Here is a 115,343-nt window from a genome sequence, read left to right as displayed (position 1 = left end):
CCATGCCGAGCAGGCTTCCCATCACCATCAGCGAGTTGGCGGTGTTGTTGCGGGCGTCCCCGAGATAGCAGAACGAGATCTCCGTCAGCGGCTTGCGGCTGTGCTCGCGCATGGTGAAGACGTCGCACAGGCTCTGGGTGGGGTGGCAGTCGTCGGTCAGGCCGTTGTAGACGGGGACGCCGGCGTGGTGGGCGAGTTCGGTGACGGTCTGCTGGGCGAAGCCGCGGTATTCGATGCCGTCGTACATTCGGCCCAGCACGCGGGCGGTGTCGGGGACGGACTCCTTGTGTCCGATGTGGGAGCTGTCCGGGCCGAGGAAGGTGGTGGTGGCGCCCTGGTCGGCGGCGGCCACCTCGAACGCGCAGCGGGTGCGGGTGGAGTTCTTCTCGAAGATCAGCGCGAGGCGGCACCCGGTGAGGTACCGGCGCTCGGTGCCTGCCGCGCGGGCGGCCTTCAGCTCGGCCGCCAGGTCGAGCAGGTGGTGGATCTCGGCGGCCGTGAAGTCGAGTTCGCGCAGGTAGTGACGGCCGTTCAGGCTGACGGACATGGTGATTCCTCCTCGGTGGCGGTCAGTTGGCGGGGTCGCGCTGGATGGGGCAGCTCATGCAGCGCGGGCCGCCGCGGCCCCGGCCGAGCTCGGAGCCGGCGATGGTGACGATCTCGATGCCCTGCTTGCGCAGGTAGGTGTTGGTGACGGTGTTGCGCTCGTAGCCGACGACCACGCCGGGCTCGATGGCGAGGAAGTTGCTGCCGTCGTCCCACTGCTCGCGCTCGGCGGCCCGGACGTCCTGCTCGGCGGACAGGAGGCGGACCTTGTCCAGGCCGAGCGCCTCGGCGAGGGAGGACGCGAGGTCGGCGTCGGGAGTGACCTCGAATCCGGCGGCCCGTTCGGGGGCGGCCGTGAGAGTCCAGGAGCGCAACTGGTCGGCCAGACCCGGGTAGAGGGCGAAGGTGTCCCTGTCGATCATCGTCATCACCGTGTCCAGGTGCATGAACGCCCGGCTCTCCGGCAGGCGCACGGCGATCACCCGGTGGGCGACCCCCTGCTGGAATACCTGCTGGGCCAGGGTCTCCACGGCTTGGGCGGTGCTGCGTTCCCCCATGCCGACCAGGACGACGCCCTCGGCGACCACGTGGACGTCGCCGCCTTCCAGGGTGAGGCCCGCGACGGCCTCGGTACCGTCGAGCAGGGGCGGGGCGGTCTCGGCGAACAGCGGGTGGAAACGGTAGACGGCGGCGGTGTGCAGGGTCTCGCGGCGGCGGGCCGGGCGTGCCATCGGGTTGAGGGTGTACCGGTTGCCGATCCAGCAGGAGTTGTCGCGCGGGAAGAGGTGGTTGGGCAGTGGTGCCAGGGCGAAGTCCTGCTCGCCGACGGTGTTCCAGACCAGGCTGTGCGGGTTTCCGATCGGCAGGTCGTCCTTGAGGACGCCGCCGATCAGGTACTCGGCGAGGGTCGCTCCGTCCAGGTCCTCGCACAGCGCGCGCACCGGCTCCACCAGGGCCGGGCCGACAGTGGCCGGGGTGACGACCTGTCCGAGCAACCAGGCCCGGGCGGAAGGGAGTTCTATCGTCTCGGCGAGCAGGTCGGCGTAGTGGTGGACGCGTACGCCGTGGTCGCGCAGGACCTGGGCGAAGGCGTCGTGCTCCTCGCGGGCCCGCTTGGCCCACAGGATGTCGTCGAAGAGCAGGCCGTCGACGTTGCGCGGGGTCAGCCGGGAGAGTTCCAGGCCGGGGCGGTGCAGGATCACCTGGCGCAGGCGCCCGGCCTCGGAATCGACACGCAGGGTGGACATGGGTGGTGCTCCTTCGGAGGTTCAGTGCTGGTGGCGCGTGGTCAGTGCACGGCGCAGGACGGTTGGCAGGCCCACCGGGCGGTCGGCGCGGGCCGCCCTCGACCGGGGCACGGCCCCCGGGACGGCCTCGGCAGGACCACTCGTCGAGGCCACCGCCGACGCCGGGCGCGGGCGTGCCAGCCAGACGTAGACGGGGATTCCGAGCAGGATGGTGAACAGGCCGTAGTAGACGGTCTGGTAGCCGCTGCCCTGGATCGACCAGTACGAGAAGACCAGGGCGAGCAGCGCGACGGTGACGTCCCGCACGAAGCGGCGCCGGTCGAGCCGGTCGCGGCCGTGCCGCACCAGCCAGTACAGCTGGGCGGCCGCCGAGATCAGATACGGGATGACCGCGGTGAGCACGCTCAGCAGCACGATCTCGGTGAAGACCTTGGTGAAGCTGGTGTAGCTGACCACGGTGAGTACCGAGGCCAGGAGGGTGGCCGAGACGATGCCGAACGCGGGCACCTCGCTCCGGCCCCGGGTGCCGGCGAAGGCGGCGGGGAAGAGCCCGTCGCGGGCGGCCGCCATCGGCATCTCCGCGCAGATCAGGGTCCAGCCGTTGAGCGCCCCGAGACCTGAGACGATTGCCGCGACCGCTACCAGGTCCCCGGCCCGGTGACCGCCCGCGATCGCGTTCATGGCGTCGGTGAACGGCGCCGCGGAGGAGCCGAGTTGGGCGTGCGGTACGGTCCCGAAGACCGCGAGCGTGCCGAGCAGGTAGATCGCGGCGCAGGCCAGGGTCCCGTAGATGGTGGCCCGGGGCACGTTCCGCCTCGGCTCGCGCACCCGACCGGCGGCCACCGAGGCGGTCTCCAGGCCGATGTAGCTGAACAGCGCGATCGCACCGGCCGCCGACACCGCTCCGAGTGCGGATCCCCCGCTCGCGTTGAACGCACCGAAGTTCGCGGACTTCATGAACAGCAGGCCGACGGTGGCCATGAACGCCAGCGGCAGGAACTTCAGGACCGTGGTGACCACCTGGAACGCGCCGATGTTGCGCACCCCGGTCAGGTTGACGATCGCCGGCACCCACAGGCCGGTCAGCGCGATCGCGATCGAACCCCAGGTGTGGTGCCCCTTGTTGACGAACACCTCGACGTAGCCGACCCAGGCCACCGCGATCGCGGCATTCCCGGCCCAGGCCGTGATCCAGTACGACCAGGCAGTGAGGAAGCCGGCGAACTCGCCGAACGCCTCCCGGACGTAGACGTAGGGACCGCCGCTGCCCGGCACCCGCTCCGACAACCGCCCGAAGACGGCCGCAAGCGCCAACGCGCCGATCGTGACCAGGGCGAACGCCACCAGCGCGATCGGCCCGTAGGGAGCGAGCGCGGAGGGCAGCGCGAACACTCCCGTGCCGATGATGCTGCCGACCACCAGCGCGGTCGCGGCGGGAAGCCCGAAGCCGCCACCGCCTCCTCGCGGGCCGTCGGACGCCGGGCTCTGTTGTGGACCTTCGCGGTCGGGTGCGGACATCGACTCTCCTTCAGGAGGTATTCGGGGAGGTCGGCGGGACCGGTGCTCCCGTCGCTCACGGTGAAGATCCTCGGCTGGTGGCCCGGCATCGCCCCAGGGACCATCGGGCCCTCATCACGCCGCCACCGGTCCCCTCCCCCGCGCCCCAGTGGTCCCGACGAACTGCGCTGCCGGCTCCCGCACGAACGTGCCCGTCCTCGTTCCTGCTGTCGCGCCAACTCGCCCTCGGCCGTGTGAACTTCGGCCGCCCCGAAAGGTTCGACCGCAGCAGCAAGGACCCTAGGGCGCGGCAACCTGCTCACCACTCCGACCGGCTGCTGGGCGTCGTGGTCGACCGCCGGCCCGTCCACCGGCACCAGCCCCGCGGCGCGGGCACCGGGCGTAGTCCTCGCGCGGCACCTTCGGCCCCGTCCGCGGGACCTTCGGCACCTGATCGACCGCAGCGTCCGACCGCCACCATGGAACGCACATCGCCCAACACCATTCTTCCGCAGCAGACTTGACCAAGGAGAGAAACCATGTCCGCCCACCACGCCGCCGCCCCCCGGCTCACCCACCGGATCGGCTCCAAGCTTCGGCACACCATCGCCCACACCCCTCGGGACGCCGCGGCCGGTGCGGACCTGAACACCGTCGCCGTACGGGCACTTGCCGTCGCCCGCATCGGTCTCGGCTTCGTCTTCCTCTGGGCCTTCCTGGACAAGACCTTCGGCCTGGGCTACGCCACGCCCGGCGCGCGGTCCTGGGTCAACGGCGCTTCGCCGACCAAGGGCTTCCTCAGCCACGTGTCGGCCGGTCCGTTCCGGTCTGCCTTCCACCAAATGGCCGGCCAGGCCTGGGCCGACCGGCTGTTCATGCTCGGCCTGCTCGGGATCGGCCTGGCCCTTGCAGGCGGTGTCGGCCTGCGCGTCGCCGCCGCGGGCGGCACCCTGCTGCTGGCCATGATGTGGGCCGCCGAGTGGCCGCCCGCCCGCCACCTCGCGAACGGCGCCGCCAGCGGATCCAGCAACCCCGTCGCCGACTACCACCTCGTCTACGCCCTGTTGCTGATCGCCCTCGCCGCCGTCGGCGCGGGCGACACCTGGGGATTCGGTCGCCGCTGGGCCGCCCTGCCGATCGTCCGCGCCCACGCCTGGCTCCGCTGAACCCACTCACCCGGCGGGCGGCGGCCACACCGCCCGCCGCCCGCACTCGCCGGCACCACATCCGAGGTATCGGGGCAAGCACCTGACGGCCCGACGAAGACCCACAGGGCCGTTCGGCCCTATGCCACCCCCCAGCTGCCCGGCAGAATACGCTCAGGTCCAACGCGACCCGGCGCAGGGCGGGTCCTTGAAGATGGAGCGGTGATGGCGGACAGCGCGGCAGCCGATGTGAGCAGCCCGGTGAAGGTGTTCCTCCTCGACGACCACGAGGTGGTCCGGCGCGGCGTGCACGACCTGCTCGACGCCGAGTCCGACCTGACCGTGGTGGGCGAGGCCGGCACGGTCGAGCAGGCGATCGCCCGTGTGCCCGCGCTGCGCCCCGACGTCGCGATCCTGGACATGCGGCTCCCCGACGGCGACGGCGTGACGGTCTGCCGGGAACTGCGCTCGCGGATGCCCGACCTGGCCTGCCTGATCCTCACTTCCTTCGACGACGAGGAGGCCCTGCTCGACTCCATCATGGCCGGCGCGGCCGGCTACGTCCTCAAGCAGATCAGCGGCACCGACCTGGTCTCCGCCGTCCGCACGGTCGCCTCCGGCCAGTCCATGCTCGACCCCGGCGCCACCACCCGGCTGATGGCCCGGCTGCGCGGAGACAGCACCCCGCAGGCCCCCGCCTTCCCCGAACTCACCGACCGGGAGCGCGAGATCCTCGCCCTGATCGGCGAGGGCCTGACCAACCGCCAGATCGGCGAGCGACTCTACCTCGCCGAGAAGACCGTCAAGAACCACATCTCCCGGCTGCTCGCCAAGCTCGGGGTCGAACGGCGTGTACAAGCTGCCGTCATCGCCACCCAGGCCCTTGCCGCCCACGACCACGCGGCCGGCCGTCCCGGGCGGTGAGCCCGCCGGCCCGCGACAGGCGTGGGCCGCACACCCGTTCCGGGACCACCCGACCGCCCCCAGGGACGATCGGCCCCTCACCCCGACGCGGATCCGGAGCGACCATCGATGCCATGAAGCCAGATCTGATCCCACCGGCCGATCACACGCCGCTCGACGAGCGGCAGTCTCTGCGACTGCTGGCCACAACACCGGTCGGCCGTGTCGTCTACACCACCGGCGCGCTGCCGGCCGTCCTGCCCACCCGCTACCGACTCGGCGACGACGGCAGCGTGCTGCTGCGCGCCACCGGGGGGTCGGAGCTGGTCCGCGCCGTCTCCGGCGCCCTGGTGGCCTTCGAGGCGGGCGAGGTCGACCATGCGGACGGCAGCGGCTGGAGCGTCACCGTCCTCGGGCGGGCAGACGTGGCCGAGGCCCCGACTCCGCACGATCCCGCCCTGCCCCGGCACCTCGGCCAGGTGTCGATCCGGATTCGCCCGGAGCTGGTGACCGGACGCCTCCTGCCGGCGTCACCGATCCTCCGGGCATGACCGCAGCGCCCCAGCGCGATGGGCGGTGCCACTCAGTCGCCCAGCGGCGCCGACCACAGCAGCCGGGTACCGCCGTGCGGCGGGCTCGCCAGCTCCAACACCCCACCCAGGCCCTCGGCCCGCTCGGCGAGGTTGCGCAGACCGCTGCGCCTGCCCTGCTCCGGAATGCCCACGCCGTCGTCCTGCACCGTCAGCAGGACCTGCGTCCCGGTCGCCTGCAGCACCACCTCGACCCGACCGGCGTGGGCATGCCGGGCGGCGTTGCTCAGCGCCTCGCCCAGGACCGCCACCACGTGGTCGGCCACCCCGCCCGGGACGTCGGTGTCCAACAGTCCCTCCATGCTCAGCCGCGGCGCGAAGCCCAGTGCCGCCTGCGCCTCCTCGACCACCTTGACCGCCCGGGCCCGCAACCCGTTGCCGGCCGCTCCGTCCCGGGCCCGCAACCCGAAGATCGTCGACCGGATGATCTTGATGGTCTCGTCCAGGTCACCCACCGCGCGCAGCACCCGGTCCGACGCTCCGGGGTGGTCGATGAAGCGAGCGGCGCTCTGCAGCGTCATCCCGGTGGCGAACAACCGCTGGATGGCCAGGTCGTGCAGGTCGCGGGCGATCCGGTCCCGGTCCTCCAGCAGCGCCAGCTGTTCGGCGTCACGGCGCCGGTCGGCCAGTTCCAGTCCCAGCGCGGCCTGGTCGGCGAACCCGAGCAGCGGTCCGATCTCCCGCTCGGTGAACAGCGCCCCTCCCGGACGGCGGGCCAGCAACAGGACCGCGTCCGTGTGCCCCTCGGCCCGCCCCATCGGCACCGCCACCGCCGGGCCCAGTCGCTCCACCCGCCGCGGATCGCCCGTCAAGGCCGGGTCGGTGGCCAGGTCCGCGGTGGTGACCGGCCTTCCGTGCGTACAGGCCGCGCCCGAGAGTGTGCCCTCCCGCGGCACCACCAGGCCGGCGCGCTTGCGCGCGTCGCCACCGAGCGCGAGCTCCAGCCGCAACGTCCGGCCGTCGGCCTCCGGCACGACGATGTCCCCCAGTTCGGCGCCGGTGATCTCCCGTGCCCGCTGCGCGATCAGCTCGACCACCTGGGCACGCGAACTCCCCGACAGCAGGCTGCGGGTGATCTCCGCGCTCGCGCTCAGCCAGCTCTGCTGGCGCTGCGCCTCCTCGTACAGCCGCGCGTTGTCGATCGCCACCCCGGCGGCCACCGCCAACGTCGAGATCACCGACTCGTCGTCGGCGTCGAACTCTTCCCCACCGCGCTTGTCGGTCAGGTAGAGATTCCCGAACACCTCCTCGCGCACCCGCACGGGCACCCCGAGGAAGGTCCGCATCGGCGGATGGTTGGCCGGGTATCCGAAGGAAGCCCGGTGCTGCGACAGGTCCTCCAGCCGCAGCGCCTCCGGGTGGCTGATCAGCTCACCCAGCAGCCCCTTGCCGGTCGGGTAGGACCCGATCCCGGCGATCTCCTCCGCCGACATCCCTACCGTCAGGAATTCCGACAGCGACTCCCCGCCCGGGCCGATCACCCCCAGCGCCGCGTAGCGGGCGTCCACCAGGACCGCCGCCGCTTCCACGATCCGCCGCAGCACCTGCGTCAGATCCAGCTCCCGCCCGACCGACAGCACCGCTTCCAGAAGGCTGTGCACCCGGTCCCTCGTCCCACGGGCCGCGTCGATCCGCGCCTGCAACTCCTCCAGCAGCTCATCGAGCCGCAGCTGCGGAATCCGCGAGCGCGCCACATCATCCCCACCCATGACGGCCTCCTCCAGCCCCGGCACCCGCACGGCACCGGTACCCGCGACAGATTCTCGCAGACGGACCGAAGGGTGGCAGGGGGCTCCGGCACCGTCCGGGACAGCCGGAGCGCCCCTGGGGGCGCGTCGGCCGCCGTCAGCGGCGGGAGTTGCCGAAGAAGATCCGGTAGAGGACGAGGAGCACGAACGAGCCCGCGATGGCCGCGCCCCAGGTGGCGAGGTCGAAGAAGCTCTTCTCGACCGGGTGGTGCAGGAAGGTGGCGGACAGCCAGCCGCCGACGAACGAACCGGCCACGCCGATCAGGGTGGTGACGAACAGGCCGCCGGGTCGCGACCGGGGAGCAGGAACTTGGCGATCGCGCCGGCTATCAGGCCGAGCACGATCCAACTGATGATGCCCATGGTGTCTCTTCTCCTCTGGTGGTCGTTCTCGGGGAGGGTCTGGGGCCGGCGGCGGCCGGCCGCCGACGGATGCGGGTCCGGTTCAGCGGCGGGTGCCGCACCCCGGGCAGAAGGCCGCCCCGTCGGGCAGCGCCGCGTGGCAGGACGTGCACTGGCTGGGCCGGGCGAGGTGGAACCCGCAGCCCGGGCAGAAGGGCGTGCCGTGGGTCTCCGCCCGGCACTGCGGGCAGACCAGTTGACGCGGGGTCTGCACGTCGTAGCCCTGGCCGGTCTGCTGCCCGTGGGCGTACGCCTGCTCGGAGACCATGTCGTTCAGTCCCCGGCGCTGGGCGGCCATGGATTCGGCGGCGGTGTCGGGCGCGCAGGTGTGGCACAGCCCCTGGGCACTGTCCCAGCAGCGGCCGCACACGTAGCTGGTGCACCGGCCGCAGCGGTTGAAGTGGTGCTGGGCATTGCCGATCGCGCGCTGGAACGCCGCGTCGCGCGAGCCGCCCCAGTTGGCTCCGGCGAGGCCGTCCGCGGCATTGCTGATGCCGTGGTGGGATCGGCCCGCACGCCGACGCGGCCACGGCGAGCTCGAGGCCCGGATCGCCGGCGGCCGTCGGCGCCGGCCTCGCGGCATCGTGCGGATCCCTGGCAACCCGCTCCCCGACGAGTGGGCGGGCCCCGAGGTCCGCGCCGCCGAGCCGTTCGACGAGGTCGCGGGAACCGCCCCCCTCGCCCTCCTGGCCTTGGTGGCGATCTCCTCACCCGTCGCGCTCGCGCGCCACCGCAGGATCAGGGCCAAGCCCGCCGCGCCCCGCGAACCGCCGACACCGTCGCGGGCGCGCCGGTCCTGCCCGACGACGAGCCGTACGCCTTCGCACTCCCCGGCAGGCCCGACAGGATCGTCCTCTCCACCGGCCTGCGTGACAGCCCGGGGAGCGACGAGCGGCCCTCCCCCAGCGCTTCGGCGTTCTTCGGTGATGGGCTTCGCCGGCACCTGGGCCAACGCGTCACCTGCGGATGGTTCACGGTGCCGAGCCACGCAAGCCCCACGTTCCGCGCCCTGCCCCAGGCGAACGCCGTGCCCCCGCCCAACGGTGTCGTCCAGATACCGACAGCCAGAACTCCGGTGGGGCGGTCGCCCCGCCGGAGTTCTGGCTCGGGTCCGCTCCGCGCTGCGGTCAGAAGCTGGTGTCCTTGCCGACCGTCTCGACCTGGGCACCCGCCGTCTCGAACAGGCCGGCGGCGCGCTCGGCGCTCTTGCGGTCCAGGTAGGCGACCGTGAACGTGCCGTCCTGGCGGTCCAGCAGGTTGGCGCGCTCGTGGTCGGAGTACTCGGGGTTCCGCTCGGAGATGAGGGTGTCGAGGACGTCCTTGTCGCCACCGGTGACGGTGACATAGAAGGTCCGGTCCTTGTCCTGCTCCTCCTGCCTCTCCTCCGCGGAGGGCCGGTAGTTGTAGGGACGGTTGCCGGTGAGGTTGTTGCTGTCGTCGTGGCTGGGCACTGGCTTCTCCTGTGGTGGCTCGATCGGTCGAGGTGTGCCGCCGCCGACCCCGTCTCGGGCGACGCCGTCCTGCCGAGGTGGGCCGGACGCCGCCCGGTGCGTTCGGGCACGATGCGGCGCCGTGGCGGTCCGCGGTCGGAACGGCACGACAAGATCGTGCCATGACCCAAAGTGAACGGATGAACACTCTTCGGATTCCTGTCGATGGCCACTCGTTCGAGTGATCAAGGACCTGGCGCCCAGCGCGCGATCTTGGCTGGCCGGTCCGCCGGCAGGGCGCCGCAGGCGTCAACTCCACTTTCTCGATAGCTTGTTCACGCCAGTCCGTGCGGTGGGCACCCGGGGCGGGCTGGGATGATCAAGCCGCCGTGCGCACCCGCGCCCGGCCGCGCCCGAGACGAATCGAGCACCCGTCGCCGTAAGCATCCACCCCCCAGCCGGCCGAGCTTTCCCGATGTGCTCACCAACGTCGCCCACCACCGGGCCTGGATCGACTCCACCATCAAGGCCGGCCGACCCCCGCCCCGCACACCCCAGCGCGGAGGGTGCCCCGGCCGCGGTGGGTGGGGGGTTTCGCCCGGGGCCCGCTGCCGTCCGGGCAGGTGCGAACAAAGGCATCACCCTGGTGGTGGAGCAATATTCGAAATCGGCGAGCGGCGCGCCGGATTCATCGAATCCATGAGCGAAGACTGACCCGATCGGGTGATGCTTCGAATATGCCGCGCGAGTAAAACCTCGGATACGAAGAAGCCCCGCACCGGAAGGGTGCGCGAAGACTTCTCGCCATGTTCGCGGCACCTTTTCGGGCACGCCAAGGGGGCATTACCCGGAATAGTGGTAACGCTGCGTAGTCGCTTGCTTGCTTTCCGTTGAAAACTCGTCGTAGTGTCTGCCGTCGTCAGGCAAACGCCTGACAGTGCGGGTCCCGGCGACGAGACGGGGCACGCCCTGCTCATCACCCAGAGGAATAGGAATCACAATGATCGACATGTCGGAGCTGCAGTCCGAGACCGCCGAGATGCTCCCGAAGCGTGAGGCGCTGAGCCGGTTCAGCTTCAACCTGCACAAGACGACCACCGTCACCAAGCACACGGCGGTGGTGCACGCGGAGAACAACTCGCTGGCCGTGAACGACCACTCCCGCGACTCCGTGGCCGGCGCCGACGCGAAGCAGGTCATCACCATCACCCAGTGATGGCAGCCGAGGGATCAATGATGCCGCACCCTTGAAATGGGCTTCCACAACAACGCTCACACATAAGGGTGCCCTGGTCTTCTCCTGATCCTCGGCGCAGTATCGACCGGTGTTCCCGGCGACGCCAGAATCGTCGCCGGGAACACCTTCTTACAGGTCAACGACGGCCCGCGAGGAAGGTAACGTGACCGAAAAGGAAAACGGTCTCGACGGCCGATCGCCCGGGCCACCGGGCACCCGGGCCCGGCGACGCCACACGGCGCACCCGCGGCCGCCGGCCCTCCCCGGACAGCCACGGCGCCCCGCTGCCGCCACGTACGACACGGCAGTGCACAGCGCGCAGGAGCCGGCCGATGCGCCGCCGCAGCTTCGCCCCGGCACCGAGCTCCTGGGCGAGTACCAGGACTCCGGCTTCACCACCCCCCGCTACCTCGTCCGGCGCCCCGACGGCCAGGTGATCCAGCTCAGCCGGCTCCTGTACCTCATCGTGTGTGCGATCGACGGGTCCCGCTCCTACGAGGCGCTCGCCCACCACGTCGGCGGACGCTTCGGGAACGACGTCAGCGCCGACAACGTCGGCTACCTCATCACGAACAAGCTCGACCCGCTGGGAGTCACCGAGGGCGCCGACGGGAGGGCGCCCGGGACACAGGTACCGGGGACCGATCTCCTGCTCACCCTCAAGTTCCACCGCGTCCTGCTACGCCAGCCCGCCGTGGAGACGATCGCGGCCCTGCTCTCCTGGCTGCACCGGCCGACGGCCGTCACCCTGTTCATCGCGTTCACCGCGGCGGCGGACTACTGGCTGTTCATGGTCCATGGGGCGATGGTCCCCGTCCTGCACACGCTCGAGCAGCCCGTGCTCCTGCTCGCGGTGTTCGCGCTGACGGTCCTCTCCACCGTCTTCCACGAGCTCGGCCACGCCTCGGGGTGCCGCTACAGCGGCGGGAGGCCCGGATGCATCGGCTGCGGCATCTACCTCGTGTGGCCGGCCATGTACACGGACGTCACCGACGTCTACCGGCTGAGAAGAGCCGGGCGCCTACGGACCGACCTCGGCGGCGTGTACTTCAACGTCGTCTTCATCGCGATCCTCTTCGCCCTCTACGCGGGCACCGGCCAGGACTTCCTCCTCACCGCGGTGTACCTCACGCACTACGAGGTCCTCGAGCAACTCCTGCCGACCCTGCGCCTGGACGGCTACTACATCCTGGCCGACGTCGCGGGCGTCCCCGACCTCTTCGGCAAGGTCAAACCGATCCTGCGGAGCATGATCCCGGGCCGTCCTCCGCCACCCGCCGTCGCCGGCATGAAACGTTCCTCCAGAATCATCGTGACGGCCTGGGTCCTCACCATGGTCCCGCTGCTGCTCGGCGAGGTCTGCTACGCGTTGTGGAACCTCCCCCGGCTCCTGACGACGAGCCTCAGATCCCTCGGCGACCAGCTGTCCGGGACTTTGCAAGCACTCATGGACGGGGCCGTCGCATCGTTCCTCCTCGGCGTGATCGGCTGCCTCATGCTGCTCCTGCCTTCCGTCGGTCTGGTGTACCTCGTGACGAGGCTCGCCACCCGTGGCCTGAAGGCGATCCGCAAGGCTGCCCGCACGGCGGGTCCGCGGCCCTACCTGGTCACGCTCGCGGGCCTGTGCATCGTGGCGGCCCTGGCCGGAGCGTGGGGTCAGGGACTGACACCCGAGCCGCTCGCGCCCCGGGCACCCATCGCCCCCGCGCTGCAGCCGAACGTCATGGCGAGCCGACCGCCCGCCGCCCCGCCGGAGACTCGATCCCCCGCAGCGTCGAACACCGCCCGGCCCCAGCCTTCCTGGACCGCCCGCGCCACCACCGCCCCGGGCCTGCGGCCTGTGCCCGGCGTCACCAACGTGCCCCCGGGGCCGAGCCTTTCCGCATCCGCATCCGCACCCGCATCCGCACCCGCATCCGCACCCGCATCCGCATCCCCATCCGCGCCCGAGCCGGTCACGCCGTCGGCTTCCCCGACGAAGCCGTCGAGCCCTGCCCCTTCGGGCAGCCTCCCGCCCACGCCCTCCACCACTCCCCCGACACCCCAAGCCAGCGCGTCCAACAGTTGACCGCAGCTCACAGGAGGTAACACCCATGTCCGGATCCCACCGCAAACCCCTGCCCGGTCACCTCGTGCCGCTCATGCGCGCGGGCTTGGTCGCCACGGCGGCGGCCGTCATGGTCACGGGGACCCCGGTCCTCGCGTCCGCCGCGCCGAACGCGCGCCACACCACCGCGCACGCCGTCAGCATCGACACCACGAGCGCGATCAGCACCGCGAGCCCGCTCCACCCCCGCGACTTCCAGGTCGCGTTCGAGATCCACCAGTACGGGGACCAGATCGGCGCCGGCGCCGACAACCGCGCCCTCGCCTCCTCCCGCTCCTGCGACGGATGGCAGCACTGCAGCTCCGCGGCGCTGTCCTTCCAGATCATCACGATGGGCGGCAGCCACCCCAAGCTCCACGCCGGAAACGTGAGCAAGGCGAGCAACAACCACTGCGCCGCCTGCGAGACGTTCGCCGGCGCCTACCAGTTCGTCCTCGACACCCCCCGACCCGTCACGCTGAGCCCCGACGCCCTGCGCCGCCTCGGACAGATCGAGGCCGACCTGCGCACCGCCGCCCGCGACCAGCCCCCGCAGAGGCTCAAGGCCGTCGCCGACAACCTCGCCGAGCAGGTCGTGGTGATCCTCGGGGAAGCCAGCGCCGCGGCGTCGGCCGACCGCGCCGCGCCCACGCCCGATGTCACGCTCACCAGGACGATCGACGGCTTGCCCGCGAGCAGCTGATCGACCCCGGGGGCGCCCCCGCTCCACCCCGAGCATGGCAACGGATCCTTCGCCCGCTGATCTGGCAGCGGGCGAACCTCGTGGGACTCCGCCACCCGCCCGCGGCACCGCCGGCGGCCGGCCCGGCCCACGCAGCCTGAACGGTCCGTGCACCCGACCCGCGCTGACGACCCGCGCGAGCAGCTCGACAGCGCCCGGCGCCACCTCCCCCGGCCCCGGAGCCAGCCACCCGCACCACCACCCGCCGCGGCGGGCCCGCCCCGCCGCGCACTTCCAGTGAGGTACCACCATGCGCCGCGTCACCAGAGCTACGGCTGCTGCCCTCGCCCTCGCCACCTCCGCCGCCCTCGCAACCGGAGCGCCGGCGCCGGCCGTGGGCGCCACCGGCCCGGGCGACCACGCCACGGCCAGGGCCTCCCACTCCGCAGCCCCCGCCCCCCGACTCACCATCACCGGCGCCCCGCAGAGCGTCTCCGCCGGCGGCAGCGCCCGCTTCACCGCCGAACTGCTGAACACCACCGGCACGGACCTGGTCCTCCACCCGGCCGTTCAGATCTCGGACGACCACCACGGCCTGCCCGTCCCCGACATGAGCCTGCGCTACAAGCAACCCTCCGAGATGAACTGGCACACCAGCGATCCGGTGACAGGACCGGGCAACGGAATCCGACTCCTCACCCCGGCCGCCGACGACACCACGACCGGGAACCAGGGGCTGCTCCTCGTGCCGGCCGGCAAGAAGCTGACCCTCGCCCTCGACCTCGGGCTGCCCCCGGGACTCGAGGACAGCCTCGCCGAGATCGCCGCGGTCGCGTACTGGGCACCCGCCGGCCCCGGCGGCACGCCCGGAACGACCACCGACACCACGCGCAGCGAGCCGCAGCGCTTCTGCATCACCCGCCCCGGCTCCCCCTCGCCGTCGGCCACCGCGCGGACGACCGTCACCCCGATCGCGTCCACCTCCACCGCGCCCTCGCCGACCCCGCAACCCGCCCTCACCAGCAGCCCCCTCGCGCCGGAAGCCCTTCCGGTCGGTGCGGTCGCGGTCGGCGAGGCCAGGAATCGCTCGGTCGGTGCGCGGGTCCTCGCGTCCACCGGCGGTGGCGCAGATCCCGCGCTGATCGCCGCCGGCCTCGCCTTCCTGGCCGCCGGGACAGGGATCGCTCTCGCGCTGCGCCGCCGACGCGCCGCCGGCCGGCACACGTACTGAGCCGGGCGACACGGGGCCTACGACCAGAGCTACATCGAGGACCTGGCCGCTCGGGCGAAGGTCGGCGACCACGACGCATTCGGCTGCATCTACCGCCTCCACTCCCCGATGATCAGCCGCTACCTCACCCGCCGGGTGCAGGACCCGTCGGTCGTCGAGGACCTGACCAGCGAGGCGTTCCTGAGAGTGACGAGGCTCTCCGCGTTGCTCTGCGAGGACTACGGAATCCCCCCGAGGCGCCGGCGGTCCTCAAGAAGGGATGACAGCAGCCCGACCACTCCCACGAGCCGTCCCGACTGCCCATGAACTGTGTGACGAGACGAAAGCCAGGTAGGGCACGGTCCGAGGAGGCTGCGTCATGGAGTCCGCTGAAGGACCCCTGGAGGGAGGTGACACCGACTCGCCGGGCAGCCGTAGCGAGCAGGAACCGCCCCTCGGACCTCCCCGGGCCGCCGGCCGCTTCCAGGAGTTCCTGGCATGGTGGGCCCGCATGCGGATGGCCGACTGGGTCGAGGACGGCTACCTCTGACGTATGACCAGGTCCGGCTTCCGGGAGAGGGTCGGGCCGGCCCCGTACACCTCGATCTCGTACAGCGAGTAGCCCCAGGCCGTCCCGCGCGCGGTGCCGTACACCCGGATGTAACGGCCGGAGCCGGTCAGGCCGGTGAGGTCCTGGACGCCGCCGGTGCCGGCGGTGGTGGAGTGGATGGTGCGCCAGGTGGCGCCGTCGTCGGAGAGCTGGATCCGGAAGGCCTTCCCGTACGCGGCCTCCCAGCGCAGCACCACACGGTTGACCGCCTGTGTGGAGCCGAGGTCGACCTGCAGCCACTGCGGGTCACCGTAGGCGCTGGACCAGCGCGTGGTGGCGTCGCCGTCGGTGGCGAGGGCCGCGGGGAAGTCGGCGGTCTCGGTGCTGGAGGCGGTGGTCGGCCGGTTGCGGGCCAGGTTGCCGGGCTGGGCGGCGCCGGGCCAGCCGGGGTTGTGGCCGACCGCTGCGGCGATCGGGGTGAACGACGCGTAGGTGGCCGTCAACCTGGGTGATCCCCAGGTCTGTTGGGCGAGTGCGCGGAGCGGGTACATGATGCCGGCGGCGATCTGCTCCTCGGTCTCGGCGTTGGGGTTGTCGCACCAGACGTGGATCAGCGAGCCGCGGTTCCTCGTCGGGTCGGTGAGGGTCCGGCCGCCCTGGAAGACGTCGGGCGCCCAGGTCTCGTACATCCATCCGGTGTCGGGCTTGGCTCCGCCGAGCACGTAGTAGGTCGGGGTCCAGGACTCGTTGGCGACGGTGTGGCCGGCGGTGGCCAACTGCTGGGGGGTGAGGCCGTAGTCGTACCAGTACTCGACCAGGATGTCGGCGTTGGGGGCGATGGTGCCGTCCCCGGACTTGATGCCGTCGTTCCACATCCGTGTGGTTTTGCCGCCCGCCCGCACCAGCGCGTCGGCCCAGTTGACGAAGCCGTAGTAGGTGTCCTTGGCGGTGGCGTTCGCGCCGTAGTGGGCGCGGGCGTAGGCCAGCAGCTGCGGATAGCGACCGTAGTCGTCGACGTACTCGTCCGCGCCGATGTGCCAGTAGGGGGCGGGGAACAGCGGCAGGTACTCGTCGACCAGGTCCTTGATCAGCGTATAGGTGCCGGGCAGCGAGAGGTCGATGAAGGCGGGGTCGACCGTGCCGGAGCTGTTCCTCAGCGCGAGTTCGGGGTGGGCGGCCACGATCGGGTTCATGTGCCCGGGGGTGTCGATCTCGGGCACGATGGTGATGTGGTACTTCCGCCCGAGGGCGACCAGGTCGGCGATGTCCTGCTTGGAGTAGTGGTCCGCGGAGACGATCTCCGGGTGGGTGGCACTCTCCAGGCGGAAGCCGTAGGTGTCCGACAGGTGGAAGTGGAAGTAGTTGAGCTTGAGGTAGGCGAGTTCCTTGATGTGCTGCTTCACCCAGGCGACGGTGAAGAACTTCCGGCCCTGGTCGATCATCAGCCCGCGCTCGGCCTTGGCCGGCCAGTCGACTGCCGTCCCGGCCGGCACGGTGGCCGACCGGTGCAGCAGCTGAAGGACGGTCCGGGTGCCGAGGAACGCGCCGGTGTCGGTGCCGGCCCGGACGGTGACCGCCGCCGCGACGGTCAGCCGGTAGCCCTCGGCGGGCAGCGTGTCGTCGCCGAGGGTGAGCGCGATGTCTCCCGCACCGGCGGTGCCGGTGGTCACCGCGACGCTACGGCCCGCCAGTTGGCCGAGGTCGTCGGCGAAGGTGGCGGCCTCGTCGGCGAGTTGGGCGGTGTAGGCGGGGTCGACGACGATCCGGCTCCCCGCGGTGAAGGTGTACGAGCCGCTGCCGGCCGTCCACTGGCGCAGCGCGGGTACGGTCTGCGGCGGCGCGGCGGCGGCGGAACCGTCTGCGACACTCTCGGCGGACGAGGCACCGGGCAGGACGAGCGCCGCTGCGGTGCAGACGGCTACGGTCAACAGCCTGAGCAGTCTCATGGGAGCTCCAAGGGGGAGGCACCAGTCCAACGCAGAACCCCTGAAGGCGTCAACAGATGATGCGAACTCGGCTGGATCGCGCATGAATGCGCATGCCTGTCCACGGAGTTGAGCAGGCGTGGGTCCACCGCACGGTCAGCGGCCGAGCCGGTCGATCTCGGCCAGCTCCGCGTCCTCCAGCGGCCCGCCGTTCAGCGCGTCGAGGTTCTGGTCCAGCTGGGCCACGCTGCTGGCCCCGATGATCACCGATACCACCCGGGGGTCGCGCAGCACCCAGCAGAGGGCCAGCTGCGCCAGGCTCTGTCCGCGCCTCTCGGCCACCCCGGCCAGCCCGCGCAGCTGGTCCAGCTTGGCGCCGGTCAGCGCCTGCTCCTTGAGGAAGTGTCCGACCGACATCCGCGAACCGGACGGCACGGCGCCCGACAGGTAGCGGTCCGTCAGCAGGCCCTGGGCGAGCGGCGAGAAGGCGATCAGGCTGGTCCCGGTACCGCCGACCGCCTCCAGCAGGCCCTCCTCCGGGCCGCGGTCGAGAATGGAGTAGCGGGCCTGGTTCAGCAGCACCGGCGTGCCGAGCTCCCGCAGGATCGCCACCGCCTCCCGGTGCTCGGCCGCCGGATAGTTGGAGATGCCGGCGTACAGCGCCTTCCCGGACCGCACCGCCCGGTCCAGTGCCCCCATCGTCTCCGCCAACGGGGTGGCCGGGTCGTAGCGGTGCGAGTAGAACACGTCCACGTACTCCAGGCCCATCCGCCGCAGCGACTGGTCGAGGCTGGCCAGCAGGTACTTGCGGCTGCCGCCGTTCCCGTACGGGCCGGGCCACATGTCGTAGCCCGCCTTGGAGGCGATGAACAACTCGTCCCGGTACGGGCGGAAGTCCTGCGCGAACAGGTGGCCGAAGTTGCGCTCCGCACTCCCGTACGGCGGACCGTAGTTGTTCGCCAGGTCGAAGTGGGTGACACCCCGGTCGAAGGCCCGGCGCAGCACGGCGCGCTGCACCTCCAGCGGCTGGGTGTCGCCGAAGTTGTGCCACAGCCCCAGGGAGACGGTGGGCAACTGCACGCCGCTGAGCCCGGCGCGGCGGTAGGTCATCGAGGCGTAGCGGTCGTCCGCGGCAAGGTAGGTCATGCCGCTTATCCTGCCAGCCCGACCGACCAAATATGAACTAAAATCAACATGGACAAACATACTGCGATCGGCCCAGGGGCGCTCGGGCTTCCATCGCATCGCCTCGCGATCACGACTTCCGGGCGCTCGACCGGTAAGCGCTTTCCGGCTACGCTGCCCCCACAGGCACGGCAGGTCGACCGCGGGCGCCCCGTCGGAAGGACGCGATGAGACTGGCATTGAGCACCCTGGGCACCCCGGGAGTCCCGCTGACCGGCTCGGTGGGCCTGGCCCGGCGGTTCGGTCTGGACGGGCTGGAGCTGCGCCTGCACCCCGACACCGGTGTGCACGCCGGCCTCGACACCGCCGAACGGGCCGCGGCCGCCAGGACCTTGGGTGGACTCCCCGCGTTCTGCCTGTCCGGGTACGTCCGGGTCTGCGAGCCCGGTGACGACGGGCCGGTGATCGCGGCGCTACGGGCAGACCTCCGACTCGCGCGCGATCTCGGGGCCGAGTTCGTCCGGGTCTTCCCCGGCGGCACCGACCTCGCCGCCGGGGCGCGCAGGCTGGCCGCGGTCGCGACCGAGGGGCCGAAGGTCCTGGTCGAGACGCACGACGCACTGCCCACCGGCGCCGCCGTCGCGGCGCTGCTGGAACGCGCACCGCACGCGGGCGCGATCTGGGACCTGCTGCACCCGTGGCGGCACGGCGAGGAGCCCGCCGAAACCCTGCGGCAGCTCGGTGGCCGCCTCGCATGCGTCCAGATCAAGGACGCCGCCTCCGCCACCTGCACCACGCCCGTCCCGCTCGGCACGGGCGCCGTCCCCCTGGCGGCCGCCCGCAGGCTGCTCGACGGATTCGAGGGCTGGGTGTCGCTGGAGTGGGAGCGGACGTGGTACCCGGACATCGCCCCGGTCGAGGACATCCTTCCCGGCGCCCTGGACTGGATCGCCGGTCGGACCTGAACGGGTCTCCCGCAGAACCGAGTTGATCGCCCGTCGGGCACCGAGCGGGTCGAACGCGCCCCGGGCCGGCCGCCCGGGACACCCCGGTCGCCGCAGCTCGGCCGCCTGCTCGACCCCTGGATGTCCGGCCCGCCTTGACAGCGCGGCCGGCCGGACGTACAGCGGGAGACATGAGTGTGCGCGATCCGATCGAGCCGGGGGCATCGCCCGCCACGGCCGCCGGGGAGGCCGCCGGTGTGACGGCCGAACGCGAGGACGCCCTGGTGGGGGCCGTCGTCAAGGCCGTCGGGGCGACCGGCGCCCATGCCGGAAGCGTCTTCCTCCGCTCCCGCGACGGCCGTTCGATCGTGCTGGCCGCCACCTGCGGGGCATCGCCCTCCCTGCTCGGTGGCTGGCGGCTCATCCCGGTCAACAGCCCCATCCCGGTGGCGGCGGCCTACCGGTCGGGCCGGACGGTCCACCTGGCCGACGCCGGCGAGACGATGCGGCGCTATCCCCAGCTCGCGGTGGCCCTGCCGTACGCGTTCGGCTCGGCCTCGGTGCCGGTCAGGGCCGGGCCGGAGAGGCTGGGGGCGCTGGCGGTCGTGTGGACGGCGCCGCCCGGGTGCGTGGGGCTGTCCAGAGCGCAGCTCCGCCATCTGCGGGCCATCGCCGGCCGGCTCGGCACCGCCCTCGCCGACCTCCGGGCCCGCGGGAGCACGCTCGAGTACGACGCCACGACGGTGCCCATCGAAGTCCCGGCCCCGACCGCACCGGCCGTGCGGGTCGGCCTCTTCGACTGGCGGCTCGACACCGGGACGGTGGTCGCCGACGAGGAACTCTGCGCGATCTTCGGTCTGACCCCCGGCACCTTCGACGGGCGCGCCGACACGCTCGCCTCCCGGCTCCACCCCGGCGACCGGGTCTCGCTCCGGGCCACGGCCCGCGTGGCCGTCGCGGATGGCAGCGTGCTCGCCCGGCGCCTGCGCGTCCGCGCCGCCGACGGGTACCGCACCGTCGAGCTGTGGGGCCGCGTGCCGGAGGCGCCCGGGGCGGAGGTGCGAAGGCACCTGGTCGGCTGCGTGCTCGACGCCGGAGCCGGAGCCGCCGCACTCACCGCGGTGGAACGGCTCCGGGACGGACTCTTCTCGCTCTCCCCGGACGGGCGGGTCACCTACGCCAACCCGAGCCTGGAGCAGCTGCTCGGAGCGCCCGTCCCCGAACTGCTCGGCCGCCGCCTGTGGGATGTGCTGCCCTGGCTGTCCGATCCCACCTACGAGGACCGGTACCGGGCCGCGATGGTCTCGCAGCAGCCCAGCACCTTCCTGGCCCACCGCCCGCCGGACCGGTGGCTCGCCTTCTCCCTGCACCCGGGTGCCAACGGGGTGACCGGCAGGGTGGCGCCTTCCGGACCACCGGTGGACCCTCCGGCACCGACGGCCCGGGCGACCCCGGTCGCCCAGGTGGCCCCCGCGCGCCTGGGCGCCATCTACCACGTGCTGCAGCTCAGCAGCGCACTGACCGAGGCGGTCACCACGGGCGAGGTGTGCGACGTCGTCTCCGACCAGCTCATGCCGGCCTTCGGCGGTCAGCACCTGGCCATCTACGTGATCGAGGAAGGCTGCCTGCACCTGCTGTGCCACAGCGGCCACCACGACCGCTTCCTGCACTGGCTGGAAGGCAAACCGCTCGACACGCCGCTGCCCGGGACGCAGACGCAGACCGCCGGCGTACCCCTGTTCGTGGAGTCCCCGCAGGATCTCGCCGCCGGCCGCCCCGCCCACCCGGTGGAAGGCATCGGAGCCTGGGCCTACCTGCCGCTGATCGCTTCCAACCGTCCCGTCGGGACCTGCATCCTCGGGTTCGACGAGATCCACCACTTCACCACCAAGGACCGGGGCATCCTGACCGCGCTCAGCGGTCTGATCGCCCAGGCACTCGAACGCGCCCGTCTCTACGACGAGAAGTCCGCCCTCGCCCACGGCCTGCAGAACGCACTCCTGCCCCACCGTCTGCCCGTCCTGCCCGGCATCCGCACCACCGGCCGGTACCTGCCCGGCACCAGCGGGATGCACATCGGCGGCGACTGGTACGACGTGATCCCCACCGGGGGCGGCGTGGCCCTCGTCGTCGGGGACGTCGAGGGCCACAGCGTCGCCGCAGCCGGCGTCATGGGCCAACTGCGGAGTGCGGTCAGGGCTTTCGTGACGGCGGGCCACTCGCCCGGCGCCGTCCTGGGCGGTACCAACCGGCTGCTGGTCGACCTCGATCCCGGGATGCTCGCCAGCTGCTGCTACCTCCGCATCGATCCGGGCACCGACCGTGCCTACGCCGTCCGCGCCGGGCACTGCCCGCCCCTGCTGCGCCGACCCGACGGCAGCACCGAAGTGCTGGAGCTGGACGGCGGACCGCTCCTCGGCGTGGACGGCGCCAGCACCTACCCGGAGACCCGGCTGGACCTTCCCCGCGGCTCGATCCTCGCGCTCTACACCGACGGCCTGGTCGAGGAACGCGGCACCGACATCGACGTGGGCATCGACGACCTGCGGGTCTCACTGGCCCACGCCCGCGCCGAGGACATCGAGGAACTCGCCGACCGACTCCTGCGAAAGGCCCGGCGCTCCCCGCACCGCTCCGACGACATCGCCCTGCTGCTCACCCACTACCGCCCCGGGTGAGCCCTGCCGGTCGAATCGCCGCCGTCGACGCCGTGACCAGGCACGGTTACGACGTGCGCAGGTCAAACGCAGGTCATTCGACTGATGCCCACCGGTGACCCGTCACTGGACGATGAGGTCATGTCCGCCGCCCCGATGCACCGAGCCTGACCGCCGCGGTGAGAAGCCCTTTCGCAAGCCGGACCACATCGCCTGGCTGCTCCCACAGAAGCAGGGTATGCATGGAAGACTCGTCAGGTTACGTCGGCAGCGGCGCTCCGGCAGCTCCCTTCCGGGTGCTCGGGCCGCTCGAGGTGAGCGGCGGGCTGGGGGCCGTGTCCGTGGCACCGGGACGCCAGGAGATCGTCCTGGGGGCGCTGGTGCTCGAGCTGAACCGGGTGGTGGAGACGGCCTCCCTGGTGGATGCCATCTGGGCCCACCATCCGCCGAAGACCGCGCGCGCCCAGGTGCAGATCTGCATCTCCAGGCTCCGCAAGGGACTTGCGGACGCGCGGGTCGGCGCCACCATCGAGACCCGCGCCCACGGCTACCTGCTGAGGGCGCCGGAGGACGCGACCGACGCCGGCCGCTTCCGTCGCCTGGTGGCGGAGGCACATGCGCTGGCCCGTGACGGCCTGAAGCTGCCCGCGGTGCAGACGCTCCGCTCGGCGATGGGCCTGTGGCGGGGGCGGTGCCTGGCCGGTGTACCCAGCGAGGTGCTGGCCGGCACGGCGGCGCAGTTGGACGAGAGCCACCTGGAAGCGGTGGAGACCTGCATGCGGCTGTTGCTGGAGCTGGGCCGGCACGAGCACCTGGTCGGCGAGCTGATGCAGCTCGTCGCCGGCCATCCGCTGCGTGAGCGGCTGCGCGGGCACCTCATGGTGGCGTTGTACCGTTCGGGCCGGCAGGCGGAGGCGCTGGAAACCTACCACCAGGGCCGCGCGTTGCTCACCGAGGAACTGGGCCTTGACCCCGGCAGGGAGCTGCGCGACCTGGCGCAGGCGATCCTCACCGACGACCCGGGGCTGGCACTGGCCGAACAGCCCGAACCCCAGGCCCTCGTGGCACCGCCGGCCACCCCGCCGGCGCAGGAGCTCGGCGCCGATCCCGACCCCGTCGTCACCCCTCGGCAACTGCCCGCCGACATCGGCGATCTCGTCGCCGACGAGACGATCGTCGCGGCGATCTGCGAGGCCGTCACCGAAGGCCGGCACAGCGGGGCGCTGAGCGTGGCCCTGGTGCTCGGCAGACCCGGCGCCGGCAAGAGCACCTTGGCCACGCACGTGGCGCACCGGCTGGCGGCCGCGTACTTCCCGGAGGGGCAGCTCTACTGCGATCTCCGCGGGCCGGACGGGCAACCGGTGGACCCGGCGCAGGCGTTGGGGCGGTTCCTCCGAGCGCTGGGCATACCTGCCGAGGCCATCCCCGATTCGCTCGACGAGTGCGCGCAGATGTACCGCAGCCTGCTGGCCGACCGCCGGATGCTGGTGCTGCTGGACGACGCGGTGAGCGAGTCGCAGGTGCTGCCGCTGCTGCCCGGCACCGGCAGCAGCGGCGTGCTGGTCACCAGCCGCAGCCCGCTCACGGCGTTGCCGGGCACCCGCCGGTTCGACGTGGAGCCGCTGAGCCCGGAGCAGGCCCTCCGGTTGCTCGGACGGATCATCGGGGAGCACCGGGTCGAGGCCGAGGCCGAGGCGGCGCGGGTCCTCGTCCGCCTGGTGGGCGGGCTGCCGCTCGCGCTGCGCATCATCGGCGCACGTCTGGCCGCCCGCCCGCACTGGTCACTGACCTCGATGTGCCACCGGCTGGAGAACGAGCCCCGCAGGTTGGACGAGCTGGCCCACGGCACGCTCTCGGTCCGGGCCAGTCTTTCGGTCAGCTACCACGGCCTGGCGGCGGCCGACCGTCGCCTGTTGTGCCTGCTCGGCCTGGCCGAAGGCATGGTGATCCCGAGCTGGCTGGGTGCCGCGCTCGTCGACGACCGCACACCGCGCCCCAGTGATCTCCTGGAACCGCTGATCGACCAGCGACTGCTCGACATCACGGCCCTGGACCAGGACGGGGAGATCCGGTACGCGCTGTCGCCGATCGTGCGGACGTTCACGCACGAGCGGCTGGCCGCGGAGATTCCCGAGGCGGAACGCCTCGCGGCGGTGCGGCGGATGGTCGGTGGCTGGATGGCGCTGGCCGAGCGGGCGCACCAGGAGATCTACGGCGGCACCTACACGCTGGTGTCCGGTCGGGCCGAACGCTGGCATCCGCCGGAGAACGTCGTCCGGCGGTGCCTGCGCGACCCGCTCGGGTGGCTGAAGGGCGAGCAGGCCAACCTGCTGGGCGCGGTGGAGCTGGCGGCCCGGTCCGGGCTGGACGAGTCGTGCTGGGAGCTGGCCACCACGCTGGTCACACTGTTCGAGGCCCATGGCTGTACCGACCTCTGGGAGCGCACGCATCGGGTGGCGCTGACCGCGGTGCAGGAGGCCGGCAACGAGCGGGGCCAGGCGGCGGTGCTCGGCTCCTTGGGGACGCTGTACCTGCACCGGGGCGAGCACGAGGCGGCGGTCCCCTACCTCAGCGCCGCGCTGGGGATGTTCGAGCGGGTCGGTGAGGTACGCGGCCGGGCGCTGTGCCTGCGTGATCTGGCGCGCATCGAGCGGCACCACGGGGACGACGATCGGGCGCTGGCCCTCTACGAGGACGCCGAGCGCGACTTCGTCCGGGCCGAGGACGTCATCGGTCGGGCGTACGTGCTCGGCGAGATGGCGCAGATCACGATGCGGCGAGCGGACTTCACCCGGACCCGTTCCTACCTCGACGAAGCCCTCGGCATCTGCCGGTCGGCCGGCTTCGACCGGGGCCAGGCTCTCGCGCTGCGGCGGTTGGGCCAGCTGCTGACGTACCAGCAGCAGTACGAGGCGGCGGAGCGGACCCTGCTCGAAGTCCTCGCCATGGTCCGGGCGAGCGGCGACCTGGTCGGGGAAGGGTACGTGCTGCACGACCTCGGCCGGGTCAACGTCGAGCTGCGTCGCACGGAACGGGCCGTCGAGTACTACTCGCGATCGGCCCGGATCCGGGAGCTGATCCTGGACGACACCGGGGCCGCCGCCGTCCGGGCCGACATCGTCGCCGTCCTGGGCCGGCCCGTGACGGCGGTCGGCTGACGCCCCTCCGGCGGTCGGCCGGTCACGTCCAGGGCGTGTTGTCGGGAGGCGTGTTGCCGGGGGGCGTGCGGCCGGGGCGGGTGCGGCCGGCGGTGGGGCCGTCGGCCGGCGTCCTGGCGGCCGGTGACTTCGTGGCGGGCATCTCGGCTCTCCTTCGCGATCCGTGGTACTGGAACCAGCCTGGCCCGGCCGCCCATCGTGGGCGCATGCCGGTGCTATCACCGCCCTATCCCCGCCCCGCCGGCCGTGGATGTTCCGGGATGCCGGGCCGATAGGGCGACACCGCAGAGTTGGGCCTGCCGACGAGCTCGGCGCCCCTTCGGGGGACGGCCGTCGGTGGTCGGACGCGCTGCGACCCAGCTGCCGAACGGATTCCGCGCAATGGCTCTGCCGTATCGATCGACCCGAGGTAGGTGACGATGGACCCGGATTTCTACTCGCGGGTGGCCGACGAGTTCGGCGAATACACCAGCGGGGGGCTGCGTACTGACGTCTTCCCGGACGGTGACCCGGAGGCCGCGTTCGACGAGCTGGCGAGGGGCCTCGGCGGCCCCGACGGCCGGCTGGTCGATGTCGGCTGCGCCGACGGGCGCAGCCTGCTGAGGATCGCCCCGGCGTTCCGCAGCGTCCTGGGCATCGACATGTCGGCCTCGATGCTGGAGTCCGCCGGGCGCCGGCGTGCTCAGGTGGGGCTGGGTGAGGTCAGGTTCGAGCGGCGTGATGCCTCCCGGACCGGCCTGCCCGACGGGGAGGCCGATGTGCTCACCTCCCGGCGCGGGCCGTTGTTCCCGGGAGAGTTCCGCAGGGTACTGCGGCCCGGCGGTCATCTGATCTACATGGGCATCGGCGAGGCGGACGTCCGCGAGCTGAAGGAGACCTTCGGCCGGGGCCAGCAGTTCGGCCGCTGGGACGGCAGGCCGGTGATGGACGAGGTGGCCGAGCAGCTCACCGAGGCCGGTTTCACGGTGGTGCTGGAGAAGGCCTTCCGGACCGAGGAGTTCTACCACTCCCCGGTCGAGCTCGACAGGTTCCTGCGCCAGGTGCCGATCTTCGAGGACTACGACACGGCGGCGGACCGGGCCCCGTTCGAGCGCTACGTGGCGTCGGCGAGCAGCGAGCGCGGGGTCCGGCTCGACCGGCACTGGTTCGTGGTCCAGGCGCGGAGGGCAGCATGACGATCTTCGACGACCTCGAATCCGAGGTGCGCAGCTACAGCCGGCTGTGGCCGGTGGTGTTCGACCGGGCGCAGGGCAGCCGGCTGTTCGCCGAGGACGGCCGGCCCTACCTGGACTTCTTCGCCGGTGCGGGGGCGCTCAACTACGGCCACAACGACCCCGCCCTCAAGCAGGCTCTGGTGGACTACATCCTCCGGGACGGCGTCTCGCACGCGCTGGACATGTTCACCGTGGCGAAGCGCGACTTCCTGGAGACCTTCCAGGACGTCGTCCTGACGCCGCGGGGGCTGCGGTACAAGGTGGCGTTCCCCGGTCCGGGCGGTGCGAACGCGGTCGAGGCGGCGCTGAAGCTCGCCCGGCGGGTCACCGGGCGGCAGACGGTGGTGAGCTTCACCAACTCCTTCCACGGCATGACCCTGGGCACCCTCGCGGTCAGCGGCAACGCGACGAAGCGGGCGGCCGCCGGCGTGACGCTGACCCTGGCGACCCCGATGCCCTTCGACGGCTACCCGGGCATCGGGGAGAGCGGCCCGCGCCAGCTCGACCGGCTGCTCTCGGACGGCGGCAGCGGGCTGGACCGGCCTGCCGCCGTCATCGTGGAGACCGTCCAGGGCGAGGGCGGGTTGAAGGTCGCGGACGCGCAGTGGCTGCGCGAGCTCGCCGGCGTGTGCAAGCGGCACGAGGTGCTGCTCATCGTGGACGACGTCCAGATGGGCTGCGGGCGTACCGGATCGTTCTTCAGCTTCGAGGACGCCGGGATCACTCCCGATCTGGTGTGCCTGTCCAAGTCCATCGGAGGGTTCGGCCTCCCGCTGGCCCTGACCCTGATCCGGCCGGGCCTGGACATCTGGAAGCCGGGCGATCACAACGGGACGTTCCGCGGTGTCAGCGGGTCCTTCGTGACCGGGGCGCAGGCGCTGCGCTCCCACTGGAGCGACGGGACGCTGGAGAAGTCCACCCGCGAGCGCGGGGCGCGGATCGCGGCGGCCCTGGGCGCCCTCGTCGACGAGCACCCCGGGGCGGGCCTGGAGGTCCGGGGCCGGGGGTTCGCGGCCGGGCTGCGGCTCGCCACGCCCGGCGCGGCCCGTGCGGTGTGCGTCGCGGCCTTCGAGCACGGCCTGCTCATGGAGACCTCCGGTGCGGCCGCCGACGTGGCGAAGCTGATGCCCCCGCTGACCATCGGCGACGACGACCTGGACGAGGGTCTCGACATCATCCGTACCTGCGTGGGCTCGGTACTCGCGCGGAGCAAGTGAGAGGCCAGGGCTGTGCCAGGCAAGATTCCCGAAGTCGACCTCGCCGCGTGGGGCAAGGCCTCCGACGCCGATCGCGCCCCGATCACCGCTGAGCTGGACGCCGCGCTGAGCAGCACCGGCATGTTCCTGGTGTCCGGGCACGGCGTGCCGCAGGCCGTGACCGACGACTTCCGCGCCGCTGCCAAGCGGTTCTTCGCACTGCCGGCGGAGGTCAAGGCCCGCTACGCCATCGAGGCCGCGTACGAGGGCGGTTGGCTCGAGATGCATCCGCCCGGTGGGGTCGGGGTGCCGGTGAGCGAGGGCGAACAGGCTCCGAGCGCGCCGGATCTCCACGAGTCCTTCTACCTGGGGCCCGGTCACCGCACCGGCGACGAGCGGCGGGACCGGTACGACTATCCGGCGAACCGCTGGCCGGTCGAGCTGCCGGAGTTGCGGGCGGCCGCGGACGCGTACACGGCGCACATGCTGCGGGTGGTGCAGGCGGTCAACGAGGTGCTCGCCGTCACGCTGGGCCTGCCGGTGGACTTCTTCACCTCGCGGGCGCAGCTGGCGACCTGGACGCAGAACGCCAGCTGGTACCCGTCGTACGCGAGCATCGGCGCGGTCGCTCCCGGGCAGTTCCGCAACGGGCCGCACACCGACCTGGGTACCGTCACGTTGCTGAGCCGCCAGCGCGGCGTGGGCGGGTTGCAGGCGTGGACCGAGGAGGACGGCTGGTTCGCGCCGCCGTACAGCCCGGACTCGCTCCTGGTCAATCTCGGTGACCTGATGGAGCTGTGGACCGACGGGCGCTGGCGGGCGCTGAAGCACCGCGTGCTGCCGCCCAGCCCGGCGGCTCCGGACGAGGAACTGCTGTCGCTGGTCTTCTTCTTCGAGACCGACCCCGACACGCTGGTCGAGCCGCTCGCCGCTCCGATCGGCGCGGGCCAGGGGCGCTCGCCGGCGTACGCGCGGCGGACGGTCCTCGCGAAGCTCGGTGTCCCGCCCGACCAGCTCCGGCCCGAGCACGTCCGGCCCGACCATGTCCAGGGAGCCCGAGGGTGAGCAGGATCGTTGCAGTGGTGTCCGGTGGGATCGACTCGGTCACCATGGCGCACCACCTCGCGGCCGAGGGGCACGACCTCCAGCTGATGGCCGTCGACTACGGTCAACGCCACCGCAAGGAGCTGGAGTTCGCCGCCGCCACCGCGGTGCGGCTCGGCGCGCCGTACGAGCAGGTCGATCTGCGCTCGCTGCGCGGCGTCATGCGCGGATCGTCGCTGACGGATCCGTCCGTGGCCGTGCCCCGACCGGACCGGCCGGTCTCCGGGAACCCGAACATCGTGCCGAACCGCAACGCCGTGCTGCTGTCGGTGGCCTTCGCGCTGGCGGTCACCGTGCAGGCGGATGCCGTCGCCTTCGGCGTCATGGCCGAGGACGTCGGCCCGTCCGACACCTCTCCGGAGTTCCTGCGGCGGTTCCTCGCGATGGAGCGGGTGGCGACCAAGGGTTCACTCACGCCCGAGGTCGAACTGCTCGCCCCGCTGATCGAACTGCCGAAGACCGGGGTCGTCGCTCTCGGCGAGCGGCTCGGCGTGCCCTGGGCGCAGACCTGGACGTGCTTCCGCGGTGAGGACCTCCACTGCGGCGCCTGTGCGGCGTGCGTGGAGCGGCGCGGCGCGTTCGCGGACCTGGGGATCACGGACCCGACGGTCTATCGCGAAGCGGTGGTACCGCAGTGACCGGTGGCGGCCACCTCGTCGGTGGCCCCGACACGGAAGGGAGCGGTGTCGCGTGGAACCGGAACTCGTAGTCAACGAGATCTTCGGCCCGACCGTCCAGGGGGAAGGGCGCTCCATGGGCCGCAGGTGCGCGTTCCTGCGGCTCGGTGGCTGCAACTTGTCGTGCACGTGGTGTGACACGCCCTACACCTGGGACTGGACCGGGGCGGGCGACTCGGGGGTCAAGTACGACCCCCGCAAGGAGCTGCACCGCCGTCCCGTCCGTGAGGTGGCCGAGGAGCTCCTCGCGTTCGGCGTCGAGCTGATCGTCATCTCCGGCGGCGAGCCGCTCGGCCAGCAGAACCGGCTGGTCCCGCTGGTCGAGCTGCTCACGGCGCGCGGTCTGGAGATCGAGATCGAGACCAACGGCACGCATGCCGCGGACCCGGCTCTGGTGGCCGCGGGCGTCCGCTTCAACGTCTCGCCCAAGCTGGCCCACTCGGGCGAGGCGGCCGGCCGGCGGATCGTGCCGGACGCGCTGAAGAACCTCGCCGCGACGGAGGGCACCACGTTCAAGTTCGTCTGCCGCGACGCCGGCGACCTGGACGAGGTGGCCGCGCTGGTCGAGGAGTTCGGCCTCGGCTCGGTCTGGATCATGCCCAAGGGACAGACCGGCGCCGAGGTGAGCCGCTCGATGGCCGGGCTCGCCGACGCGGTGATCGCACGGGGCTGGAATCTCACCACACGCCTGCACACCTTGTTGTGGGGCGCTACGCGGGGTGTCTGAACGCGTGGCCGAATCAAGCGAGAAGGATGCATCGGAGACATGACACTGCGCATCACGAAGAAGTTCGAGTTCTCTGCCAGCCACCAGCTCTCGGGCCTGGCCGAGGGGCACCAGTGCGCCCGGCTGCACGGCCACAACTACGTCGTCGAGCTGGAGCTGAGCGCCGCACGCACCGAACTGACGCCGACGGGGTTCGTCCGCGACTACGGCGAGTTGGCCCCCTTCAAGTCGTGGCTCGACCGGACGCTCGACCACCGTCACCTCAACGACCTGGTGGACGACAACCCCACCGCCGAGAACCTGGCGGTGTGGCTCTACGAGCGTTGGTCGAAGGAGTTCCCGGAGCTGACCTCCGTGCGGATCTCCGAGACCCCCAAGACCTGGGCCGAGTACCGGCCCTGAAGTGCCGGCCGGCCGGCGGGAGCCGGCCACCCGATCACCGAAATCGAGCGACGGCCGTCCCGGTCGGACTGGAGAGATGCCTGAATGTCTGTGACGACGTGGGTGCAGGAGGGTGACGTCGGCTCGGAGAAGCCGCGCGAGGAAGACCCCTTGGTCGGACTCGCCCGGCAGCTCCTGAAGGAGATCGGGGAGGATCCCGACCGCGACGGGCTGCGCGACACCCCGACGCGGTTCGCCCGCTGGTGGCGCGAATTCATCAACTACGAGCCGGGCTCGGTCGGCACCCTGTTCGAGTCGATGGGCAGCAGGCAGCTGGTGATCGTCTCGGACATCCAGGTCTGGTCCCTCTGCGAGCACCACCTGCTGCCGTTCAACTGCTCGGTGACCATCGCCTACCGGCCGGCCGACCGGCTGCTGGGCCTGTCGAAGTTCGCCCGGATCGCCCATCGGCACGCGCACAAGCTCCAGGTCCAGGAGCGGCTGGTGTCCGAGATCGCCGAGGACATCGCCGCGCTCAGCGGGGCGCAGGACGTGGCCGTCATCGCCAAGGGCGAGCACCTGTGCATGACGATGCGCGGCATCAAGGCGGCCGCCCGGATGACCTCGACGGCCTACCACGGGGCCTTCGCCGAGGACGCCGGGCTGCGGGCCGAGATGTTCGACCTGATGCGCCCCTGAACCGACCCGCACCCTGATACCTCTTCGGGGCCGCTGCCACGGCCCCCTGCAGACCGAGCCGGGGCCGCTGCCACGGCCCCGTACCGGGCCGCGGCAGCGGCCCCGAGGAGCACGTGCATGGAAACACCATCCGGGTCGGGAAGCGGCCGGATCTCCACCCGGCCTTCGGAGCGGGAGGCACCGATGACCCTGCGCCGCGAGGCGACCATCGCCGCCGGCGAGTCGATCAAACAGAACGCCCCGACCGGATTCCGTCCGGGCCGGGCCGGCGGGAGCGGGGGCGGGGGCGGGACGGGGGCCGCGCCCTTCGGCCGGCAGCTACGCGACCTGCGGCTGCAGAGCGGGCTGTCCCAGACCCAGCTGGCGCGCTCCAGCACGCTCAGCGTCCGGGCGATCCGCGATCTGGAGAACGGGCGGGTACGGCAGCCCAGGGCGGACTCGCTGCGCCTGCTCGCCGACGCCCTCGGTCTCAGCGCCCCCCAGCTGAACCGGCTGACGAACGATCACTCGCTCGGCCTCCTGGCGGCGGGGGCGGCCGAGCCGGCCATGAGCGGCCCGTTCATCGGCCGGGAGCAGGAGCTGGCGGCGCTGACGACGATGCTCGGCGCCGAGCACCACCGCCTGGTCACGATCACCGGGATCGAAGGCGTCGGCAAGACCCGGCTGGCACTGGAGGTCGCCCACGCACTCGAGGCGGCCGAGCGGACGGCGGTCCTGTGGCTGCCCCTCGACGACGACCGGTTGCGCGGCGGAAGGACGGCGCACGGGGCGCCGGAGCGGCCCGCGTGGCTGCGCGAGGTCGTGCCCCCCGGACCCGACAGCTGTCGGCGCCTCGTCGAGGCCGTCGGGGAGTCGAACGGCCTCCTCGTCCTCGACGGTGCCCGGCCGGGGCACGAGCTGGCGGACTTCACGGCCGCGCTCCTGGCCGGATGCCCGCGGCTGCGGATCGTCGTCACGACGAGGACCCCCGTCGACATGCCCCTGGAGACGCTCTTCCCGCTCGCACCGCTCGCGGTGCCCACCGCCGACACCGAGCCGGCGGAGCTGGGCGAGGTGGCGTCGGTGGCGCTGTTGCTCGCCCGGACGAGGCGGGTCCAGCCGGGCTTCTGCCCCGGCCCGGACGCTCTCGCGGACGTCGCCCGGATCTGCCGCGCACTGGACGGCCTTCCGGCCGCGCTCGAATCCGCCGCCCACTGGAGTCTCATCTACTCCCTGCGGCAGCTCGCCCACCAGCTCACCACCGATCCGCTCGCCGTGGCGCGACGGCCCGACGGCGGCCGCCAGCAGCCGGACGCCTACGCGTCGGTCCGCCACACCATCGCCACCCTGAGCGGCCGCCAGCGTGACCTGCTGTCGGCCATGTCGCACCCCACGTCCCATCCGCCATCCCATCCGGCATCCCGCGAGGCGGACGGCTACTGGTCGATACCGGAGGTGGCACACCGGACGGGCCGGACGGCCGCGGAGTGCGCCGACGACATCTACCACCTCCTCATCCTCGGCATCCTCCGCCGCGTCGACCACCAGGACGTGGCGAAGTTCGGGGTGCTCAACATCGCCGGCGTCGCCGGACGGAACACCATCGCCGGACAGCACGCAGCCGCATGATCCGGGCCCACCAGGAAGGACAAGACAGTGCGACTCTGTACTCTCCGCACCGAGACCGGTGAGGACGTCGGCGTGTCGGTGCCCGGCGGGATCGCCACGCTGAGCGTCGTCAACGCGACCGCGGGAACGCGCTACGGCCCCACCATGCTGGACATCATCGTGAAGGGCGAGGCCGTCGCCCTCGCGGCCACGATCGCCGCCCTGCCCGATCTCGAGGTGCCGGCCGCGCCGGGCGAGCCGGACTTCGGGCCGCTCTACCGGTGCCCGCCGAAGCTGTGGGGCGTCGGCCTGAACTACCTGCGCCACGCCGACGACCTGGGGGTGCGACAGCCGACCGACGCCCCCGGCTCCTACCTGCGGCCGTCCTCCACGGTGATCGGGTACGGCGACGACATCCTGCTCCCCGGTCAGTCGCAGCGCGTCACCGCCGAGGCCGAACTCGGCGTGGTGATCGGAACCACCTGCCGCGACGTGTCGCCCGAGCAGGCCCCGTCCGTCATCTTCGGCTACACCACCGTCCTGGACATGACCGCCGAGGACGCGATCCGGGTCAACCCCCGTCACATCCCGTGGGCGAAGGCCTTCGACACCTTCTGCAGCCTCGGCCCCTGGATCGTCACCCCCGACGAGATCCCCGACCTCTCGGCCGTACGGACCTCCACGGTCGTCAACGGGCGGACGATCGCGTCCAACCAGGTGTCGGCGATGATGTACGACCCCTACTGGCAGGTCGGCTACTTCTCCGGCGGCATGGTGCTCGAAGCCGGGAGCGTGATCGCCACGGGCACCCCCGGCGCCGGTGTCATCCAGGACGGGGACACCGTGGAAGCCCGGGTCGAGGGCGTCGGCACCCTGCGCAACACCGTCAGGCTGGGGCCTGCCGGGTAACGTCGAGGATCCGACGGTGGCACCGGGCGCCCTCAGCCGCCGGCGAGGGCGCCCGGTGCCACCGTGGTCCGGTCGGCAGGGTCCGGTGCGATCTCCAGCGCGACCGCCTCCCGCGCGAGGGTGAGGGTACGGAGCACGGTCGCCCGGTCCGGGCCGTACACCGAGGCGCTGACCGGAATGCACATGTTGTGGTTGGTGATCGGCACGTGGTCGCCGGGCCGGAACTCCACGAGCAGATCGGCGACGCCGGGCAGCGCGGCCAGCTCCTCCAGCCCGTGCACGGCCACCAGCGTGCCGGGGGCGTCGTCGTTGCGCACGACCACGGAACCGAGCACCGCCCGGAACCCGTGATCCCCGTCGATCACGTGCGGACGGCGGCCGAGGTAGCACTCCACGGCCTCGTGGAACGGCCGCAGGTCGGAGTGCCTCGCCCACATCTCCACCGCGGGGCCGCCCGAGAACCGGGCCGCGAGCTCGATCAGGTAGACCTCGTCCCCGTCGTCACCGCACTTGACCTCGATGTGGCTGGGGCCCAGCCGGATGCCGAAGGCGTCGAGCAGCTGCTTGACGAACCCCTCCACCCGGGCGTGGTCGGGATGGTCGGCACCGATCTGGATGATGTCCCACAGGGGGAAGTCGTAGTCGCGGTCGTCGGGCTGGCGGTACTCCCAGATGTCGACCATCCGGTGCTCACCGTCGGCGCTGTAGAAGTTCACCGCGTACTCGCGCCCGCGGACGTAGCGCTCCACCAGCCATTCGGTCATCGGCTGGTCGTTGCGGTCCACGGTCAGTGCCTCGGTCGCCCCGTCCAGGGCCGCCTCGTCGGCGACCACCGAGACGCCGAAGGAGCCCGAACCCATCGTCTGCTTCACGATGACCGGAAAGCCGATCTCCCGGGCGGCCTGCGGGACTTCGTCGAGCGAGTGGACCAGCCGGAACTCCGGCACCCGGACCCCCGTCCGCGCAGCCCTGACCCGCATCGCCGCCTTGTTGCGCCGCGCCCAGCCCAGCGCGGGGTCGTTGCCGGGCAGGCCGAGTCCCGCCGCTATCTCGTCGGCCACGTGCAGGCTCGTCCCGTTGGCGGGGACGACGGCTCGTACGTCGAGCCCCGTCGCCCGCACCTGCCGGACGGCGTCCGCCACGTCGCCGGCCCGCAGCGACCGCCCGTCGTCGAGGTCGCTCTGCCCGCCGGCGACCGCGGGCAGGCCCGTGGACAGCGGGAGCACGGCGAAGCCGAGATCGCGGATGGCGGCCTCGTAGTGGTGCCCGTTCCTGCTGTCGGCGGGGTCGATCAACAGGATCACCGGGACGTTCGCAGGGTCGTTCACCGGGACGTTCGCAGGGTCGTTCACCGGGTCGTTCGGTTCCACGGAAACTCTTCTCGGGCCAGGTGTGGGAATGGTCAGGGGATGAACGTGAGCGGCTGGCGCGCGGCCATCGCACGGGCGGCCTCCAGCACCATGTCCTCCGCGGGGTGGACCCGGTCGATGTCGGCGACCGCGGCCATCAGCTCGAACACGTCGACGTTCGCGGTCTTCGCGCACCTGCTGATCAGCGGGAAGAAGGTGGAGTGCGTTCGGGTGATGCCGCCGACGAGCTGGTACGTGCGGTCGTCGTGCAGCCGCTCCAACGGGCGTACGACGGACTCGCTCAGCTCCGCGAGCGCCCGGAAGTCGTAGCTGCGGTCGCCCTGGGCGTGGAGGGTGGCCGCGAACGTCTCGGTGACGGTGTTGCCGGCGCCGCGGCCGATGCCGTCGAGCGTCGTGTCCACGAACCGTGCACCGCCCCTCGCCGCCGCGAGCGAGTTGGCGTTGGCCAGGCTCAGGTTGTCGTGCCCGTGGAAGCCCAGCGGCACCGTGGTCGACCGACCGACCTGGTCGAACAGCTCGGAGACGTCCGCCGGCAGGTAGCCCCCCACCGAGTCGACGAGGTAGACGGCGTCGGCGCCGTACTCCGCGCACTGCCGGACCGCCCGCGTGACACCGCCGGCGTCGAGCACGTTCGTCTTCATCAGGTTGGCGAACGTCGTGATGCCGAGGTCCCTGGCGAGGGCGACGAAATCCTCGGCCGGTGCGACGGCGGTGATGTCCACGCCGATCCGGACGAACTGCATACCGGCGGCCACGGCCGCTCTGAGGTGATCCAGCTCGGCGATCCCCGGGATGCAGAACATCCCCCAACTCGCGCTCGACAGCGTCTCGGACGCGATCTCGAAGCAGCGCGCGTCGGAGACCAGGCTGGGACGGGAGGCGCGCCCGGCGGCATTCAGGCCCATTCCGTGGCCCAGCTCGACGAACCGGACACCCGATCCTTCGAGACCGGTCAGGACGTTCCTGATCGTACCTTCGGTGAAGGTGAAGTCCACGGCGTAACTGCCGTCGCGGAGCGTACAGTCCAGGATTTCGACGGTAGCTGATCGCCCGTCATCGGCGGCCGGCTGAAATGTCTCTGACATTGAACACCTCAAGCAGAGAAGTACGGAGAGATCGACGTTCCGACACTATCCGAGAAAGGCACGTCCGCCAGCGGCAGATATGCGGCAGAAAAGCGCGTATCGACCGGCGCAACTGCCGCCCGGGCAGCGGCACATGCCCTTTCCGCGCGCACGGCGAACGGCCGGGCGCGGTCGTCCGCGCCCGGCCGTTCCTCACGGTGGTCCGGCTGCTCAGTCCAGCACGGCCAGGGCCCGAGCGGGCGCGCCGTCGCCGCCGAGGACGTTGAGCACGCCGATGAACAGCGTGCACCACCGACCCGTGACCTCCCGCAGCACGAGGTTCTCCACCATCAGCGTGCCGGCGCCCAGCAGCGTGCGGTGCACCGGGTAGGGGAAGTCCGGCCGGCGCATGCTCATCGGTATCTCGGGGCTCATGGTGTCCATGCCGACCAGCCGCAGCCCCTTGGAGACGGCCCACTCGGCCGCGTCGACCGTGAGGTAGGGGTGCTTGTCGATGTAGGCCGGGTCGGCGTAGCGGTCGTCCCAGCCGGTGCGGATCAGGAGGGCGTCACCGGGTTCGAGATCGACCGCGACGGCGGACTCCAGGTCCGCCGCCGTGATCGGACCGGTGGCCTCCCGCAGCACCTCGATGCCGTACGCCCGGCCGATCAGGGTCGACGGTGGCAGCTGGTCGACCGTGGCGCCGTCCTCGACGAAGTGCGACGGAGCGTCCACATGGGTGCCGATGTGGGTCGGGATGTTCAGTCGCATGACCCGCATCCGGTGTTCCTCCCACGTGTTGGTGGGGGTGAACTCGGGGGCCGGGACGGTGCGCGCGTGCGGCATGCCCGGTGCCAGCGGGTGCGAGAGATCAACGGTACGTGACATGCGGTGCTGCCTCCTTCGACTTGGCGGTGCCGCCGCGCGAGGCGACTCGCGCGGCAGGTGACTCTTCCTCGGTCTGCTACGCGGCCCGTCCGGCGTCCCGCACCCCGTAGACCCGGCGCAGCCTGCGGCTGGAGGTGGCCTCCTGGAAGGGCCGCCGGCCGTGGAGCATCCGCCGGTTGTCCCACAGCAGGCCGACGCCGCGCTCGAGCAGCACGCACTCGGCGTCCACCGCCGCGACGGCGGAGACCTCGTCGAACGCGTCCATGGCCGCGAGCAGTTCGGCCGGCACCGGCGTGCCCTCGGCGGCGAAGCCCTGCTCGATGTACAGGCGGACGTAGCGCAGCTCGTAGCCGTCGGCCGTGGGCGTGAGCACGGGCTGCCGCTTGACCCTGATTCCGGCCGTCTGGTCCTTCACGTCGAACGGCACGGGCCGGCTCAGTTCGGCGACGTGCGCCGGGTCGATCCCGGCCAGCCGCTCGACCAGGCCGTTGACGTCCATCAGCAGCGTCTCCCCGCCCGTCGCCGCGGAGAGGCCGAACAGGAAGGCGACGTCGGGCAGCTGCGGCAGCAGGGTGCCGTCCGTGTGGTAGTTGCCCGCCTTGTTGGAATTCGAGTAGTGGCTGGTCTCCGCGGCGCCGGCCTTGACCTCGACGGGGTAGATGAGTTCGCCGGAGCTGTACTGCTCGACCGGGCGGAGCAGCGCCGTGAAGAAGTTCCAGTAGAGGGAGCAGAGGTCCTCGTCGCCGAGCCCGTCCGGGTCGACCCGCACGATGGCGCTGCCCGCCGCCCCGCCGATGGCCGACGCGATGTCGTCACGCAGCGCCAGGAGCTCCGGGCCGGTCGCCGGAAAGGCCTCGGTCGGCCAGCTGTCCAGCGGCGTGTCGGCGGCCACGCCCCGCGCCAGCAGGGCCGAGGCCGCCGCGCCGGGGATCGTGAATTCCGGGATCGTGAATGTCTCTGCCATCGTGAATTTCCGTTTCTGTGACGAGATCAGGAACCGCTGGTCATGCGTCGAGCGGCCATGTCCGATAATTTCCCGACGGGAGTTGCAGTACATCGCGTTCGACGAGTTGCCAGTCGCGCCGCACGGGGGGCTGTTCGGTCCTGCGACGTTCGCTCATCCGGCTGCGGTGGAACTCGATCACGTCGGAGCTGAACCTCAGCCGGCCGGTGTTCAGGTAGCGCACCGCGCCGTTGACGTCCCGCGCCGTCAGCACCTCGCCGCGGTTGTAGATGCTGGGCGAGAAGGGCACGTCCAGGTAGCCGCGCGCGAACGCCTTCACCACGCCCTCGGTGAGGCTTCCGTCGCCGGCCAGCAGGACGCTCTCGAGGATCTGGTCCACCTCGGCCCGCAGGACGGTGGCCTCCTCGCGCACCGTCTGCTCGTCCACCTCGACGCCGTCCGCCTCCGTCGCGCCCAGCCGGCTCAGCCGCAGTCCCTCCTGGTTGTCGGACACCGACGGAATGGTGGTCGCCTCGACCGGTGTCTTGACGATCAGCCGGGTGGCCCCGGACAGCCGGCCGGTGACCGCCGAGGCCACGATCAGCTGCGTCGCCCGCTCCCGCTCCCGCGGGAACGCCGCCATGTGCTGGTGGAACACGATGTTGACCTGGACCCCGGGGTGTCCCAGGTTCGCCAGGTACTTCTGGCCCAGTTCGCGCAGGACCCTGATCGCCGCGATGTCCTGCGACCGGTTGCCCTGTTCCGCGTAGCCCAGGGAGACCGAGCCCACGCCCTGGGTGGCCGCCAGCATGGCCTCGATCACATTGACGACGATCGCCAGGCTCGGCGGGATCAGGACCGCCGTGAGGGTGCCGAAGAATTCACGGTCGATCACCACGCCGAACTTCTCGCGGTACAGGCCGGCCAGCCGGTCGACGTACTGCCACCTTCGGAGCGACAGGGCCGGCGGGTAGTCCTTGAAGTAGGGAATGTTGTACGTGATCGCGCCGCCCTCGAAACCGGTGACACCACCGGCACAGGAGATCTCGGCGAGCAGTCGCGGGTCACGCGTGCTGTGCCGGGTCTGCAGCGGCGTCCGCACCTCCGAGATCATCTGCCGGAGCACGTCGACGCCGTGATTCACCATGGGAAATCCGTTGAGCGTGGAGGCCCCGCGCTCCCGGCTCTCGGCGATCGCCTCGCCGGCCTTCCGGTACTCGTTGTTCCTGGTGAGCGAATCGATCTGGTAGGACAGCACGTCCGCGCCGGCGCGGCGCAGGGCCACGAATGCGGTGCGCTGGTCGCCGGCGAGCGCCACGCCCGAGCGCGGCTGTATCAGGAACGGTCGCTGCACCCGGGGCCGCGGCGCGTGCGCGTGCGCGAACGACGGCTGCCGGAGCAGAAACGTCGCGTTGTCCGCCAGGTGCCTCGCCCGCGCACCGGTCGGCCAGGACTCCAGCACCTCGGGGCGCTGCTGTTCCAACTCCGCCACGGTCAGCCGCTGGTCGGGTGGCGCCGTGCCCGGCCGGGTGGGCCAGGGGGGAGGAGCGGGCTTGCCACGCACCGCTGGACGCCTGGTCAGGAGATCCTCGTCCAGGACCTGGAGCACCGTCGGAATGTCGACGTAGGTCGGAAAGACCCGGCGAAAGCCCAGCCGGCGCGCTTCACCGCGGATCCGTTCGGAACTGCCCACGTCGAGGTTTCCGCCGGCGTACCAGAGCGCGTCGATGTCGGGGTACTTCACCATCAGGTCCGGATACTTCTTCAGATAGTGGCGCAGATGGCCGTCCATGCACGAGATCATCACGACATCCGCGTCGGCCGCGCACCTGAAGAAGTCCTCGAGATTGTTCTGCGTGCCCATGAAGTGGACCTCGTGGCCCGCCTCGGCTATGGCGTGTTTCAGCAGGGTGAGGCCGACCGAATGAGCGTCCGCGCCGATCCCGCCGAGCACGATCGACCGTGGCGTCGACAATCTCATGGTTCTTCTCCGTTAAGTGCCGGACCGGATATGTGTGATACGACTGGTCATTCACCGGCGACACCGTGAAGGCGCCGAGGACTCAGCGGGGCAAGCGCTGCGCCAACACTAGCCAAGAAATACCCGCGGGCCGGCGGCAGAAGCCCGGCAGAAGAGCGGCAGAAGAGCGCTTGTCGATCGGCCCAACTGCCGCTCGGGGCAGCGGTGATTGTCTTGTGGCGAGCGGCGGCGGCGTGCTCTGATTGGCGGGCAACAATCAGCGGGAGCTACCAGGTGACCGTGCGAAAGGGTTACTCAATGGAAAACACCCTCAGCCAGCGGCAGGTCGACTTCTACCGCGCGAACGGGTTCTGCGTTGTCGACGGGATATTCGACGCCGAACTGGTCGCGAAGGCCCGGGCCGTGGTCGACGGCCTGCTGTCCTCCGCCGATCTGGCCCAGATGGCCGAGGCGGAGCCGGAGGACGGCTCCAAGGCCCGTCGCATCTGGGCGCCGACCTCGCGGGACGAGCTCTTCGCCGGCATCGCGGAGGACACCCGACTCCTCGACGCGGTGGAGCAGTTGATCGGCCCCGACATCGTGCTGCAGTACTCGAAGCTCAACGTGAAGCCGCCGCGCGTGGGCAGCGTCGTCGAGTGGCACCAGGACTTCGCGTTCTACCCGCACACCAACACCGACCTGGTCGCCACGCTGATCTATCTCGACGACGCGACCCGGGCGAACGCGTGCCTGCGGGTCGTCCCCGGTTCGCACCGGCACGGCCTCTTCGAGCACGAGTCCCGGGGCCACTTCGTGGGCAAGGTCCCGTCGCCGGCACAGGTGGGTCTGGGTGACTCGGCGATCGTCGACTGCGAGGGGGCCGCGGGATCGGTGGTGTTCATCCACCCCCTGCTCCTGCACTCGTCGGAGAAGAACCTCTCCGACCTGTACCGCCGCGTCTTCATCCCGTCCTACCGCGCGGCCGACGCCCTTCCCGTCTACTACGGTCCGCACGCCGCGCACAACGAGCCGACCGCGAAGCTCGTACGCGGCCAGGCGTCCAGGACGGTGCGCAGCGAGGCCGGCGTGTGGCGGCTGCCGATCGCGCAGGCGGAGTTCAACTCCCTGTACCAGATCCAGGAAGGCTCCCACGTGGCCGACGGGGCGAAGTCCTCGACCGGGTACTTCTCGCACGAGGCCGGCGCCGAGGACGCGACGGGCGATGCGACGGGCGACGCGATGTGAGCCGACACCGGTCGCCCGGACCGTCGTCGTCACGACACGACACGACCCGGCCGGGCGGGCCGGCGAGCATTCCTGTACCTGCGCATCGAACCGGACGTCACAAGGAGCATCATGACCAGCCCGCTACGGGGAACTCCCGCTGTCGTGCTTATGGATCCCGTCGGGGCGAGCATCAACTTCAAATCCCGGGTGGCCGAGCGCGGACTGGCCGTGATCTCCGTCTACACGATGCCCCGCGAGCACATCCAGGCCCGCTGGCCCGACCACACGGCGGGTGACACACTCAGCATCCACGCCGCGGAGCTCGGTGAGATCCGGGCGCAACTCGCCGCCTCGGGCGCCGACATCCGCGCGGTGGTGCCCGCCTTCGACGTGGCCGTGGACAAGGCGGACACGCTGGCCGAGGAGTACGGCCTGCCCGGCAACGGCGCGCGGCTCGCCCTCGCCCGCCGGGACAAGTCCGTGATGCGGGAGACCGCCGCGCGGGCGGGGCTGCGCATTCCCCGGTACGTGTTGGTCGACGACGTGGCCGACATCGCCGGTGCCGCGCAGGCCGTGGGCTTTCCCGCCTTCGTCAAGCAGACGGCCGGGGCGGCGTCGCACGGCACCCGGCTGCTGGGCCGGCCCCAGGACACCGAGGACCTCTCGACCCTGCACCCGACCGACCACTTCGGACGGCCGGTCCAGGGCTGGCTGGTCGAGCAGTACGTGCGCGGCCGGGAACTGGGCGTGAACTTCTTCTCGCACGACGGCGTGCACCACATCGTGGACATCTGGGAGTACCGGCAGCCCGACGACCGGGACTACTCGTTCCCCTACTGGGACTGGGCGCAGATCCCCGAGGACGACCCCGACCGGCAGACCGCCGTCGACTACGTGCGCCAGGTGCTGGACGCGTTCGGCGTGAGCCTGGGCCCCAGTCACACCGAGATCAAGATTTCGGCCGGCGACGCCTACCTGATCGAGCTGGGCGCCCGCCTGCCCGCGTACCCCATGATCGACGCGTGGATGACGCACAGCGATCTCGACCCGCACCGCCAGACCCTGGCCTGCCGGCTGGGCGAGGTGCCGAAGATCGTGGCCGCGCCGGTGAAGCTGGACGGCTTCTGCGGCGCCAACGCCATTCGCAACGACGGGCCGGCCGGCCGTCTGGTGGAGGTCCGCGGGCTGGACAAGGTGGAGCGTCTGCCCGGCGTGGACAAGCTGGTGGTGAACTACCGGGCGGGTGACCGGGTACCGACCACCGACAGCATCCGGACCGTTCCGCTCATGGTGAGCGTGTCCGCGCCGGACCCCGAGGAGCTGCACCGGCGCCTGGCCGCGGTCCGCGACACCGTGGAACTGGTGATCGAACCGGTCCGCTGATCCCGATGAAGTCCTTGTCCTCGTACCGGGAGCTCTTCGCCCTGCCCCGCTTCGGCTCGTCCCTGCTCGCGGCGGTCGCGGGCAAGCTCAAGCCCGGCGTCTCCTCGCTGGCCCTCCTGCTCGGGGTCGCGCAGTACCGGGGCCTCGGTCAGGCCGCCGTGGTGGTCTCGGTGTCCTCGCTGGCCGGAGCCGCCCTCCCGCTGAGGGGCCGGCTGATGGACCGCCACGGCTACACCCGGGGGATGGCGCCGGCGCTCGTCGCGTACCTGGTCGCACTGGCCGCCCTGGTGCTGAACGAACGCGCCCGCGGGCCGTTCGCCGCCACCCTGGCCATCGCCTTCTTCACGGGCCTGGCGGCTCCCCCCATCCAGATCGTGACCCGGCTGATGTGGCAGCAGATGACCACGGGCGCGCTCCGGACCACCGCCCTGTCGCTGGACACCATGCTGGCCGACCTGGGGTTCATCGTGGGTCCGACGATCGCGGCCCTGCTGGTGGTGGTCGTCGCGCCCTGGGCCGGCCTGGCCGCCTCCGGGCTGCTGTCGGCCGTCGCGGTCCTGCTGCTGCTCTCCCGCGGGCTGCCGGAGCGCCGCACACCGCCGCGGTCCGGGGAGCGCCACTGGCTGGGCCCGCTGCGCCACCGTGCGCTGCGCGGGATGATGGCGGCCTCGATCGCCTTCTTCCTCGCGGTCCGCGCGATCGAGCTGGCCTTTCCCGCCTGGGCCCAGCAGCACGGGTCACCGCTGATGAGCGGAGTGCTCCTCAGCTGCATGTCGGTGGGCAGCGTGACGGGTGGTCTCGTCCTGGGCGCCCTGCCGGCGCGGTGGTCGGTCAAGGCCACCTTGCCCCGCACGCTGGCCGTGCTGTGCCTGGGGACCCTCCTGGTGGCGGCCAGCCTCACCTGGACGGCGGTCCTGGTCGTGGCCGCGGCCCTCATGGGCATCGCGCTGGGCCCCAGTTTCGTGGCCCTGTGGGCGACGGCCGGCGAGCTGACCCCGGCGGAGATGGCCGCGGAGACGCTGGCGTGGATCAGTTCGTTCATGGCGCTGGGCGGAGCCGCCGGGGCCGCGGTCGGCAGTGTGGTCGCCCAGGCACTCGGGCCGGGGGCGGTGCTGGTCCTCGCGGCCGGGTCCCTCGCCGCCGGATCCTGGCTGGCGCACCGGGCCGTCCGGGCCGGAGCGATGACGTCGGAACAACTGCCGGAATCAATACCGATGTCGGCGTGAATACGGAGGAGCAGTGACTCGTCAGCGAGTGGCTCTGGTGAGCCACCTTGGGTACGACGCCTACCGCCATGTCGACGGCAGCCCCTTCTTCCCCCCGGACGAATTCGACGTCACCCTGCTCGCGCGCCCCCGGGACCTCGCCCGGGTGGCTCCCGGCCAGGTGAGCCGCCGCATCCCGGTGGACATCGACACCCATGCCGAGCTCGCGGTGTCGCTGCCCGAGCTGGTCGGTGGCCTGGACTTCGACTGGGTGGTGGCCACCCAGGAGCGGCTGCTGCTGCCGGCGGCGCGGCTGCGCGAGGCCATCGGCGCCGGCGGCCGGGGCACGGAGCACACCCTGCTGCTCCGCGACAAGGTGGCGATGAAGCGCCACTTCTCGGCGCACGGCATCCGGGTACCGGAGTTCATGGAGATCTCCGAACCGATCCAGGCGGCGGAGCTGCTCGACAGGTTCGGCAGGATCGTCATCAAGCCCGTCCACGGCTGCAACTCCCTGGACGTGCACATCGTCCGTGACCGCAGCGAGCTGGTCGGCCTGCAGCGGCGGGGAATCGCCGGCCCGGACCGGTACGAGGCCGAGGAGTTCATCGCGGGGCGCCAGTTCCACATCGACAGCGTGGTCAGCGACGGCGTGCCGGTCGCGGTCTCCGTCTCGCAGTACCTGGACTCGCACGAGACGTTCCCGCTGGACGGGCAGATCCGGTCGCACACCCTCGACGACGGGCCGGACCTCGACGCCCTCCTGGCGTTCAACCGCGCGGTGCTCGGGTGCATCCCCTGGTTCAGCGGCGCCGCACACCTCGAAGCCTTCCTCGACGACCACGGCAGGCCGGTGTTCTGCGAGTTGGGCGGCCGCCCCGGCGGTGCGGGGATCGAGGCCGGGTTCCGGTACCGCCACGGGATGTCGCTGCTCCTCGCCAGCGTCCTGCCGCAGATCGGGCGCGCCGTGCCGGCCGGCGGCGACCGGGCCCGCACGGACCTGCCGGCGACCGGCTGGTCCATGATCTACCCGCCGGCGCTGGGCCGGTTCGGTGGCTACCGCGCGCTCCCGCAGGCCGACTGGCTGCTTCAGCTCACGACGCCCTACCGCCCGGGTGACGCCGTCGTGCACCCCACGCAGTCCTCGGACGCGATCGCGATCGCGGCCGTCCGCGGCAGGGATTCCCGCGCGGTGATCAGCCGGCTCGCCCAGGTCAAGAGCGAGATCGTCGTGTCGATCACCCCGGAGTGAGCTGTGCCGACCCGGGCCGTGCGCCGCCGGTGGCGTGAGTCACCGCGGGTCACCGCCGGGGCGCCTGCTGGTCGAGGAAGTCGAGGACGAGCGGGCCGGCGAGCTCGCGGCACTCCTCGAAGTAGGCGTGCCGGGCGCCCTGGATCAACTCCAGCCGGGAGCCCGGGATGCGGGCGGCCAGCAGCGGTGCGTTGGCGGTGGGATTGAGCAGGTCGTCGGTGCCGTGCAGGACCAGGGTCGGGGCGACGATGCCGGGCAGCGCGTCCCACGCGTCGTGCCCGTCGCTCGCGACCAGGTGCCCGCGCCGGGCGTGCGCCGGCATGCTCCGGTCGCCGAGCGTGTGGTACGGGCCCGGGTGCGTCGCGAGCCAGGCCGGGGTGTACATCAGCTCCAGCAGGGTCTGGCGCACCTCGAGGGGATCGGGCCGGATCAGGGACCTGCGGACGTCACCGCTGCGGTCGACGGCGTGCGGCCCCCCGGCCGAGGTGCAGCCGAGCACCAGGGCGCGTACCCGCCCAGGGTGCCGGACCGCCAGCCACTGGGCGACCCGCCCGCCCATGGACGTGCCGTACACGTCCGCCCGCCGTACGGCCAGCCCGTCGAGGACCGCGACCACGTCGTCGGCGAACCGCTCGGTGGAGTAGGGCAGTTGAGGCCTGTCGCTCTCCCCCGTGCCCCGGTAGTCGATCGTGACGGTGCTCCGGGCGCCGGCGAAGTCGTCACGGACGCCGTCCCACCAGTGGTGGTCGTTCGCCTGGCCGGCGAGCAGGACGAGCGGGGGGCCGTCACCACGGACCTGATAGGCGATGCGGACTCCGTCCGAGGCCTCGACGTGCGGCACGGTGGTTCCTTTCGAAATCGCTCGCCCGGCCGGCTCGACGTCCGGTTCGGACATACCGAAGAACTCTGCCCCGCCGGTTGAATGCCGCGGTCAGCCTCGCACTGTGCCGATGGGCGTCGCAAGCGAGGGCGCGGCAGCTCGAGGGGCACTTTCACCCGCCCGCTTCCCCCTGTCTGCCGCCGGGTGCCGGTTCACCGACGACTACTTCACGTAGTTGCCCCGCGCACCCGACGGAAAGGCCGATCCATGCTCGCCCGGTGGCGCGGGACGCACGCCGTCCGCCTGTGAAGCTGCTATGTCGGAGCTGTGGATGACGTTTGGTCAGGCTGGTTGGGACGGCGTCGTTTTCGACCGCCCGGCAGCTCGGCCGACCTCCCGGCGGCCCGGTCGACCCCGGGCGGCGCAGCGTCCGTGCCGGCCCGTCAGATCCTCGCCGGACGACGGGGTTGACGCCCCGCCGAAGGTCTGGCCCTGTCACACCCTGTGCGTATTTGGTGATCTTATGATTGATCAGATCCGTTCCCCTGTTACTCTCCGCTTACGGCGGTCGAGGGGTCAACCGTCGGACCAGGAATGGGGATCGCGAAGGCGAAGGGTTACGGGACGTGAGCACACTGTGCGGATCGGGGCTGGAAGGCCGCGACGCGGAGAAACGGCTGATGACGAGAGTGCTCGACCGTGCGAGGGAAGGGTCCAGCGGGGTCCTGGTGCTGCGGGGGCCGGCCGGGATCGGCAAGACCGAACTGTTGCGGAGCGTCGTCGGCCAGGCACCGAAGGACCTGATGCGGCTCTCCTGCCTGGGCGTCCAGATCGAGATGGGCCTGCCGTACGCCGGCCTGCACCAGCTGCTGCGCCCGCTGCTCGGCCGGCTGGACACCCTGCCGGCCCCGCAGGCCGCCGCGCTGGCCGGCGCCTTCGGGATGGCCGACACCGACGCCGACCGCTTCCTGGTGGCACTGGCCGCGCTCACCCTGCTGACCGAGGCGGCCGAGAACCACCCGATGCTGCTGGCGGTCGTGGACGACGCCCAGTTCCTCGACCCGGCCACCCGTGACGCGCTGCGCTTCCTCGCCCGCCGCCTGGAGGCGGACCGGGTCGCCGTGCTGTTCGGGGTCCGTGACGGCTGCACCGAGGACTTCCACGCCCCCGAACTGCCGGTGCTGCGGGTCGGACCGCTGAGCGACGAGGACGGACGCCGGGTGCTGGCCCGCTCCGGACTGCCGCTGGCGGAGTCGACGGTGAACCGGCTGCTGCGCGAGGCGGCCGGCAACCCGCTGGCCCTCACCGAACTGCCGCTGGCGCTGACCGACGCCCAGCGCCGGGGCCTGGAGCCGCTGCCGGAGATGCTGCCGCTCGGTGAACGGCTCCAGGAGGCCTTCCTCGCCCGGGTCCGGCAACTGCCGCACCCCTCCCAGGTCTTCCTGCTGATGGCCGCCGTGCACGGGGGCGGCGACCTCGGCACCCTGGACGCGGCCGCCCGGCACCTGGGCCTTCCCCTCGACGCCTGCGCCGCCGCCGAACGGGCCGGGCTGGTCGGGATCCAGGACCACACGGTGGAGTTCCGCCACCCGCTGATCCGCGCCGCGGCCTGCCAGGCGATGACCTTCACCGAGCGCCAGGCGGTGCACCGGGCGCTCGCCGAGGTGCTCACCGGCCAGCCGGAGCGGCGGACGTTACACCTGGCCGCAGCGACCTCGGGCACCGACGACGAGCTCGCCGCCCAGCTGGCGGCCTCCGCCGCGCGGGCCAGCCGGGCCGGCGGGGCGGCCACCGCGGTCGGCGCGCTGGAACGCGCGGCGTCGCTCGCCTCGCGCCCCCAGGACCGCCAGCGCTACATGGTGGAGGCTGCCGAGAGCGCCTGGCGGGCCGCCCAGGCGGCCCGGGCGAACGCGCTGCTGGAGGAGGCCGGGACGCTGACCTCCGACCCGAGGTGCCTGGCCCGGATCACCCATCTGCGCGGATCGATCAAGCATGCCAGCAACGACCCGGCGGCCGCCTGCCGCACGCTGGTCGAGGGAGCGCTCCCCGTCATGGCCGACGAACCCGATCTGGCCGGGACCATGCTGGTGATGGCCGCCCGCGGCGCCTTCGTGGCCAACGACGCCGAGACCATGGCGCGGATCGGCCGCATGGTCGAGGACCTGCCGCTGCCCGGCGAGCACCCGGTCCGGCGGCTCGGGCGACGGCTGGTCGCGCTGGTCGACCAGGACCTGCGGGTGCCGGAAGCCGACACCATCGCCGAGCACGCCGAGCCGGCCACGCTCGCCTGGCTGGATCCGGCGGACCCGCAGCCGTGGGTGTGGCCGCCCACGCTCTACCCGTACGTGCTGGGCAAGTCCGCGCGCACCCGCACGTCGCTGGAGGCCGCAGCCGACACGCTGCGCGAGCGCGGCCAGGTCGGCACCCTGCCGATGACGCTCGCCCCGCTGGTCGCGCTGGAGATCGCGACCGGCCGGTGGTCCAGCGCGCTGGCCAACGGCGACGAGGGCCTGGCGCTGGCCGAGGAGACCGGCCAGGAGGGCGCGGCCTGCCATCTGCGCGTACTGCTGGGCTGGATGGCGGCGCTGCGCGGGCAGTCGGAGCGCTGCCGCGAACTGGTCCAGCTCGGGCTGGCCGCCGCCGCCGAGCACAAGATCGCCTCCGCGTCGGCGATCGCGCACTGGGCGCTGGGGCTGCTGGCGCTGGGCGAGGGCCGGCCGGAGGACGCGGTCGAGCTCCTGGAACAGGTGGTGCTGCCCGAGCGCGCCGGCTCCCACTTCATGCTGGCCGCCGCCGTCCTGCCGGACCTGATCGAGGCGGCGGTTCGGGCCGGCCGCCACCAGGCGGCCGAGGAGTACCTGTGCCGCTACGAGCAGTGGCGGATCGGCGCCGAACATCACTACTTCCAGGGGCTGTTGGATCGCTGCCGGGCCCTGGTGCGGCGCGGCGACGACTGCGATGAGCTGTTCCGGCGCGCCATCGACGCCCCCACCCAGTCACCCTTCGAGCTGTCCCGCAGCCGGCTGCTGTACGGGGAGTGGCTGCGCCGGGAGCGCCGGATCAAGGATGCCAGGGTCCAACTCCAGGCCGCGCTGGTCCAGTTCCGCACCCTGGAGGCGGAGCACTGGGCGCAGCGCACCAAGGCCGAGCTGCGCGCGGCCGGCGGCGCGGACACCGCCGCGCCGGACGCGGCCACGCCGTTCTCCGGCCTCACGCCGCGCGAGATGCAGATCGTTCGCTTCGTCGGCCGCGGAATGAGCAACCAGGAGATCGCCGCCCAGCTGTTCCTCAGCCCCCGGACGGTCGGCTACCACCTCTACAAGCTCTTCCCGAAGCTGGGCGTCACCTCCCGCCACCAGCTGCGCGGATTCAGCCTCAGCCTGTAGACCGCCGGACGGCCCTGCGACCGGCGGATCGCCATCACGGCCAGGACCGAACCGGGCGGGACGGCCCGGTCGGGTGGTCGCCCGGCGCCCGCCGGTCCGTGCTGGGGCCGCGCGGTCGGCCGTCCCGCCATCGGCCCGGCGCCTGCGGGTGCACCCCGCTATGACCCAATTCACATCGCTCCCTCGCGCTCCGTGAACAGTGCTGCTCAGTGCCGGTCCGACGCCTGTCGACCATGCCCGGTGGCCGAATTCGTCAGTAGACCGTCATTGCTGTCGTCCGGCGCCGGATACAGGCTGTGACCGTGTATCAGCGACGTGTGGTGGTAGTGGTCTACTCCGGTGCGCAGGCACTGGACATCACGGGACCGATCGAGGTGTTCGACACCGCGAACCGCAGGCTCCCCGATACGGGTGTGCGCTATCGGATCGAGTTCGTCTCCGCCGACGCACCGCTCGTGCGGACCTGCTCGGGCATGGTGATCGCGGCGGAGCCGCTCGACGCGGGCGACAGCCCGATCGACACCCTCCTCGTGCCGGGCGGATGGAGTCTCAAGGAGGCCATGGCGGACCGGGAACTGGTCGCCTGGATCGACCGGGCGGCGGGTCGGTCGCGCCGGGTCGCCTCCGTGTGCGGCGGGGCGTTCCTGCTCGCCGAGGCGGGCCTGCTCAACGGGCGGCGCGCCACCACCCACTGGGCCTTCTGCGGGGAGATGGCCCAGCGGTACCCGGACGTGACGGTGGATCGCGAGCCGATCTTCGTCTGGGACGGCCGGTTCGTCACCTCGGCCGGGGTGTCCACCGGGATCGACATGGCCCTGTCCCTGGTGGAGGCCGACCACGGTGCGGCGTTCGCGCTGGAGGTGGCGCGGTTCCTGGTCCTGTTCTTCAAACGCAACGGCGGCCAGTCGCAGTTCAGCGCGGTGCTGGAGGCCCAGCTCGCCGATCGCGCGCCGATCCGTGCCGCGCAGGAGTGGATCCTCGCACACCTCGAACAGCCGCTGCCCGTACCCGAGATCGCCGAGCGCGCCAACATGAGCCTGCGGAACTTCGCCCGGGTGTTCCGCCGCGAGGTGGGTACGCCCCCGGGCCAGTACATCGAGCAGATGCGCATCGCCCGGGCCCGCAAGCTCCTGGAGACCACCGAACTGCCGGTCGCCCAGATCGCCCGGCGCTGCGGCTTCCCGGCCCCCGAGACGTTCTTCCGGTCCTTCGGCCGAACGCTGGAGCTGACCCCGAACGAGTACCGCCAACGCTTCCAGACCGTCTCGCCGTCCGGCCTCATCGTCCGGCCCGACCCGTCCGACAGGAGTCCGGTATGACTGCCGAGGTCCGGGTCGTCGACTACCTGGCGAGGGAGCTGGTCAGATCCGGCGTCGGGCACGTGTTCGGTGTCGGCGGCGCGAACATCGAGGACCTGTACGACTCCCTGCACGCCACCGGCGGCGTGATCCGTACCGTCGTGGCCAAGCACGAGTTCTCCGCCGCCACCATGGCGGACGGGCAGGCCCGGGCCACCGGGCGACTCGGCGTCGTCGCCGTGACGTCGGGCGGTGGAGCGCTTAACCTGCTGCCGGGCCTGGCGGAGGCGTACGCCTCACGGGTGCCGGTGCTGGCGTTCGTGGGACAACCGCCGACCGGGCAGGAGGGGTTCGGAGCCTTCCAGGACTCCAGCGGCAAGGCGGGTTCCTTCGACGCCCGTGAGCTGTTCACCCCGGTGAGCCGGTTCTGCGCCCGGGTCGACGCGGCGGACTCGGTCCCGGAGCTGCTGGCCCGGGCGGTCGCGGCGGCCCAACGCGATCCCAAGGGGCCGGCCGTGCTGCTGCTGCCCAAGGACGTGCAGCAGGCACCGGTCGCACTCCGGGAGCCGCCGCCGGCCGCGCCCCCGGTCCGTACGCAATCCCGCGTCCCGGACTGCGCGGTGGACGTCCTCAGCAGGGCGGGCCGCGTCCTGGTCATCGCCGGTGAGGGCGTGGCCTCGGCCGGCGCGCGGGCGGAGCTGGCCGACCTGGCGCAGCGGCTCGGCGCCTGGGTGGCTGTCACCCCGGACGCCAAGGACGTCTTCGACAACCGCGACGCCAGGTTCGTCGGCGTGGCCGGGGTGATGGGTCATCAGAACGTGGTGCGGTGCCTGCGGCAGGCCGATGCCTGCCTGCTGGTGGGCACCCGGCTGCCGGCCCTGGCCCGCGGCGGCCTGGAACAGGAGCTGGCCGGGACCCCGCTGGTCTGCATCGACCCCGAGCCGCCGTTCGTGCCCGGGATCTCGCTCCGCGGCGATCTCCGGGACACCCTGCACGCGCTGGCCGCCCGCCTCGCTCCCGGTTCGCACCCGTGCCCGGACCATGCCGGCCCCTCCCCCCTGCCGACCCCGGCCACCCCGGCCGCCCAAGCCACCTCCTACGCCACGGCGGTGGCCTCGGTCGAGGCCGCGCTGCCACCGGACGCACACGTCTTCGTGGACGCGGGAAATGCCGGGGCCGGCGTCATCCACCTGCTCCCCGCCCCGCGCCACGGCCGCTTCGTGGTGGCCGTCGGCATGGGCGGCATGGGCTACACCTTCGGAGCCGGGATCGGCGCTGCGCTGGCCACCGGGCAGCGCACCTACGTGATCGCCGGTGACGGCTCGTTCTTCATGCACGGCATGGAGGTCCACACCGCGGTCGAGCACGCCGCGCCCGTCACCTTCGTGATCTTCAACAACAACGCCCATGCCATGTGCGCCACTCGTGAGCAGCTGTTCCTCGGGGCCCCGCACCCCGGCAACCTGTTCCGGCCGGCGGACATCGCCGCGGGCGTGGCGGGCATGTTCCCCGGCCTGGACGTGACCCGGGCCGAGGACGGCGCACAGCTGCGGCAGGCGTTGCTGCGGAGCAACGCCTGCCCTGGTCCCGCCTTCGTCACGTTGGATTTCGACCCCTGCGAGATACCGCCGTTCCTCCCCTTCCTGAACATCGCCGGCCGCGGGCCGGCCGAGAACGAGGAGACCGCTCATGAGCGCGGACCGATCCGTGTTGGCTGACGTCCCCGGACTGACCAGGGTCGAGAACACCGGCCTGGAGCAGTTGCTCGCCCGCTGTGCGGAGCTGACCCGGCCCGCCTACCCGCACGGGGAGGTCTACGGGACCTACTGCACGATCCAGGAATACGTCGACTGCCCGCCGGCCCAGGCCTACGAGTACCTGCGGCAGGGTCACCACCTGGAGGAGTGGACGTTCAGTCTGCGGAACTTCGGACCCACCGGGACGGCGGGGCTGTGGGTCGGTGACGACCGGCTGGCGGAGCAGACCCGGATCTACTGCAGGGTGGAGGCCAACGCCGAGGCCATGACGGTGGACTTCCACTGCTCCTGGGACCAGGGGGACGAGCTCTGGATGGTGTACCTGATGCGTGTCCTGCCGGCCCGGTCGGTGCTCGGCAAGCCCGGTTCCGTGATCACCTGGACCAACTGCCGGCACCCGTACTACGACGCGAACCCCCACCCCGGCCTGGCCCCGCAGGCGGACCGCCCGTGGGTGGGCGACTACTGGGACCTGTTCTACGCCGGCCACACGGTGGAGATGGGGAACCTCAAGGCGATCCTGGAACACCGCCACCGGGGCGGCCTGCCGATCAGCTCCTCGCCCGCCACGGTGGTGGTGCGGTGACCACGGTCAGCCTGACCGACGTCGCGGGCTACCTGCCCGGCGAGCCGGTGCCCGCCGAGTTCTACACCGAGTACCCCGGTGCGCAGGACCGGCTCCGCGACAGTCCCATGTTCAGGATCCCCCCGCTGCGGCACCACGTGGCCGTGGGCGAGACCAACGTGGACATGGTCGAGCGCGCGGTCGCGCCCCTGATCGAGCGGCACGGGGCGGACGAGATCCGTGCGGTGGACGTTCTGCTGATGCACAGCCAGCTCCCGGACACCCCCTTCGTGGGCGCCGGGACCGAGGTCGCACGCCGGCTCGGGCTGAAGCCGCAGTGGCTGATCGACGTGGCCAACGCCGGTTGTGCCTCCTTCGTCCACATGCTCGAACTGGCCCGGCAGATCCTCACCACCACCGACGCCAGGACCGCGCTGATCTGCAACGCCCAGAGCGCCGCCGGCCAGCTGTTCACCCAGTCCGACGTGCGCCGGCTCGCCCAGGCCGCGATCCCCGGGGACGGCTGCGGGGTGGGGTACGTGACCACCTCGGGAAGCTCTCCGGTGCTCGACCTGGTGACACGTCATATCGCCGAGCACGGGGGCGACATGACGGCCGTCCTCGACGACGGGCGCAGATACTGGGAACCCGGCGAATCCCAGCTGCGGATCGGCTTCACCGAGGCCGCCGTCGCCACGGTCCTCGAGCGCGGCAACCGCCTGGTACCGGCCGTGGTCACCGACCTGTGCCGACGGCTCGGGATCAGCACGGGCGAGATCGACCTGTTGGTGACCAACCAGCCCAACCGCACCTTCCTGCGCAACTGGCGGGAGACGCTGCGGCTGCCGCCGCACCGCCACCCCGACACCTTCGACAGCTGCGGAAACCTGTTCGGGGCGGCGATCCCCATCACCCTCGACCACGCCATCCGCGCGGGACGGGTCAAGGACGGCGACCTGGTGGTGCTGGGCGGCTTCGCCCACGCGGGCGACTACGCGGGCGCCGCCGCGATCCGATGGGGCCCCGGCCGCACGGCTCCTCGCCCCTCGACGTAGCGGTTCGGCGGCGGCCTCCGACGGTGCCCTGTGCCGGCTCCTGGGCCGCCCGGCCGGGTCTTTCGCCGGGCATCGAGATCCCGTAGGTCTGCCACCGGGCCACCGGAGGAGCCGCCCCGAAAACACCGGAGGATTCCCACGAATGGCCGACCCGGAACGGGGCAGCCGAGGTCCGACGACAACTGTGGAGGTCGGAAAATGGTTCCTCTTCTTCTGGTACTGCTGCTGGCGCTGATTCTCTTCGGCGCGGGTTTCGCACTGAAGGCACTGTGGTGGATCGCCGTGATCGTCCTGGTGGTCTGGCTGGTGGGCTTCGTCGCCCGTGGCACCGGAGCGTCCGGCACCCGCGGCCGCTGGTACCGCTGGTAGCGCTCGGCCGGCCGCGTCGTCCCCGGGAGGGCGGCGCGGTCAGAGGCCGAGGTCGAGCAGCGCGTTGGCCACCACCTCGGTGAGGGCGGGGTGGATCCAGTACGGGGCCCTGGCCAGGGTGGGGGCGTCGATGCCCAGACTCATGGCGATGGCCAGCGGCTGGATCAGGGTGGACGCCTGGGGGCCGAGGATGTGGGCGCCCAGCAGGCGGCGGGTGCCCGGGTCGGCGATGACCTTGCAGAAGCCGGTGGTGTCCTCCAGCGCCCATCCGTAGGCGACGTCCGCGTACCGGCGGGTGGCGGTCGTGTACTCCAGGCCGCGGCCCCGGCACTCCTGCTCGGTCAGGCCGACCTGGGCGATCTGCGGACGGGTGAAGACCGCGGCGGGCACGACGTCGTGGCGGGTGACAGCCAGGTCACCGGGGTTCAGCAGGTTGTGCGCGACCACCTGCGCCTCCCGGTTCGCCACGTGCTTGAGCGGCACGGGGGTGCACACGTCGCCGAGGGCGAAGACGCCGTGCGCGGTGGTCCGCTGGTGGGCGTCCACGACGATGCGGCCGTCCTCCCGCAGAGCGATCCCCGCCCGGTCGGCGTCGATGGTGTCGCTGTTGGGGGTGCGGCCCACCGCCACCAGCAGGGTGTCCGCCTCCACCGCGGAGCCGTCGTCGAGGACCAGGCGCAGCCGGCCGGGCTCCCCTTCCAGCCGGGTGAGCGTGACACCGGTGCGCACCTGGTAGCGGGAGCGGGCGATCCGGGTGTAGGCCCGGGACACCGCCTCGTCCTGCGGCTCGAGGAGGGTGTGGTGGTGCTCGACGACGGTGATCCGGCTGCCGGCCGTGTGGAAGACGTGGGCCAGCTCGGCGGCGATGTAGCCGCCGCCGAGGACGGCCAGGTGCCGCGGCGGCGTCCGGCGCCGCATCACGGTGTCGGAGGTCTCGTAGGGCAGCCCGGAGTCCCGTACGGCCGCCGGGACCACCGGGCGGCTGCCGACCGCCACCACGATCTGCCCGCCGCGGAGCCGGACCTCACCCTGATCGCCTGCCACCAGCAGCTCCCGCTCCCCCGTGAAGCGGGCCCGGCCGCGGTGGACGGTGACGAAGTCCGAGCGCCGCCGCCCCGCTTCGCCGTCCGCCGCCTCCCGGTCGAGGCGCCCGAAGACGCGTTCGCGTGCCTCGGTCCACCGCACACCGCCCAGGACGGCGTCCACGTCGAAGCGGCCGGCCTCCCGCACGCCGTCCGCGACGTCCGCGGTGCGGGCGAGCATCTTGCTCGGAATGCAGCCCCGGTTCAGGCAGGTCCCGCCGAACGGCCCCGGCTCGACGATGGCGACATCGAGGCCGGCGAAGCGGTCGTCGATCACGGCGTTGCCGGAGCCCGCACCCAGGACGACGAGGTCGTGGTGTCGCATATGCGGAGGCTACCCCCGCAGCCGGATCGGACCCGGGAGCACGGTCATCGGCTCAGCCCTGCCGCCGGTCGTCCGGGTCCTCGACCGGGGGCGGGGCGCCCTCGGCGGTCATCCGCGCCCCGGGTTGCTCGCGCACCGGCGCGTCCCCCGGTGCTGCCGGCCGGGCCGCGCGGGCGGATCGGCCCTCGCCCTCCCGGCCGTGCTCCTCGATGTAGGCCTTGAACCGCTTGAGGTCGCCCTTGACCTGCCGGTCCGGGAGCCCGAGCAGGTCGCCGACCTTCTCCGCCAGGCCGTGCGGCTCGAAGTCCACGGCCAGGCCCACCCGGGTGCGGGCGTCGTCGAGCCGCTGGAAGGTCACGACTCCCAGCTGCCGGACGTCGCCGCCCACCGTGCGCCAGGAGATCCGCCGGTCGGGGACCTGGTCGACGATCTCGGTGTCGAACTCGCGGCGGGTGCCGGCGACCTTCGCCGTCCAGTGGAAGTTCCGGTCGCCCGTGCGGCGCACCTCCTCCACACCGGCCATGAAGCGCGGGAACTCCTCGAACTGCGTCCAGCGGTCGTACGCGCTGCGCAGCGGGACGTCCACCTCGATGGACTCGTTCACCATGCTCACGAGCGTCTCCCTTCGGGTCGGGTCGAGCGATCCGGCGTTCCTTGCCGACCCCGCGCCTGCCCTGCGGACGGGCGCCCAATCGGGCGGACCGGCAACCGACCCCGGGGTGTGGCGCGCGTCACAGGCATCGGATCGGGATTTCGGGTTACCGGACGGTAGGTGGAGATCTCCGGTGTTGAGGTGACCGCACACGGCCTGAGTGTGCGCGGACCGCGAGGAGCGGTGTTCGAGAACCTGGATCTGCGGGTCCCGGCCGGCGGCCTGCTGGTGGCGCACGGCCCGGGCGGGTCGGGACGCACGTCCCTGCTGCTCGCGCTGGCGGGCCGGATGCGGCCGAGCGGGGGCGCCGTCCAGGTCGGTGGACACCTGCTGCCCGGCGCCGCGGGTCGGATCCAGGAGCTGGTGGCGGTGGCCCGCGCGGAGCCCGCCGTCGCACTGGACGACAGCCTCCGGGTGGGCGAGCTGGAAGCGGAACGCCGCTGGCTGGACCGGCGGGTGACAACGCGGCGGGTCGCCGAGGCGTACGAGCTCCTGGGCCTTCGGCCGCGCCCGCACGAGCTCCTGCGCGACCTCTCCCCCGCGGACGGCCTGCTGCTGGCGGTCGCCCTGGCGCTGGCCGCGCACCCGGCGGCGGTCGTGGTGGACGACGTCGGGCGCGGCTGCCCGGCCGCCGACCGCGAACAGCTCTGGCGGGCGCTGGCCCGGGCCCGCGGCACCGGGTGCACCGTGCTGGCCGGCGCGCTGGACGCCCCCGAGGGCCTCGATCCGGCACCGGTCCTGGTGCCGCTGCCCCGGCGCCTCCGGGGCCACCTGCCCACCGCCGAGCCCGCTGTCCAGGGCCCTGGCCATGCCCACGACCACGACCACGACCACCGGGAGAGCGCATGACCGCGATCAGGCTGGCCCTGCTGGAGCTGCGCCGCTTCCGCGGACCCCTCCGGCGGTGGGTACCGCTCCTGCTCTGCCTGATCCCCCTGCTCTACGGGGCGATGTACCTGTGGGCGAACTGGGACCCGTACGGCAGGACGGACCGGATCCCGGTCGCGTTGGTCAACCTGGACCGGCCGGCCGACACCCGGCAGGGCCAGCGGGTGGACGCCGGCGCCCAGGTGGTCGAGCGGCTCAAGGCCTCCCGGGACTTCGACTGGCAGCTGGTGGACGAGGCGCAGGCCCGCTCCGGCCTGCGCAGCGGCCGGTACTACTTCACGGTCGACATCCCCGCCGACTTCAGCGGCCGGCTCGCCACCGGGCCGGACACCCAGCCGCAGCAGGCCGCGATCCACATCGAACTCAACGACGCCAACAACTACATCGCCGGTCTGATGACCGAGGTCGTCCAGTCCAAGCTCCAGGACCAGGTCGACTCGGCCGCGCACGAGGCCTATGTCCGCGGCCTCTACGGGCAGTTGACCGACATCCGGGCCGAGCTGGGCAGCGCGGCGGACGGCGCACAGGCCCTGGTGGACGCCACCACGGTCGCCCAGCAGGGCAGTTCGGCCGCGGCGGATGCCACCAGCACGCTCCGGGACGGCTCCGCGCAGCTCGCCGACGGTGCGCGGAGGATCAGCCAGGCCACCGCGCAGGTGGACCGGGCCACCGCGGCGCTCGACCGCGCGGCCGCCCGGCAACTGCCCGCCGCGGCAGGCGCGCTGGTGAGCGCGGCGAACCTGGCGGCGCAGGGCCTCGACGCCGTCCACAGCGGCACCGGCCAGGTCCGGCAGGGCACCGCGGCGGCGGTGGCCGACCTCGACCAGCTGGCCGCCGCCCATCCCGAGTTGCGCGAGGACCCGGTGTTCCGGCGCGCCGTACGGGATGCCGGCGCCGTGGACGCCGTGGCCGGGCAGCTCGACGGGCGGGCCGCCACCGCTGCCGACCGCGCCCACCAGGTGCTCCAGCAGGCCACCGACCTCCAGGGCTCGGCCACCGCCCTGCAGCAGCAGATCCGCGACGCGCAGACCCCGCTCGCGCTGATCGACTCCGGTGCGCAGAGCCTGGCGGGCGGCGCGGACACCGTGACGGCGGGCCTCACCACCCTCCAGCAGGGCTCCGGTGCGCTCAGGACCGCCGCCGACCAGGCGCACAGCGGCGCGGCCCGGCTGTCGGGGCTGATCGACGACGGCAGGAAGCAGATCCCGGCCCTCAGCGACGACCAACTCGCCCAGGCGGCCCAGGTCCTGGGCACCCCCGTCCGGATCGACCGGTCGAACCTGCACCCGGCGGGGGTGTACGGACGCGGCCTCGCCCCGTTCTTCTTCGGTATCGCGCTCTGGGTGTTCGGGCTGTTCGCCTATCTGCTGCTGCGGCCGGTCAACCTGCGGGCCCTGGCCGGCCGCACCCGCGCCGCCACGGTCGCCGTCGCGGGCTGGCTCCCCGGCGCGGGGCTCGGTGTGATCGGCGCCCTGGTCCTCTACGGCGTGGTCGACCTGACCCTGGGGCTGCATCCGATCCACCCGGTGGCGACGGCGCTGCTGCTGGCGCTCGGGGCGGCGGCCTTCGTGGCGATCGACCACTGCCTGCGGACCGCCTTCGGCACCGTGGGGGACGTGCTGTCCCTGGTCCTGCTGATCCTCCAGCTCACCGCTTCGGGCGGCCTCTATCCGATGCAGACCACCCCGGCGTTCTTCCAGGCCGTCCATTCGCTGCTGCCGATGAGCTACCTGGTGGACGGGCTGCGCGTGACGATCTCCGGGGGGCTCGGCTCCCACCTGCTGCGGGACGTCCTCACCCTGGCGGGCTTCGGGCTCGCCTTCCTGACCCTCACCGCGCTGGCCGTCCGGCGTCAGCGGGTCTGGACGGTGGCCCGACTGCACCCCGATGTCGCGCTGTGACCCCGGCCCCCGGCCGTCCTTCCCAGCCCGTGCCGGAAGAGTTCGCCCTCGACGCAACGCGTAAGGTAGCGTCCCCGGCGGTACGTTCAGGTGCCGGCGACAGTTCGTCACGTGGCCCCGGCCGCGGGTCGAGCCCGAGCGGCATGGTCGGTGACGGGCCGCTGGCCCGCCACTCAACGAGGAAGGCGACCGCGATGGCCGGCTCGACGAAACCCCCGGCTGCCCGCCGGGGCGAAGGCGACGGCGCCGCGCAGGTCGGCGAACCCGATCTGCGGCGGCTGCTGGCCGGCCTGACCGCCGTCCGCGACGGTGACTTCGGCACCCGGCTGCCGGACGACGCCGACGGCCTGCTCGGCGAGATCGCCACCGTGTTCAACGGCATGGTCGACCAACTCTCGCTGTTCACCTCCGAGGTGACCCGGGTGGCCCGCGAGGTCGGCACCGAGGGGCGGCTCGGCGGCCAGGCGGAGGTCCCCGGGGTCTCCGGCACCTGGGAGGACCTGACCGACTCCGTCAACGCGATGGCCGGCAACCTCACCACCCAGGTCCGCGACATCGCCCAGGTGGCCACCGCGGTGGCCAAGGGCGACCTGTCGCAGAAGATCACGGTCGATGCCCGGGGCGAGATCCTGGAGCTGAAGAACACCGTCAACACGATGGTCGACCAGCTCTCCGCCTTCGCCGGCGAGGTGACCCGGGTGGCCCGCGAGGTGGGCACCGAGGGGCGGCTCGGCGGCCAGGCCGACGTCCGCGACGTCTCCGGCACCTGGCGCGACCTCACCGACTCGGTCAACTTCATGGCCGGCAACCTGACCGCGCAGGTGCGCTCGATCGCCCAGGTGGCCACGGCGGTGGCGCAGGGCGATCTCTCGCAGAAGATCCGGGTCGACGCCCGCGGCGAGATCCTGGAGCTGAAGGAGACCATCAACACGATGGTCGACCAGCTCTCCGCCTTCGCCGGCGAGGTGACCCGGGTGGCCCGCGAGGTCGGCACCGAGGGGCGGCTCGGCGGCCAGGCCGACGTCCGCGACGTCTCCGGCACCTGGCGCGACCTCACCGAGTCCGTCAATGTGATGGCCGACAACCTGACCGCGCAGGTGCGCTCCATCGCGGAGGTCACCACGGCGGTGGCACAGGGCGACCTGTCGCAGAAGATCCGGGTCGACGCCCGCGGCGAGATCCTGGAGCTGAAGGAGACCATCAACACGATGGTCGACCAGCTCTCCGCCTTCGCCGACGAGGTGACCCGGGTCGCCCGCGAGGTCGGCACCGAGGGCAACCTCGGCGGCCAGGCCACCGTCCGCGGCGCCTCCGGCACCTGGAAGGACCTCACCGACAACGTCAACGTGATGGCCTCCAACCTGACCGGCCAGGTCCGCTCGATCGCCCAGGTCGCCACCGCCGTCGCCAAGGGCGACCTGTCGCAGAAGATCAACGTGGAGGCCAAGGGCGAGGTCGCCGCCCTCGCCGGGGTCATCAACACGATGGTCGACACGCTCTCCGCGTTCGCGGACGAGGTGACCCGGGTGGCCCGCGAGGTGGGCACCGAGGGCACGCTCGGCGGGCAGGCCCGGGTGCCCAACGTGGCCGGCACCTGGAAGGACCTCACCGACAACGTCAACTTCATGGCGCACAACCTCACCAGCCAGGTCCGCAACATCGCCCAGGTCACCACCGCGGTCGCCCGCGGCGACCTGACCCGCAAGATCGACGTGGACGCGCGGGGCGAGATCCTGGAGCTCAAGACCACCATCAACACCATGGTCGACCAGCTCTCCGCCTTCGCCGCCGAGGTCACCCGGGTGGCCCGCGAGGTCGGCAGCGAGGGCCGGCTCGGCGGCCAGGCCGAGGTCGAAGGCGTCTCCGGCACCTGGAAGCGGCTCACCGAGAACGTCAACGAGCTCGCCGGCAACCTCACCCGGCAGGTCCGGGCGATCGCCGAGGTCACCAGCGCGGTCGCCGCCGGCGACCTCACCCGGTCGATCACCGTCGACGCCTCCGGCGAGGTCGCCGACCTCAAGGACAACATCAACTTCATGGTGGAGTCGCTGCGCGAGACCACCCGCGCCAACGAGGACCAGGACTGGCTCAAGTCGAACCTGGCCCGGATCTCCGCCCTGATGCAGGGCCGGCGCGACCTCCCGGTGGTCGCCGAACTGATCATGGACGAGCTCACACCGCTGGTCTCCGCCCAGTACGGCGCCTTCTACCTGGCCGAGGAGACCGGCCGCACCACCTACCTCAACCTGATCGGGTCCTACGCCTTCCCGCCCGGCTCGACCCCGACCCGCTTCAAGCTCGGCGAGTCCTTCGTCGGCCAGGCCGCCCGCAGCCGGCGCACCATCGCCGTCGACCGGCTGCCGGCCGGCTACGTGAGCGTCTCCTCCGGCCTCGGCCGCGCCGAACCGATCTCGCTGATCGTGCTCCCGATCGTCGTCGAGGACCAGGTGCTGGGCGTCATCGAGCTCGCCACCGTGCACGACTTCACCCCGGTGCACCGGGCCTTCCTGGAACAGCTGATGGAGACCGTCGGCGTCAATGTGAACACCATCGTCGCCAACGCCCGCACCGACGAACTCCTCGGCGAATCCCAGCGGCTGACCTCCGAGCTGCAGGTCCGCTCCGCGGAGCTCCAGGCCCGCCAGGAGGAACTGCAGTCCTCCAACGCCGAGCTGGAGGACAAGGCCGCCCTGCTGGCCGCCCAGAACCGCGACATCGAGACCAAGAACCTGGAGATCGAGCAGGCCCGCCAGGAGCTGGAGGACCGGGCCCACCAGCTCTCCGTGGCCTCCACCTACAAGTCGGAGTTCCTGGCGAACATGAGCCACGAGCTGCGCACCCCGCTGAACAGCCTGCTCATCCTCGCCCAGCTGCTCGCCCAGAACCCGACCCGCAACCTGACGGCCAAGCAGGTCGAGTACGCGGGCATCATCCACTCCGCCGGCTCCGACCTGCTCCAGCTGATCAACGACATCCTCGACCTCTCCAAGGTCGAGGCCGGCAAGATGGACGTCACTCCGGAGCACATCCCGCTGCGCAAGCTGCTCGACTACGTCGAGGCCACGTTCCGGCCGCTGACCGGCCAGAAGAACCTCACCTTCCAGGTCAGCACCGCCGCGGGCGTGCCGGCCGAGCTGCTCACCGACGACTACCGGCTGCGCCAGGTGCTGCGCAACCTGCTCTCCAACGCGGTCAAGTTCACCGAGCGGGGCAGCGTCGACCTGCGGATCGAGATCGCGGACGCGGCGGACGTGCCGGAGGTCGCCCGCCGCGACCACGGGCCGGTGATCGCCTTCCACGTGGTGGACACCGGGATCGGGATCGAGCCCCAGCACCTGGACGGCGTCTTCGGCGCCTTCCAGCAGGCCGACGGCACCACCAGCCGCAAGTACGGCGGCACCGGCCTGGGGCTGTCGATCAGCCGCGAGATCGCGTTCCTGCTCGGCGGCGCCATCACCGCGCAGAGCACCCCCGGTCAGGGCAGCACCTTCACCCTCTACCTGCCGGTGGCCAGGGCGGAGTTCGTCGAACTGAGCGCCCAGCGCCCGCGGGAGCTGCTGGAGGCCGGGCCGAGCGAGGCGGCCGCGCCCGGCCAGGACGACCCGGCCGGGCACACCGGCCCGGCCGAGACCGCCCAGCCCAAGCGGCTGCTGGTGATCGAGGAGCGGCCGCGCGGCCTGCTGTCCCTGGTCGCGGAGAGCGCCGTCGCCGACCTGGCCGGCCACGCCGACCTCGGCGACCCGCGCGGTGCGGTGGAGGTCATCACCACGGTCGGCGCCCAGGAGGCGGCGGAGACGCTCGCCGCGACACCGTGCCACTGCGTCGTCCTGGAACTGGACCTCCCGAACGGCGCGGCGCTGGACTTCCTGGAGAAGATGGCCCGGGACGCCGCGCTGCACAGCGTGCCCGTGCTGGCGCACAACAACCGGCGCCTGGGCGCCGAGCAGGAGCGGGCCCTGCAGGAGCGCGCCACCGCGCAGCCGCTGGAGCTGCTCTCCAGCCTCGACGAGCTGCGGGAGCGCATCGCCCTGCACCTGAGCGCGGATCAGCCCGGCGACGTGCTGCCGCTGGTGCGCGCCGAGGACACCGCCACCCCGCTCGCCCCGGACGTCGACGGCGCGCTCGCGGGCCGCACCGTCCTGGTCGTCGACGACGACGACCGCAACCTCTACGCCCTCACCGGGATCCTGGAGTTGCACGGCATGCGGGTCCTGCAGGCGGAGAACGGGCGCGCCGCGATCGACACCCTCACCCGCAACGCCGGGATCGACCTGATCCTGATGGACGTCATGATGCCGGAGATGGACGGGTACGCCGCCACCACCGCCATCCGCGCGATGCCCGAGCACTCCGGGCTGCCGATCATCGCCGTCACCGCAAAGGCCATGATGGGCGACCGGGAGAAGAGTCTCGCATCCGGCGCCAGCGACTACGTCACCAAGCCCGTCGACGCCCGCGACCTGATCGCCTGCATCGAGCGGTGGCTCCGTCCCTAGGCCGATCCGGCCCCTGACCGGCCCTTGACCCGATCCGGCGCTGCCGGCCGGCCACCCTTGCCACCCGGCCACCCTTGCCACCCTTGCCACCTTGCGACGACCGTGCGACCTGAGGAGAGACCGATGCGCGACAGCCAGCCGCCTCGGGACGTCGGCAACCGACCGCCCCACGCCCCCGACCACGGCGACGCCTCGAACGGGGCGCCCGGCCCGCCCCCGGGTTCGGTGATCGCCCAGCGGGGAGCGGCCGACCGGCCCCCGGCCGGACCTGCCGACGCCGGTGTCATCGGCCGGCTGACCTCCACCGTCGAGCGCCTGCGCGGCGAGCTGGCCCGGGCCCGGGCCGAGGCCGACGGGCGGGCGCTGCTCGAACTCGCCAAGGGCATCCTGGTCGAGCGGCTGGGCTACGGACCGGCCGACGCCGCACGGCAGTTGGAGGACCTCGCGGGCCAGTCGAACGTCTCCGTCCTGGAGCTGGCGGCCGACCTGGTCAACCAGGCGGCCCGCGACCGGATCGCCGACATCGCCCGCGAATTCGTGGCGGCCACGGGCGAGCCCTCGCCGGCCCTGCGGCTGCGGAGCGCGGAGACCGGCATGCTCGGTGCCGGCGATGTGCAGGCCGTCGCCCGGTCGGCCCTCGACCATGCCCTGCGGCCGCTCGGGGCCTCGGCGGTGGCGATCTGGTCGGCCAACGCCGACCAGTCCCTGACCCTGGCGGGAAGCGCCGGTTTCGACCCGCAGGAGGCGTCGCTGTGGCGCCACGTACCCCCCGGCGTGCCCACCCCCGCCCGCCAGGCGCTGATCGCCCGGGCCGCCACGGCGTACGAGTCGCCGGCCGAGGCGGGGCTGCCCTCGATCGGGCAGCGGGAGATCACCGGCGGGCGGCTGGCCGTCCCGGCCGGTACGGGTGGCCGGATCACCGGGGTGCTGGAGATCTGCTGGCCGGACGCGCTCCCGCCGCGATCGCAGTCGCTGCAGCGGCAGTTCGAGGCCTTGGCCGAGCTCTGCGCCACCGCGCTGGAGTCCCGCCCGGCCGGCGGCGCGGACCCCGAGGACGCCGCCCGGACGACCGAGCTGCTGGAGCTGGTGCACGGCCTGCCGGATCCCTGCCTGGTGCTGCAGCCGGTGTTCGACGCCGCCGACCTGCCGACCGACTACCTGATCAAGCACCTCAACCCCGGCTTCGTCGACTTCGCCGGCCGGCCCCGCAGCGTCATCGCCGGGGCGCGGCTGCTGGAGGCGTATCCGCTGGCCGCCGAGCCGGGCGGCCTGCTGGAGAAGATCGAACACGTGCTGGCGACCGGCGAGTCGTTCCGTTCGTCCGCGATGCAGCTCTCCGCCCTGGTCGACGGGGTCCCGCTGACCACCGAGGCGGCGGTCGACATCAGCCGGCACGGCGCCCAGGTCGTGCTGCTCTGGCGGGCCAAGGACGGCGCCGCCCGGGTCGCCAGCCTGCTCCAGCACGCCCAGCGGCTCGGCCGGATCGGAGGGTTCGAGGAGAACCTGCGCACCGGTGAGATCGCCTGGAACGACACCCTCTTCGACCTGCACGGACTGCCGCTCACCGCCGAGCCCATCCCGATCGAGCACCTGCCCGCCCACGCCCACCCGGACGACGAGCACACCATCGGCCGGTTCCTGCGCACCCTCCTGCACCACGGGCGCCCGACCTCCACCGCCTTCCGGCTCAAGCGGGCCGACGGGATCGCCCGCCACATCCGCGTGGTCGCCGAGCCCGTCATCGGCGCCGAGGGCCGGATCACCGCGGTCCGCGGCGCCTACCAGGACGTCTCCGCCCAGCACTGGACGGAGGTCGCCCTCGCGGCCACCCGCGACCAGCTCGCCCACAGCGAGCAGCAGTCCGCCGAACGCAGCCGGCTCGCCCTGCAGTTGCAGCACGCCATCATGCCGCCCAGCCGCGGCCCGCTGGACCTGCACGACCTGCGGGTGGCCGTCCGCTACCGGCCCGCCGAGAAGGAGCACCTGGTCGGCGGCGACTGGTACGACGCCCTCGCCCTGCCCACCGGCCAGGTCCTGCTGTGCGTCGGCGACGTCGCCGGGCACGGCATCGACGCCGCCACCGGCATGGTCGCCCTGCGCAACGCGCTGCGCGGCCTGGCCGCCACCGGCGCAGGGCCGGCCCAACTCCTGTGCTGGCTCAACAGCGTGACGCACCACCTGACCGACAGCGTCACCGCCACCGCGGTCTGCGCGCTCTACGATCCGCAGACCAAGGTGCTGCGCTGGGCCAAGGCCGGCCACCTGCCGCCGGTGCTGCTGCGGGACGGCCGGGCCAGCGAACTGTCCGGGGTCTCCGGCATCCTGCTCGGCGCGATCGACCAGGCCGACTACGAGGAGGGCGAGCTCCGGATGAGGAGCGGCGACACCCTCATGATGTACACCGACGGTCTGATCGAACGGCGGGACCGCTCCCTCCAGGATTCCCTGGACGACCTGCGCGCCACCGCCCAGAAGCCCCAGCCGTCCGACGACCCGGCCGAGTTGGAGCACCGGCTCGACCACCTGCTGAGGTACAGCAGCGCGGACACCGACGACGACACCTGCCTGATCGGCATCAAGATCCGCTGAGCCCCGCCGCGCACGGGGCCGGTCGCCGGCACGGAGCGCGGCCAGGCCGGGGGCTCCGGCCTGGCCGTTCATGGTGGGGGGTGGTGGGTCAGGCGGCGGGCTGCTGCTGGGTGACGCAGTGGATGCCGCCGCCGCCGGCGCCGAGGTAGTCGATGTTGAGCTGCTCGACGGTCCGGCCGGGGAAGAGCCGGGCGAGGGTGGCCTTGGCGGCGGCGTCGGCGCGGGTGTCGCCGAACTGGGCCGAGATGACGGCGCCGTTGCAGACGTAGTAGTTGGCGTAGGCGGCCACGAAGTCCGGGTTGGTCGAGCGGATGACGTTGTAGTCGGGGCCCTGGAGCTGGGTGACCGCGATCGGGCCGCCGGTGGAGGTCTTGGCGGCGGACAGGATCTGGTACTGCTGGCGGACGCCCTTGGCCCAGGCGTCGTTGTCGCTCGCCAGCGGCATCTGCACCAGGCCTGCGCCCGGGGCGAGGAACCGGCTGGTGGCGTCGACGTGGTCGTCGGTGATGTCCTGGCCGACGATCCCTTTGAACCAGATGACCTTGGACGCGCCGTAGGCCGCGCACATCGCGGCCTCGATCTGCGCCTGGGTGCGGCCGGAGTTTCGGTTGGTGTTGATGATGCTGCTGCGGGTCGCCATCAGGTTCCCCTTGCCGTCCTGCTCGATCGCGCCGCCCTCGGCGGTCAGCGCGGCGGAGGTGAACGGGACGCCGACGTACGCGGCGATCCGCCCGGCCACCAGGGCGTCCTTGGCGTGCGTCTGCTTGTTGCCCCAGCCGTTGAAGTTGAGGCCGATCGCGTCCAGGCCGCCCCGGCCGTCGCGCCGGAAGACGGGTGCGGTGTCACGCATCCAGAGGTCGTCGGTGGGGATCGAGGTGATCACGGTGACCTCGGGGCCGCACCAGGACCGCGCGGTCGCGGCGCTGTCCTGATCCGGCGCGCACATGACCACCGGCTCGAACCGGGCGATCGTCCGGGCGATCAACGCGATGTCCTGCTGGACGCCGGTCAGTTGCCGGCCCCAGACTGGCTGCCGCAGCAGATCAGCACCGAGATCAGCCGCCGCACCGAACTGCCCACCGCCCCGGCGGCACCGCCGACCGTCCTCGACCCGGCGGGGGCCGTGGCCGACCTGCGGACGATCCGGGTCGCTCCGGCCGCACCTGCCGGCGAGCCGGCACCCCGCCCGCGCCGTGGCGCCCGGGCTGCGGTGGCGGCGGGCGCCGTGGCTCTCCTGGCGGGCGCCGGTGGAGCGTGCTACCTGCTGGACCCGGGCGCGGACGAGGGCGGCGACTACACCGCCGTCCACACCGGCACCGAACTCACCTCACCGGACCACACCTACGAGTTCGACCTCACGGCCGGCAGCGTCGTCCCCCAGTCCACCGCGACCTGGTACGTCGGGCGCACCACCGACGAGTTCTTCGTCCCCGAGGACAGCGATGCCTACATCGCCCCGGCGGGCAGCCGACCCACCCTCGCCGACTGCGTCAAGGGCATCGACAGCCGGCCCGACACCGCACTCCCCTTCACCACCCACGGCCCCGGCCGCGCCTTCTGCGTCCGGGCCCGGACCAGCCGGGACGTCGCCGTCGTACGGGTGCTCTCGACCGGTACGGACGACGGACCGGTCAAGGTCTCCGTCGACTTCTACCGCCACGACAACGGCTGACGCAGCCCTCCCACCGAGCCCCGCTACGCCTTGACGGCGAGATCACCGGAACCACCGTAGGGATACCAGTAGAGGTCCACGCTCTGGGTGCTGCTCACCCAGACTTCCTCGTTCCAGCCGAGCGCGACCGCGATGTCCCTGCCCTTGAAGAGCGGGATGGTGAAGGTATGGCACTGGCCGGGGGAGAGCAGCGAGATGTGCGGCCGGCGGGTCTTGGGCGGCGGCTGGTCGACCAGCACCCGCAGGTTGGCCCGCTTCGCGGTGTCCTTGTTGTCCACCTCCACGACGAGGAGGCCGTCACAGGGGACCGTGTACGTCGTGGTGCTCCGCGGGACGATCCACTGGGAGTACCCGGCGAGGCCGAGGTTGCCGTGGACGGTCAGGTCGCCGACCTCCAGGTCAGGCTTGATGACGCTGACCTGGGCGGAGAGGATCCGGACGACCGGGTTGGAAGGATCGCCGGTGGTGCCGCGGAGGTAGAAGGTGGTGTCGGACCTGATGCCTTCGAGAGGGAGGCTGCTCCGGTGGGTGACATCCCGGTTGACGTCGCCGTAGAGGAGTTCGTAGGTGGCGTTGGCGGAGCGCTCCCAGGTCAGTTGCACGTCACCCCGTTGGGGATGATGGAGGGGGTGCAGAGGAAGTTCCGCAGATAGAAGTCGGCGGGGAACTTGCCGAGGTTGAAGACGGTGGGTCTGTCCTTGAAGGCCGCACTCCCGGTGCGGGACCGCTCGGTGACCGTGACCGGTGCCGTACCGACCTTGCGGCTCATCGGGATGTCGGACAGCTGGATCGTGAACCCCGTGTCCGGGCCGATCGGCGCGTGGCTGCCGGTGGGCGAGAACACGAACTCCTTGGCGGCGGCGTCCAGCCGGGCACTCCAGCCGGTCAGGGTGATGCGGGGAGTGACCTTCGCCAGGTCGGTGGCGAGGTCCGGCGCCATCGTCCCGGCCGGGACCTTGACCTTGATCGACTCGACGTCGGCCGGGGTACCGCTCTGGCGGGCGACCGAGATCACGATCTCGCCGACCTCCTCAGGCGCCTGTGGGTTCTCCGGTGACGCCTTCAGGGGGCTCGGGGTGGTGGTGATCCCGAACGACAGCAACGCTTCGTCGGCTGCGGCGTCCACTTCTGCAGTCTGGGTCACGAGGGTCACGGGTAGTCCTTACCTGTCAGTGCGAGCCGCTCCCCCGATCAGGAGCGGGCTCCGAAGGGGTAGAAGAGCATCGAGGCGTTACCGCTGGTTCTGGCTGAGACTTCAAGGCGCCAGGACTTCCGTACGGGGTGCCGGAATTCGTCGTTCCCATGGGTGATAAGCCCCCAGCCGCCAGAATCCGTGGGCCGGTAGAGGCTGTGGGTGGTCAGCGTGTGCAGCACGGTGATGATTCCGTCGCACGGGAACACATAGTTCCAGGGAGCGCCCGGCTTGAGATTTCCGGTGAGTTCAACGTGAAGGTCGCTGAACAGCTTCACCTCCTTTCCCCGCGTAAGATCGACGTTTCCGTTCGCGGTGAGTGATCCGTTGAGAACCGCGTCTCCGTGGACGGTGAGGCTGCCGATCTCGAGGTCGGGTTTGATGACGGTGACCTGGGTGGAGAGGATCCGGACGACCGGGTTGGAAGGATCGCCGGTGGTGGCGCGGAGGTAGAAGGTGGTGTCGGACTTGATGCCCTCCAGCTCCAGGCCGCTCCGGTCGGTGACGTCCCGCTCCACCCCCGGGTAGAGCAGGTCGTACTTCGCATTCGCCGAGCGCTCCCACGTCAGCTTCACATCACCGCCGTTGGGGATGATCGACGGCTCGCACAGGAAGTTCCGCAGATAGAAGTCGGCCGGGAACTTCCCGATGTTGAAGACGACCGTCCGGTCCTGGAACGCCGAACTCCCGGTCCGGGACGACTCCGTCACCGTGACCGGCGCGGTGCCCACCTTGCGACTCATCGGGATGTCCGACAGCTGGATCGTGAACCCCAGCTCCGGACCGACCGGCGTGTGATCCGCCGCCGGCGAGAACACGAACTCCTTCGCCGCAGCGTCCAACCGGGCACTCCACCCCGCCAACGTGATCCTCGGCGTCACCTTCGCCAGATCCGTCGCCAGATCCGGCGACATCACCCCCGCCGGCACCTTCACCCGCACCGACCTCACATCCGCCGGCGTACCACTCTGCCGCGACACCGAGATCACGACCTCCCCGGTCTCCTCCGGCACCTGCGGATTCTCCGGCGACGCCTTCAACGGACTCGGCGTCGTACTCACCACATACGACAACAACGGATCATTCGCGGCAGTACCGACAGGGTTCTGCATCTGGACGACCACGGTCACGGGAATCTCCTCGGAGAATAGGGAACTGTGCTGCCCCGGTCTGCTACTCAGGTACAGGCTTCTCGATGGCATGACCGAAGTAGTAGAGCGTCGCGCTGGCGCGACCTGGCTGGCTCCAGGTGAAGCTGATCGGGATTCCGGCGAGTACGGGGCCCACCACTGTCCGATTGCTGTTGCTCATCTGCTGCGCGTCGTTGCTGGTGACAACCTCGCACGCCCCGCCCGGGGTGTTCGGATTGAGGGTGGCGATCACCAGACCGTCGGACTGCGCGATGAACCTGGTGTCCCGTTCGATGGTGGCAAGTCGGTGCATGCGCATCATGTTCACCGCACCGTTGGTCCTGGTGATCCCGTTGACGGTGAGGTTGCCGATGTCCAGGTCGGGCTTGAGAACGCTCACCTGGGTGGAGAGGATCCGGACGACCGGGTTGGAAGGATCGCCGGTGGTGGCGCGGAGGTAGAAGGTGGTGTCGGACTTGATGCCCTCCAGCTCCAGGCCGCTCCGGTCGGTGACGTCCCGCTCCACCCCCGGGTAGAGCAGGTCGTACTTCGCATTCGCCGAGCGCTCCCACGTCAGCTTCACATCACCGCCGTTGGGGATGATCGACGGCTCGCACAGGAAGTTCCGCAGATAGAAGTCGGCCGGGAACTTCCCGATGTTGAAGACGACCGTCCGGTCCTGGAACGCCGAACTCCCGGTCCGGGACGACTCCGTCACCGTGACCGGCGCGGTGCCCACCTTGCGACTCATCGGGATGTCCGACAGCTGGATCGTGAACCCCAGCTCCGGACCGACCGGCGTGTGATCCGCCGCCGGCGAGAACACGAACTCCTTCGCCGCAGCGTCCAACCGGGCACTCCACCCCGCCAACGTGATCCTCGGCGTCACCTTCGCCAGATCCGTCGCCAGATCCGGCGACATCACCCCCGCCGGCACCTTCACCCGCACCGACCTCACATCCGCCGGCGTACCACTCTGCCGCGACACCGAGATCACGACCTCCCCGGTCTCCTCCGGCACCTGCGGATTCTCCGGCGACGCCTTCAACGGACTCGGCGTCGTACTCACCACATACGACAACAACGGATCATTCGCGGCAGTACCGACAGGGTTCTGCATCTGGACAACCAGGGTCACGGGAATCTCCTCGACGGTTCGGTGACGGCGCGAAACAGCTGGAGTGGCCACATCATTGCTCGACCAGCTCACCGAGGCCGAAGGGACGCCACTCCAGCCGGAGCGACCTGGCGTCCCCCGGGCCCCAGCCGTCGTCGAACAGTGCGATAGCAACTCGCTGCTGACCGGCAAGGGCTACGGTGAAGGACGTACAGACGGCAGTACTTCCGCTCGCTTCCGAAAGATAGAGGTCCTGCGTCCCCATCGTTCCATCGTCGTTGTAAAGAATTACCGACACCCGGGCCGAAGCGCCGGGATTCGCCCTGACGACGCCGTGCAGAATTCCATCATTCGTCACCCGATACGTCCGGTTTCTTGTCGGGTAAATCCGCTGGAACTGCGCCGATTTAAGGACGGACAGCATGCCGTTCACCACCAGGTCACCTACGCTCAGGTCGGGTTTGATGACGGTGACCTGGGTGGAGAGGATCCGGACGACCGGGTTGGAAGGATCGCCGGTGGTGGCGCGGAGGTAGAAGGTGGTGTCGGATTTGATGCCTTCGAGGTCCAGGCCGGTGCGGTTGGTGACGTCGCGGTTGACGTCGCCGTAGAGGAGTTCGTAGGTGGCGTTGGCGGAGCGTTCCCAGGTCAGCTTGACGTCGCCGCCGTTGGGGATGATGGAGGGCTCGCACAGGAAGTTGCGCAGGTAGAAGTCGGCCGGGAACTTACCGAGGTGGAAGACCGTGGACCGGTTCTGGAAGGCGGAGTTCCCGGTGCGGGAGCGTTCGGTGACGGTGATCGGGGCGGTGCCGACCTTGCGGCTGACGGGGATGTCGGACAGCTGGATGGTGAAGCCGGTGTCCGGGCCGATCGGCGCGTGGCTGCCGGCGGGCGCGCAGACGAACTCCTTGGCGGCGCCGTCCAGTCGGACGGTCCAGCCGGTGAGGCTGATCCGGGGGGTGATCTTGTTCAGGTCGGTGGCGAGGTCGGGTGCCATCGTCCCGGCCGGGACCTTCACCTTGATCCACTCCACATCGGCCGGGGTGCCGCTCTGCCGGGCGACGGAGATGATCAGTTCCCCGATCTCCTCGGGAGCCTGCGGGTTCTCCGGCGAAGCCTTCAGCGGGCTCGGGGTGGTGGTGATCTGGTAGGTCAGCAGCGGCTCGTCGGCGGCGGAATCGGCGTTCCGGGTCTGGATCACGACGGACACGGGGGTTCTCCTCGGATGCGGGGGCCGCGCCGCCCCGTTCCCGGGACGGCGCGCGGCGCAGTGGTCGTCAGTGCTCGGCGCGGCTGTGCGCGACCGCGTCGTCCAGGGTGAGGAAGCCGGAGCGGATCTCGGGTTCGGCGAGGGGAAGGTCGTACTGGTCCTGGCTGAGGATCGGCAGCTTCTGCCAGTCGCCGCCGCGGTTCTCGGACCAGGTCCAGGTGCCGAGGACGCCGGCCGGGGTCGGCATCAGGACGGTCTCCTCGGTCGCGCCCTGCGGGCCGCGCAGGGCCGTGGTGGCGGCCAGGAGCGGGCCGGTGCGGAAGTTGACCGACATCCGGGCGATCGCCAGGTCGGTGAACTCCTGCGGGACGAAGACCCGCTTCGTGGCGAGGATGTCGGTGGTGGCGTGCACGGCCGCCCGGGGGTCCAGCAGCACGGTGGCGACCGCGGTGCTGTGGTCGCCGAAGTCCAGCTCCAGGCTGGGACGGTCGCCGATCGGCCGCAGGTAGTCGCCACCCCCGGCGGCCGGGTCGACGACCGTCTCGAAGTGCTCGTAGTCGTCGTCGAGGACGTACCCGACCAGGCCGTCGTCGCTCTGCTGCGCCTCGCCGAGGCGGATCGCCCAGGGGTAGCCGGGCAGCTCGGATTCGACCGGCGCGAAGAGGTTCTGCCAGCTGACGTCGCCGCGCAGCGGTCCGCGCAGGTTCATGGTGAGGCGGGTGCGGACCAGGGCGAGCGGGCGGCCGAGCAGGAAGCCGAGCCCGGGGTCGGCGGGGCCGTCGGGGTCGATGGTCTGCAACGCCCGGTCGACGGTGGCGCGGAGCGCGTCGAAGGTCTGCGGGCCGCGGGTCTTCACCGCGGTGAGCAGCCGGTACGGGTGGGGGGCCAGCGGCTCCAACTGCTCCAGCCGGTCGACCTCGGAGCCGGGCAGGGCGGACCAGGAGACCTCCCGCGTGCCGCCGGCGTTCAGGGTGACCCGGAGTTCACCGAGGGCGGCCCCGTCGGGGGCGTACACCACGAGGGACTGGTCGAGGCGGTTGTGCAGCAGCCAGGCGCAGACCGGGTTGGCGCCGGGGGTCAGGTCGGTGTCCTCGTCGCCGGTGGCGGCGAGGAAGTCGAAGCGCAGCCGGGCCGGTTGGAGCAGGCGCGGGCCGAGCTCGACCAGCCGGTCGGAGTCGTAGCCGCTGACGGGGTGGGCCGGCCGCATGGTGTCGGGCATCTCGGGCGCGAAGTGCGCCGGATCGGTGATGAGGTTGACGGAGCGTCCGAAGCGGTCGACGACGGCCAGGTCGAGGAAGGCGAGCTGGCCGGCGCGCAGCTCCTGGAAGGTGGAGACGGGGTCGGGATCCCAGTCGCTGGCCTTCAGGGGCCCGGGGTCCGGCGGGGGGTAGTCGCCGTTCCCGATCAGGTCGGCGAGTTCGCCGGTGGGCTGGAGGCCGGCCAGGGGCTGGCGCTGGGCGAGGGCGGCGCCGAAGCCGTCCAGGGTCTGGGAGAGGTAGTTCGCCTCGCGGGCCTGGGACCGGACCTGCCGCACGGCGTCGGCGGACAGCTGGTCGCGCACCCGGGCGTAGCTCTGGAGGGTGCCGTCGACGATGTGGCCGGCGCTGGGGGCGAGGGTCTGGCGGCCGGAGACGACCAGCGGGGTGCCGGGCTCCCCGGTGCCCTTCCAGCGGTAGCGGGAGCCGTCGACGAACTCCCAGTGCGGTGTGTCGCCCTCGCGCAGCGGCAGCGGGAAGTACTCGGCCTTCCAGAGCAGGAACAGCGGCTGCCAGGGCATGGCCCAGGGCGCGGTGCCGTACTCGGGAAGGGTGCCGGTGACATCGCGGATCGCGCCGGACTTCAGGGCGCGGTCGAGGATGAGGAACTCGGCGAGCAGTGCGGGGAGGGCGGCCGGCTGCTCGCCGGTGAGGTTGATCTGGGCCGCGACGGCGGCGACGTCGGCGGTGCTGGTGCCGGAGGCGCGGGTGACCAGGCGCTCGGGGGTGCGGCAGGGCAGGGCGGTGTCGCGGGTGAGCGGGGCGTGGAGGTTGGCGCCCTCCAGGGTGAGGACCGGGTCGGCGCTGTACTCGAAGTCCTCGGCGGGCACCCGGATCAGGCGGCGGGCGGCGCGGGCTCCGTAGGCCGGGTACAGGGTGTCGATGCGGGCCGCCAGGTCGGTTTCGCTCTTGCCCCAGGGCAGTTCGGCGCGCTGCCGGGCCACCTCGCGGGCGAGGGCGACGACGCGGCCGGCGGCGCCCTGCGCGTTGCCCGGGTCGAGTTCGTCGTCGATGCGGCCGGTGAACTCGTCGGACTTCTTCTTGAGGTGGCCGAGCCACCACAGGTGGTAGAGGTGTTCGCGGGCGGCGTCGAGTTCGGCCTCGGCGGTGTCGTGGGCGGCCTGACGGCGGTTGAGTTCGGCGACCGTGTCGGCCTCGGCGGCCCGGGCCGCGCGGGAGGTGCTGCGGCCGGTCTCCTCGCCGCGTTCGCCGATGAACCAGCGGTACCCGCCGGCGACCGGGCCGAAGGCGCTGTCGTGGGCGCGGCGGTCGGTGAGGATGTCCGCCTCGGGCCGGTCGCGCTCCTCCAGCGCGTCGATTCCGCCGAGCAGGAACGCGCGGAACAGCTCGGCCTCGTCGGCGGACAGGGCGCCCTGGCCGTCCGCCTGGGCGCCGAGTTCGGCGACGGCCTCGGCGATGCTGTTGGACACGATCGGGGTGACGTCGGCGGGCCTGGGGCAGGGCGAGTCGGGGACGGGGCCGGCCAGGTCCCAGTCCAGGCCCAGCACGGTGCCGGAGTAGACGGAGGAGCGGATGCCGCTGCCGGAGCCGACGGGCGGCGTCCACTGCAGGCGCTCCAGCAGCGCGGCGAGGTCGTCGGTGCCGGCCAGGATGTCGCTGCCGGCGTCCGCGTACCAGCCGGCGACGAAGTAGCTGAGCCGCTCCCGCCCGGGCAGTTCGGCCCCGGGGGTGTCCAGGAGGGAGTCGTGGAGGGAGAAGACGTTGCTGTTGTAGGGCTGGAAGACCGAGAAGGTCAGCAGCCCGGGGCCGATCGCGGTGAGGAACGGTGCCCGGCGATCGGTGGGTTCGCGCCAGGGGCCGGTGAGTTCGTGGCACTTGCCGATCAGGGTCGCGGCGGGTTCCTCGGCGTCGGGGCCGGGCACGAAGTCGGGGTTCTGGAAGGAGACGCTGCCGTCCATCGGGTCGAGGTAGTCGCTCTCGACGATCCAGGCCTTGAGCGTGCGGGTGCTGTCGGTGTGGCGGACGACGAGCCACCGGTTGGGCACCAGGGGGAAGTCGCCGATGCCCTCCTCCTCGTCGTGGCGGCCGCGGGTGAGCGCGGCCGGCAGCTCCCACTGCAGGTAGACGCCGAGGCGGTCCTCCCGGCCGGTCCACTCCTCGGGGCTGGAGAACGGGGCGGGCTCGGGGGCGACGCCGTCGCCGATGTCCTTGAAGTTGGTGATCCAGCGGTGGAACACGTGCGGGGTGCCCGTGTCGCGGGTCTGCCGGTTCACGGCGAGGGCCGCGACCTCGACCGGCACGATGAGGGTGTTGTCCACGGACATGGCCCGGGTCCTTTCGTCGCTGCGGGGTGGGCGGGGCTCAGGGCCGGGAGAAGGTCTGCGCCTGCGGTGCGTTGATCATCTGGAGGGCGAACTGGGCGGAGGAGATCCGCGCGGTCCCCTGGAGCCCGTGCGCCCGGGACAGTGCGGTCAGCAGCGCGTCGCCGGTGCCCTCGACGTTGAGCACGTCCTGCCCGCCCGCGCGCAGGAAGCGGGCGAACCCGGCCGGCTGCGGGAACTCCCCCATCGGGTGGCCGATCCGGTCCCCGGTGATCTCCCGCAGTTCGATGGTGCCGACATCGCCGATGCCGAAGCAGAGTCCTCGCGGTGGTTCGGCCAGCTCGAAGCGGTCGATGACCTCGGGGAAGAGCAGCAGGCGGGTCTCCAGGCCGAACACCGCGTCGCGGACGGGCTCGACGGCGCGGGCGCCCTGGTAGGCGGTGACGATGGTGTGGGGCCAGTTCGGGACCAGGCTGGAGTTGATCAACACCGCGCACTTCGGGACCGGCCCGCCACCGGTGGCGAGCGCGTTGAGGTCGGCGTCCAGGGTGTGGCCGACGCCGACGCTCAGCGCGCCGTCGACGGCCGCCCGCACCCAGCAGGTGTCGAGGTAGGCGAAGCGGATGCTCTCCGCCGGCAGCGCGCGCGGGTCGGGCACCAGGTGGGACAGGCTCAGCAGTTCCAGCCGGCGCAGCGCGTCCAGCCAGGCGGTGACCTTCGCGAACTCGTCGGGGGCGGCCTGGGTGAGCAGGGCGGCGACGCCGGGCTGGGCGAGGACGGTGCGCGCGTCGCCGATGCTGCGGCGGGTGCGGGCGGCGGTACGGGCAGCGGTGCGGCGGCGGCCGGCGCGCAGCTGCGGCCCGGCGTGGTCGAGGGCCTGCACGAGACGGGCGCCGCCGGAGCGTGCGTCGCCGTCCGCGAGCAGGCGGTCGAAGGCCTCGAAGGCGAGTGGCGCGGTGAGGTGGCGGCCGGTCAGGGCGGTCACGGCGCCGGCGGCGAGCTCCGGGTGGGAGGCCAGGCGGCGGGCCGCGCTCCGGGCCGCGGAGCGGAACTCCAGCAGGGCGGTGCGGAACTCGGCGTCCGCGAGGGCCAGGGTGCGGCCGGTGGTGAACGCGGCGGCGTAGGCGGTGTCGAAGACGCCGTACTGCCGCAGGTAGATCAGTGCCTCGCCCGGGGAGTCCAGCCGGGTGGCGGCCGGCGCGGGCAGGCTCCGGGCCGGCTGGGCGGTGAGCGGGCCGCGGTAGAAGGCGAGGGTGCGCTCGCCGGTCTCCAGGCGCTGCGGCAGCGCGACGGCCCCGCCCGCCATCCGGTCCAGGGCCTCCTGCTGCGGGCCGGCCGGGTTGGCCGGAGCGGTGGTCGGCACGCGCAGGCGCAGCTGGTCGGCGGGGCGCGGGGTGGTGCCGTCGGTGGTGGCCAGGTGCTGGGCGAGGTCGCCGAAGCCGACCCCGGAGTCCGGCTCGGTGGTGAAGGACCAGCTGGTGAGGGAGACCAGGCGGACGCCCTCGGTGGGCGCGGGGGTGGTCAGGTACCGGTCGAAGCCTTCGAGCGAGACCAGGTGCGCGACGTGGCGCCCGCCGGTGGCGGCGGGGAAGCGGTTGGCGACCAGGACGGCGTTGAGTTCGCCCTCGTCCGGTTCGGGGTCCGCCCCGGCGCGGGTGGCGTCGGGGCGGCCGCCCTCGCGCAGGTGCGCGAGGTAGCCCAGCTCGACGGGCAGCGGCTTCACCGCGTCGAACAGCGCCTTGGGGACGAGGACGGTGGCGCACTCCTCCTCGTACTCGTCCGGGCGCAGGCTCTCCGGCGGCAGGGCGGGGGGCTTGCCGGCGCCCAGGGCACCGTCCAGGAGCCGGCGTACGGTGCCGGTCTTGACCAGGCCCACGGCGTCCGGGTCCTCGGGCAGTTCGTCCTCGCGGAAGAGCAGCAGGGCCATCCACGGGACGGCGGCGGGCTGCCCCGGGCCGAGCGGACGGTTCCAGGGCAGGCCGGGGGCGTCGAGGTTGATGTGGGCGAGGGTCTGGCTGTAGGTGCCGACCGCGTCCGGCACGGGGAACTGCGCGTTGATGCCGGTCGGGTCGAAGCTGAAGCGCGGCTGGACGACGTCGAAGGGCTGCGGGGTGGCGTCGATGACGCGGTCCGCGCCGTCGAGGTCCTTGAGGACCTGCCGGTTGTCGATCCGGTACCGGCCGGCGTACAGCGACGGGATGCGGTGGTCGAAGAACCGGGTGCGGTGCTCGGCTCCCGGCGCGGTGGTGCGCGGCCGGGGGGCGGGTTCGGAGGTGGTGGTCACGGGGCGTGCCTTTCGACAGGGCGCGGCGGAGGGCGAGGGGTCAGCCGGCGACGAGCATCGGCTCGGCGGTGAAGGCGGTGCCGGCGGCGTTCGCGTAGGCGCTCAGGTCGGTGTCGAGCGTGCCGAGGTCGGCGCCGAGAGCGGTCAGGGCCTGGGCCAGGGCGGCGCGGCCGGCGCGGGTGGCGGCGGTGTCGATGCCGTCCTGGATCGCGGCGATGACGCCACCGGGCCGCGTCGGCGTCGGGCCGGTGGCCGGGTCGGCGGCGGACAGCGGCTGGTTGCCGTCGGGGTTGATCGGGTCGAAGGAGATGGCCTGCTCGTCGAGGAACCCGGTGGAGGTGCCGTGGTCGACCGGCGGCGAGGTCAGCCGGATCCCGAGGACCCGGTCGGGGATGATCCCGTCGTTCGGCGCGTCGGGCCGCTGACCCCACAGGCCGTTGGGGACGTTGCCGCGCAGGACGGCGCGGCCCCATGGCGTCAGGCTCGCGGCCAGGCCGTTGTAGCTGAGCCAGACGCGCAGTTCGCTGCCCTTGCCCCGCTGGTGCATGGGCAGGATGTCCACCGCGCTGTCGCCGGCGACCTCGATGCTGTCGCCGCCCTGGTTCAGGTAGACCTTGCTGACGGGGGCCTGGGTGTCGGCGGTGAAGGTGAAGCCGCCGTTGCTGACCAGCCACGGCTTGACCGCGCCGCGGGTGGCCGGGGCGCCCTCGCCGGTGTATCCGGCGACCGGGGTGGTGCGGACCATGTTCTCGGGCGGCGGCAGCATGCCCTGGAAGCCGCCCCAGTCCAGCGCCGGGGCCTGGTTGCGGCGGCCGGCGCCGAATCCGATGGTGAAGGAGATGAACCAGAGGTGGACGGTGGCCTCGCCACCGACCGCGGGGCCCCAGACCCGGACGCTGACGCCGACCTCGATCGAGATCCTGATCTTGACGAACCAGACCTTGATGGTCGCGGAGACGCCGACCCGGATGCCCATGCCGACGTCGAAGTAGAAGGGGTTCCACTCCAGCAGGGCGTCCACCCGGGCGGTGAGCCAGGCGCGCAGCATCCCGGACTGGAAGACGACGTCCAGGGAGCCGCCGGCCATCAGGGACTTGGGGGTGAAGGCGGCGTAGGCGTTGCCGGTGATGTTGACGGTGGAGCCGACGCCCCAGGTCAGACCGGCGGGCTGCTGGCGGGGGTAGCGGGTGGGCAGTTCCCGGCCGGCCGGGATCGCGCCGAGCATGAAGGCGAAGTCGCCGGCGTTGGCGTGGTTGCCGAACCAGAACTTCATGCCGACGCCGCCGCGCAGCTTGCAGTTCGGGTCGATCAGGAAGGTCTTCTCGGTGAAGGCGGCACCGATGCTCAGCTCCCCCGCGGTCGGGCGCAGGGTCGCCTCGATGCCGATCTCCACCCGGGCGATCTTCTTGTCGCTCTTGGTGGGCAGCTGCATCCCGGCCACGCCGAGCAGGCTGATCGTCAGGTCGGAGCCGGTCTGCACCAGCGCCATGGCGTGGCCGCGGAAGGTCTCGAAGCAGTCGAAGGCGAGGCCCGCGGCGAACCAGAGGTCGCCCTCCTGCGGCCGCACCCACGGGTTGGAGCCGCTGATCAGCTCGCCGAGGACCTTGAGCGGGTCGACCTCCTCGTCGTCGGCGCCGATCTCGCCGGGGTTGTCGAGCGCGACCAGGAACGGGAAGCTCCCCAGCGCGTCGGCGGCCGGGACCCGCACCCGGCTGTTCCAGCCGAACCCGGCCGAGATGCCGCGCACCTGGAACAGCGGCGGGCCGAAGCCGACCTGGCTGCCGAGCGAGCCGTAGGCGAAGAGCGACGGATCGGCGCCGGTGCCGTCGGGGACCACGTAGGCACCCATGGCCGAGCCGTTGAACGCGCCGGTGTCGACCAGCAGGACGCCGCCGACCACCGTCTTGTACGGCGGGGAGGCCGGGAGTGCGGTCAGCGCGCCGGCGATCCGCAGCGGCGGGTTGTAGTAGTCGACGCTCAGGCCGTTGTCGCCGCCGGGGGTGCCGATCGGCGACCAGCCGCGCACCGTCGGCGCCTCCAGGACCCGCATGCCCTTGCGGCGCCGCGGGCCGGGGCGCGGGGTGAGGATGCCGTGCTCGGTGACCAGCGCCTGGGGGGTGCGGTCGCGGGCGGCGCCGTCCCGGTGCTTCACCGAGGGCAGTGCTCGGCCCAGGCCGTCCAGGCGCTCGGGGTCGGTCGGCGGGGCGGGGGTGCGCCTGGTCAGCCGCAGTGCCCGGCCTTCCGTCAGCGCCCAGGCGCCCGCGGGCAGTTCGGTGCCCGCCGGGGTGCCGTCGACCAGGACGAGCCGGCGGCCCTCGCCGAGGTCGACCGCGGCCACCGTGCCGGTCACCCACTCGCCGTCGACGGTGAAGGCGACGTCCACCGGTGCCGAGGATGCGGTCACCTTGGCCTGCCCGCCGACCGACAGGGCCTGCGGATCGCTCACCGCGCCGTCGATCCGCACCGCGCCGCCCGGGAAGACGAGCGCCGCGGCGTCGGGGTCGGCGAACACGGACACCGGGATCTCGACCGAACCACCCGCCGCCCGGTCGAGTAGCTTCCGAACGTCCTCCACGCGTGCTGCCACAGCGTTCCGCCCTCGACTGGTGGGAAAGGGAAATGGCGGAAGCACGCGCCGGCCTCGGCGACGGGCCTGTCGTGTCCGCTGCGAGGAGCCTAGCCAGGCGAACACTTTGCGGACACGAACAACTACAGCAGGTGACGAGTATGGCTGAAAGAAAGTGTACAAACCTCACCGAAGAGTGACGCTTCCACTGCCGAACTCCCCCGCCTGCAGAAGCGTTTCAACCGGCTGCGGAAGGCATCCGGGCCGACGGTCGACGGTGCCCCGCGTGCCGCCGCCGCCCTCCGGCCCCGGGCGCGGCACCGAAAACCGGCCAACCTCGGGGCCGAACCGAAGGCCGAACCGAAGGCCGACGCGTGGGCCGGCCCGAGAGCCAACCTGCGGGCCGGCGCTCCCTGTTGACCGGTCAGCGGGCGAGCACGTGGCCGTCGCCAGGTCGGTGGTCCCGGGAGCGGCGCAGATCGGCGGTGACGTAGGTGCGTTGCAGCCAGCGGTCGGCTCCGTCGTACCGGGGCCGGAACGCGGTTCGGCCGTGGACGGTGACGCGGTTGTCGATGACGACCAGGTCTCCGGGGCTCAGGCGCAGGGTGCGGGCGGTCGCCTCGCAGGCGCGGCCGAACTCGGCCAGCGCGGCGGCGGCCCGGGCGGTGAGCGGGGTGGTGACGAGCTGGGCCATCCGGATGTCGGGGTCCTCGGCCGCCCCCGCGAGCACCGGCCGGGGCTCGGCATCCGGACCGCTCGCGCCGGTGCGGCCGAAGGAGGGCGGTGGTGTGGTGATGAACTCCGGTGCGAACAGGGCCTCCCGGCTGGCCGGGGTGAGGAGCGGCAGCGCTCGGCGGATGCCGGCCACGCGCATGCCGGCGACCCGGTCGTGGTCGGCGCGCAGGCACAGGAAGACCACGTGGTCGGGCGGATGGGGGTGGAAGCCGTTCTCGGTGTGGAAGGACAGCGGCACCGACCCGGCGTTGCCGTGGAAGCTCTCCTGCCCCGGCACGGGCACGACGTCCTGCACCAGGGCGCCGGACTTCTCCGCCAGGTAGGCGAGCGGCTCGCCGAGTCCGCAGGCCACCATGGTGAGCACCGCGGCCGGGACGGTCGCCCGGCGCTGGACCGAACCGGGCACGGTCGGGGTGGCGGGCAGGGCGGCCGCATCCACGGGCAGGCCGCCGATCACCAGGGTGCCGTGCGGACCGGAGTGCCGCCGGAAGCGGGCCACCGCGCGGCGCAGCGCCGGCGGAAGGTCCTCCCAGGCGTCCCTGGCCCGGGCCACCCACGCGGGGCTGTCGACCCGGCCGTCCCCGCCGGCGCACAGGGCGCGGGCCAGCCGGTCGCACGCGCCGGCAGCGGCCGGATCCAGCGTCCGGTCGGCGATGACACTGCTTGGGGTGGTGCCGGGCGTCGTCTCGGGCATCAGGGTCTCCTGCCTGGCTACGGGCGGCGGACGCGCGGAGTCATGGGTGCCGCAGGCGGGCCACGGCGTCGGCGACGTAGTGGTCCCCGAATCGGATCAGGGAGGCGTACCGGGCCGCACGGCGGTGGCGCATGAGCCGTAGTTCGGCGACGGCGTTGTCGGGGCCTTCGGGCTGCTGGGCGATGGACCGGCGCAGCTGCACCATCGAGTACGCGAGGGTGACGTGCCGCTCGGCGTCCACGAGGTCGGCCTCCAGAAGTGCGCCGCGCGCCTCGGCCAGCTCCGGGGCGCGGGCCGCCAGCTGCTCGTAGGGGTCCGGAACCACCGACAGCAGGTCCTTCATCGCCGCTCGGAACAGCTTGTACCCGCGGTGCTGGCGACCGCTCAGCGGGGCGTCCACCGACGGCGGCGCCATGGTGTGGCGGATCGCCGCCAGGTAGTAGTCGGCCGGAACGGTGCCGGCATGGGTCATGGCCGCCGGGAATCCCCGCACGTACACCGTCGCGTCCGCCAGCCGCAGCAGGGCGGCAGCAGCGTCGCCCTGCCGCAGCCGGCGGGTGGCGTCGGCCACGGCGACCGCGGCGCAGACGTTGAACAGGACGTGGACCTGGTGCCCGATCAGCCACCGGGCGCTCCACACGCTCTCCCGCGACGGCCCCGGACCGGGCTCGGGGACGTCCACCGGCTGCCCGGCGTCGGTGGCACCCCCCGGCGCCGCACCGGTGAGGTCGAGTACCGACAGTCGCATGCCGGCCAGCTCCCCTGCCAGGTCCGCGCCCGAGAGCGGTGCGTCGCAGAGGTCCCGCAGCCCGCGGTGGACGACCAGGACGCCGTGCAGGGCGGCCTGCTGGTCCGACAGCTCCACCTCACGGACCCGGAAGAACGACTGGCTGGTCGACTCCGCCGGCAGTCCCTCACCGGCCACGGCCGGAGCCAGCGCCGCCAGTGCGGCCACCAACTCCCCCGCCGCCGCGGCGCTCCGGCGCAGCCGGCCGGTCCGCTCCTGCGGTCCGGCGTGGGTCGGCACCCCGGCCAGCACGCGCGCGGTCCGTCTCGCCTCGGCTTCGACCCGCCGGCCCAGCTCCGGGGTGGGCCGCCCGCCTCGGGGTTCGCGGAAGACGGCAACAGCAGGATGACCGGCGACCGGTGACATGCCCATGGTTGACATGGTTCGCCAGGAACAGCCGGCGCGAAACCTCGATTCGCAAGACCATTTCCCTTGCAGTTCAAGGTAGTTGGCGACCGAGGCCGATCCGGTGGCCGGCCAGGGAGCGAGGGTGCGGGTGCGCGGGGCTACGCCTGGGCGGCTGCCCGGCCGTCGGCCGAGGGGCGTTCGTCGGGTGCGCCGCCGGTGTGGATCGGGCCCGCGGTAGCGGTCAGCCGGTGCCCGCTGCCGCCCCAGCGGGTGGCGATGATCTCGGCCAGGATGGAGACCGCGGTCTCCTGCGGGGTGCGGGCGCCCAGGTCGAGCCCGGCCGGGGCCGCCAGGTGGGACAACTCCCCCTCCCCCAGGCCGGCTTCGCGCAGCCGGACGAGCCGGTCCAGGTGGGTGCGGCGGGAGCCCAGGGCGCCGACGTAGGCGAGCCGGGGCAGTCGTAGCGCGGTCACGAGCAGCGGCACGTCGAACTTGGGATCGTGGGTCAGCACGGCCACCGCCGTCCGATCGTCGAGCCGGCCCGCCGCCGCCTCCTCGGCCAGGTACTCGTGCGGCCAGCGCACCACCACCTCGTCCGCGTGCGGGAAGCGGGCCGCGGTGGCGAACACCGGACGGGCGTCGCAGACCGTGACGCGGTAGCCGAGGTAGCTGCCCAACTCGGCGACGGCGGCGGCGTAGTCGAGGGCGCCGAAGACCAGCAGTCGTGGCGCCGGGACGAAGGACCCGACGAAGACCGCGACCTCCTCGCCCTGGCGCTGCCCCGCCGGGCCGTAGTGGGCCAGCGCGCTGGTGCCGTGGTCGAGCAGGCCGCGCGCGTCCACGGTGACCGTGCCGTCCAGTGCCGGGGAGCCGAGCGTGCCGGCGGTCCGGTCCGGCCAGATCACCAGCCGGCCGCCGAGCGAGCCCGCGCCGGAGGCCGGGCCGGCCACCACGGTGGCCGTCGCGACCGGCTCGTCGGCGGTCAACGACGCCATCACCGCGGGCAGTTCGGGGAAGGTCCGGCGGGACACCGGCTCGACGAAGACCTCGATGGTGCCGCCGCAGCTGAGCCCGACCTCGAAGGCGTCCTGGTCGCTCACGCCGTACCGGCGCAGCACCGGCCGGCCGGTGCTCTGGGTCTCCCGGGCCTCCTCGTAGACGTCCGCCTCCACGCAGCCGCCCGACACGCTGCCGACCACGGTGCCCGACCCGGACACCGCCATCGCGGCCCCGGGGGCGCGCGGCGCACTGCGGAAGGTGCTGACCACGGTGGCGAGCCCGACGGTCTCACCGGCCAGGTACCACGGGTACACCTCGTCCAGGACGTCACGCACGGTGTCACCCGCAGCGGCGGCAGCACCGGCCGGAGCGCCGGGCCCGCCGCAGCCCGACCACCAGCGCGAGGACGATCAGCGCCCCGGCGGCGGCCGGCACCAGGCGCTTGAGCAGCGCACCGCGGGCGACGTCCAACAGGTCCAGCGGCTCGTCCGTGGGGGCGCTCGCGGGCGCGTCGGCGGTCGGGGCACTGCCGGTCGGAGCACCGACGGTCGGAGCACCGACGGTGGGGACGCTGACGGTCGGGGTGGGGCCCGTGGGGCCGGCGGTGGCCTCGGCGGGGCCGGTGTCCGAGCGCTGCTCCAGGCAGTCCACGAACCTCCCCAGCAGCTTCTTGCTGATCTCCTCGATCACCCCCTGCCCGAACTGGGCCGCCTTCCCGGTGATGCTCAGCCGGGTCTGCGCGGTCACCCGGGTGCCCTCGCCGTCCGGTGCGAGTCGGGCGGTGATGTGCGCCTCGGCGTTGCCCTGGCCACGGGTGTCCTGGCCGGAGGCCTTGAGGCGGACGGTGTGAGCGGCGTCGTCGCGCTCCTCGAAGGTGGCCACGCCCCGGTAGACGATCGTGACCGGTCCGACCTTCACCTTGACCGTCCCGCGGTAGCGGTCCCCCTCGACGGCGGTCAGCTGCGCACCCGGCATGCAGGGCGCCAGCCGCGGGATGTCGGTGAACAGCTCCCAGGCCGCTTCGATCGGCAGGCTCACACGGAACTCGTGGGTGAACTCCATGCGCTCGGGCCTCCTCGCCGGTTCGTCGACGTGCAGTTCAAGGATCGCTCAGGCGCGGCGCGCGCGCTCGCGGGTCAGCTCCACAGGCTCACGTGCACGGTGGGGTGGAAGTGGGCGCCCGGCACCCCGGTGCTCCGGCTCAGCAGGCTGCGCAGCGCGGCGGGCGTGGTCACGAACCGGCACAGCGCGGACGCGGCCGGCGAGCGGCGGTCGCCGCGCAGCGCACTGGCCCGCAGGACGCCGTTGACCGGGGTGCCGGGGATGTCCAGCACGGTGAGGGTGCCGTGCCGCAGTTCGTCGCGGACCAGGTGGAGCAGGGTCAGCGAGAGCCCGTCGCCGGCCGCCACCGCGTTGAGCGCCGCCGTGGTGCTGGGGAAGATCGAGACGCTGGCCTCGCCGACGCCGTGCCTGGCCAGGAAGGCGCCGCCGGGTGTGGCCGGATCGAGCTGCCCCGGGCCGAGCAGCCAGTGCTCGCGCGGCAGCCGGCTGAGCGGCAGGCGCAGCGGCCCGTCGCCCGCCCGTTCCAGGCCCGCACCGGCGTGGCGCGGCGCGGCCACCACGACCAGCTGGAACTTCAGGAACGGGAGGTGCTCGACGGCCTCGGGCGCCGGGTCCTGGTCGCCCGCGGACCCGTCGCCGTCGCCGTCGCCGGAACCGCCGCCGGGGGCGGCAGCCGGGGCGGGGCCGATCGCCACGTCGGCCCGACGGTCCAGCAGCAGCTCGGTGAGGACCCGGGCGGGCACCGCGAGGGTGCTGGACTCCACCTCCGGATGCCGGCGGACGAAGGACTCCAGCAGCGGTGGGACGATCTGCTCGGCGCTCGGTTCGGTGGCGGCCACCCGCAGGTACGAGGTCTCCGTCCCGGCCTCGCGGACGCGCCGGCGGGTCTCCTCGGCCAGTCCCACGATCTCGGCCGCGCCCGCCGCCAGCCGTCGCCCGCCCGGGGTGAGCGCGATCCCGCCGGCCGCCCGGACGAACAGCGGGTCGCCCAGCTCGCGGCGGAGCGCCGCCACCGCGCCCGACACCGCGGGCTCGCTGACCCGCAGGGACAGCGCCGCGGCCTTGACCGAGCCCAGTCGCGCCACCGCCACGAAGGCTCTGAGTTGCGTGAGGGTCATCGCCGCCTCCCGCGGTCGCCCGCCCGGCCGTGCCCTCGCGGGGCCCACTGGAGTCAGCGGCGGCCTCGTCTTAACCATTCCCTTCAGTCGCCGTTGACCACCGGTGTCCGGCGGGCGACCCTCGGCCGTACCGTCCGCCTCGGGCGCACCGCCGGGCCGTACCGGCCGGGGCGGCGCAAGGGCCGTGACCGTGGTGGCCGTGGCCCGTGACCGGTCAGGAGGCTGCCGTGCAGGTTCCCGCGTCATTCGAGTACCGGCGCGCGCGGAGCGTGGACGACGCGCTCGCGCTGTTGGAGGGGTTCGGGGAGGAGGCCCGGGTCATCGCCGGGGGGCACAGCCTGCTGCCGATGATGAAGCTGCGGCTGGCCCGTCCGGAGTTCCTGGTCGACATCAACGACCTCGCGGAGCTGGACTACCTTCGGCTGGAGGGCGGTGAGCTGCGGATCGGCGCGCTGACCCGGCACCGCAGCCTGCTGGAGTCCGAGCTGGTCGGCCGCCTCTTCCCGATCTTCCACGACGCCGAGCGGGTGATCGCCGACCCGCCGGTGCGCAACCGCGGCACCATCGGCGGCTCGCTCTGCCAGGCCGATCCGGCGGAGGACCTCTCCGCGGTCTGCGCGGCCGTGCGCGCGGTGGCCGTGGTGCTCGGGCCGGGCGGGCGGCGCTCGGTGCCGATCGAGGAGTTCTACCGCGGCCCGTACGAGACCGCCGTGGGGGCCGGCGAGATGCTGGTCGAGGTCCGGGTGCCGGTGCGACCGGGCGCGGGCAGCGCCTACCGGAAGGTCGAGCGCAAGTCCGGGGACTGGGCGGTCGCGGCGGCGGGCGCCGCGCTGTCGCTGGCCGAGGGGCGGATCGGCTGGGCCGGGATCGGGCTCGCCGCGGTCGGCACCTCGCTGGTCGGGTACCGGCGGGCCGAGCAGGCGCTGGTCGGCCGGGAGCCGACCGAGCAGGTCTTCACCGAGGCCGGGCGGATCGCCGCCCAGGACTGCGATCCGCAGACCGACGGCCGGGGCAGCGCCGAGTACAAGCGGCACCTGGTCGGCGAACTCACCCGGCGGGCGCTGCTGCTGGCCGCCGAACGGGCCGACCGGGCCGTGCGAGCCGCCCGGTCCGAGGGAGAGGAGGCGTGACGATGGAGGTCACCATCAACGTCAACGGTGAGGACCGGACCGCCGAGGTGGAGGCCCGGCACCTGCTGGTGCGCTTCCTGCGGGACGACCTCGGCCTCACCGGCACCCACTGGGGCTGCGACACCAGCAACTGCGGCACCTGCGTGGTGCTGTTCGACGGCGAGCCGGTCAAGAGCTGCACCGTGCTGGCGGCGATGGCCGCCGGGCACCGGGTGCGCACCGTGGAGGATCTGGAGGGCGCCGACGGCCTCGATCCGGTCCAGCAGGGGTTCATCGAGCAGCACGGGTTGCAGTGCGGCTTCTGCACGCCGGGCATGATGCTCACCGCCCGGGCGCTGCTGGACCGCAACCCCGATCCGTCCGAGCAGGAGATCCGCGAGGCGATCTCCGGCCAGCTCTGCCGCTGCACCGGCTACCTCAACATCGTCCGCGCGGTGCGGTGGGCCGCGGAGCACCCGGCGGCCGAGGCCGCCCGGCCCGTGGGGAGCACGCCGTGAGCACCGCCCAGGAGACCGCGCCGGCGCAGGAGCACCGGGAGCCCGAGGAGCAGCCGGAGCGCCCGATCGGGTACGGGCGGCTGCACCGCAAGGAGGACCCGCGGTTCGTCCGCGGCAAGGGCCACTACGTGGACGACGTGCAGCTGCCCGGAATGCTGCACGGCGCGGTGCTGCGCAGCCCGTTCGCGCACGCGCGGATCGTCTCGATCGACACCTCGGCGGCCGAGTCGCACCCCAAGGTCCGGGCGGTGATCACCGGCGCGACGCTGGCGGGCCTGGGCCTGGCCTGGATGCCCACCCTGTCGATGGACACCCAGGCGGTGCTGGCCACCGACAAGGTGCGCTTCCAGGGGCAGGAGGTCGCGTTCGTGGTGGCCGAGGACCACTACGCGGCCCGGGACGCGATCGAGCTGATCGACGTCGAGTACGAGCCGCTGCCCCCGGTGATCAACGCCCGCCACGCGCTGGACGCCGACGCCCCGGTGATCCGCGACGACCAGGAGGGCCGTACCGACAACCACATCTTCGACTGGGAGGCGGGCGACCGGGCCGCCACCGACGAGGTGTTCGCGCGCGCCGAGGTGGTGGTCGCCCAGGAGATGCTCTACCCGCGGGTGCACCCCGCGCCGCTGGAGACCTGTGGCTGCGTGGCGGACATGGATCCGGTCGACGGCAAGCTGACGCTCTGGGAGACCACCCAGGCACCGCACGCCCACCGCACGCTCTACGCGATGGTCGCGGGCCTGCCGGAGCACAAGATCCGGGTGATCTCCCCCGACATCGGCGGCGGGTTCGGGAACAAGGTCGGCATCTACCCGGGCTACGTGTGCGCGGTGGTGGGCTCGATCCTCACCCGCAAGCCGGTGAAGTGGGTGGAGGACCGCTCCGAGAACCTGACCAGCACCTCCTTCGCCCGCGACTACCACATGCGCGGTGAGATCGCCGCGACCCGGGACGGCCGGATCCTCGCCGTCCGGGTCAAGGTACTCGCCGACCACGGCGCGTTCAACGCGACCGCCCAGCCCACCAAGTACCCGGCCGGCTTCTTCCACATCTTCACCGGCTCGTACGACATCGAGGCGGCCCACTGCGAGGTCACCGGGGTCTACACCAACAAGGCACCCGGCGGGGTCGCCTACGCCTGCTCGTTCCGGGTCACCGAGGCGGTCTACCTGATCGAGCGGATGGTGGACTGCCTGGCCGACGAACTCGGCACCGATCCGGCCGAGTTGAGGATGAAGAACCTGCTGCGTCCGGAGCAGTTCCCGTACCGGAACAAGACCGGCTGGGAGTACGACTCGGGCGACTACCCCGGCTGCCTGCGCAAGGCGCTGGACCGGGCCGGCTACGAGGCGCTGCGCCGGGAGCAGGCGGAGCGGCGGGCCCGCGGCGAACTGATGGGCATCGGCCTGTCGTTCTTCACCGAGACGGTGGGCGCCGGCCCGCGCAAGGACATGGACATCCTCGGCCTGGGCATGGCCGACGGGTGCGAGCTGCGGGTCCATCCGACCGGCAAGGCGGTGGTGCGCCTGAGCGTGCAGAGCCAGGGGCAGGGCCACGAGACGACGTTCGCGCAGATCGTCGCCGAGGAGCTGGGCATCCCGCCGGAGGACATCGAGGTGGTGCACGGCGACACCGACCAGACGCCGTTCGGGCTCGGCACCTACGGCAGCCGCTCGACTCCGGTCTCCGGCGCCGCGGCGGCGGTGGTCGCCCGCAAGGTGCGCGACAAGGCGCGGATCATCGCCGGCGCGATGATGGAGGTGGCGCCCGACGACCTGGAGTGGGAGAAGGGCCGCTGGTTCGTCAAGGGCGACCCCTCCGCCACCAGGACGATCCAGGAGATCGCGCTCGCCGCGCACGGGTCGCTGACGCTGCCCGAGGGCGTGGAGGGCCACCTGGAGGCCACCACGGTCTACAACCCGCCCAACCTGACCTACCCGTACGGCGCGTACGTGTGCGTGGTGGACGTCGACCCGGGCACCGGCGAGGTGAAGGTGCGCCGGTTCATCGCGGTGGACGACTGCGGCACCCGGATCAATCCGATGATCATCGAGGGGCAGGTGCACGGCGGCCTCGCCGACGGGATCGGCATGGCGCTGATGGAGCTCATCAGCTTCGACGAGGACGGCAACTGCCTGTCCGGGTCGTTCATGGACTACCTGCTGCCGACCGCGCTGGAGGCCCCCGCCTGGGAGCTGGACCACACCGTCACCCCCTCGCCGCACCACCCGATCGGCGCCAAGGGCATCGGCGAGTCCGCGACGGTCGGTTCGCCCCCCGCGGTGGTCAACGCGGTGCTGGACGCGATCGGGGTCCGGCACGCCGACATGCCGCTCACCCCCGGGCGGGTCTGGCAGGCGATGCACGGGGGTGTGGAGGCCCCGCAGTGAGCACCGGCGCCCTGGAGCAGCGGATGGCCGAGCTGAGTGCCGGTCAGGTGCCGTTCGTCAAGGCGACCGTGGTGCGCGCGCTGCACCCCACCAGCGCACACCCGGGGGACACCGCGCTGGTGCTGGAGGACGGCCGGATCGAGGGGTTCGTCGGCGGGGTCTGCGCCGAGGCCACGGTACGGCTGCAGGCGCTGCGGCTGCTGCGCAGCGGGGAGTCGCTGCTGCTGCGGATCTCGCCGCAGGCCGCCGGGGCGGTCGCCGGGTCCGACCGGGAGGCGGCGGCCGGGGCGCGGACGGGGGAGGGGCCGCGGGAGGGCACCCTGGTGGTGGCCAACCCCTGCCTGTCCGGCGGGGAGTTGGAGATCTTCCTGGAGCCGCAGCGCCCACCGCCCGTGGTGCTGGTCCTCGGTGACACTCCCATCGGTCGCAGCCTGCTCGCCCTGGGCGCCGGCCTCGGGTACGAGGTGCGGGCCGCCGCGGCACCGGAGTTCGCGTCGCCGGAGTCCGCGCCGGGGGCCCTCGACGGGGTCGCGGCCGTGGTGGTCGCCTCGCACGGCCGGGACGAGGAGGCGCTGCTGACCGCCGCGGCCCGGGCCGAGGTCCCGTACGTGGCACTCGTCGCCAGCGGCCGGCGCGGCGCGGCGGTGCTGGCCGGTCTGGACCTCGGCCCCGAGGAGCGCGGCCGGATCCACACCCCGGCGGGGCTGTGGATCGGTGCCCGGACGCCCGGGGAGATCGCGGTGTCGATCCTGGCCGAGCTGGTGGCCTCCCGGCACGCCGTCGCGGTGCACAGCGAACCGGCGCCCGCGCCGGCCGACCCGGCCGACCCGCCGCGCGGTTCGGGGCCGGCCGCCGAACCGGGCGAGGCCCTCGACCCGATCTGCGGGATGACCGTGGCCGTGGTCGCCGACACGCCGTACTCGGACGCCGGCGGCCACCGCCACTGGTTCTGCTCGGCCGGCTGCCGCGACCGGTTCGAGTCGGCTGCCGCCCGGGCCGCCGAGCCCGAGCGGGCCACGTGACCGAGGAGGCGCCGTGACCGAGGAGGCCGCCGTGACCGAGGACGTCCGGCCGTCGCCGGCCGACGCCGCCCGCCGGGCCGTCGCGCTCGCCGTGCCGGATCCCCCCACCCTGCGCGCCGCCCTGGACGCCACCGGCTACCTCACCGACACCGGCCTGACCACCGCGCTCTACCTCGCCCTGCGGCTGCCCCAGCCGCTGCTGCTGGAGGGCGAGCCGGGCGTGGGCAAGACCGAGGCGGCCCGCGCGCTCGCCACCGTGCTCGGCAGCCCGCTGATCCGCCTGCAGTGCTACGACGGGCTGGACGCGGCGGAGGCCCTGTACGAGTGGAACTACCCGCGCCAGCTGCTGAGCATCCGGCTCGCCGAGAGCCGCGGGACGGCGCTGGAGGAGGCCGACCTGTTCTCCGACGCCTTCCTGCTGCGCCGCCCCGTGCTCGCCGCGCTCACCCACCCCGGCCCGACCCCCGCGGTCCTGCTGATCGACGAGATCGACCGGGCCGACGACGACTTCGAGGCCTTCCTGCTCGAGGTGCTGGCGGAGGCCGGCGTCACCATCCCCGAGCTCGGCACGGTGCGCGCCGCCGTCCCCCCGGTGGTCGTACTGACCTCCAACCGCACCCGCGACCTGCACGACGCGCTCAAGCGCCGCTGCCTCTACCACTGGATCGACTACCCCGACACCGAGCGGGTGATCGAGATCGTGCGCCGCCGGGTCCCCGGCACCACGCCCGCGCTGGCGGCCGAGGTGGCGGCAGCCGTCCGGCGGCTGCGCACGCTGGAGATCCAGAAGCCGCCCGGGATCGCCGAGAGCATCGACTGGGTGTCCGCGCTCACCCTGCTCGGCGTCGAACAGCTGGACCAGGACGCCGCGGAGCGCACCCTCGGCGTCCTGGTCAAGTACCGGGAGGACCACGACCTGGTCCGCGACCGCGGTCTGGCCTGGCTGGTCGGCGCACCCGATGGTTGAACCGCTCTTCGACCCGGCCGCGTTCGCCGCCCGGTTCGGCGCGGCGCTGCACCGGGCCGGCCTGCCGGTCACGCCCGAGCGCTCGGCCCGGTTCCTGGACGCACTGCGCCTGCTGCCGCCGGTGGACCGGCCCACGCTCTACTGGACGGCCCGGCTGGTGTTCGTCACCGGGCGGGCCCAGCTCGAAGGGTTCGACCGGGTCTTCGGCCTGGTCTTCGGTGGGGCGAGCGACCCGGCCGACCGCCGCGGCTCCCCCGGCAACCCGCCGCTGCCCGGCCTGGAACCAGGTCCGCCCGCCCCGGCCGCACCCACCCCGGCGCCGCCGCGCCGCTCGGCGGCGCCGCTCGCCGGCGGTAGCGCGCGCCCGGAGGCCGGCGAGGACCGCGCCGGGCACCGTACCGGCAGCGGCGTCCTGCGGCTCGCCGGCAGCACCACCGAGTCGCTGGCGCACCAGGATTTCGGGCGGTTCGGTGCCGGCGAGCTGGCGGAGCTGGACCGGCTGCTGGCCGGCCTCGCGATCAAGGTCCCGCTGCGCCGCACCCGGCGCCGGGAGGCCGATCCGGGGGGCCGCCGGATCGATCTGCGCCGGAGCCTGCGGCGCAGCCTGCGGACCGGCGGGGAGGCCGTCCGGCTGGCCCGCTCGCACGGTCGGCTCCGGCGCCGGCCGCTGGTGCTGCTCTGCGACATCTCCGGCTCGATGGAGCCGTACACCCGGGTCTACCTGCGGTTCTTCTCCCGGCTCTGCTCGCCGGCCGGCGGCGGGCTGGCGGTCGAGATCTTCGTCTTCGCGACCCGGCTCACCCGGCTCACCCCGGTGCTGCGGCACACCACGCCGGACGTCGCCCTGCGCCGGGCCGGACGCGCCGCGCCCGACTGGTCCGGGGGCACCCTGATCGGGCGGTCGCTGGCGGAGTTCACCAACCGGTTCGGCCGACGCGGGATGGCCCGCGGCGCGGTGGTGGTGATCTTCTCCGACGGCTGGGAGGGTGCGGACCCCGCAGCGGTGGGCCGCGAGACCGCCCGCCTCGGCCGGCTGGCCCACCGTGTGGTCTGGGTCAACCCGCGCAAGGCCGCCCCCGGCTACGCCCCGCTGGCCGGCGGTATCGCGGCGGCCCTGCCGCACTGCGACGCCTTCGTGAGCGGTCACACGCTCGCGGCGATGACCGAGGTCTTCGACGCCATCGCCGAGTGAGCCGGCCGCAGCGCCGCCCCGGCGTCCGGACACCCCGGACACCCCGGACGCGCCGAGGTGCGCACCGTCCCGGCCGCGTCGGATCCGGAACAAAGCCGACATGAGCCGTCGAACCGGGACACTGAGCAGGCACCTGCCTCGCACCGGATCGGGCAGGGCCGACGAAGGCGAGGTGGCCGAGGTGGCCGAGGCTCCGACGGACGCACAGGACGACGAGAGTTCCGTCGAGCTCGGCGGCTACCGGCAGGAGCTGCAGCGCACGCTCGGCTCCTTCCAGGTGTTCGCGATCTCCTTCGCGTTCATCTCGGTGGCGGTCGGCATCTTCGCGACCTACGACGAGGTGCTGACGACCGCCGGGCCGGTCGGCATCTGGCTCTGGGTCGTCGCGGCCGTGGGGCAGACCCTGGTGGCGCTGGTGGTCGCGCAGTTCGCCGCCCGGATCCCGCTCAGCGGGTCCTCCTACCAGTGGGCCTCGCGGCTGGGCAACCCGCGGATCGGCTGGTGGTTCGGCTGGCTGACCTTCTGCTACCTGGCGATCGCCGTGGTGGCGATCGACAACGCACTCGCGAGCCAGGCGTTCATGCCCCTGGCCGGGCTCGCCCCGGACGAGGGCACCGCGCGGTCGATCACGCTCGTGGTGCTGCTGGTGCAGACCGTGCTCGCGGTGGCCTCGACCCGGCTCGTCAGCGTGATCAACACCGTCGCGGTGGGGCTGGAACTGGCACTCGTGGTGGTGGTCGCGGTCGCGCTGGCCATCGCCGTGGGTGTCACGGGCGACGGTGCGGCCGGCAATCTCCTCTCCCGCGGCGTGACCGAGGGCGACCCCGAGTACTTCGCCGTCGGCGGCGGGCTGATGCTCGGGATGATCATGGGCCTGGCCACCCTGGTCGGCTTCGACTCCGCGGCCAACCTGGCCGAGGAGGCCAAGGACCCCTACCGCACCGTCCCGCGCGCGATCGTGGGATCGGTGGTGGCGGCCGGCCTGCTGGGCCTGCTCTTCCTGATCTCGCTCACCGTCGCGATCGAGGACGTCCCCCGGATCAGCGCCGACGGCTCACCGGTCGCCGCGATCATGCGGGACCACCTCGGCGCCGCCACGGAGCGCGCCCTGCTGGTCGCGATCACCTTCGCGTTCTTCGGCGCCGGCATCGTGGTGCTGGTGGCGTGCTCGCGGCTGGTCTTCGCGATGGCGCGCGACTCCCGGTTCCCCGCACACCGGCTGATGCGACGGGTCAACCCCCGTACCCGGACGCCGATCCCCGCGACCGTCCTGGTCCTCGCCCTGGGGCTGCTCCTGATGGTCGCGCTGCCGGGCGCCGCCCTGCTGAAGCTGATCACCGCCTCGACGATCCTGCCGGCCGTCATCTACGGCGCCACGATCGTGCTCTACCTGGCCGTGCGCGGCCGCCTGGACCGCAGGAAGGGCGCCTTCGACCTCGGGCGCCTCGAACTGCCGGTCGCGCTCTGCGCGCTGGTGTGGACCCTGGTCGCGCTGTTCGTCCTGGTGACGCCGCCGGACGCCCTCGTCTCCGTGCTGATCGTGGTCGGCCTGCTGCTCGCCGGAGGGCTCTTCTTCATGGTCCTGCTGAAGGTCCGCCGCGAGGCCCTGGAGAGCGAGCCGGGGGATCCCGGTGCCTTCGACTGACGCCGCCGGGTGCGGCGCGGTGCCGAGCACGACCACCGCCGGCACCACCGCCGGCGACCGGGCGCCATTACCCCGGCGGTAATCGACCCCCTCGGCGCGGTGCGCGAGGGTGGTCGTACCGAAGCGGTTCACCGGCCCTCCCGGGCCCGGTGACGCCCGATCAGACGAGGGGACCCACCATGACCGCGTACGACGAGGCCGTGCAGCGCTACTTCGCCGCCTGGAACGCCGAGAGTGCCGAGCAGCTGGCCGAGGCGGTGGCCGCGGCCTTCACCGAGGACGCCGGCTACACCGACCCGCTGGCCGCCGTGCGGGGCCACGACGGCCTGGTGGCCGTGATCGACGGCGCCCGGCAGCAGTTCCCGGGCTTCGCCTTCCGCCCGCACGGCAGCCCGGACGGGCACCACGACCTGGTGCGCTTCGGCTGGGAGCTGGTCTCCGTGGCGGACGGCTCGGCGCCCGTCGCCGGGTTCGACGTGATCACCCTCGCCGAGGACGGCCGGATCAGCTCGGTCAGCGGCTTCCTGGACCGGCTCCCGGCGGCCTGAGGTCTCGGTGCCCGGCGAGCCGGCGCAGGGCCTCGGCCGTCGGCGCGTCGGCGGGCAGGAAGGTCTCCACCGCCAGCTCGGAGACGGTCACGTCCATCGGGCTGTTGAAGGTGGTGACGGTGGAGAGGAAGGACAGCAGCCGGCCGCCCGCCTCGATCCTGAGCGGCAGCGCGTAGGGGTACAGCTCGGCCGGGTGCTCGGCTGCGGAGCCTGCGTCGGAGCCGCCGTCCGGCCGCCCGGCCGCTCGCCCATCCGCTCGCCCGGTCGGGAGCGGGAAGGCGGCGGCTTCCTCGTACAACCGCCGCAGCGCCGCGCCGGGGCGCATCGCCAGCTGGGTCCGCATCCGCTCCAGCAGGTGCGCCCGCCACTCCCGGAGGTTGTGGATGCGCGGCGCCAGGCCCTGGGGATGCAGGGTGAGCCGGATGGCGTTCATCGGCGGGCGGAGCAGGTGTTCGGCGACGCCGTCGAGCAGGAACCCGACGGCCCGGTTGGCGGTGACCACGTCGTAGCCGCCGTCCAACACCAGGGCGGGGTTGGGCTCATGGGCCGCCAGCAGGCGCTCCAGCCCGGTCCGCAGGGTCACCATCGCCGGGTCCCGCAGCGGTGTCTCGGTGAACGCCGGCGCGTAACCGGCCGCCACCAGCAGCGTGTTGCGCTCCCGGACCGGGACGTCGAGGTGCTCGGCCAGCCGGAGCACCATGGCCCGGCTGGGCCTGGACCGACCGGTCTCGACGAAGCTGATGTGCCGGGCCGAGCTGTCGGCCTTGAGCGCCAGTTCCAGCTGGCTGATCCGCCGGCGCTCGCGCCAGCCCCTGAGCAGCGTCCCCACGGCGGGCCCGTCGACCGGTGCGGCGCTGGCAGTCGTCATGGCCACGAACCTATCCTGCCGGCCCGGTTGGCGATGCGGTGCGGCGGTTCCCGCCCGCCGCTCCGCGTCGCCGTCCGCCCGAGCATGGACCGGCTTCGGATCCCGAGGGGAGGCGGGATCACCGCAGGGCGGCGAGGACGGCGTCCGCCATCGCCTTCTCGCCGGTGGCGTTCGGGTGGAACGGGACGGACGGGGAGCCCGGCAGCGCGCCCTCGATCCAGCGGTCGTCCGAGCAGATGTCGTGACGCGCGCTCGGGGTCGCGGTGTCCACGTAGCCGGCACCGTTGGCGGCGGCGGTGGACCTGAGCATGGCGTTGAGCCTGCCGAGGATGCCGTGCAGGTACTCCACATCGCCCGGGGTGATCGGCTGCTCCAGGACGCAGGTCGAACCGTCGGCCGGGAGCACGGACGGGTAGCCCACCACCAGCACGCGGGCACCGGGCGCCTTGGCGTGGACGCGGTTCAGCACGTCCGCGAGCCGCGGCGCCGCGCCGTCGATCCGGTCGAGGAGGTCATCGCTCCCGTACTGCCAGGACCAGCCGGACCAGCCGGACCACTCCCAGTGGCCGTGGTGGTAGATGTCCCGGCAGGGCGTGCCCAGCGGGTTGGCCACCGCGCCGCCGACGCAGGCGGCGATCACCTCGGCGATGCCGAGCGGGCCGACCCCGAGGTCGTTGCCGCCGATGCCGATGGTCACCAGGTCGGTGTCGGCGGTGACGGCGTCCAGCTGCGGGGCGTTGCCCGACGGCAGGTCCGGGTACTGGGCCTGCGTCATCGCGCTCACCTTGGCGGCAGAGCAGGTGACGTCGGTGTACGCGCCGGCCCGCAGGGCGGACGCCACCAGGTGGCCGTAGTTGTGGTCGGAGCGCAGGCACAGGCCGGCCGACTGGCCCGGCACGCCGGCACCGGCGGCGTACGAGTCACCGAGAGCCACGTAGTGGTGGGGGGCGGAGGTGGCGGCCTGCGCGCAGACGGGGGTCAGCGCGAGCGCCGCGCCCAGCGCGGCCGCGCCGAGCAGGGTGGATTTCCGGCGGATTCCACCGGCCGTCCGGTGGAATCCACGGGTCGTGCGGTGTTTCCGGGCATGGCGGAGCACGGGTTCCTCCTGGGGGCGAGGGAACGGGTGGGGTTTGTGCGAGCCGAGCCACAGCTACTACTGGCAGGTAAGTTACTGTCGGGTTTCAGGCCCGTCCATGCATCGCGCGCACATTTCCGAAAGACCATCAGGTGAATTGCCGAATTTCGCTCCGCCGCGCGTCGAAGGCAATTCCGAAACGCTCCGGAGCGGAATTCCCGGTGCACGGCGGCCCACTGGTCGGCCGCCGATCGGATGCGGGAGCCCGGCCCCGCGCGCAGCATGAGGTCATGAGTACGCACGCCGGGTGCCCCGGCCGGGCCCGGCCCGCCGACCGGCACCTCGCCACCGGCTCCGATGCCGACCCGAACCTCGGCCTCACCCTCACCCATGCATCGGACCGGCCCGAGCCGGTCCGGGACTGGAGATCAGCGCCATGAACCTCGCGTACGACTACCCGCTGCTGAGCATCTTCTGGACCATGCTCTGGTTCTTCCTGTGGATCCTCTGGTTCATGCTGCTCTTCCGGATCCTCATCGACCTCTTCCACGACGACTCGCAGAGTGGCTGGGCCAAGGCCGGCTGGGCCATCTTCCTGATCCTGTTGCCGTTCCTCGGGGTGTTCGTCTACCTGATCGTCCGCGGGCGCGGCATGGGCGAGCGTGAACTGACCAAGGCGCAGAAGCGCGACGAGCAGTTCCGGGCGTACGTGCGCGAGAGCGCGGGCAGCACCGGCGAGGGCTCCACCGCCGACGAGCTGGCCAAACTCACCGAACTGCGCAAGTCGGGCCACATCTCCGACGAGGAGTACGCCAAGGCCAAGGCCAAGATCCTGGCCTGACCCGGCCGAGCGGGGCGGCGGACCGGCCGGGAGCGGACCGGCCGGAGGAGGTGAGGACGATGGCACGGTCACACCCGTCCGACCGCCGGGCGCGCGCCCGGCTGTGGGCCCGGCTGGCGTTGGCCTTCGCGCTGGGCGCGGTGGTGGCGCTGGTGGCCGCGAGCGGCCCCGGCGGTCTGCTCGTCCTGGTGGTCGGGGTGATCGCCGCGGCACTCGCGGCCATGGGCACCTGGTGGATGCTGGCCCATCGCGGAGCGGTGCGCCTCGCCGGGGCACTGCTCCTGGTGGCCGTGCCGGTGGCCGTCCTGGTCATCTACGCCCGGGCGGACGTGTGGCCGGCGGCACTGGCCGCCATCGCGCTGTGGGCGGCCGCCGCGGCATGCGCGCGGTCGGCGCTGCGCGCGGTGCGACCACCCCGGGGCATGCGGGCGGTCGCCGGCACCCGCCCCCGGCAGCCGGTGCTGATCATGAACCCGAAGTCCGGCGGCGGCAAGGTCGGCCGGTTCGGCCTGGTCGAGAAGGCCGAGGCACTGGGCGCCCGCGTCGTCCTGCTGGACCCGGCCGTCCGGACGGATGTCGCCGCGCTCGCCCGGACGGCGGTGGCCGAGGGCGCGGACCTGCTCGGGGTGGCGGGCGGTGACGGCACCCAGGCCCGGGTGGCCGAGGTGGCGGCCGAGCACGACCTGCCGTTCCTGGTGATCTCCGCTGGCACCAGGAACCACTTCGCCATGGACCTCGGCCTGGACCGCGAGGACCCGACCCGCTGCCTGGACGCGCTCACCGACGGGGAGGAGCTCCGGATCGACCTGGGCATGGTGGGCGGCCACGCCTTCGTCAACACGGCCTCGTTCGGCGTCTACGCGGACATCGTGCAGCGTCCGGAGTACCGGGACGCCAAGGCCGGCACCGCGCTGAACGCCCTTCCCGACCTCCTGCTCGGGTACACCGGGCACCCGCTCGACGCGGCGCTGGACGAGGTGCGGCTGGAGTCCCTGCAGGCCCTGCTGGTCAGCAACAATCCCTACGCCGCCCCCGAGCCGATGGCCGCCGGCGGCCACCGGTCCCGGCTGGACCTCGGCGTGCTGGGGGCGTTCGGGATCCGGGTGGGCAACGCGGCCCAGGCGGCGGAGGTCGCCTTCCGCGGTGCCAGGGCGACGGGTCTGTTCGTGCTGACCTCCCGCCGGATCGTCGTCGGCTCGGACGCGGAGCGGATCCCGGTCGCCGTGGACGGCGAGGCCCTCACCATGCCCACCCCGGTCACCTGCTCCGTGCGCCCCGGCGCGCTGCGGGTGCTGGTCCCGAGGCTGCGCCCCGGGGCTCCGGCGGCCGCTCCCCCCATGCACTGGCGCGATGTCGTCACGCTGGCCTTCGGCCGGTCGGGCCCGCCGCCCGAGGAGCGGACCGCCGGGGCCCGGGCCTCGTGAGCGAAGCCGCCGATCCACTCACCCGAACGGCGCAACCGGGCCCAAGTCGACCCCAGGGTCCGCCGTGCCGAGATCTCCGGTCGACAGAGGGGATCGCCCGCGCCGGACCTGCGCGGCGATCAGCTGGTGACTCGAGCCCGGGGCGCCAGGAGATATCGCATACCATGCACGGATGGGACAGAAGAACTGGGCGGAGCGACTGCCCACGGTGAAGAGCAAGGCCGATCTCGTCTACGACAGCGGGCCGTCGACCAACTGCCTGAGCTCAACGCCCGGTTCCACCAGCAGCTGGCCGAGGCCGGCGGATATCGGACCCTCGGGGAACTGACCGATCAACTGCTGCTGACCGTCAGGCGGTACCGCGTCACCGCGCAGCGGGACGGGACGAGCTGGCGCGCGGCGGCCGCGGCCGAAGCCGCCAGGAGCCACATCGACTCCCAGGCCGACCACGAGGTGACCAGGGCGGTCTGAGCGGGCTCGGGCCGTCCCAGGAGCTGCGGCGGCTCGGCACCGGGCACCCGGGGGGTCGCGGACGGCGTCGGCGACCCGTCCGGTGCGGTCGGGCCGGACGAGGTGGCGGAGCCGGGCCGCGCGGACGACGGGCGGGCGCCCGACGGGCTCGGCCCCACGGCCGCGCTGCCCAAGGTGCCGACAGCGGGGTCATGGACGCGAGCGGGGCCGGAGCCGACCCGACCGAGAACGGCGCCACCGGCGGCGGCGCGCCGGGCAGCAGGACGAAGACGCCGAGACCGACCGCCACGGCCGTGCCCGCCGCAGCCGCGACCGCCGCGCGCGGCACCGTGCCCGTCGACCGGGCGGCGAACCCGGCCGCACGCGCGGACAACGCTCCGCCCGTCGCCTTCCGCGCGGCGAGGTACGCCGCGGCGCCCCAGGGCAGCAGCAGGACGGGCAGCCGCCGATTGTGCCTCCCCACCGTCCGCGTTCGCGGTGTCGGCGAGCCAGCGATCGAAGTCCGGGACCAGTTCGATCCGGCGGGAGGTCTGGGCCCAGTCGGCGGCGGCGCGGCGGACCACGGTCAGAAGATAGGGCCGCCAGGCGTCCTGAGGGCCGCTGCCCGAACGCACGGCCCGGATCGTCCGGGCGAAGCCCTCGGCTGCGAGGTCCGCGGCCGTGTGCGGGTCGCGGCAGCAGGCCCGGGCGTACGCCAGCACCGCACGATGGTGGCGGCGGTACAACTCGGCCAGCGCCGCCCCACCGTCGCCCTCCCGGCGCACGTCCGCCGTCAGTTCGGCGTCGGACCGGGTCTCGAGCTGGGGGTCCGGCAGGTCCCCGGCGTGCGGGGGTGCGGCGGGCACCACCTGCTCCGGTCTTCTGGGCCGTCGTCTGCTGCCCGCGGCACGTTCGGCGGGACGGGCCTTCGCCGCCACGTCCCGCAGCGCCGCGCTCACGCGCTGTGTTGATCCGCTCATAGGTCTCTCCTGGTCGCACGGGTGTCAGTGCGGGCGTGACAGCAGGAGCCAGGAGATCAGGAGGTCGACGGGCGGCAGCAGGACCAGCCGCAGCCTGCGCCGCCCGCCCTGCCCACCATCCCGATCCACCCCGCAGCAAGGCCTGCGAGCACCTGGGCGCGAAGCTCGGAGGGAAGGGGAAGGTCGTCGAGCTGCAGGGCTACCTGCAGTCGATCAACGGCTACGAGCGCTCCGAGGCCTTCGCCTACTGCATGCGGACCAGGTTCCCGGCGATCAAGGTCATTGCGCTGGTGACCGACTGGAAGGCGGACGTCGCCGGGCGGGAGCTGCGGGCCGCACTGACCCGGGAGCCGGACGTGAAGGGCCTCTACCTCCAGGCCGGCGGCGTCTTCCTGGAGCCCACACTCGCGGTCCTGCGCGAGAAGGGGCTGCTCAGGCCGGCCGGGCAGCCCGGCCACGTGGTCGTCGTCTCGAACGACGGTAGCCCGCGCGAGTTCGCCGCGATCCGCGCCGGAGAGATCGACGCGACCGTCTCCCAGCCCGCCGACCTCTACGCCAGGTACGCGCTCTACTACGCGCGCGAGGGCGCGGCCGGCCATCACTTCACCCCGGGCCCGACCGACCACGGTTCGGAGATCGTCGTTCTGCCCAACGGCCTGGAGGACCAACTGCCCGCGCCGCTCGTCACGCGGGACAACGTCGACGACCCGGCAGTGTGGGCCAACGGCCTCGCCCCGCAGTAGCCCGGCCGCCGCCCCCGGGCCGCAGAGGTCGCTCAGGAATCCGGCGGATCGGGGCGACCGGAACCGGGCGAGGTGCCGACGGACGGCGAGGCCGTCCCGGTGTCCGCCCCGCTGTCCGACGGGCGCGGCCCGGTGGTGCCATCCGACGCGGACGGGGACGGGGACGGGGCGGCCGAACCGCTCGGCGGGTGCGGGGACACGTGGTGGGTGGGGACAGGAGTCGGCGTGGCGCCGGGTGACGGGGAGAGGCCGGCGCCGGGGATCGGAGCGTCCGAGCCGGTCGGCCCGGCGGACGTGCCGGAAGCGGGCAGGACTGCCGGGGAGCGTGGCACGGCCGAGGCCCTTGCGGTCGAGAGCCTCTCGGGCGCCGGGCTCTGCGCGGTGTCGGGCAGGGGGTCGGCCGGCAGGCGGTCCCGCACGGCGGAGTCCGGCCTCGGCGGCGTGGGCGGCGCCAGGTGCCGGTCGGCGGCCCGGGGCACGCCCACCGCCGTGGCGACGGCGACGACTCCCACGGCCAACACCCACAAGGTGGCCCGTCGCACCCGTCGCACCCGTCGCAGCCCGGCAGGCCCGGCAGGCCCGGGAGCCTCGGAAGTGGGCACCGGGACGCGGTCACCATCGGCCGGCCCTGCCGACTCCCTCGCCCGGTCCGCTTCGAGGGGCGCCTGCATGAGGGCCGCCAGATTGCGGCGGATCCGCTCCGCGGCGTCCAGCGCGTCGGCGCGCCGGCGGATGTCCAGCCGCTCCTGCCGGGGGTCGGTCCGCGCCGGGCGAGCCGCGGCGCGGCCCGGTTCGATGCCGGTGGGCGGGGGCCCCAGGAGGGCGGCTTCCGCCCGGGTGAACACGGCCGAGGGTTCGATCGGCCCGCTGTCGCGCGGATCCCGGGTGCCTCGGCCGGTCTCCTCGCCGAAGGACTGGGTCGACGCGGAATCAGGCTCTGCCACGGGTGCTCCTCATGAGTGGGCCGGTGTGCGATGGAGGAGCGCCCGGCCACCCGCCCCATCCCGGGACTTTGCCGGTTCGTTACACACCTGGCTCCACCCGCCGCGCCCCGCCCGGCCGGGCCCGCTCCGTGGCCGTCAGGCGGTCAGCGACCGCCAGAGCGTCAGCGGCCGGGCGTCGACCGCGACCTGGTCGCTGTGCGCGGCGCCGTCGGCGATCGAGATGATGCGGTACCTGTCCTGGTGGAAGACCCAGAACAGGCTCAGGCCGTTGATCCGCTGCATGTCCGGCACGGCCAGGAACTCATCGATCTTCGGGATGCCGGCCAGCGACTGCCAGAGGCTCAGCGAGCGGTCACCGCGCTCGATGACGTCGTTGTGGGCGCTGCCGTCCGCGATCGAGACCAGCCGGTAGACCTGCTGCCCGAGCAGGGTGTGGAACAGCCAGTAGTAGCTCTTCCCGTTCACCCGCTGCATGTCCGGCACCGGCAGGAAGGCGTCCACCTGCACGATCCCGCCGAACGAGGCCCAGGCGGAGATCGGTCGGTCGGGCCGGTCCAGGGCGGCCGCGGCGGCGGGGTCGAGCCCCTGCTCCGCGCGGTCCGCGATCGAGATCAGCCGGTAGACCTGCCGGCCCTCGGTGCTGTGGAACAGCCAGTACCGGCTCCTGCCGTTGACCCGCTGCTCGTCCGGGACGGGCAGGATCGCGTCCACCTTCGACACGCCGTCGTAGCACGGCCAGGTGGTCAGCGGCCGGTCGGGCCGCTCGACCAGATCGTTGTGCTCGTTGCCGTCGGCGATGGAGATGGTCCGGCACACCGCCCCGTCGCCGCCGGTCCCGTAGGCCCAGTACCAGCTCTTGCCCTTCTCCCGCTGCATGTCCGGGATCGGCAGGAAGGCGTCGGTCGGCCGGACGGTGCTCGGGAGCTGGTCGGTGAGCCGCCCGTCGCCGAGGTGCCGCAGCGTGGTGAGCGAGGGCGCGAAGGCGTACACCGACCCCTCGGTGGTGACGAACTGGCTGAAGCTCAGCTCGGTGGTGGCCCCCGGTGACTCGAAGGCGACCTTGCCGGTCGGGCCGACCATCGGGTCGGGGCCGGGCTTCCTCCCGCGGCCGGGCGGGAAGTCGGGGTTGTTGATCCAGGCCTTCTGGATGAACTCGAACTGCTCGACCAGGTCGGACTGGTAGGAGACGAAGAGCAGCCCGCGCGCGGAGTCCGGCCCGCCCGGGCCCTCCGAGGCGGGGTCGAACGGCGCGCCGTACGGGGACCCGCGCCGCATGATCCTGCGGCGGTCCATCACCGGCTTCTCGGGCAGCGGTTCGGCGCCGGGGGCTTCGAGCAGGCCGTCCCGGGGGTTGGTCTTGCGCAGGTGCGAGAAGAGCGGGGTGATGAACCCCTCCGGGTCGTTGCGGTAGCCGAAGTCGTTGTCGTCGGCCGAGAGCGCGTTGGACGGCATGTCGGCGTTCGGGCAGGTGGCGACCGGCGTGCCCGAACGCCAGCGGCCGACCAGCCGGGCGGCCAGCCACTCGCCGGTGGCTTCGTCCGGCACCACCTTGGCCTTCTTGAGGACCTTCAACTGGACCGCGACCTGCGCCCACCAGCTCGGTACGTCCTGGGCGAGCCGGCGGACCACGTGGAAGCTGCCGTTGACGGCCCAGTCCGGCGGCGTGTCGTAGGTGATCCCGCCGATCCGGTCGTGGCCGAGCAGGAACTCGCCGGCCGGGATCAACCGGGTGCCGGGCTTGCCCCTGACGTACTCGGGCTTCTGCGGGTCCGGCTCGTCGTAGCCGAGCACGCCCGGCTCGCTGACGCCGTCCTTGAAGCCGAAGTGCTCCTTGCCCCGACGGCTGCCCGGCAGGGTGGCGCCGTTCTGCTGGAAGACGATCACGACCTTGGCCTGGGCCGCGGCTTCGCGCTGCTCGGTGACGGCGGCGTGCAGGTCCGCCACGGTGTCGGAGGCGACGGTGACCACCGCGTGGACGGTCTGGCCCTTGCCGTCGCCGAAGAGCCAGTTCTCCGGGGAACTGTCGCCGGTGTCGCCCAGGGAGCGCTTGTCCGAGCCCTGCTTGAACGCCTCGAAGGTGCCGCCGGGCCGCACCGAGGGCAGCGGCTCCTTGCCGGTCAGGACCTTCAGGCCCTCGTAGGTGAAGCTGACGTTGATCCAGGTGGCCTTCAGCGACTGCGGGTCGTCACCGCCCGAGCTGTTCCTGGCCCGGCGGAAGGCGCTGTTGAAGGCGGCCACCTGTCTGGTGGTGGAGATCCGGGGGGCCAGGCGTTTCACCCAGGTCCGGGCCCGTGCGGCGTCCTCGAACTTGAGGAACAGCAGCGTCGATTGGTCCTTCTTGAAACCCGCGATCACATCACCTTGGATGTCGTCGCTCTCACGCAGCTTCAGGTCGTTCGGCATGTCTTCTCCAGAGGGGTCGGCCGGGATCGCCAGGCGGCCCGGAGAGCACGCCGGGCGGCGCCCCGCGGGCTCGCGGGCAGGGCAGCCGGGCACCCGGCCCGCGAATGCGGAGGGTGATCAGGAGATTATGGTATGTACTCGAACATTACCAGGCCGGAATCGCGGGTTAGCCCGCCCGGCCGACCGACCCCCCGCCGGAAACCCCCGCGAACGAAGGGCGTTGACCGATTCGCCTGACGCAGGCTCACCCGGCTGCGCGCGCCACCGCGACAACGGACACCCGGCCACGGACACTGAGTGTCGTCACCGAACGTATACGATCCGTCCCGCATCGGGTCCGGTGACCGGCGCGGTCCCAGGCACTCCGCCACCGCCCCCGCACCTCCTGATCCTCCCGTTCCCAAGGAGTTCCATGTCCCGCAGGAATCCGCCCGTGCCCGGCGGGCAGCCGCCGACCCGGAGGGCCCACGCCTCCCGGAGGATGCTGCTCGCCGTCGCAGCCTGTGCCGTCTCCGCCGCGACCGCCACCACACTGCTCGCCACCGCCGCGCCGGTGGCCGCCCTCGGGCAGCACGGCGGCCACGGTGACACCCCTTCGGCCGCCGCGCCGGAGCTCGCACCGAAGATGACCGAACCGGTCCGGGTCGACCCGGACGAGGCCGCGGCGCTCGGGAAGGAGCACGCCGAGGAGCACGCCCGGACCAGGATGGCCCTGCAGGGTGTCGGAGAGTACCCGCAGACCACCAGGACCGAGCGCCTGAACGCGCTCGCCTCCTCCCAGGCGGCTGCCAACGCCGGCTTCGACCCCGCGGAGTTCGGCAGGTTCCGGGAGTACTTCCAGTCCCCCGACTTCGCCGCCCACATCGCGATGCTGCCCACCGGCAAGGTGCTGCTGTTCTCCTTCGAGCGGATCGAGACCAACCCCCAGAAGGAGCCCGCGCCGACCGACACCATCGGCAAGGAGAACGCCGGCCGCGCCTTCCTCTGGGACCCGGCGAAGGGCACCGGCCCTGGCTCCTTCACCAAGGTGACTCCCCCGGTGGTCAACATGCCGGACGGGAAGAACGAGCCCCGGCCCGCGCCGTTCTTCTGCGCCGGCCACTCCTTCCTGCCCAACGGGATGCTGGGGGTCTTCGGCGGCAACCTCGGCGGCAACGGCGGCACCGGCGCCAAGCTGTCCCTGGTCTTCGACCCCTGGCAGGAAGTCTGGTACCAGAACAAGGACATGGCGGTCGGGCGGTGGTACCCCTCGGTGGTCACCGGCGCGGACGGACGGCAGCTGATCATGTCCGGCCAGTCCGAGCTGGGCTGGGGCACCCCCACCCCGATCGTCGAGCGCTTCCCCGCCAAGAACATCCCGGTGCCCTTCCTCAAGACGGACCGGCCGCAGGGGTACGCGGTGGACAGGTTCAAGGCCGACGCACCGTTCACGTGGGACTACCCGCACCTGTTCTCGCTGCGCGACGGCAAGATCTACGGCCTCGGCCGCTCGCCCGAACAGCAGTGGCTGTTCGACATCACCACCGAGACCAGGAGCGACCTGCCGGCCCGGCCGGACAACATGAAGCGCAACTACGGCTCCGCCGTGCCGCTGCCCGCCGGCTTCAAGGGCCCCGACTCGGTGCTGATCCTCGGCGGCAACCGGGACGACCCGAACACGTACCAGCTGGTCGGCGGCAGGTGGAGCACCGAGAAGCCCCGCGCCTTCGGCCGTACCCAGGACGACACCCTGCTGATGCCGGACGCCACCCTGCTCACGGTCAACGGCTCCTTCGACATCCGCGACTACGGCAACGGCGACAAGAACCCCAACGCCGATCTCAAGTACCGGCAGACCGAGACGCGCGACCAGAACGGGAACTGGCGGCTCGGCCCCGTCCAGCGGCTGCCGCGCGGCTACCACTCCAACGCGGTGGTGCTGCCGGACGGCCGGGTCATGGTGACCGGCGACGAGCTCCAGCAGCTCGCCAACGACCCCGACATCACGGACGACATGAACGGCAGCATCGAGATCTACGAGCCCGCCTACCTCCAGCAGGGCAACCGGCCGAACCTCGGCACCGTCTTCAACCCGACCGTCGGCTACAACGAGAAGATCACGGTCAGCAGCAGCACCGCCACCGAGGTCACCCGCGCGGTCCTGCTGGCGCCGACCACCGCCACCCACTCGGTCAACACCAGCCAGCGCCACCTCGACCTGCGGATCAAGAGCCGCAGCGGCAGCTTCCTGGAACTGCAGGCGCCCCCGTCCGCCGCCGCGGCCCCGCCCGGCTACTACATGCTCTTCCTGCTCAACGAGGAAGGCGTGCCCAGCACGGCCGGCTGGGTCCAGCTCAAGCCCGCCTCGGGCGGCCAGACCGGCGGCCAGACCGGCGCCGACAACTGACCTCCCCCGCACGCCCGCGGGCCCTCCACCCGGCCAGGGGTGGAGGGCCCGCCGGTGGACAGCCGCAGGGCCCCGGCCCGCGGTTTCGAAGGGGCGGCCGCGCCGCACCGACGATAGATTTGGCCGGTGCACCGGCCCGCTCCGGTGTCACCGGAGGTGAGGTGACCGATGACCACCGACAGTGCAGGCGCTCACAGCTCCACCGGGCCGCCGCCCGCCACGCCGGCGGCGCTCCGGGCGGCGGTGCTCGGCCCGGTCCTGCTGGCCGGCGAGGACGGCTACGACGAGGAGCGCTCGGGCTTCGAGCTCGGCGTGGAGCGCCGGCCCGAGGTGATCGTCGGCGCCCGCGGCACCGCGGACGTCATCGCGGCGGTCCGGTTCGCCGCCGCCCGGCGGATGCCGGTGGCGGTGCTGGCCACCGGCCACGGGCCGTCCGCCCCGATGGACGGCGGGGTGCTCGTCAGCACCCGGAGGATGACCGGCGTGCGCGTCGACCCCCTCGCCAGGACCGCCCGCATCGAGGCCGGCACGCCGTGGGAGCGGGTCATCCACGAGAGCGCCGTGCACGGCCTGGTGCCGCCGAGCGGCGCCGCTCCCGCCGTCGGCGCCGTCTCCTACCTGCTCGGCGGCGGTCTTGGCCTGCTGTCGCGGCGGTACGGCACGGGCTCGGCCCACGTCGTCGCCTTCGACCTGGTCACGGCGGACGGCAGGCTCCTCCAGGTGTCCGCCGACCGGCACCCCGATCTGTTCTGGGCCGTCCGCGGCAGCAAGGACAACCTGGGCATCGTCACCTCCGTCGAGGTCCGGCTGTTCCCCGTGCCGGAGATCTACGGCGGCGGGCTGTACTTCGACGGCGCCACCGCGCGCGACGTGCTGGAGGGCTACCTCGCCCGGACGGCGCAGCTGCCCGACGAGGTGGCCTCCTCGGTCCTGCTGATGCGGTTCCCGGACTCCCCCGCGCTGCCGCCGGCCCTGGCGGGGCGCCACATCGCCCACGTCCGGCTGGCGTTCCTGGGCGGGGCCAGGGAGGGGGAGCGCCACTTCGCGCCCCTGCGGGAAACCGGCCGCCTGCTCCTGGACACCATCGGCCCGGTCGCCCTCACCGAGACGGGGACGATCCACGGCGACCCGACCGAGCCGCTCCACGGCGTCAGCCGGACGCTGATGGTGCGTCGCCCGGATCCGGCCGCCATCGACGCGATCATCGATCTGGCCGGACCGGACGCCGACGCCCCGTACGGCGTGGAGCTGCGCCACCTGGCAGGGGCCCTCGCCCGGCCGCCGGCCGCGCCGTGCGCCGCCGGCCACTACCCCGAGGCCGAGTTCAACGTCTACCTGACCTCGGCGCTCCCCCCGGGCGCCGCGCCGACGGTGGTCGACGCGGCGCAGCAGCGGTTGGTGGACGCCCTCGCCCCGTGGGCCGTACCGGAGTTGTGCGTGAACTTCCTGGTCGGCGCCGATGCCGCGGCCGGCCGGGTCAGGTCGGCCTACCCGCCCGCCGACTACGCCCGTCTCCAGGCGATCAAGGCCCGGTACGACCCGGACAACACCTTCCGGCTCAACCTCAACATCCCGCCGGCCTGATCGCCGCCGCCGGGCTCACCCGGTGCGCGGGCGGGCGCCGCCGGCCAGGCCGGCCGGGTCGTGCACGGCGCGGCCGCCGACCAGGGTGAGGGTCGGGCGCAGCGCGGCCAGCGCGTCGACGGCGCAGCCGTACGGGGACTCGGGCCACACCGTCAGGTCCGCCAGGGCGCCGACCGCGAGGGCGCCGCGCTGCCCCTCCTCGCCGAGCAGCCGTGCCGCGTCGGTGGTGTGCAGGGCGATGGCCTCCGCGCGGCCGATGGCATGCTCGGGGCCCTGGACGCCGACCGCGGTCTGCCGGGTCGTCATCCCCCACACGGAGGTCATCGCGCCGTACGGGCCGACCGGGAAGTCGGATCCGGCGGTGATCAGCGCGCCCTCGTCGATCCACTCGCGCAGCGGGAACAGGTCGCGGACGCGGTGCTCGCCCCAGGCCTGGATCTGCGGGGCCGCGGCGTCGTGCAGCAGCGGGTGCTGGACGGTCACCGGGATGCCGAGCCGGATCGCACGGGCCCGCTGCTCGGGGGTGGCCAGGCCGCCGTGCTCGATCACCAGGGTGCCGGGCGGCAGGCCGGGGTGGCGGGCGAGCACCTGCTCGTAGATGTCGAGCAGGATGCGCAGCCCGCGGTCGCCCCAGGCGTGCACGCCCACCCGCCAGCCGCGCCGGACCACCCGGTCGACGGCCTCCACCAGCACGTCGGGCTCCCACAGCAGCAGGCCGTGGTAGCAGTCGCGGTCGGCGTACGGCTGCTCCAGCGCACCGGCCTCGATGCCGCCGTCGATGCCGAACTTCACACCCCAGACCCGCAGCCAGGGGTCGCCGCGCTCGCGCCACGGCTCCATCCGGTCCAGCAGGTCCTCGGCGTCGGCGGCGGTCCGCACCCCGAACCCCGACACCAGGGCCCGCACCCGGACGCTCAGCGCACCCGCGAGGTGCGCGGCCCGCAGCACGTCGAGGTCCTCGATCGGGACCATGCAGTCACGCACCGTGCCGATGCCGGTGGCCGCGTAGTCCCGGGAGGCCGCCCGCAGCCCGTCGATCCGGGAGGCCAGGTCCGGGCGGGGCAGGAGCCGCTCGACCAGGGCGATGGCGGTGTCGACCAGCCGCCCGGTCGGCCGGCCGTCGCGGTCGCGGAGGATGTGGCCGCCGGGCGGCTCGGGGGTCTCGGCGGTGATACCGGCGAGGCGCAGCGCGTGCGAGTTGAGGAGGTCGTTGTGGCCGCCGCGCTTGACCAGCACCGGGTGCTCGGTGGTGGCCGCGTCGAGCTCGGCGAGGGTGGGCATCCGCCGTTCGCGGAGGTTGAGCTCCTGCCAGTTGGTGGTGGTCCGGATCCACTCGCCGGGTGGGGTGACGGCGGCGCGGCGGCGGATCAGGTCGAGGAACTCGGGGATGGTCCGGGCCTGGTGCACGGGCACGTCGTGGACGCTGTAGGCGGCGAAGATGAGGTGGGTGTGGGTGTCGTCGAACGCCGGCAGCACGGTGGCGTCCGGCGCGTCCACGACGGCGGTGTGCGCACCGATCAGCCCGTCCAGGCCCGCCGGATCGGGGGCAAGGGCGGTGATGCGGTCGCCCGTGACGGCGACGGCCGCCTGGATCGGTGCACCGGGGACGAGGGTGTGCACGGCCGCTGCCCGGATCAGCAGGTCGGCGGGGGGCTGGGGCATGTCTGGTCCTCACGCATGACGGGACGGCGGGGAGGGGGCGCGGGCCCGGGGGCACCTCGCGCACGGCGGGTGCCCCCGGGCGCCGCGGCGCGGTCAGCCCTGGACGGGGACGTCCAAGGCGATCGACAGACGGCGGTCGGCGATGCTGCGCCCGGCCTCGACGGTGTGGACGCCCGCCCTCGACCGCCAGGCGCCGGCGGTGGCGTCCCAGGTCTGGAACGCCCGAAGCGGGATGCGCATCCGGGCGGCCACCCGGTCGCCGGGCGCGGCCTCGACGGTGCCGAAGGCGGCCAGCTGCCGGTCGGGGCGCGAGGGGTCGGCGCCGTTGTGGGCGAGGTAGATCTGGACGGTCTCGCGGCCGGTGCGCTCGCCGGTGTTGCGCAGCCACACGGTGACCTCGGCCGCCGCGCCGTACGGCTCCCGGTCGGTGCCGCCCTCGACCCGGCGGGCCTCCAGGCCTTCGTACGCCCAGTCGGTGTAGCCGAGGCCGTGGCCGAACCAGTAGGCCGGCTCGGTGCCGGCGCGCTGCCAGGCGCGGTAGCCGATGAACAGGCCCTCCTCGTACGGCAGGACGCCGTCCTGCGGCTCGACCCGCAGCACCGGGGCGTCGGCGGCCTCGGCCGGCCAGGTGGTGGGCAGCCGGCCACCGGGCTCGGTGCGGCCCAGCAGGACGTCGGCGAGGGCGTGGCCGGCCTCCTGGCCGGGGAACCAGGTGAGCAGGACGGCCGCCACCCGCTCCCGCCAGGGCATCAGCACCGGGGCGCCGGCGTTGACCACGACCACGGTGTTCGGGTTGGCCGCGGCGACCCGGGCGACGAGTTCGTCCTGGCGGCCGGGCAGGGTGAGATCGGCGCGGTCGACGCCCTCGCTCTCGACCTCCTCGGTGGTCCCCACGACGACGATGGCGACCTCGGCGGCGCGGGCGGCCGCCACGGCCTCCTCGATCAGCTCGTCCCCGGTCCGGCCGGGGGCGGCGTGGCCGAGGGTGAAGGAGACCAGGCCGAAGCCCGCGACGCCGGCGGCCGGCGGCAGGGTGTGCACGAGAGTGACCTCGGCGGCGGCGCCGGCCGCCAGCTCGACGGCGAACACCCGCTCCGGCGGGGCGAGGAAGGCGGCTGCCGGGTCGTCGCCCTCGAGTTCGAGGACGTCGTCGAAGAGCACCAGGCCGTCGACCCGGAGGCAGAAGCGCCCCACGCCGCGCACGGCGAACCGGTGCACCCCGCTGCCCTGCGGCACCAGCGTGCCGGTCACCTCGACGGACGCCAGGTCGGCGAAGTCCACCGTGCCGGGCAACCGGCCGATCCAGCGCACCGCCCCGTCGGCGGCGACGGTGGTGGCCAGCGCCTCGCCGGCGGCGCCGCGCAGGACGGCGGTGAGCGGGACGCGGATCGGGGCCAGGTGGACCAGCGGGTCGGCGCCCTGCGCGTAGGCCAGCTCGACGCCGGCGGCGCGCAGCCCGTCCAGGGGGGTGATGGTCCGGGTCGGGAAGACCTGGGCGCTGCCGCCCCCGCCGATCCGCGCCTCGACGGCGGCGGCGCCGATCAGGGCCACCCGGTCCGGCCGCACCAGCGGCAGGATCCCGCCCTCGTTGCGGACCAGGACGAAGGACCGGGCGGCCAGCTCGCGGGCGAGCCCCTCGCCGTCGATCGCGGCCGGGAGCCGGTCGGCGGGGACGGCCGCGGGCGCGCCGTCGAGCAGGCCGACCCGGGCGGCCAGCCGCAGTACCCGGCGGGCGAGGTCGTCCACCACCCGCTCCGGCACCCGGCCTTCGCGGACGGCGGTGACCAGGTGCTCCCCGTAGACGGTCGCCGGGCCCGGCATCGCGATGTCGAGTCCGCCCAGCGCGCAGCCGACGGTGTCACGGGCACCGGTCCAGTCCGAGACCAGGGCGCCGTCGAAGCCCCACTCGCCGCGCAGCACACCGTTGTTGAGCGTGTCGTGCTCGCTCATGCCGACGCCGTCGACCCGGTTGTAGGCGGCCATCATGCCCCAGGGGCGCGCCTTGCGGACGATGGCCTCGAACGGGGCGAGGTAGAGCTCGCGCAGGGTGCGCTCGTCCAGGTGGACGTCGACGGTGTAGCGGTCGGTCTCGGAGTCGTTGGCGACGAAGTGCTTGGGCGTGGTGGCGACACCGCCGTCCTGGACGCCGGCGACCAGGGCGGCGCCGATGTCGCCGGTGAGCAGCGGGTCCTCCGAGTAACACTCGAAGTGGCGGCCGCCGCGCGGCGTGCGGTGCAGGTTGACGGTCGGCGCGAGCACCACGTGGGCGCCCTTGCGACGGGCCTCCTGGGCCAGCAGGCGCCCGGTGCGGCGGGCCAGGTCCACGTCCCAGGTGGCGGCGAGCGCGGTGGGCGAGGGGATGGCGAGGGACGGGTCGTCCGGGGTCCACCGCTCGCCGCGCACCCCGGCGGGGCCGTCGGACATCACCAGCCGGCCGAGCCCGATCTCCTCGTTCGCGGGCAGCGACCACATGTCCGCCCCGGCGAGGAGCGCGACCTTGGCGGGCAGCGACAGCCGGGCGAGCGCCTTGTGGACGGCGGCCTCGCGGTCGCGGTCGGCGGCGGCGTCGATGTCGGTGTGCAGGGGTTCCTCGGTGTTCATGGGTTCCTCGGTGTCGGTGGGTGGGCGGGCGGGCGGTTCAGCGGACGGATCGGATCGGCACGATGGCCAGTGCCCCGAGCAGCGAGAGCGCGCCGCCGACGAGGAACAGCCCCGTGTAGCCGCCCAGATGGCCGATCACGGTGGCGGCGACGAACGGCGCGACGATCTGCGGTCCGGCACTGGCGATGTTCAGCACGCCCATGTCACGGGCGGCGTCCTCGGCGCGCGGCAGGACCAGGGTCACCACCGCGGTGTCCACCGCCATGAAGCAGCCGAAGGCCAGCCCGTTGAGGGCGCTGAAGACGATCATGCCGGTCCAGCTGGGGCTGATCACCGGAACGGCCATCACCAGCCCGGCCAGCGCGGCGGACACCCCCACGAAGAGCTTGCGGCGGTTCCAGCGGTCGGAGAGCACCCCGCCGACGACGGTGGAGACCGCCATCGCGGCCATCGACACCGGGGTGAGGACGGCGATCGCCTCCGTCGGTTCCAGACCCGCGGGCAGCGTGATGTGGTCGGTCAGGATGTACAGCTGGTAGCTGACCACCAGGAAGTAGCCGAGCACCATCAGCGCCCGGCCGATGAAGGCCCAGCGGAAGTCGTGGCTGGCCAGGGCGGACAGGAAGGCCTGGAACTGCTGGCGCAGCGGGGCGGCGGGGCGGGGCGCGCGGCGCGGTTCGCGGCCGAACGCGGTGAGCAGCACGGCGGCGAGGGCCACCACCGCGCCCAGCACCAGGTAGCCGGTGCGCAGGCTGTGGACGCTCTGCGAGGCGACCAGGACGCCGAGGGTGCCGCCGACAGGCAGGCCGAGGCCGACCACGGCGGAGGCGGTGCCACGCTTGGCGCGCGGGATCCGGTCGGGCACCACGGCGGTGACCGCGGACTGGTAGATGTTCATCGCGGCCTGCCCCAGGCACCAGCCGATGGTGGCGAGCAGCACCGTGTGGACGTTGCCGAGCAGGGCCATCGTGCCCAGCGCCGCCAGGCCGCCGCCCAGGATCCAGGGGGCGCGCCGGCCGGTGCGGTCCGACAGGGCGCCCGCGACCGGGTTGAAGAGGGTGGCGAAGATCGCGCTGACGCCGCCGATCATGCCCAGGGTGGCCACCTTGTTCGCGGGGTCGATCGCTTCGATCTGCAGCGGCATCAGGACCGAGCCGACGCCCAGGTAGAGGGCGAACATCGAGGTGTTGGCGAGGGCCAGCAGCGGGAGCAGCCCACGGGTGGCGGCCGGCGGTTCGGCGGCCGGGGCGGTTCTGTGGACCGAGTCCGTCGTGGTGGCTTTCATGGTCGGCTCCGGTTCGGCGGGGCCGCGCGGGGGCGCGGCGACGAGGAGGTGGGGGAACACGGCAGCGGTCGGGAAGCGGCGGGGTGGTCCTCACGCCGGCCGTGCGCGGCACCCGGTGGGGTGCCCTGCTCGCATCGTGATAACACGTGTAAGCATTGGTATCACTCCCCCCGGCGCAGCGCCAGACTCACGCAACCTGG

General features: G+C 72.7%; 86 protein-coding genes and 2 pseudogenes (1 of these 88 cut by a window edge). 50 read left to right on the top strand and 38 right to left on the bottom strand.

All coding sequences use genetic code 11. The features are described 5' to 3' along the window. The 3 genes in view from argF to AB0K43_RS03075 are tightly spaced (at most 22 nt apart) and all read right to left on the bottom strand, a layout consistent with a single transcriptional unit that may run on beyond the window. On the bottom strand, nucleotides 1-547 hold the 5' portion of the coding sequence (argF, locus tag AB0K43_RS03085) for an ornithine carbamoyltransferase (protein ID WP_363635156.1). The gene continues 458 nt to the left of window position 1, outside the view; 547 of the gene's 1,005 nt are visible here — the first part of the coding sequence; it begins with the start codon at nucleotides 545-547; its stop codon lies off the left edge, out of view. 22 nt (nucleotides 548-569) lie between these two features. Continuing rightward, a complete protein-coding gene (locus AB0K43_RS03080) occupies nucleotides 570-1,793 on the bottom strand; it encodes an arginine deiminase (protein ID WP_363635154.1) in 1,224 nt (407 codons plus the stop codon). A gap of 21 nt (nucleotides 1,794-1,814) precedes the next feature. Continuing rightward, complete coding sequence (locus AB0K43_RS03075; RefSeq protein ID WP_363635152.1) at nucleotides 1,815-3,311, bottom strand: amino acid permease; 1,497 nt, start codon at nucleotides 3,309-3,311, stop codon at nucleotides 1,815-1,817. A gap of 518 nt (nucleotides 3,312-3,829) precedes the next feature. Here AB0K43_RS03075 and AB0K43_RS03070 point away from each other — a divergent pair. The 3 genes from AB0K43_RS03070 to AB0K43_RS03060 all read left to right on the top strand — a co-directional run bounded on the left by AB0K43_RS03070 (nucleotide 3,830) and on the right by AB0K43_RS03060 (nucleotide 5,889). Further along, nucleotides 3,830-4,456 carry a hypothetical protein gene (locus AB0K43_RS03070; RefSeq protein WP_363635150.1) on the top strand — a complete coding sequence of 209 codons (627 nt, stop codon included), beginning with the start codon at nucleotides 3,830-3,832 and terminating at the stop codon, nucleotides 4,454-4,456. Nucleotides 4,457-4,660: 204 nt separating this feature from the next. After that, nucleotides 4,661-5,359, top strand: a complete 699-nt coding sequence (locus tag AB0K43_RS03065) for a response regulator transcription factor (RefSeq protein WP_363635148.1) — start codon at nucleotides 4,661-4,663, stop codon at nucleotides 5,357-5,359. A 113-nt stretch (nucleotides 5,360-5,472) separates the two neighbouring features. After that, nucleotides 5,473-5,889, top strand: coding sequence for a pyridoxamine 5'-phosphate oxidase family protein (locus AB0K43_RS03060; protein WP_363635146.1), 417 nt, complete (start codon nucleotides 5,473-5,475; stop codon nucleotides 5,887-5,889). A gap of 32 nt (nucleotides 5,890-5,921) precedes the next feature. On the opposite strand, the gene AB0K43_RS03055 is transcribed toward AB0K43_RS03060, so the two are convergent. The 4 genes and pseudogenes from AB0K43_RS03055 to AB0K43_RS03040 all read right to left on the bottom strand — a co-directional run bounded on the left by AB0K43_RS03055 (nucleotide 5,922) and on the right by AB0K43_RS03040 (nucleotide 9,529). Then, nucleotides 5,922-7,637, bottom strand: a complete 1,716-nt coding sequence (locus tag AB0K43_RS03055; protein ID WP_363635144.1) for a GAF domain-containing protein — start codon at nucleotides 7,635-7,637, stop codon at nucleotides 5,922-5,924. Nucleotides 7,638-7,773: 136 nt separating this feature from the next. Then, nucleotides 7,774-8,039 (bottom strand): annotated as a pseudogene (locus AB0K43_RS03050) (GlsB/YeaQ/YmgE family stress response membrane protein). An 82-nt stretch (nucleotides 8,040-8,121) separates the two neighbouring features. After that, a complete protein-coding gene (locus tag AB0K43_RS03045) occupies nucleotides 8,122-8,661 on the bottom strand; it encodes a zinc ribbon domain-containing protein (protein ID WP_363635142.1) in 540 nt (179 codons plus the stop codon). A gap of 544 nt (nucleotides 8,662-9,205) precedes the next feature. Further along, a complete protein-coding gene (locus AB0K43_RS03040; protein ID WP_363635140.1) occupies nucleotides 9,206-9,529 on the bottom strand; it encodes a hypothetical protein in 324 nt (107 codons plus the stop codon). Nucleotides 9,530-10,517: 988 nt separating this feature from the next. On the opposite strand from AB0K43_RS03040, the gene AB0K43_RS03035 reads away from it, so the two are divergent. The 5 genes from AB0K43_RS03035 to AB0K43_RS03015 all read left to right on the top strand — a co-directional run bounded on the left by AB0K43_RS03035 (nucleotide 10,518) and on the right by AB0K43_RS03015 (nucleotide 15,273). After that, nucleotides 10,518-10,724: a hypothetical protein gene (locus AB0K43_RS03035; protein ID WP_363635138.1), complete on the top strand. Its 207-nt coding sequence runs from the start codon at nucleotides 10,518-10,520 to the stop codon at nucleotides 10,722-10,724. 328 nt (nucleotides 10,725-11,052) lie between these two features. Next, on the top strand, nucleotides 11,053-12,813 hold the full coding sequence (locus tag AB0K43_RS03030) for a hypothetical protein (RefSeq protein ID WP_363635136.1): 1,761 nt from the start codon (nucleotides 11,053-11,055) through the stop codon (nucleotides 12,811-12,813). 25 nt (nucleotides 12,814-12,838) lie between these two features. Beyond that, entirely contained in the window at nucleotides 12,839-13,534 is a 696-nt protein-coding gene (locus AB0K43_RS03025; protein ID WP_363635134.1) for a hypothetical protein, read from the top strand. Nucleotides 13,535-13,823: 289 nt separating this feature from the next. Further along, complete coding sequence (locus tag AB0K43_RS03020; RefSeq protein ID WP_363635132.1) at nucleotides 13,824-14,744, top strand: LPXTG cell wall anchor domain-containing protein; 921 nt, start codon at nucleotides 13,824-13,826, stop codon at nucleotides 14,742-14,744. 358 nt (nucleotides 14,745-15,102) lie between these two features. Further along, complete coding sequence (locus tag AB0K43_RS03015; RefSeq protein ID WP_363635131.1) at nucleotides 15,103-15,273, top strand: hypothetical protein; 171 nt, start codon at nucleotides 15,103-15,105, stop codon at nucleotides 15,271-15,273. On the opposite strand, the gene AB0K43_RS03010 is transcribed toward AB0K43_RS03015, so the two are convergent. Then, nucleotides 15,264-17,219, bottom strand: coding sequence for a family 20 glycosylhydrolase (locus AB0K43_RS03010; RefSeq protein WP_363635129.1), 1,956 nt, complete (start codon nucleotides 17,217-17,219; stop codon nucleotides 15,264-15,266). The two genes, AB0K43_RS03015 and AB0K43_RS03010, sit on opposite strands and share 10 nt — an antisense overlap. Nucleotides 17,220-17,354: 135 nt before the next feature. After that, nucleotides 17,355-18,344, bottom strand: a complete 990-nt coding sequence (locus AB0K43_RS03005) for an aldo/keto reductase (RefSeq protein ID WP_363635127.1) — start codon at nucleotides 18,342-18,344, stop codon at nucleotides 17,355-17,357. A gap of 206 nt (nucleotides 18,345-18,550) precedes the next feature. Here AB0K43_RS03005 and AB0K43_RS03000 point away from each other — a divergent pair, with 206 nt between their 5' ends. From AB0K43_RS03000 to AB0K43_RS02945, 12 genes are all read left to right on the top strand, one after another. Then, nucleotides 18,551-19,288, top strand: coding sequence for a TIM barrel protein (locus AB0K43_RS03000; RefSeq protein WP_363635125.1), 738 nt, complete (start codon nucleotides 18,551-18,553; stop codon nucleotides 19,286-19,288). A 170-nt stretch (nucleotides 19,289-19,458) separates the two neighbouring features. Further along, nucleotides 19,459-21,945, top strand: coding sequence for a SpoIIE family protein phosphatase (locus AB0K43_RS02995; protein WP_363635123.1), 2,487 nt, complete (start codon nucleotides 19,459-19,461; stop codon nucleotides 21,943-21,945). 221 nt (nucleotides 21,946-22,166) lie between these two features. Further along, a complete protein-coding gene (locus tag AB0K43_RS02990) occupies nucleotides 22,167-25,082 on the top strand; it encodes a BTAD domain-containing putative transcriptional regulator (RefSeq protein ID WP_363635121.1) in 2,916 nt (971 codons plus the stop codon). A gap of 419 nt (nucleotides 25,083-25,501) precedes the next feature. Continuing rightward, a complete protein-coding gene (locus AB0K43_RS02985) occupies nucleotides 25,502-26,257 on the top strand; it encodes a methyltransferase domain-containing protein (RefSeq protein ID WP_363635119.1) in 756 nt (251 codons plus the stop codon). After that, entirely contained in the window at nucleotides 26,254-27,513 is a 1,260-nt protein-coding gene (ectB, locus tag AB0K43_RS02980; protein ID WP_363635117.1) for a diaminobutyrate--2-oxoglutarate transaminase, read from the top strand. The genes AB0K43_RS02985 and ectB overlap by 4 nt, the downstream gene beginning before the upstream one ends. Nucleotides 27,514-27,525: 12 nt before the next feature. Beyond that, nucleotides 27,526-28,557, top strand: a complete 1,032-nt coding sequence (locus AB0K43_RS02975) for a 2-oxoglutarate and iron-dependent oxygenase domain-containing protein (protein ID WP_363635115.1) — start codon at nucleotides 27,526-27,528, stop codon at nucleotides 28,555-28,557. Next, nucleotides 28,554-29,234 (top strand): 7-cyano-7-deazaguanine synthase, encoded by a 681-nt coding sequence (locus AB0K43_RS02970; RefSeq protein WP_363635113.1) that lies wholly within the window; start codon nucleotides 28,554-28,556, stop codon nucleotides 29,232-29,234. Before AB0K43_RS02975 ends, AB0K43_RS02970 begins: the two co-directional genes overlap by 4 nt. Before the next feature lie 52 nt (nucleotides 29,235-29,286). Then, nucleotides 29,287-30,000 carry a 7-carboxy-7-deazaguanine synthase QueE gene (locus AB0K43_RS02965; protein ID WP_363635111.1) on the top strand — a complete coding sequence of 238 codons (714 nt, stop codon included), beginning with the start codon at nucleotides 29,287-29,289 and terminating at the stop codon, nucleotides 29,998-30,000. A 39-nt stretch (nucleotides 30,001-30,039) separates the two neighbouring features. Beyond that, nucleotides 30,040-30,402: a 6-carboxytetrahydropterin synthase gene (locus tag AB0K43_RS02960; protein WP_363635109.1), complete on the top strand. Its 363-nt coding sequence runs from the start codon at nucleotides 30,040-30,042 to the stop codon at nucleotides 30,400-30,402. A gap of 84 nt (nucleotides 30,403-30,486) precedes the next feature. After that, nucleotides 30,487-31,080, top strand: a complete 594-nt coding sequence (gene folE / locus AB0K43_RS02955; protein WP_363635107.1) for a GTP cyclohydrolase I — start codon at nucleotides 30,487-30,489, stop codon at nucleotides 31,078-31,080. Between the two features lie 117 nt (nucleotides 31,081-31,197). Continuing rightward, nucleotides 31,198-32,688: a helix-turn-helix domain-containing protein gene (locus tag AB0K43_RS02950; protein ID WP_363635105.1), complete on the top strand. Its 1,491-nt coding sequence runs from the start codon at nucleotides 31,198-31,200 to the stop codon at nucleotides 32,686-32,688. Between the two features lie 27 nt (nucleotides 32,689-32,715). Then, nucleotides 32,716-33,576, top strand: a complete 861-nt coding sequence (locus AB0K43_RS02945) for a fumarylacetoacetate hydrolase family protein (protein ID WP_363635103.1) — start codon at nucleotides 32,716-32,718, stop codon at nucleotides 33,574-33,576. Between the two features lie 32 nt (nucleotides 33,577-33,608). Here AB0K43_RS02945 and AB0K43_RS02940 read toward each other — a convergent pair whose 3' ends face one another. The 5 genes from AB0K43_RS02940 to AB0K43_RS02920 all read right to left on the bottom strand — a co-directional run bounded on the left by AB0K43_RS02940 (nucleotide 33,609) and on the right by AB0K43_RS02920 (nucleotide 39,822). Continuing rightward, nucleotides 33,609-34,946: an ATP-grasp domain-containing protein gene (locus tag AB0K43_RS02940; RefSeq protein ID WP_363635100.1), complete on the bottom strand. Its 1,338-nt coding sequence runs from the start codon at nucleotides 34,944-34,946 to the stop codon at nucleotides 33,609-33,611. 32 nt (nucleotides 34,947-34,978) lie between these two features. Then, nucleotides 34,979-36,031, bottom strand: coding sequence for a hypothetical protein (locus tag AB0K43_RS02935; protein WP_363635098.1), 1,053 nt, complete (start codon nucleotides 36,029-36,031; stop codon nucleotides 34,979-34,981). A gap of 210 nt (nucleotides 36,032-36,241) precedes the next feature. Next, nucleotides 36,242-36,898, bottom strand: a complete 657-nt coding sequence (locus AB0K43_RS02930) for a cyclase family protein (RefSeq protein ID WP_363635096.1) — start codon at nucleotides 36,896-36,898, stop codon at nucleotides 36,242-36,244. Nucleotides 36,899-36,974: 76 nt separating this feature from the next. Further along, nucleotides 36,975-37,862, bottom strand: coding sequence for a TauD/TfdA family dioxygenase (locus tag AB0K43_RS02925; protein WP_363635094.1), 888 nt, complete (start codon nucleotides 37,860-37,862; stop codon nucleotides 36,975-36,977). Nucleotides 37,863-37,902: 40 nt separating this feature from the next. Then, entirely contained in the window at nucleotides 37,903-39,822 is a 1,920-nt protein-coding gene (locus AB0K43_RS02920; protein ID WP_363635092.1) for a methylaspartate mutase subunit E, read from the bottom strand. A 297-nt stretch (nucleotides 39,823-40,119) separates the two neighbouring features. On the opposite strand from AB0K43_RS02920, the gene AB0K43_RS02915 reads away from it, so the two are divergent. The 4 genes from AB0K43_RS02915 to AB0K43_RS02900 all read left to right on the top strand — a co-directional run bounded on the left by AB0K43_RS02915 (nucleotide 40,120) and on the right by AB0K43_RS02900 (nucleotide 44,868). After that, a complete protein-coding gene (locus tag AB0K43_RS02915; protein WP_363635090.1) occupies nucleotides 40,120-41,046 on the top strand; it encodes a phytanoyl-CoA dioxygenase family protein in 927 nt (308 codons plus the stop codon). 150 nt (nucleotides 41,047-41,196) lie between these two features. Then, on the top strand, nucleotides 41,197-42,411 hold the full coding sequence (locus AB0K43_RS02910; protein ID WP_363635267.1) for an ATP-grasp domain-containing protein: 1,215 nt from the start codon (nucleotides 41,197-41,199) through the stop codon (nucleotides 42,409-42,411). A 5-nt stretch (nucleotides 42,412-42,416) separates the two neighbouring features. Next, nucleotides 42,417-43,637 (top strand): MFS transporter, encoded by a 1,221-nt coding sequence (locus tag AB0K43_RS02905; RefSeq protein WP_363635088.1) that lies wholly within the window; start codon nucleotides 42,417-42,419, stop codon nucleotides 43,635-43,637. 37 nt (nucleotides 43,638-43,674) lie between these two features. Beyond that, nucleotides 43,675-44,868, top strand: coding sequence for an ATP-grasp domain-containing protein (locus tag AB0K43_RS02900; protein WP_363635086.1), 1,194 nt, complete (start codon nucleotides 43,675-43,677; stop codon nucleotides 44,866-44,868). 49 nt (nucleotides 44,869-44,917) lie between these two features. Here AB0K43_RS02900 and AB0K43_RS02895 read toward each other — a convergent pair whose 3' ends face one another. Then, nucleotides 44,918-45,709 carry an alpha/beta fold hydrolase gene (locus AB0K43_RS02895; RefSeq protein ID WP_363635084.1) on the bottom strand — a complete coding sequence of 264 codons (792 nt, stop codon included), beginning with the start codon at nucleotides 45,707-45,709 and terminating at the stop codon, nucleotides 44,918-44,920. A 605-nt stretch (nucleotides 45,710-46,314) separates the two neighbouring features. Here AB0K43_RS02895 and AB0K43_RS02890 point away from each other — a divergent pair. The 6 genes from AB0K43_RS02890 (at nucleotide 46,315) to AB0K43_RS02865 (ending at nucleotide 54,118) form a co-directional block, all read left to right on the top strand. Continuing rightward, nucleotides 46,315-49,074 carry an AAA family ATPase gene (locus AB0K43_RS02890; RefSeq protein WP_363635082.1) on the top strand — a complete coding sequence of 920 codons (2,760 nt, stop codon included), beginning with the start codon at nucleotides 46,315-46,317 and terminating at the stop codon, nucleotides 49,072-49,074. A 302-nt stretch (nucleotides 49,075-49,376) separates the two neighbouring features. After that, entirely contained in the window at nucleotides 49,377-50,393 is a 1,017-nt protein-coding gene (locus AB0K43_RS02885) for a GlxA family transcriptional regulator (RefSeq protein WP_363635080.1), read from the top strand. Then, nucleotides 50,390-52,090 carry a thiamine pyrophosphate-binding protein gene (locus tag AB0K43_RS02880; RefSeq protein ID WP_363635078.1) on the top strand — a complete coding sequence of 567 codons (1,701 nt, stop codon included), beginning with the start codon at nucleotides 50,390-50,392 and terminating at the stop codon, nucleotides 52,088-52,090. Before AB0K43_RS02885 ends, AB0K43_RS02880 begins: the two co-directional genes overlap by 4 nt. Then, nucleotides 52,062-52,715, top strand: coding sequence for an SRPBCC family protein (locus AB0K43_RS02875; RefSeq protein WP_363635076.1), 654 nt, complete (start codon nucleotides 52,062-52,064; stop codon nucleotides 52,713-52,715). Before AB0K43_RS02880 ends, AB0K43_RS02875 begins: the two co-directional genes overlap by 29 nt. After that, the gene (locus AB0K43_RS02870) at nucleotides 52,712-53,749 is read left to right on the top strand and encodes a ketoacyl-ACP synthase III family protein (RefSeq protein WP_363635074.1); all 1,038 of its coding nucleotides are present in this window, start codon (nucleotides 52,712-52,714) and stop codon (nucleotides 53,747-53,749) included. The genes AB0K43_RS02875 and AB0K43_RS02870 overlap by 4 nt, the downstream gene beginning before the upstream one ends. A 198-nt stretch (nucleotides 53,750-53,947) precedes the next feature. Further along, nucleotides 53,948-54,118, top strand: coding sequence for a hydrophobic protein (locus AB0K43_RS02865; protein ID WP_363635072.1), 171 nt, complete (start codon nucleotides 53,948-53,950; stop codon nucleotides 54,116-54,118). Between the two features lie 39 nt (nucleotides 54,119-54,157). On the opposite strand, the gene AB0K43_RS02860 is transcribed toward AB0K43_RS02865, so the two are convergent. Together AB0K43_RS02860 and AB0K43_RS02855 are read right to left on the bottom strand one after the other, a co-directional pair. Further along, entirely contained in the window at nucleotides 54,158-55,525 is a 1,368-nt protein-coding gene (locus tag AB0K43_RS02860; protein ID WP_363635070.1) for a mycothione reductase, read from the bottom strand. 52 nt (nucleotides 55,526-55,577) lie between these two features. Next, entirely contained in the window at nucleotides 55,578-56,132 is a 555-nt protein-coding gene (locus tag AB0K43_RS02855; RefSeq protein WP_363635265.1) for an SRPBCC family protein, read from the bottom strand. A gap of 228 nt (nucleotides 56,133-56,360) precedes the next feature. On the opposite strand from AB0K43_RS02855, the gene AB0K43_RS02850 reads away from it, so the two are divergent. The 4 genes from AB0K43_RS02850 to AB0K43_RS02835 all read left to right on the top strand — a co-directional run bounded on the left by AB0K43_RS02850 (nucleotide 56,361) and on the right by AB0K43_RS02835 (nucleotide 66,051). Continuing rightward, a complete protein-coding gene (locus AB0K43_RS02850; RefSeq protein ID WP_363635068.1) occupies nucleotides 56,361-57,026 on the top strand; it encodes an ATP-binding cassette domain-containing protein in 666 nt (221 codons plus the stop codon). Continuing rightward, entirely contained in the window at nucleotides 57,023-58,966 is a 1,944-nt protein-coding gene (locus tag AB0K43_RS02845) for a YhgE/Pip domain-containing protein (RefSeq protein WP_363635066.1), read from the top strand. Before AB0K43_RS02850 ends, AB0K43_RS02845 begins: the two co-directional genes overlap by 4 nt. Before the next feature lie 194 nt (nucleotides 58,967-59,160). Continuing rightward, on the top strand, nucleotides 59,161-63,462 hold the full coding sequence (locus AB0K43_RS02840; RefSeq protein ID WP_363635064.1) for a HAMP domain-containing protein: 4,302 nt from the start codon (nucleotides 59,161-59,163) through the stop codon (nucleotides 63,460-63,462). A 123-nt stretch (nucleotides 63,463-63,585) separates the two neighbouring features. Continuing rightward, on the top strand, nucleotides 63,586-66,051 hold the full coding sequence (locus AB0K43_RS02835) for a SpoIIE family protein phosphatase (RefSeq protein WP_363635062.1): 2,466 nt from the start codon (nucleotides 63,586-63,588) through the stop codon (nucleotides 66,049-66,051). A gap of 88 nt (nucleotides 66,052-66,139) precedes the next feature. Here AB0K43_RS02835 and AB0K43_RS02830 read toward each other — a convergent pair whose 3' ends face one another. Continuing rightward, complete coding sequence (locus tag AB0K43_RS02830; protein WP_363635060.1) at nucleotides 66,140-67,036, bottom strand: agmatine deiminase family protein; 897 nt, start codon at nucleotides 67,034-67,036, stop codon at nucleotides 66,140-66,142. A gap of 27 nt (nucleotides 67,037-67,063) precedes the next feature. On the opposite strand from AB0K43_RS02830, the gene AB0K43_RS02825 reads away from it, so the two are divergent. After that, the gene (locus AB0K43_RS02825) at nucleotides 67,064-67,723 is read left to right on the top strand and encodes a hypothetical protein (protein WP_363635058.1); all 660 of its coding nucleotides are present in this window, start codon (nucleotides 67,064-67,066) and stop codon (nucleotides 67,721-67,723) included. Nucleotides 67,724-67,746: 23 nt separating this feature from the next. On the opposite strand, the gene AB0K43_RS02820 is transcribed toward AB0K43_RS02825, so the two are convergent. The 13 genes from AB0K43_RS02820 to AB0K43_RS02760 form a co-directional block, all read right to left on the bottom strand. Next, nucleotides 67,747-68,325, bottom strand: coding sequence for a hypothetical protein (locus AB0K43_RS02820; protein ID WP_363635056.1), 579 nt, complete (start codon nucleotides 68,323-68,325; stop codon nucleotides 67,747-67,749). After that, nucleotides 68,316-68,849, bottom strand: coding sequence for a hypothetical protein (locus tag AB0K43_RS02815; protein WP_363635054.1), 534 nt, complete (start codon nucleotides 68,847-68,849; stop codon nucleotides 68,316-68,318). Before AB0K43_RS02815 ends, AB0K43_RS02820 begins: the two co-directional genes overlap by 10 nt. Nucleotides 68,850-68,914: 65 nt before the next feature. Next, the gene (locus AB0K43_RS02810; protein ID WP_363635052.1) at nucleotides 68,915-70,045 is read right to left on the bottom strand and encodes a hypothetical protein; all 1,131 of its coding nucleotides are present in this window, start codon (nucleotides 70,043-70,045) and stop codon (nucleotides 68,915-68,917) included. Between the two features lie 43 nt (nucleotides 70,046-70,088). Next, nucleotides 70,089-71,183, bottom strand: a complete 1,095-nt coding sequence (locus tag AB0K43_RS02805) for a hypothetical protein (protein WP_363635050.1) — start codon at nucleotides 71,181-71,183, stop codon at nucleotides 70,089-70,091. A gap of 52 nt (nucleotides 71,184-71,235) precedes the next feature. Then, a complete protein-coding gene (locus AB0K43_RS02800) occupies nucleotides 71,236-72,372 on the bottom strand; it encodes a hypothetical protein (protein WP_363635048.1) in 1,137 nt (378 codons plus the stop codon). Nucleotides 72,373-72,439: 67 nt separating this feature from the next. Next, entirely contained in the window at nucleotides 72,440-75,913 is a 3,474-nt protein-coding gene (locus AB0K43_RS02795; RefSeq protein WP_363635046.1) for a hypothetical protein, read from the bottom strand. A gap of 37 nt (nucleotides 75,914-75,950) precedes the next feature. Beyond that, complete coding sequence (locus tag AB0K43_RS02790) at nucleotides 75,951-78,194, bottom strand: hypothetical protein (RefSeq protein ID WP_363635044.1); 2,244 nt, start codon at nucleotides 78,192-78,194, stop codon at nucleotides 75,951-75,953. Between the two features lie 40 nt (nucleotides 78,195-78,234). Continuing rightward, nucleotides 78,235-80,781, bottom strand: a complete 2,547-nt coding sequence (locus AB0K43_RS02785; RefSeq protein ID WP_363635042.1) for a DUF6603 domain-containing protein — start codon at nucleotides 80,779-80,781, stop codon at nucleotides 78,235-78,237. Nucleotides 80,782-81,184: 403 nt separating this feature from the next. Beyond that, entirely contained in the window at nucleotides 81,185-82,189 is a 1,005-nt protein-coding gene (locus AB0K43_RS02780; protein ID WP_363635040.1) for a TauD/TfdA family dioxygenase, read from the bottom strand. A 40-nt stretch (nucleotides 82,190-82,229) separates the two neighbouring features. Further along, entirely contained in the window at nucleotides 82,230-83,348 is a 1,119-nt protein-coding gene (locus tag AB0K43_RS02775; protein WP_363635038.1) for a hypothetical protein, read from the bottom strand. Nucleotides 83,349-83,482: 134 nt separating this feature from the next. Beyond that, nucleotides 83,483-84,658, bottom strand: coding sequence for an XdhC family protein (locus AB0K43_RS02770; RefSeq protein WP_363635036.1), 1,176 nt, complete (start codon nucleotides 84,656-84,658; stop codon nucleotides 83,483-83,485). Between the two features lie 4 nt (nucleotides 84,659-84,662). Beyond that, nucleotides 84,663-85,385 carry an SRPBCC domain-containing protein gene (locus AB0K43_RS02765; protein ID WP_363635034.1) on the bottom strand — a complete coding sequence of 241 codons (723 nt, stop codon included), beginning with the start codon at nucleotides 85,383-85,385 and terminating at the stop codon, nucleotides 84,663-84,665. Nucleotides 85,386-85,459: 74 nt separating this feature from the next. Then, nucleotides 85,460-86,503, bottom strand: coding sequence for a LysR family transcriptional regulator (locus AB0K43_RS02760; protein ID WP_363635032.1), 1,044 nt, complete (start codon nucleotides 86,501-86,503; stop codon nucleotides 85,460-85,462). A 227-nt stretch (nucleotides 86,504-86,730) separates the two neighbouring features. On the opposite strand from AB0K43_RS02760, the gene AB0K43_RS02755 reads away from it, so the two are divergent. The 8 genes from AB0K43_RS02755 to AB0K43_RS02720 all read left to right on the top strand — a co-directional run bounded on the left by AB0K43_RS02755 (nucleotide 86,731) and on the right by AB0K43_RS02720 (nucleotide 95,897). Beyond that, the gene (locus tag AB0K43_RS02755) at nucleotides 86,731-87,633 is read left to right on the top strand and encodes a xanthine dehydrogenase family protein subunit M (RefSeq protein ID WP_363635030.1); all 903 of its coding nucleotides are present in this window, start codon (nucleotides 86,731-86,733) and stop codon (nucleotides 87,631-87,633) included. 2 nt (nucleotides 87,634-87,635) lie between these two features. Continuing rightward, a complete protein-coding gene (locus AB0K43_RS02750; RefSeq protein ID WP_363635028.1) occupies nucleotides 87,636-88,130 on the top strand; it encodes a (2Fe-2S)-binding protein in 495 nt (164 codons plus the stop codon). Next, nucleotides 88,127-90,523: an aerobic carbon-monoxide dehydrogenase large subunit gene (locus tag AB0K43_RS02745; protein WP_363635026.1), complete on the top strand. Its 2,397-nt coding sequence runs from the start codon at nucleotides 88,127-88,129 to the stop codon at nucleotides 90,521-90,523. The genes AB0K43_RS02750 and AB0K43_RS02745 overlap by 4 nt, the downstream gene beginning before the upstream one ends. After that, a complete protein-coding gene (locus tag AB0K43_RS02740; protein WP_363635024.1) occupies nucleotides 90,520-91,545 on the top strand; it encodes an XdhC family protein in 1,026 nt (341 codons plus the stop codon). Before AB0K43_RS02745 ends, AB0K43_RS02740 begins: the two co-directional genes overlap by 4 nt. Nucleotides 91,546-91,558: 13 nt before the next feature. Continuing rightward, nucleotides 91,559-92,512: a MoxR family ATPase gene (locus tag AB0K43_RS02735; protein WP_363635022.1), complete on the top strand. Its 954-nt coding sequence runs from the start codon at nucleotides 91,559-91,561 to the stop codon at nucleotides 92,510-92,512. Beyond that, nucleotides 92,505-93,704 carry a VWA domain-containing protein gene (locus AB0K43_RS02730; RefSeq protein ID WP_363635020.1) on the top strand — a complete coding sequence of 400 codons (1,200 nt, stop codon included), beginning with the start codon at nucleotides 92,505-92,507 and terminating at the stop codon, nucleotides 93,702-93,704. Before AB0K43_RS02735 ends, AB0K43_RS02730 begins: the two co-directional genes overlap by 8 nt. A 181-nt stretch (nucleotides 93,705-93,885) precedes the next feature. Continuing rightward, on the top strand, nucleotides 93,886-95,349 hold the full coding sequence (locus AB0K43_RS02725; RefSeq protein WP_363635018.1) for an APC family permease: 1,464 nt from the start codon (nucleotides 93,886-93,888) through the stop codon (nucleotides 95,347-95,349). Between the two features lie 179 nt (nucleotides 95,350-95,528). Beyond that, entirely contained in the window at nucleotides 95,529-95,897 is a 369-nt protein-coding gene (locus tag AB0K43_RS02720) for a nuclear transport factor 2 family protein (RefSeq protein ID WP_363635016.1), read from the top strand. On the opposite strand, the gene AB0K43_RS02715 is transcribed toward AB0K43_RS02720, so the two are convergent. Both AB0K43_RS02715 and AB0K43_RS02710 read right to left on the bottom strand, forming a co-directional pair. Beyond that, nucleotides 95,863-96,765: a helix-turn-helix transcriptional regulator gene (locus AB0K43_RS02715; RefSeq protein WP_363635014.1), complete on the bottom strand. Its 903-nt coding sequence runs from the start codon at nucleotides 96,763-96,765 to the stop codon at nucleotides 95,863-95,865. The genes AB0K43_RS02720 and AB0K43_RS02715 overlap by 35 nt on opposite strands. Before the next feature lie 118 nt (nucleotides 96,766-96,883). Beyond that, on the bottom strand, nucleotides 96,884-97,861 hold the full coding sequence (locus AB0K43_RS02710) for an SGNH/GDSL hydrolase family protein (RefSeq protein ID WP_363635012.1): 978 nt from the start codon (nucleotides 97,859-97,861) through the stop codon (nucleotides 96,884-96,886). A 269-nt stretch (nucleotides 97,862-98,130) separates the two neighbouring features. Here AB0K43_RS02710 and AB0K43_RS02705 point away from each other — a divergent pair, with 269 nt between their 5' ends. The 4 genes from AB0K43_RS02705 to AB0K43_RS02690 all read left to right on the top strand — a co-directional run bounded on the left by AB0K43_RS02705 (nucleotide 98,131) and on the right by AB0K43_RS02690 (nucleotide 100,433). Continuing rightward, on the top strand, nucleotides 98,131-98,280 hold the full coding sequence (locus AB0K43_RS02705) for a hypothetical protein (protein WP_363635010.1): 150 nt from the start codon (nucleotides 98,131-98,133) through the stop codon (nucleotides 98,278-98,280). Then, nucleotides 98,277-98,681, top strand: a complete 405-nt coding sequence (locus tag AB0K43_RS02700; protein ID WP_363635008.1) for an SHOCT domain-containing protein — start codon at nucleotides 98,277-98,279, stop codon at nucleotides 98,679-98,681. The genes AB0K43_RS02705 and AB0K43_RS02700 overlap by 4 nt, the downstream gene beginning before the upstream one ends. A 59-nt stretch (nucleotides 98,682-98,740) precedes the next feature. Next, nucleotides 98,741-100,105: a diacylglycerol kinase family protein gene (locus tag AB0K43_RS02695; RefSeq protein WP_363635006.1), complete on the top strand. Its 1,365-nt coding sequence runs from the start codon at nucleotides 98,741-98,743 to the stop codon at nucleotides 100,103-100,105. Between the two features lie 172 nt (nucleotides 100,106-100,277). Next, complete coding sequence (locus AB0K43_RS02690; protein ID WP_363635004.1) at nucleotides 100,278-100,433, top strand: hypothetical protein; 156 nt, start codon at nucleotides 100,278-100,280, stop codon at nucleotides 100,431-100,433. A gap of 4 nt (nucleotides 100,434-100,437) precedes the next feature. Here AB0K43_RS02690 and AB0K43_RS02685 read toward each other — a convergent pair whose 3' ends face one another. After that, nucleotides 100,438-101,535: a sigma-70 family RNA polymerase sigma factor gene (locus AB0K43_RS02685; RefSeq protein WP_363635002.1), complete on the bottom strand. Its 1,098-nt coding sequence runs from the start codon at nucleotides 101,533-101,535 to the stop codon at nucleotides 100,438-100,440. 134 nt (nucleotides 101,536-101,669) lie between these two features. Between AB0K43_RS02685 and AB0K43_RS02680 the strand changes: the two are divergent. Further along, nucleotides 101,670-102,278, top strand: a pseudogene (locus tag AB0K43_RS02680) (substrate-binding domain-containing protein); the annotation flags it as partial. 1,079 nt (nucleotides 102,279-103,357) lie between these two features. Here the strand turns inward: AB0K43_RS02680 and AB0K43_RS02675 are convergent. Then, complete coding sequence (locus AB0K43_RS02675) at nucleotides 103,358-105,625, bottom strand: Dyp-type peroxidase (protein WP_363635000.1); 2,268 nt, start codon at nucleotides 105,623-105,625, stop codon at nucleotides 103,358-103,360. 412 nt (nucleotides 105,626-106,037) lie between these two features. Here AB0K43_RS02675 and AB0K43_RS02670 point away from each other — a divergent pair, with 412 nt between their 5' ends. Then, on the top strand, nucleotides 106,038-108,011 hold the full coding sequence (locus AB0K43_RS02670; RefSeq protein WP_363634998.1) for a galactose oxidase early set domain-containing protein: 1,974 nt from the start codon (nucleotides 106,038-106,040) through the stop codon (nucleotides 108,009-108,011). A 168-nt stretch (nucleotides 108,012-108,179) separates the two neighbouring features. Next, the gene (locus AB0K43_RS02665; protein WP_363634996.1) at nucleotides 108,180-109,595 is read left to right on the top strand and encodes an FAD-binding oxidoreductase; all 1,416 of its coding nucleotides are present in this window, start codon (nucleotides 108,180-108,182) and stop codon (nucleotides 109,593-109,595) included. 15 nt (nucleotides 109,596-109,610) lie between these two features. Here the strand turns inward: AB0K43_RS02665 and AB0K43_RS02660 are convergent, their stop codons facing one another. From AB0K43_RS02660 to AB0K43_RS02650, 3 genes are all read right to left on the bottom strand, one after another. Further along, a complete protein-coding gene (locus tag AB0K43_RS02660; protein WP_363634994.1) occupies nucleotides 109,611-111,257 on the bottom strand; it encodes an amidohydrolase in 1,647 nt (548 codons plus the stop codon). A 93-nt stretch (nucleotides 111,258-111,350) separates the two neighbouring features. After that, the gene (locus AB0K43_RS02655; RefSeq protein WP_363634992.1) at nucleotides 111,351-113,858 is read right to left on the bottom strand and encodes a glycoside hydrolase family 3 C-terminal domain-containing protein; all 2,508 of its coding nucleotides are present in this window, start codon (nucleotides 113,856-113,858) and stop codon (nucleotides 111,351-111,353) included. Between the two features lie 37 nt (nucleotides 113,859-113,895). After that, on the bottom strand, nucleotides 113,896-115,143 hold the full coding sequence (locus tag AB0K43_RS02650; RefSeq protein WP_363634990.1) for an MFS transporter: 1,248 nt from the start codon (nucleotides 115,141-115,143) through the stop codon (nucleotides 113,896-113,898). Nucleotides 115,144-115,343 lie beyond the last annotated feature (200 nt).

Origin of the sequence: Kitasatospora sp. NPDC049258 (assembly GCF_040678895.1) — a bacterium.
Classification (GTDB): Bacteria; Actinomycetota; Actinomycetes; order Streptomycetales; family Streptomycetaceae; genus Kitasatospora.
The sequence above is the reverse complement of the archived record's forward strand: the minus strand, read 5'-3'. Positions and strand labels throughout refer to the sequence as shown.

What these genes read in the sequence shown, in the direction of transcription:
- AB0K43_RS02720 (WP_363635016.1), top strand. Translation starts at nt 95,529, where the DNA reads ATGACCGCGTACGACGAGGCCGTGCAGCGCTACTTCGCCGCCTGGAAC.
- AB0K43_RS02920 (WP_363635092.1), bottom strand. Translation starts at nt 39,822, where the DNA reads ATGAGATTGTCGACGCCACGGTCGATCGTGCTCGGCGGGATCGGCGCG.
- AB0K43_RS03065 (WP_363635148.1), top strand. Translation starts at nt 4,661, where the DNA reads ATGGCGGACAGCGCGGCAGCCGATGTGAGCAGCCCGGTGAAGGTGTTC.
- AB0K43_RS02855 (WP_363635265.1), bottom strand. Translation starts at nt 56,132, where the DNA reads ATGGTGAACGAGTCCATCGAGGTGGACGTCCCGCTGCGCAGCGCGTAC.
- AB0K43_RS03000 (WP_363635125.1), top strand. Translation starts at nt 18,551, where the DNA reads ATGAGACTGGCATTGAGCACCCTGGGCACCCCGGGAGTCCCGCTGACC.
- AB0K43_RS02695 (WP_363635006.1), top strand. Translation starts at nt 98,741, where the DNA reads ATGGCACGGTCACACCCGTCCGACCGCCGGGCGCGCGCCCGGCTGTGG.
- AB0K43_RS02875 (WP_363635076.1), top strand. Translation starts at nt 52,062, where the DNA reads ATGAGCGCGGACCGATCCGTGTTGGCTGACGTCCCCGGACTGACCAGG.
- AB0K43_RS02935 (WP_363635098.1), bottom strand. Translation starts at nt 36,031, where the DNA reads ATGTCAGAGACATTTCAGCCGGCCGCCGATGACGGGCGATCAGCTACC.
- AB0K43_RS02905 (WP_363635088.1), top strand. Translation starts at nt 42,417, where the DNA reads ATGAAGTCCTTGTCCTCGTACCGGGAGCTCTTCGCCCTGCCCCGCTTC.
- AB0K43_RS02730 (WP_363635020.1), top strand. Translation starts at nt 92,505, where the DNA reads ATGGTTGAACCGCTCTTCGACCCGGCCGCGTTCGCCGCCCGGTTCGGC.
- AB0K43_RS02665 (WP_363634996.1), top strand. Translation starts at nt 108,180, where the DNA reads ATGACCACCGACAGTGCAGGCGCTCACAGCTCCACCGGGCCGCCGCCC.
- AB0K43_RS03025 (WP_363635134.1), top strand. Translation starts at nt 12,839, where the DNA reads ATGTCCGGATCCCACCGCAAACCCCTGCCCGGTCACCTCGTGCCGCTC.
- ectB (WP_363635117.1), top strand. Translation starts at nt 26,254, where the DNA reads ATGACGATCTTCGACGACCTCGAATCCGAGGTGCGCAGCTACAGCCGG.
- AB0K43_RS02880 (WP_363635078.1), top strand. Translation starts at nt 50,390, where the DNA reads ATGACTGCCGAGGTCCGGGTCGTCGACTACCTGGCGAGGGAGCTGGTC.
- AB0K43_RS02795 (WP_363635046.1), bottom strand. Translation starts at nt 75,913, where the DNA reads ATGTCCGTGGACAACACCCTCATCGTGCCGGTCGAGGTCGCGGCCCTC.
- AB0K43_RS02690 (WP_363635004.1), top strand. Translation starts at nt 100,278, where the DNA reads ATGGGACAGAAGAACTGGGCGGAGCGACTGCCCACGGTGAAGAGCAAG.
- AB0K43_RS02840 (WP_363635064.1), top strand. Translation starts at nt 59,161, where the DNA reads ATGGCCGGCTCGACGAAACCCCCGGCTGCCCGCCGGGGCGAAGGCGAC.
- AB0K43_RS03075 (WP_363635152.1), bottom strand. Translation starts at nt 3,311, where the DNA reads ATGTCCGCACCCGACCGCGAAGGTCCACAACAGAGCCCGGCGTCCGAC.
- AB0K43_RS02685 (WP_363635002.1), bottom strand. Translation starts at nt 101,535, where the DNA reads ATGAGCGGATCAACACAGCGCGTGAGCGCGGCGCTGCGGGACGTGGCG.
- AB0K43_RS03045 (WP_363635142.1), bottom strand. Translation starts at nt 8,661, where the DNA reads ATGCCGCGAGGCCGGCGCCGACGGCCGCCGGCGATCCGGGCCTCGAGC.
- AB0K43_RS02715 (WP_363635014.1), bottom strand. Translation starts at nt 96,765, where the DNA reads ATGACGACTGCCAGCGCCGCACCGGTCGACGGGCCCGCCGTGGGGACG.
- AB0K43_RS03015 (WP_363635131.1), top strand. Translation starts at nt 15,103, where the DNA reads ATGGAGTCCGCTGAAGGACCCCTGGAGGGAGGTGACACCGACTCGCCG.
- AB0K43_RS02915 (WP_363635090.1), top strand. Translation starts at nt 40,120, where the DNA reads ATGGAAAACACCCTCAGCCAGCGGCAGGTCGACTTCTACCGCGCGAAC.
- AB0K43_RS03035 (WP_363635138.1), top strand. Translation starts at nt 10,518, where the DNA reads ATGTCGGAGCTGCAGTCCGAGACCGCCGAGATGCTCCCGAAGCGTGAG.
- AB0K43_RS03080 (WP_363635154.1), bottom strand. Translation starts at nt 1,793, where the DNA reads ATGTCCACCCTGCGTGTCGATTCCGAGGCCGGGCGCCTGCGCCAGGTG.
- AB0K43_RS02660 (WP_363634994.1), bottom strand. Translation starts at nt 111,257, where the DNA reads ATGCCCCAGCCCCCCGCCGACCTGCTGATCCGGGCAGCGGCCGTGCAC.
- AB0K43_RS02655 (WP_363634992.1), bottom strand. Translation starts at nt 113,858, where the DNA reads ATGAACACCGAGGAACCCCTGCACACCGACATCGACGCCGCCGCCGAC.
- AB0K43_RS02700 (WP_363635008.1), top strand. Translation starts at nt 98,277, where the DNA reads ATGAACCTCGCGTACGACTACCCGCTGCTGAGCATCTTCTGGACCATG.
- folE (WP_363635107.1), top strand. Translation starts at nt 30,487, where the DNA reads ATGTCTGTGACGACGTGGGTGCAGGAGGGTGACGTCGGCTCGGAGAAG.
- AB0K43_RS03005 (WP_363635127.1), bottom strand. Translation starts at nt 18,344, where the DNA reads ATGACCTACCTTGCCGCGGACGACCGCTACGCCTCGATGACCTACCGC.
- AB0K43_RS02910 (WP_363635267.1), top strand. Translation starts at nt 41,197, where the DNA reads ATGGATCCCGTCGGGGCGAGCATCAACTTCAAATCCCGGGTGGCCGAG.
- AB0K43_RS03060 (WP_363635146.1), top strand. Translation starts at nt 5,473, where the DNA reads ATGAAGCCAGATCTGATCCCACCGGCCGATCACACGCCGCTCGACGAG.
- AB0K43_RS03055 (WP_363635144.1), bottom strand. Translation starts at nt 7,637, where the DNA reads ATGGGTGGGGATGATGTGGCGCGCTCGCGGATTCCGCAGCTGCGGCTC.
- AB0K43_RS02835 (WP_363635062.1), top strand. Translation starts at nt 63,586, where the DNA reads ATGCGCGACAGCCAGCCGCCTCGGGACGTCGGCAACCGACCGCCCCAC.
- AB0K43_RS02780 (WP_363635040.1), bottom strand. Translation starts at nt 82,189, where the DNA reads ATGCCCGAGACGACGCCCGGCACCACCCCAAGCAGTGTCATCGCCGAC.
- AB0K43_RS02705 (WP_363635010.1), top strand. Translation starts at nt 98,131, where the DNA reads ATGAGTACGCACGCCGGGTGCCCCGGCCGGGCCCGGCCCGCCGACCGG.
- AB0K43_RS02860 (WP_363635070.1), bottom strand. Translation starts at nt 55,525, where the DNA reads ATGCGACACCACGACCTCGTCGTCCTGGGTGCGGGCTCCGGCAACGCC.
- AB0K43_RS02765 (WP_363635034.1), bottom strand. Translation starts at nt 85,385, where the DNA reads ATGGAGTTCACCCACGAGTTCCGTGTGAGCCTGCCGATCGAAGCGGCC.
- AB0K43_RS03070 (WP_363635150.1), top strand. Translation starts at nt 3,830, where the DNA reads ATGTCCGCCCACCACGCCGCCGCCCCCCGGCTCACCCACCGGATCGGC.
- AB0K43_RS02845 (WP_363635066.1), top strand. Translation starts at nt 57,023, where the DNA reads ATGACCGCGATCAGGCTGGCCCTGCTGGAGCTGCGCCGCTTCCGCGGA.
- AB0K43_RS02950 (WP_363635105.1), top strand. Translation starts at nt 31,198, where the DNA reads ATGGAAACACCATCCGGGTCGGGAAGCGGCCGGATCTCCACCCGGCCT.
- AB0K43_RS02675 (WP_363635000.1), bottom strand. Translation starts at nt 105,625, where the DNA reads ATGCCGAACGACCTGAAGCTGCGTGAGAGCGACGACATCCAAGGTGAT.
- AB0K43_RS02995 (WP_363635123.1), top strand. Translation starts at nt 19,459, where the DNA reads ATGAGTGTGCGCGATCCGATCGAGCCGGGGGCATCGCCCGCCACGGCC.
- AB0K43_RS02925 (WP_363635094.1), bottom strand. Translation starts at nt 37,862, where the DNA reads ATGGCAGAGACATTCACGATCCCGGAATTCACGATCCCCGGCGCGGCG.
- AB0K43_RS03010 (WP_363635129.1), bottom strand. Translation starts at nt 17,219, where the DNA reads ATGAGACTGCTCAGGCTGTTGACCGTAGCCGTCTGCACCGCAGCGGCG.
- AB0K43_RS03020 (WP_363635132.1), top strand. Translation starts at nt 13,824, where the DNA reads ATGCGCCGCGTCACCAGAGCTACGGCTGCTGCCCTCGCCCTCGCCACC.
- AB0K43_RS02650 (WP_363634990.1), bottom strand. Translation starts at nt 115,143, where the DNA reads ATGAAAGCCACCACGACGGACTCGGTCCACAGAACCGCCCCGGCCGCC.
- AB0K43_RS02960 (WP_363635109.1), top strand. Translation starts at nt 30,040, where the DNA reads ATGACACTGCGCATCACGAAGAAGTTCGAGTTCTCTGCCAGCCACCAG.
- AB0K43_RS02990 (WP_363635121.1), top strand. Translation starts at nt 22,167, where the DNA reads ATGGAAGACTCGTCAGGTTACGTCGGCAGCGGCGCTCCGGCAGCTCCC.
- AB0K43_RS02670 (WP_363634998.1), top strand. Translation starts at nt 106,038, where the DNA reads ATGTCCCGCAGGAATCCGCCCGTGCCCGGCGGGCAGCCGCCGACCCGG.
- AB0K43_RS02930 (WP_363635096.1), bottom strand. Translation starts at nt 36,898, where the DNA reads ATGTCACGTACCGTTGATCTCTCGCACCCGCTGGCACCGGGCATGCCG.
- AB0K43_RS02865 (WP_363635072.1), top strand. Translation starts at nt 53,948, where the DNA reads ATGGTTCCTCTTCTTCTGGTACTGCTGCTGGCGCTGATTCTCTTCGGC.
- AB0K43_RS02985 (WP_363635119.1), top strand. Translation starts at nt 25,502, where the DNA reads ATGGACCCGGATTTCTACTCGCGGGTGGCCGACGAGTTCGGCGAATAC.
- AB0K43_RS02760 (WP_363635032.1), bottom strand. Translation starts at nt 86,503, where the DNA reads ATGACCCTCACGCAACTCAGAGCCTTCGTGGCGGTGGCGCGACTGGGC.
- AB0K43_RS02750 (WP_363635028.1), top strand. Translation starts at nt 87,636, where the DNA reads ATGGAGGTCACCATCAACGTCAACGGTGAGGACCGGACCGCCGAGGTG.
- AB0K43_RS02775 (WP_363635038.1), bottom strand. Translation starts at nt 83,348, where the DNA reads ATGGGCATGTCACCGGTCGCCGGTCATCCTGCTGTTGCCGTCTTCCGC.